At 62.1% G+C, this 84,565-nt stretch carries 75 protein-coding genes, 1 tRNA gene and 5 pseudogenes; 39 read left to right on the plus strand and 42 right to left on the minus strand.

Going from position 1 to position 84,565, the window contains the following annotated elements:
- Positions 1 to 274 precede the first annotated feature (274 nt).
- On the plus strand, positions 275 to 1,771 hold the full coding sequence (locus AC1DQK_RS17710; protein ID WP_477872945.1) for a purine-cytosine permease family protein: 1,497 nt from the start codon (positions 275 to 277) through the stop codon (positions 1,769 to 1,771).
- A 56-nt stretch (positions 1,772 to 1,827) separates the two neighbouring features.
- Positions 1,828 to 2,601 carry a cyclase family protein gene (locus AC1DQK_RS17715; RefSeq protein WP_477872947.1) on the plus strand — a complete coding sequence of 258 codons (774 nt, stop codon included), beginning with the start codon at positions 1,828 to 1,830 and terminating at the stop codon, positions 2,599 to 2,601.
- A 132-nt stretch (positions 2,602 to 2,733) separates the two neighbouring features.
- Here the strand turns inward: AC1DQK_RS17715 and AC1DQK_RS17720 are convergent, their stop codons facing one another.
- Entirely contained in the window at positions 2,734 to 3,450 is a 717-nt protein-coding gene (locus tag AC1DQK_RS17720; RefSeq protein ID WP_477873083.1) for a GntR family transcriptional regulator, read from the minus strand.
- A gap of 12 nt (positions 3,451 to 3,462) precedes the next feature.
- Positions 3,463 to 4,005: a VOC family protein gene (locus tag AC1DQK_RS17725; RefSeq protein ID WP_477872949.1), complete on the minus strand. Its 543-nt coding sequence runs from the start codon at positions 4,003 to 4,005 to the stop codon at positions 3,463 to 3,465.
- 148 nt (positions 4,006 to 4,153) lie between these two features.
- Between AC1DQK_RS17725 and AC1DQK_RS17730 the strand changes: the two genes are divergently transcribed.
- From AC1DQK_RS17730 to AC1DQK_RS17745, 4 genes are all read left to right on the plus strand, one after another.
- Entirely contained in the window at positions 4,154 to 6,343 is a 2,190-nt protein-coding gene (locus AC1DQK_RS17730) for an alpha-ketoacid dehydrogenase subunit alpha/beta (protein WP_477872951.1), read from the plus strand.
- Positions 6,344 to 6,358: 15 nt separating this feature from the next.
- Positions 6,359 to 7,642, plus strand: coding sequence for a pyruvate dehydrogenase complex dihydrolipoamide acetyltransferase (locus AC1DQK_RS17735; protein WP_477872953.1), 1,284 nt, complete (start codon positions 6,359 to 6,361; stop codon positions 7,640 to 7,642).
- 264 nt (positions 7,643 to 7,906) lie between these two features.
- The gene (locus AC1DQK_RS17740; protein WP_477872955.1) at positions 7,907 to 8,320 is read left to right on the plus strand and encodes a GlcG/HbpS family heme-binding protein; all 414 of its coding nucleotides are present in this window, start codon (positions 7,907 to 7,909) and stop codon (positions 8,318 to 8,320) included.
- 73 nt (positions 8,321 to 8,393) lie between these two features.
- Positions 8,394 to 9,353, plus strand: coding sequence for a glutathione S-transferase family protein (locus tag AC1DQK_RS17745; protein WP_477872957.1), 960 nt, complete (start codon positions 8,394 to 8,396; stop codon positions 9,351 to 9,353).
- Between the two features lie 96 nt (positions 9,354 to 9,449).
- Here AC1DQK_RS17745 and AC1DQK_RS17750 read toward each other — a convergent pair.
- From AC1DQK_RS17750 to AC1DQK_RS17765, 4 genes and pseudogenes are all read right to left on the minus strand, one after another.
- Positions 9,450 to 9,760: pseudogene (locus AC1DQK_RS17750) on the minus strand (integrase core domain-containing protein); the annotation flags it as partial.
- 228 nt (positions 9,761 to 9,988) lie between these two features.
- Positions 9,989 to 10,846: an S-formylglutathione hydrolase gene (fghA, locus tag AC1DQK_RS17755; protein WP_477872959.1), complete on the minus strand. Its 858-nt coding sequence runs from the start codon at positions 10,844 to 10,846 to the stop codon at positions 9,989 to 9,991.
- A gap of 10 nt (positions 10,847 to 10,856) precedes the next feature.
- Positions 10,857 to 11,255, minus strand: coding sequence for a VOC family protein (locus AC1DQK_RS17760; RefSeq protein ID WP_477872961.1), 399 nt, complete (start codon positions 11,253 to 11,255; stop codon positions 10,857 to 10,859).
- Between the two features lie 43 nt (positions 11,256 to 11,298).
- Positions 11,299 to 12,263, minus strand: a pseudogene (locus AC1DQK_RS17765) (alcohol dehydrogenase catalytic domain-containing protein).
- Between the two features lie 98 nt (positions 12,264 to 12,361).
- On the opposite strand from AC1DQK_RS17765, the gene AC1DQK_RS17770 reads away from it, so the two are divergent.
- From AC1DQK_RS17770 to AC1DQK_RS17780, 3 genes and pseudogenes are all read left to right on the plus strand, one after another.
- Positions 12,362 to 13,264: a LysR family transcriptional regulator gene (locus tag AC1DQK_RS17770; RefSeq protein WP_477872963.1), complete on the plus strand. Its 903-nt coding sequence runs from the start codon at positions 12,362 to 12,364 to the stop codon at positions 13,262 to 13,264.
- Positions 13,265 to 13,622: 358 nt separating this feature from the next.
- Entirely contained in the window at positions 13,623 to 14,510 is an 888-nt protein-coding gene (locus AC1DQK_RS17775) for a LysR family transcriptional regulator (RefSeq protein WP_477872965.1), read from the plus strand.
- 37 nt (positions 14,511 to 14,547) lie between these two features.
- Positions 14,548 to 14,679 (plus strand): annotated as a pseudogene (locus tag AC1DQK_RS17780) (IS630 family transposase); the annotation flags it as partial.
- Positions 14,680 to 14,737: 58 nt separating this feature from the next.
- Here AC1DQK_RS17780 and moaA read toward each other — a convergent pair.
- From moaA to AC1DQK_RS17795, 3 genes are all read right to left on the minus strand, one after another.
- Positions 14,738 to 15,760 carry a GTP 3',8-cyclase MoaA gene (gene moaA / locus AC1DQK_RS17785; RefSeq protein WP_477872967.1) on the minus strand — a complete coding sequence of 341 codons (1,023 nt, stop codon included), beginning with the start codon at positions 15,758 to 15,760 and terminating at the stop codon, positions 14,738 to 14,740.
- A gap of 86 nt (positions 15,761 to 15,846) precedes the next feature.
- Entirely contained in the window at positions 15,847 to 18,030 is a 2,184-nt protein-coding gene (locus tag AC1DQK_RS17790; protein WP_477872969.1) for a molybdopterin-containing oxidoreductase family protein, read from the minus strand.
- Positions 18,031 to 18,251: 221 nt separating this feature from the next.
- Entirely contained in the window at positions 18,252 to 20,576 is a 2,325-nt protein-coding gene (locus tag AC1DQK_RS17795) for a TonB-dependent receptor (protein WP_477872971.1), read from the minus strand.
- Between the two features lie 657 nt (positions 20,577 to 21,233).
- On the opposite strand from AC1DQK_RS17795, the gene AC1DQK_RS17800 reads away from it, so the two are divergent.
- Positions 21,234 to 21,446, plus strand: a complete 213-nt coding sequence (locus tag AC1DQK_RS17800) for a hypothetical protein (protein ID WP_477872973.1) — start codon at positions 21,234 to 21,236, stop codon at positions 21,444 to 21,446.
- A gap of 40 nt (positions 21,447 to 21,486) precedes the next feature.
- Here the strand turns inward: AC1DQK_RS17800 and trmB are convergent, their stop codons facing one another.
- The 4 genes from trmB to lnt form a co-directional block, all read right to left on the minus strand.
- Complete coding sequence (gene trmB / locus AC1DQK_RS17805) at positions 21,487 to 22,167, minus strand: tRNA (guanine(46)-N(7))-methyltransferase TrmB (protein ID WP_477872975.1); 681 nt, start codon at positions 22,165 to 22,167, stop codon at positions 21,487 to 21,489.
- The gene (locus AC1DQK_RS17810; protein ID WP_477872977.1) at positions 22,160 to 22,729 is read right to left on the minus strand and encodes a class I SAM-dependent methyltransferase; all 570 of its coding nucleotides are present in this window, start codon (positions 22,727 to 22,729) and stop codon (positions 22,160 to 22,162) included. The genes trmB and AC1DQK_RS17810 overlap by 8 nt, the downstream gene beginning before the upstream one ends.
- Before the next feature lie 180 nt (positions 22,730 to 22,909).
- Complete coding sequence (gene metK / locus AC1DQK_RS17815; RefSeq protein ID WP_477872979.1) at positions 22,910 to 24,124, minus strand: methionine adenosyltransferase; 1,215 nt, start codon at positions 24,122 to 24,124, stop codon at positions 22,910 to 22,912.
- Between the two features lie 84 nt (positions 24,125 to 24,208).
- Complete coding sequence (gene lnt / locus AC1DQK_RS17820; protein ID WP_477872981.1) at positions 24,209 to 25,867, minus strand: apolipoprotein N-acyltransferase; 1,659 nt, start codon at positions 25,865 to 25,867, stop codon at positions 24,209 to 24,211.
- A gap of 237 nt (positions 25,868 to 26,104) precedes the next feature.
- Here lnt and groES point away from each other — a divergent pair, with 237 nt between their 5' ends.
- Entirely contained in the window at positions 26,105 to 26,392 is a 288-nt protein-coding gene (gene groES / locus AC1DQK_RS17825) for a co-chaperone GroES (protein ID WP_340317808.1), read from the plus strand.
- A gap of 142 nt (positions 26,393 to 26,534) precedes the next feature.
- Positions 26,535 to 28,187, plus strand: coding sequence for a chaperonin GroEL (gene groL, locus AC1DQK_RS17830; RefSeq protein ID WP_477872983.1), 1,653 nt, complete (start codon positions 26,535 to 26,537; stop codon positions 28,185 to 28,187).
- A 90-nt stretch (positions 28,188 to 28,277) separates the two neighbouring features.
- On the opposite strand, the gene AC1DQK_RS17835 is transcribed toward groL, so the two are convergent.
- Positions 28,278 to 29,165 carry a peptidylprolyl isomerase gene (locus AC1DQK_RS17835; protein ID WP_477872985.1) on the minus strand — a complete coding sequence of 296 codons (888 nt, stop codon included), beginning with the start codon at positions 29,163 to 29,165 and terminating at the stop codon, positions 28,278 to 28,280.
- A gap of 78 nt (positions 29,166 to 29,243) precedes the next feature.
- Between AC1DQK_RS17835 and AC1DQK_RS17840 the strand changes: the two genes are divergently transcribed.
- The 4 genes from AC1DQK_RS17840 (at position 29,244) to AC1DQK_RS17855 (ending at position 31,577) form a co-directional block, all read left to right on the plus strand.
- Positions 29,244 to 29,334: transfer RNA gene (locus tag AC1DQK_RS17840), tRNA-Ser, on the plus strand.
- Between the two features lie 184 nt (positions 29,335 to 29,518).
- Positions 29,519 to 30,862, plus strand: a complete 1,344-nt coding sequence (locus AC1DQK_RS17845; RefSeq protein ID WP_477872988.1) for a tyrosine-type recombinase/integrase — start codon at positions 29,519 to 29,521, stop codon at positions 30,860 to 30,862.
- A gap of 48 nt (positions 30,863 to 30,910) precedes the next feature.
- The gene (locus tag AC1DQK_RS17850; RefSeq protein WP_477872990.1) at positions 30,911 to 31,249 is read left to right on the plus strand and encodes a type II toxin-antitoxin system RelE/ParE family toxin; all 339 of its coding nucleotides are present in this window, start codon (positions 30,911 to 30,913) and stop codon (positions 31,247 to 31,249) included.
- A 34-nt stretch (positions 31,250 to 31,283) separates the two neighbouring features.
- Positions 31,284 to 31,577 carry a helix-turn-helix domain-containing transcriptional regulator gene (locus AC1DQK_RS17855; RefSeq protein WP_477872992.1) on the plus strand — a complete coding sequence of 98 codons (294 nt, stop codon included), beginning with the start codon at positions 31,284 to 31,286 and terminating at the stop codon, positions 31,575 to 31,577.
- Between the two features lie 510 nt (positions 31,578 to 32,087).
- Here the strand turns inward: AC1DQK_RS17855 and AC1DQK_RS17860 are convergent.
- From AC1DQK_RS17860 to AC1DQK_RS17870, 3 genes are all read right to left on the minus strand, one after another.
- Positions 32,088 to 33,338 (minus strand): MFS transporter, encoded by a 1,251-nt coding sequence (locus AC1DQK_RS17860; RefSeq protein ID WP_477872994.1) that lies wholly within the window; start codon positions 33,336 to 33,338, stop codon positions 32,088 to 32,090.
- A 61-nt stretch (positions 33,339 to 33,399) separates the two neighbouring features.
- Positions 33,400 to 34,482 (minus strand): alkene reductase, encoded by a 1,083-nt coding sequence (locus tag AC1DQK_RS17865; RefSeq protein WP_477872996.1) that lies wholly within the window; start codon positions 34,480 to 34,482, stop codon positions 33,400 to 33,402.
- A gap of 80 nt (positions 34,483 to 34,562) precedes the next feature.
- Complete coding sequence (locus AC1DQK_RS17870; protein ID WP_477872998.1) at positions 34,563 to 35,381, minus strand: SDR family NAD(P)-dependent oxidoreductase; 819 nt, start codon at positions 35,379 to 35,381, stop codon at positions 34,563 to 34,565.
- Positions 35,382 to 35,519: 138 nt separating this feature from the next.
- On the opposite strand from AC1DQK_RS17870, the gene AC1DQK_RS17875 reads away from it, so the two are divergent.
- Entirely contained in the window at positions 35,520 to 36,419 is a 900-nt protein-coding gene (locus tag AC1DQK_RS17875; RefSeq protein ID WP_477873000.1) for an SDR family NAD(P)-dependent oxidoreductase, read from the plus strand.
- Between the two features lie 18 nt (positions 36,420 to 36,437).
- Positions 36,438 to 37,328: an SDR family oxidoreductase gene (locus AC1DQK_RS17880; RefSeq protein ID WP_477873002.1), complete on the plus strand. Its 891-nt coding sequence runs from the start codon at positions 36,438 to 36,440 to the stop codon at positions 37,326 to 37,328.
- Between the two features lie 63 nt (positions 37,329 to 37,391).
- Here the strand turns inward: AC1DQK_RS17880 and AC1DQK_RS17885 are convergent, their stop codons facing one another.
- Entirely contained in the window at positions 37,392 to 40,142 is a 2,751-nt protein-coding gene (locus tag AC1DQK_RS17885; RefSeq protein WP_477873004.1) for a winged helix-turn-helix domain-containing protein, read from the minus strand.
- Positions 40,143 to 40,367: 225 nt separating this feature from the next.
- Here AC1DQK_RS17885 and AC1DQK_RS17890 point away from each other — a divergent pair, with 225 nt between their 5' ends.
- Complete coding sequence (locus tag AC1DQK_RS17890) at positions 40,368 to 41,528, plus strand: serine hydrolase domain-containing protein (RefSeq protein WP_477873006.1); 1,161 nt, start codon at positions 40,368 to 40,370, stop codon at positions 41,526 to 41,528.
- A gap of 73 nt (positions 41,529 to 41,601) precedes the next feature.
- On the opposite strand, the gene AC1DQK_RS17895 is transcribed toward AC1DQK_RS17890, so the two are convergent.
- Positions 41,602 to 42,255, minus strand: a complete 654-nt coding sequence (locus tag AC1DQK_RS17895; protein ID WP_477873085.1) for an MBL fold metallo-hydrolase — start codon at positions 42,253 to 42,255, stop codon at positions 41,602 to 41,604.
- Between AC1DQK_RS17895 and AC1DQK_RS17900 the strand changes: the two genes are divergently transcribed.
- The gene (locus tag AC1DQK_RS17900; RefSeq protein WP_477873091.1) at positions 42,193 to 42,492 is read left to right on the plus strand and encodes a hypothetical protein; all 300 of its coding nucleotides are present in this window, start codon (positions 42,193 to 42,195) and stop codon (positions 42,490 to 42,492) included. The genes AC1DQK_RS17895 and AC1DQK_RS17900 overlap by 63 nt on opposite strands.
- On the opposite strand, the gene AC1DQK_RS17905 is transcribed toward AC1DQK_RS17900, so the two are convergent.
- The 4 genes from AC1DQK_RS17905 to AC1DQK_RS17920 form a co-directional block, all read right to left on the minus strand.
- On the minus strand, positions 42,489 to 44,096 hold the full coding sequence (locus AC1DQK_RS17905; RefSeq protein ID WP_477873008.1) for a GMC family oxidoreductase: 1,608 nt from the start codon (positions 44,094 to 44,096) through the stop codon (positions 42,489 to 42,491). The genes AC1DQK_RS17900 and AC1DQK_RS17905 overlap by 4 nt on opposite strands.
- 8 nt (positions 44,097 to 44,104) lie before the next feature.
- Positions 44,105 to 44,608 carry a nuclear transport factor 2 family protein gene (locus AC1DQK_RS17910; RefSeq protein WP_477873010.1) on the minus strand — a complete coding sequence of 168 codons (504 nt, stop codon included), beginning with the start codon at positions 44,606 to 44,608 and terminating at the stop codon, positions 44,105 to 44,107.
- Between the two features lie 32 nt (positions 44,609 to 44,640).
- Entirely contained in the window at positions 44,641 to 47,079 is a 2,439-nt protein-coding gene (locus AC1DQK_RS17915) for a TonB-dependent receptor (protein WP_477873012.1), read from the minus strand.
- Between the two features lie 112 nt (positions 47,080 to 47,191).
- Positions 47,192 to 47,857 carry a nuclear transport factor 2 family protein gene (locus AC1DQK_RS17920; protein WP_477873014.1) on the minus strand — a complete coding sequence of 222 codons (666 nt, stop codon included), beginning with the start codon at positions 47,855 to 47,857 and terminating at the stop codon, positions 47,192 to 47,194.
- A gap of 238 nt (positions 47,858 to 48,095) precedes the next feature.
- Here AC1DQK_RS17920 and AC1DQK_RS17925 point away from each other — a divergent pair, with 238 nt between their 5' ends.
- Together AC1DQK_RS17925 and AC1DQK_RS17930 are read left to right on the plus strand one after the other, a co-directional pair.
- Positions 48,096 to 49,073: a dihydrodipicolinate synthase family protein gene (locus AC1DQK_RS17925; RefSeq protein ID WP_477873016.1), complete on the plus strand. Its 978-nt coding sequence runs from the start codon at positions 48,096 to 48,098 to the stop codon at positions 49,071 to 49,073.
- A 3-nt stretch (positions 49,074 to 49,076) separates the two neighbouring features.
- Positions 49,077 to 49,487: a nuclear transport factor 2 family protein gene (locus tag AC1DQK_RS17930; protein ID WP_477873018.1), complete on the plus strand. Its 411-nt coding sequence runs from the start codon at positions 49,077 to 49,079 to the stop codon at positions 49,485 to 49,487.
- Between the two features lie 12 nt (positions 49,488 to 49,499).
- On the opposite strand, the gene AC1DQK_RS17935 is transcribed toward AC1DQK_RS17930, so the two are convergent.
- Positions 49,500 to 50,333 (minus strand): SDR family NAD(P)-dependent oxidoreductase, encoded by an 834-nt coding sequence (locus AC1DQK_RS17935; protein WP_477873020.1) that lies wholly within the window; start codon positions 50,331 to 50,333, stop codon positions 49,500 to 49,502.
- Positions 50,334 to 50,385: 52 nt separating this feature from the next.
- Positions 50,386 to 51,525: a serine hydrolase domain-containing protein gene (locus tag AC1DQK_RS17940; RefSeq protein WP_477873022.1), complete on the minus strand. Its 1,140-nt coding sequence runs from the start codon at positions 51,523 to 51,525 to the stop codon at positions 50,386 to 50,388.
- A 177-nt stretch (positions 51,526 to 51,702) separates the two neighbouring features.
- Between AC1DQK_RS17940 and AC1DQK_RS17945 the strand changes: the two genes are divergently transcribed.
- Together AC1DQK_RS17945 and AC1DQK_RS17950 are read left to right on the plus strand one after the other, a co-directional pair.
- Positions 51,703 to 53,340 (plus strand): GMC family oxidoreductase, encoded by a 1,638-nt coding sequence (locus AC1DQK_RS17945; protein ID WP_477873025.1) that lies wholly within the window; start codon positions 51,703 to 51,705, stop codon positions 53,338 to 53,340.
- A 30-nt stretch (positions 53,341 to 53,370) separates the two neighbouring features.
- Complete coding sequence (locus AC1DQK_RS17950) at positions 53,371 to 53,670, plus strand: putative quinol monooxygenase (protein WP_477873027.1); 300 nt, start codon at positions 53,371 to 53,373, stop codon at positions 53,668 to 53,670.
- A 73-nt stretch (positions 53,671 to 53,743) separates the two neighbouring features.
- Here the strand turns inward: AC1DQK_RS17950 and AC1DQK_RS17955 are convergent, their stop codons facing one another.
- The 5 genes and pseudogenes from AC1DQK_RS17955 to AC1DQK_RS17975 form a co-directional block, all read right to left on the minus strand.
- Positions 53,744 to 55,006 carry a serine hydroxymethyltransferase gene (locus AC1DQK_RS17955; RefSeq protein ID WP_477873029.1) on the minus strand — a complete coding sequence of 421 codons (1,263 nt, stop codon included), beginning with the start codon at positions 55,004 to 55,006 and terminating at the stop codon, positions 53,744 to 53,746.
- 303 nt (positions 55,007 to 55,309) lie between these two features.
- Positions 55,310 to 56,137 (minus strand): tyrosine-type recombinase/integrase, encoded by an 828-nt coding sequence (locus AC1DQK_RS17960; protein WP_477873087.1) that lies wholly within the window; start codon positions 56,135 to 56,137, stop codon positions 55,310 to 55,312.
- The gene (locus tag AC1DQK_RS17965) at positions 56,019 to 56,318 is read right to left on the minus strand and encodes an Arm DNA-binding domain-containing protein (protein WP_477873031.1); all 300 of its coding nucleotides are present in this window, start codon (positions 56,316 to 56,318) and stop codon (positions 56,019 to 56,021) included. The genes AC1DQK_RS17960 and AC1DQK_RS17965 overlap by 119 nt, the downstream gene beginning before the upstream one ends.
- Before the next feature lie 485 nt (positions 56,319 to 56,803).
- Positions 56,804 to 57,058, minus strand: coding sequence for a hypothetical protein (locus AC1DQK_RS17970; RefSeq protein ID WP_477873093.1), 255 nt, complete (start codon positions 57,056 to 57,058; stop codon positions 56,804 to 56,806).
- Between the two features lie 52 nt (positions 57,059 to 57,110).
- Positions 57,111 to 57,233 (minus strand): annotated as a pseudogene (locus tag AC1DQK_RS17975) (hypothetical protein); the annotation flags it as partial.
- Positions 57,234 to 57,241: 8 nt separating this feature from the next.
- On the opposite strand from AC1DQK_RS17975, the gene AC1DQK_RS17980 reads away from it, so the two are divergent.
- The gene (locus AC1DQK_RS17980; protein WP_477873033.1) at positions 57,242 to 57,652 is read left to right on the plus strand and encodes a hypothetical protein; all 411 of its coding nucleotides are present in this window, start codon (positions 57,242 to 57,244) and stop codon (positions 57,650 to 57,652) included.
- 231 nt (positions 57,653 to 57,883) lie between these two features.
- Here the strand turns inward: AC1DQK_RS17980 and AC1DQK_RS17985 are convergent, their stop codons facing one another.
- The 10 genes from AC1DQK_RS17985 to AC1DQK_RS18030 form a co-directional block, all read right to left on the minus strand.
- Positions 57,884 to 58,696 carry an enoyl-CoA hydratase gene (locus tag AC1DQK_RS17985; protein WP_477873035.1) on the minus strand — a complete coding sequence of 271 codons (813 nt, stop codon included), beginning with the start codon at positions 58,694 to 58,696 and terminating at the stop codon, positions 57,884 to 57,886.
- A 50-nt stretch (positions 58,697 to 58,746) separates the two neighbouring features.
- Positions 58,747 to 58,914 carry a hypothetical protein gene (locus AC1DQK_RS17990; RefSeq protein ID WP_477873037.1) on the minus strand — a complete coding sequence of 56 codons (168 nt, stop codon included), beginning with the start codon at positions 58,912 to 58,914 and terminating at the stop codon, positions 58,747 to 58,749.
- A 108-nt stretch (positions 58,915 to 59,022) separates the two neighbouring features.
- Positions 59,023 to 60,090, minus strand: a complete 1,068-nt coding sequence (locus AC1DQK_RS17995) for a 3-ketosteroid-9-alpha-monooxygenase, oxygenase component (protein ID WP_477873039.1) — start codon at positions 60,088 to 60,090, stop codon at positions 59,023 to 59,025.
- An 80-nt stretch (positions 60,091 to 60,170) separates the two neighbouring features.
- Positions 60,171 to 60,971 carry an SDR family NAD(P)-dependent oxidoreductase gene (locus AC1DQK_RS18000; protein WP_477873041.1) on the minus strand — a complete coding sequence of 267 codons (801 nt, stop codon included), beginning with the start codon at positions 60,969 to 60,971 and terminating at the stop codon, positions 60,171 to 60,173.
- On the minus strand, positions 60,971 to 62,236 hold the full coding sequence (locus tag AC1DQK_RS18005; RefSeq protein WP_477873043.1) for an MFS transporter: 1,266 nt from the start codon (positions 62,234 to 62,236) through the stop codon (positions 60,971 to 60,973). Before AC1DQK_RS18005 ends, AC1DQK_RS18000 begins: the two co-directional genes overlap by 1 nt.
- A 23-nt stretch (positions 62,237 to 62,259) precedes the next feature.
- Positions 62,260 to 63,504 carry a multidrug effflux MFS transporter gene (locus AC1DQK_RS18010; protein WP_477873045.1) on the minus strand — a complete coding sequence of 415 codons (1,245 nt, stop codon included), beginning with the start codon at positions 63,502 to 63,504 and terminating at the stop codon, positions 62,260 to 62,262.
- 44 nt (positions 63,505 to 63,548) lie between these two features.
- Positions 63,549 to 64,340, minus strand: coding sequence for an SDR family NAD(P)-dependent oxidoreductase (locus AC1DQK_RS18015; protein WP_477873047.1), 792 nt, complete (start codon positions 64,338 to 64,340; stop codon positions 63,549 to 63,551).
- Between the two features lie 45 nt (positions 64,341 to 64,385).
- A complete protein-coding gene (locus tag AC1DQK_RS18020; protein WP_477873049.1) occupies positions 64,386 to 66,002 on the minus strand; it encodes a class I adenylate-forming enzyme family protein in 1,617 nt (538 codons plus the stop codon).
- A 41-nt stretch (positions 66,003 to 66,043) separates the two neighbouring features.
- Positions 66,044 to 67,204 carry an acyl-CoA dehydrogenase family protein gene (locus AC1DQK_RS18025; RefSeq protein ID WP_477873051.1) on the minus strand — a complete coding sequence of 387 codons (1,161 nt, stop codon included), beginning with the start codon at positions 67,202 to 67,204 and terminating at the stop codon, positions 66,044 to 66,046.
- Positions 67,201 to 68,214: an acyl-CoA dehydrogenase family protein gene (locus tag AC1DQK_RS18030; RefSeq protein WP_477873053.1), complete on the minus strand. Its 1,014-nt coding sequence runs from the start codon at positions 68,212 to 68,214 to the stop codon at positions 67,201 to 67,203. The genes AC1DQK_RS18025 and AC1DQK_RS18030 overlap by 4 nt, the downstream gene beginning before the upstream one ends.
- A 256-nt stretch (positions 68,215 to 68,470) precedes the next feature.
- Between AC1DQK_RS18030 and AC1DQK_RS18035 the strand changes: the two genes are divergently transcribed.
- The 7 genes from AC1DQK_RS18035 to AC1DQK_RS18065 all read left to right on the plus strand — a co-directional run bounded on the left by AC1DQK_RS18035 (position 68,471) and on the right by AC1DQK_RS18065 (position 75,764).
- Entirely contained in the window at positions 68,471 to 71,014 is a 2,544-nt protein-coding gene (locus tag AC1DQK_RS18035; protein WP_477873055.1) for a TonB-dependent receptor, read from the plus strand.
- A complete protein-coding gene (locus AC1DQK_RS18040) occupies positions 71,014 to 71,142 on the plus strand; it encodes a hypothetical protein (protein ID WP_477873057.1) in 129 nt (42 codons plus the stop codon). Before AC1DQK_RS18035 ends, AC1DQK_RS18040 begins: the two co-directional genes overlap by 1 nt.
- A 218-nt stretch (positions 71,143 to 71,360) precedes the next feature.
- The gene (locus tag AC1DQK_RS18045) at positions 71,361 to 72,884 is read left to right on the plus strand and encodes an SMP-30/gluconolactonase/LRE family protein (RefSeq protein ID WP_477873059.1); all 1,524 of its coding nucleotides are present in this window, start codon (positions 71,361 to 71,363) and stop codon (positions 72,882 to 72,884) included.
- Positions 72,881 to 73,786 (plus strand): SMP-30/gluconolactonase/LRE family protein, encoded by a 906-nt coding sequence (locus tag AC1DQK_RS18050; RefSeq protein WP_477873061.1) that lies wholly within the window; start codon positions 72,881 to 72,883, stop codon positions 73,784 to 73,786. Before AC1DQK_RS18045 ends, AC1DQK_RS18050 begins: the two co-directional genes overlap by 4 nt.
- Complete coding sequence (locus AC1DQK_RS18055) at positions 73,783 to 74,583, plus strand: enoyl-CoA hydratase (RefSeq protein WP_477873063.1); 801 nt, start codon at positions 73,783 to 73,785, stop codon at positions 74,581 to 74,583. The genes AC1DQK_RS18050 and AC1DQK_RS18055 overlap by 4 nt, the downstream gene beginning before the upstream one ends.
- A gap of 61 nt (positions 74,584 to 74,644) precedes the next feature.
- Entirely contained in the window at positions 74,645 to 75,454 is an 810-nt protein-coding gene (locus AC1DQK_RS18060; protein WP_477873065.1) for an IclR family transcriptional regulator, read from the plus strand.
- A gap of 79 nt (positions 75,455 to 75,533) precedes the next feature.
- Positions 75,534 to 75,764, plus strand: coding sequence for a hypothetical protein (locus tag AC1DQK_RS18065; protein WP_477873067.1), 231 nt, complete (start codon positions 75,534 to 75,536; stop codon positions 75,762 to 75,764).
- Between the two features lie 670 nt (positions 75,765 to 76,434).
- Here the strand turns inward: AC1DQK_RS18065 and AC1DQK_RS18070 are convergent.
- Both AC1DQK_RS18070 and AC1DQK_RS18075 read right to left on the minus strand, forming a co-directional pair.
- Positions 76,435 to 76,689, minus strand: coding sequence for an integrase core domain-containing protein (locus tag AC1DQK_RS18070; protein ID WP_477873089.1), 255 nt, complete (start codon positions 76,687 to 76,689; stop codon positions 76,435 to 76,437).
- Positions 76,679 to 76,945 (minus strand): annotated as a pseudogene (locus AC1DQK_RS18075) (DDE-type integrase/transposase/recombinase); the annotation flags it as partial. The pseudogene AC1DQK_RS18075 and the gene AC1DQK_RS18070, both read right to left, overlap by 11 nt.
- Here AC1DQK_RS18075 and AC1DQK_RS18080 point away from each other — a divergent pair.
- The 7 genes from AC1DQK_RS18080 to AC1DQK_RS18110 all read left to right on the plus strand — a co-directional run.
- A complete protein-coding gene (locus AC1DQK_RS18080) occupies positions 76,944 to 77,276 on the plus strand; it encodes an ArdC-like ssDNA-binding domain-containing protein (protein WP_477873069.1) in 333 nt (110 codons plus the stop codon). The pseudogene AC1DQK_RS18075 and the gene AC1DQK_RS18080 overlap by 2 nt on opposite strands.
- A 115-nt stretch (positions 77,277 to 77,391) precedes the next feature.
- Complete coding sequence (locus tag AC1DQK_RS18085; protein WP_477873071.1) at positions 77,392 to 78,402, plus strand: transketolase family protein; 1,011 nt, start codon at positions 77,392 to 77,394, stop codon at positions 78,400 to 78,402.
- 20 nt (positions 78,403 to 78,422) lie between these two features.
- The gene (locus AC1DQK_RS18090; protein WP_477873073.1) at positions 78,423 to 79,781 is read left to right on the plus strand and encodes a M24 family metallopeptidase; all 1,359 of its coding nucleotides are present in this window, start codon (positions 78,423 to 78,425) and stop codon (positions 79,779 to 79,781) included.
- Between the two features lie 96 nt (positions 79,782 to 79,877).
- Positions 79,878 to 82,349 carry a TonB-dependent receptor gene (locus AC1DQK_RS18095; RefSeq protein WP_477873075.1) on the plus strand — a complete coding sequence of 824 codons (2,472 nt, stop codon included), beginning with the start codon at positions 79,878 to 79,880 and terminating at the stop codon, positions 82,347 to 82,349.
- A gap of 57 nt (positions 82,350 to 82,406) precedes the next feature.
- Positions 82,407 to 82,799 carry a RidA family protein gene (locus tag AC1DQK_RS18100; RefSeq protein ID WP_477873077.1) on the plus strand — a complete coding sequence of 131 codons (393 nt, stop codon included), beginning with the start codon at positions 82,407 to 82,409 and terminating at the stop codon, positions 82,797 to 82,799.
- 181 nt (positions 82,800 to 82,980) lie between these two features.
- The gene (locus tag AC1DQK_RS18105) at positions 82,981 to 83,361 is read left to right on the plus strand and encodes a DoxX family protein (protein ID WP_477873079.1); all 381 of its coding nucleotides are present in this window, start codon (positions 82,981 to 82,983) and stop codon (positions 83,359 to 83,361) included.
- Between the two features lie 143 nt (positions 83,362 to 83,504).
- A partial coding sequence (locus AC1DQK_RS18110; protein WP_477873081.1) for a cytochrome P450 occupies positions 83,505 to 84,565 on the plus strand: 1,061 nt, incomplete at its 3' end.

The following is an 84,565-nucleotide window of genomic DNA, read 5'->3' on the forward strand; positions in this document are numbered from 1 at the left end:
CAATCTCGCCCGGATGGAAATCTCTGCGTTGCTTTCCGCACTCATACCTCGGGTGGAACGGTTCGAGCTGCACGAGGCTGAACGCATCTCGAACAATGTCCTGCGCGGCTACAAGTCGCTCAAGCTGACCGCGCATGCGGCGAAGTGACCTGCCACGTGTCGGCCCGATACACGGCCTTGCCGATGGATCGGGTCCTACGAGGCTCCTTTAGCAACCTCGGCCCGCGAAGGGGTATTCGATGCAAGTGAGCAACCCGACGAAAGGACTTCGGCAGTGAGCGCTGAAAGTCTTTCGGAAACCATCGAAGACCACGCACTTGAACGAGTGCCGGACGACGCTCGTCAAGGGTGGTTGGCCCTGTCATGGAACACGGCTGGCGTGGTGGTCTCCCTGGTGCAGCTGTTCTTCGGTGCGCTGGTGACCTTTGTGGCGGGCTTCAAACTCGCGCTTCTGGCCGGCGGCGTCGTGGCGTTGGTCTGCATCCCGCTGAGCTGGGCAAGCGCCCATGTCGCCTATCGCACGGGCCTGTCCAGCACGGTGCTGTCGCGCTATTTCGCCTTCGGCCATCGCGGTTCGATCATCGCTTCCCTCATTTTCTCTTTCATGATCATCGGCTTTCTCGCGCTTGAGAATGCCCTTCTCTATCGCGGCTTCGTGTTCTATTTCGAACTCGCGGACTCCGTCACGACCCGCATCGTCATCTACGGCCTGATGACGCTGACCTGGATCCTGCTGACTTCGTACGGCTTCAAGCTGATCGCCAAGGCTTCGTCGGTCACGCTGACCCTGTCGTTGGCGGTGTTGGCCTATATCACCTACCTCGTGGTATCCGGCGGCAAACAGCCCGTTGGCGAACTGCTCTCGTTCGGATCGCAATTCTCTCCGGACGCATTGCAGCAGATGGGAGCAGGCAGCCAGATGGGCAAATTTATCTTTGCCATCAACGTCCTGTTCGGAGCTGCCTGCGGCATGGCGCTTTTCGGTGCCGATATTGGCAGATATGCCCGTCGCTCGATCGATGTCGGCGTATCGACCACGTTCGGAGTGCTGTCCGTCCTGCTGATGCTCTGCGTTGGCGGGATCATCATGTATGCCGGTGGACCGGCGCTCGTGGATTACTATGTCAACCATGTCGGAATGACGACGGAGGCTGCGCAGAAGGCGTCTCTGCAAAACCCCGACAGCATCGTGGCTGCATTTGTCGTGCTGGGCGGCGCGTTCGGTGCGATCCTTCTCGTTCTAGCGCAGGGGAAGACGCAGGTTCTCAATAATTACAGCGCGTCCCTTTCTCTCTCCAACCTGTTTGATGTGCTGAACCTGAGGATGGGTCGACTGACCTTTGTCATATTGGCCAACGTCATCGCGCTTCTCATGCTCTACGGTCATATCCTCGAGCTGATCGAAGCCTGGGTCACGTTCCTCGGTGTCATCGTGACGGCCTTCGCGGGCATCATCGTGGCGGACTTCTATGTCGTCAAGACGTGGCTGGGGAAGGAAACGAAGACCGTTCCCGAGAAGCCGGAGAACATCAACTGGGCCGGTGTCGTAACTCTGATCGCTTCGGTCTGTCTCGCGCGCTACGTCTTGGCAAAGATCGTACCGGTCGAGGCCGTCACGACCTTGTTCCTGTCGATGATCATCTATCCGATCCTGCGCACCACGGTCCTGAAGCCGAGTTTCGAGCATTCTTCCGCGGTCAACCTTGGACTTAACGTGGCGCCCCGGCCACTCAATGAAGCGGTCGCGATTTCGGAAAATGAAATAGTTTAGCAGGCGTCGAAAACGCTCGTGAATTTCGAGAGACAGAATAGCTACCAAGGAGATTAATGATGGCAATCCTGCAACAACTGGCCCAAGCTTTGTCCGAGGGGAGTGTCGAGATCGTCGACCTTACGCACACGCTTGAGGAACGCACCCCGATCATTCCGCTTCCCGAGCCCAATCATCAGCAGTGGCCCTTCCGCATGGAAGAGATCTCCCGCTTCGATGAGCGCGGGCCGGACTGGTACTGGAACAACTTCAGCTGCGGTGAACATACCGGGACGCACTTCGATGCGCCCATTCACTGGATTTCGGGCCGGCATTACGAAGATGGCTCGGTTGACAAGATTCCCGTCAAGCGGTTCATCGCGCCGGCCTGCGTCATCGATGTCACCGATCGCGTCCACGAAGATTATCTCACTACCGTCGAGGACATCGAGAAGTGGGAATCTGAACATGGCCGTATTCCCGCCGGTTCATGGGCGCTGATCCGTACGGGCTGGGCGTCCCGCAACTATACGGACAAGTTCCTTAACGTCCGCGAGGATGGCGGTCACTGGCCGGGCAACCACCCAGAGGTTGCCAAGTTCCTGGCGAAGGAGCGCGACGTTATCGGCGTGGGAACGGAACCCGTGGGTACAGATTCCGGGCAGTCCTCCACCTTCGCGGAACCGCTGCCATGTCACTACCACATGCACGGGAACAACAAGTTCGGCCTGTCAAGCCTTAACAACCTGCATCTCCTGCCTCCCACTGGCGCGATGCTGATCACGCCGCCGCTCAAGATCAAGGAAGGTTCGGGCAGCCCTTGCCGCGTGCTGGCGCTGGTCGAGCGCTGAGCGCACCCAGGCTCGCGGCCGCCGGTGTTCGCCGGTGGCCGCCGGTCGGCTCCATGCCGGGTCCCGGCGAGCCCGCTTTGGCTTCGGGGAGCCCGCACCGGGGCGGATCGCCCGGGCGCCGTTCAGATGCGCCTATGCGCTCTTCCGGCCTCGTTTACGGGGAGCCTCGGGCGATGGGAACAGATCGGCATACTGCGCCAGTTCGGACCGGGTGCGGCGGATATGCTCGGTCAGCAGCTGCGCGGCGCTCTCGGTCTCGCGCCGCCGGATCGCATCGACGATCAGCCGGTGTTCAGCATGGATGATCCAGTTGCGTTCGCGACCGAGCAGAGCGGTGAACGCGCGGCGATAATGCTGCGTCGTGTTCCAGAACCGCTCGATCATGGCGAGCAGTTGCTTCATCTCCGCGTCCGCATAGGCCGCCAGATGAAACGTCCGGTCCAGCTTGAGGAAGGTCGCGGTATCGGGGGAGGCAGCCATGTCCTCGACCAGGCGTTCCAGCTGGCTCACCCGCTCGGCGGTCATGTTCGGGATGGATTGGGCCAGGGCCAGGGGCTCCAGCCGTTCCCGGATCATGTAGATCTCGAGGCATTCCGCGAGGTCGACCCTCGCCACCCAGGCACCGCTGCTCGGCTTCAGCACGACCAGCCCGTCGCTCTCCAAACGGCCGAGCGCGACGCGCACGGGAATCCGGCTTACCGAAAAGCGGGCAGCCAGCTCTTCCTGGCCGATGCGGCTGCCGGGGGGCAATTCGCCCGCCAGAATCAGCGCGCGTATCCCTTCCTCGACGCGATCGGTGACCAGCGAGGTCTCGTGTGTGCCCGCTTCGGCGGGCGCGGTATTGGCGATCGTCTCGACTCCTCAACTGGCCGGGTGGGCGGGATGCCACAGGCGGCGGGTCGTGGTCGACTCGTAGCCTTTGCCCCCGGGGAAGCTGACCAGCTCCAGTTGCATATCCCACGGCGTGAGGAAATAGACCCAGGTCTGCCCTGCGCTTGGCCCGGTGGTGCGGAAGGTTGGCTCGCCCAGGATGCGCAGTCCATGCAATYGCAGATAGGCTAGCGCGCGATCGAAGTCGTCGACGTAGAAGGCGAGATGGTGGCCGCCGACGTCGCAATTGCGCGGCGGCACCATGTTGCGGTCGTCCCCGTCATATTCGAAGATCTCGAAGTTCGGGCCGAAACCGCAGCGGAAGAAGCGCAGTTCCCGCACGCGCGAGCGGGCCGGAACGTTGAGGTGGCGAACCATCCAGTCCCCCTCGGCATCCTCGAACGGCCCGAGCGAGTAGACATATTCGCAACCGATCACGTCGACGAAGAAGCGGGTCGCCGCTTCGATGTCCGGCACGGTGAACCCGATATGCTCGACGCCCCTCAAGCCGGGCAGGCCGGGGTTCTGCTCCATACATATCTCCGATTGGATGCCATATGTGCCAAAATGTGGATAAATTGCGGCCTGGTCAAGCGGAAAACACGATTATTGGATCCAATAGTTGACATTTGCCACCCGGCGTGGTTGGGGTCAACGCGAAACGACCGGGACAGGATTGACCGTGAAAGCCACCACTATCGAACATCTGCAGCCGCGCGCCCCGTGGGTGTCGCTGGCGACCAATTCCGCCGCTTGGGCAGCCGCCGACCCTGGCGTGCTCGATTCGATGCTGACGTCGATGGTCCTGATCCGCGCCTTTGAGGAGAAGGTGCTGGAACTGGCGGGCCAGGGCCTCGTCCACGGCCCGGCCCATTCCGCTGTGGGTCAGGAAGGTGGAGCGGTGGGATCGGTTCTCGCCATGCGCGGCTCCGACCAGATCAATGGCTCGCACCGCGCGCACCACCAGTTTCTGGCCAAGGCACTGCATTATGTCGCGCCCCAGGGGTTGTCCTCTTCGGCCCCGTTCGGGGACGATGTGCGGACCATCGCCGATCTCACGATGTCAGAAATCCTCGGCCTGGCGCGCGGTTATTGCAAGGGCCGGGGCGGCTCGATGCACCTGCGCTGGGCGGAGTCGGGCAATCTCGGCACGAACGCGATCGTCGGTGGCGGTGTTCCCGCGGCGGCGGGGGCGGCCTGGGCCCACAAGCGCGCCGGCACCGGCGACGTTGCCTTCACCTACTTCGGCGACGGCGCGGTCAATATCGGATCCGTGCTGGAAACGATGAACCTGGCGGCTGCATGGAAGCTGCCGCTGTGCTTCTTCATCGAGAACAACCGGTACGCGGTGTCGACCACGGTAGAGGAGGCCACCGCCGAGCCGAGGCTGTCCTCGCGCGGGCTGGCCTTCGGCATTCCCGCCTGGAAAGTCGACGGAATGGATCCGCTCGCCGTCTATCTCGCATCGCAAGCGGCGGTGAAGGCGATGCGTGCGGGCGAAGGCCCGACCATTATCGAGGTCGACGTCTATCGCTATTTCCACCAGAACGGGCCGCTGCCCGGCAGCGCCTTCGGATACCGAACCAAGGAAGAGGAAAAGGCCTGGCGCGCGCGCGATCCGATCGACCGGGTCGCGGCGGAAATGGCGGCTCGCCAGTTGATCGGAGAGGACCAGGTTGCTTCGCTGCGGTCCCGCGCGGCGGCGCTGATGGACGAGATCGCAGGCGGCCTGATCGAGGAGCACGAGGGGAAGCGGCGCATTGTCCCGTCGCTGTGGCCTTCACCCGATTTCCGCGATTTCGGAATGCGGGGCGACCTGTCGGAACTGCAGGATGCCCGCTTCGTGGAGCAGGAGGAGTTTGCCGGCAAGATCGAAGACAGGCGTTTCGTCGATGTCGTGGCCGACGTCATGGAACGACGCATGCGCGAGGATGACGGCATCGTCGTGATGGGCGAGGATGTCCACCGCCTGAAGGGCGGCACGAACGGCGCCACGCGCGGATTGTCGACCAGCTTTCCCGACCGGGTGCTGGGCACGCCGATCGCCGAGAACGCGTTCGTGGGCTTGGCCGGCGGCATCGCCATGGATGGCCGCTACGTGCCGGTCGTCGAGTTCATGTATCCCGATTTCATGTGGGTGGCGGCGGACCAGGTGTTCAACCAGATCGGCAAGGCGCGTCACATGTTCGGCGGGGATGGCGAAGTGCCCCTGGTGCTTCGCACCAAGGTGGCCATGGGCACCGGCTACGGTTCGCAGCACTCGATGGACCCGGCCGGCATCTTCGCCACGGCACCGGGCTGGCGGATCGTCGCCGCGTCCACCCCTTATGACTATGTGGGCCTGATGAACAGCGCGCTGCGATGCAAGGACCCGGTGCTGGTTCTCGAGCATGTCGACCTGTATAACAGCAAGGGCCCCGCGCCGGCGGGCGATCTCGACTATTTCATCCCGCTGGGCAAGGCGAAGCGGGTGCGGACCGGTCGGCACCTGACCGTCCTGACCTATCTGGCGATGGTCCGCCCGGTGCTGGACGCGGTCGAAAGACTGGGCGTCGATGCCGATGTGATCGACCTGCGGAGCCTGGATCGCGCGGGGATCGACTGGGCCTTGATCGAACAGTCTATCGACAAGACAGGCAATGTCCTGATTGTGGAGCAGGGGGCGATCGGCACGTCCTATGGCGGCTGGCTCGCCGCCGAAATCCAGAACCGCTGTTTCGACATGCTCGACCAGCCCGTCCAGCGCGTGCACGGCAGCGAAGCGTCGCCGAGCATTTCGAAGGTCCTGGAAGCCGCGGCCTGTGCCGGAGCGGCCGAGATCGAGGCGGGCTTGCGCCTGGCAATGGCCGTCCAGGGTCGGCCACTGGTCTGAAAGCGGGGAGCAGCAATGCCACATAAGATCGTGATGCCGGCCCTCTCTGCCGGCATGGAAGAAGCGACCATCGCGCGCTGGCTGAAATCCGTAGGCGATACGGTAGCCGCCGGCGAAATCATTGCCGAGATCGAAACCGACAAGGCGACCATGGAACTGGAGGCTGAGCGCGCGGGCACGATCGGCAGGATCGTCGCCGGCGACGGGACGACGGTTGCCGTCAATGCTCCGATTGCCCTGCTGTTGGCCGACGGCGAACAGGTGGATGATCTGGGCGTCGATGCGGGCGAGCTCGCGGAAGACAGGGACGTGCCTGTCCCGCAGGCACCCGTCCAGTCGCCTTCCGTCCAGGCGCAGGCGCCCGCCGCGGCGGGGCCGTCCATCGATGCAGATGGGCGTCGCCGGAGCCTCTCATCCCCTCTCGCGCGCAGGCTTGCGGTGGAGAAGGGTGTGGCGATCGAAGGTCTGAAAGGCAGCGGGCCACGAGGCCGCGTCGTGCGGGTGGACATAGAGGCCGCCGCCGCGCCGCGGCCGGAGCCGTCCCACGCCTTCACGACCGCCGATCCGGCGCCATCGGTTCCGCCACCGGCACGACGGGCGGGATCGGTGGATCAGCCGCATGACGAAATACCGCTGACCAACATCAGGAAGGTGATCGCCCGCCGGCTGACCGAAGCGAAATCGACGATCCCGCATTTCTACCTGGAGGCGGATTGCGAGATCGATGCGCTTCTCGATTTGCGCGAAACGCTCAATTCGCAGGGCGAGGGGCGGTACAGGCTTTCGGTCAACGACTTCGTGATAAAGGCTGCCGCGCTGGCGCTTCGCCAGGTCCCGGAAGCGAATACGGCTTGGACCGAGGATGCGATCCTCCATTTCCACGACGTCGATATCTCGGTTGCGGTCGCGACCGATGGCGGCTTGATAACGCCCATCGTCAGCCAGGCGGACCGGAAAGGCCTCGCCGCCATTTCCGCGGACGTGAAGGTGCTGGCGGAGCGCGCCCGCGCAGGCCGGTTGCAACCCGCGGAATATCAGGGCGGAAGCTTCACGATTTCCAATCTGGGCATGTTCGGCGTGCGGGCCTTTTCCGCGATCATCAATCCGCCGCAAAGCTGCATCCTGGCGGTGGGGGCCGCCGAGCGCCGGCCTGTCGTCCGGGGCGACGCTTGCGTGCCCGCTACGGTCATGTCCTGCACATTGTCCGTGGATCACCGGGCCGTCGATGGCGCTGTCGGCGCGCGATATCTGGCCGCGTTCAAGACGCTCATCGAGCAGCCCTTGAGCCTTATGCTCTGATAGGATGTCTTCAATGGGTCTGTCTTTAAGGGATCCGTCCCTCCTGAAAGATCAGTGTTTTCATTGGCGGGGCCTGGACCGGCTCGCCCGAAGTCTTGGGCCAATCCATGTCATCAGGGTCCAGGTCGCAGCGACACTTGAGCGGCGTCTCGCGCAGCGCAAGATTACCGGAGCAATTGGAGAAATCAGAGCCGGGACAAGCGGAAACAGGCTCGCCCCTCGGCCGAATGCTCTCCGGCGGCAACATCATCAGGAGTATCTTTAATGGCAAACGTCACTCTCGAACAAGCCGGAGCAATCGTCACGGCAGCGCTCAAGGAAGGCCGCAGACTCGACCTTAAACCGCTCAGCGTAGCTGTGCTCGACGCCGGCGGCCATCTTGTCGCCTTCGCGCGCGAGGACACGTCGTCGAACTTGCGACCCAAGATCGCCATCGGCAAGGCTTCGGGGGCGCTGGCGCTCGGTGTTTCGTCGCGGACGATAGGGGAGATGGCGATAGACCGGCCAACCTTCATCAGTGCCGCCGCTGGCCTCAACCCAGAGGGCATCATTCCTGCGGCTGGCGGTCTGCTGATCCAGTCCGGCGGGGAGACGATCGGCGCGGTCGGTGTCACAGGCGATCTCAGTGACAACGACGAAAAGTGCGCCGCCGCCGGGATCGCAGCGATCGGGCTTTGAATTGCTCGTCGGCTGATCCGTCAGGCGAGAGAAAGGCCGAACAGGTCGTAATCCCGCTATATCGGAGATTGACATGGGATTGATGATCGACGGAGTCTGGCACCAGCAATGGTACGACACTTCGTCCACGGGCGGTCGTTTCGTCCGCAAGGACAGCATATATCGCCATTGGGTCACGCCCGACGGCGGTGCCGGGCCAAGCGGGCGCGCAGGCTTTGCTGCCGAGCCTGGCCGATATCACTTGTACGTCAGCCTTGCATGCCCTTGGGCGCACCGCACCCTCATCATGCGAGCGCTCAAGAGTCTGGAGGAAATGGTATCGGTTTCCGTGGTCAACTGGCTGATGCGCGAGGATGGATGGACCTTTGCCGATGGCCCGGGGGTGGTTGCGGATCCGGTAAATGGTGCGCTGTTCCTCCGGGAAATATATACCGCTGACGATCCGAACTATACAGGTTCAGTGACAGTCCCGATTCTATGGGACAAGCTGACGGGTAAAGTCGTCAACAACGAGTCGTCCGAAATCCTGCGCATGCTGGGCTCTGCCTTCGACCAGGTTGGAGCCAGTCCGGGCGATTACTACCCGGAGCCGTTGCAGCCGGAGATCGATGCGCTCAACCGGCGGATCTACGATACGGTGAATAACGGCGTTTACCGTGCGGGGTTTGCCACCAGCCAGGAAGCTTATGCCGAAGCGTTTGAATCGCTTTTCGAGACGTTGGACTGGCTTGAAGAACGGCTGTCGTCACGGCGTTTCCTGCTGGGCGAACCATTGACCGAGGCTGACATCCGTCTGTTCCCCACCCTGATCCGCTTTGATCCGGTCTACTTCAGTCACTTCAAATGCAATCTGCGCCGCATCGTCGATTACCCGAACCTGTGGCGCTATACGCGTGAGATTTATCAGTTGCCCGGCGTTGCGAAGACCGTGAACATCCAGCACATAAAGGGACACTATTTTCAGAGCCACTCGACAATCAACCCGACCGGCATCGTGCCTTTGGGTCCGAAAATCGAATATTTTCACCCGTAATCCGAGGTCGCGAGTTTCGGAAAATAGTGCCGAAATAGGATATTTCCACTGACCCTGTCGCGGATTTGCCGGCGTCCAGCGCGAGAGGTCCGGCGCTCATTGGCCGGAGTTAACCTCGGCCGATGAGGCAAATTCGGCAAGCGTCATGAACACGAGGGATGTGTGAGGTCGGGTCTCGATGAAGCCCGTCCGCCACGCCTCGATCTTGTCCTGGCGTCGTCCAATGACAAGAACCAATGCGTGCTCTGGCACTCGTCGCGGAGTCGGCCGTTGAAGGACTCCGCAAAGGCGTTGTCGGTAGGCTTGCCGGGACGGCTGAAATCCAGCGTAACCCGGTTTATGCAGGTCCAATGGTCGAGCGTCCGGGAGATGGACTCCGGCCCATTGTCTACCCTGATCTTGGCCGGGGGGGGGGAGGGCGCCCGGTCGAACAGCAGGCGATCCACACGTCGACGACCTGCTCGCGCTTTCGATCGGCCTCTGAGCTTTAGCTGCGCCGGCCTTCGGCTCGGCGGATGAATGCCGGAATGTACGCCGTGACAATAATTGCGCTATAAGACTGTTTTGGACCAATGCGAAACGTCTAAGCAATGTCTTCGCATAGAGCGACTAACGGGTGCGTCCATATCGTCTTCTCAAGCTAACTGATTTTCTGTGGCGTCGCCCCCCAATCGAGCGCTGTGCCAAGCGATATGCTCAGGCATGAAAGTCGAAATGAAATAATACGAGTGGTCATAACCCGGCTGCATTCGGATTGTGGACGGTTGCCCAGCCTTATCGCAGGCTTCGATCAGAAGTTGGGTTTTCAATTGCTCTTCGAGAAACGGGTCGGCGCCACCTTGGTCGACCAATATATCCGGCAGACGCGCGCCCTGCTCGATCAATGCGCATGCGTCGTATTCGCGCCAGTTTGCGCGATCCGCGCCGATATAGCCGTTTAGTGCTTTTTCGCCCCATGGGCAGGCAAGCGGACTCACTATTGGGGCAAAGGCGCTGACCGATCTGAACCGTCCAGGGTTGCGCAATGCAATGGTGAGGGCGCCGTGTCCGCCCATCGAATGGCCGGTGATGCCTTGCCGTGCCATGTCGACTGCGAAGTTTGCCGCGACCAGTTCGGGCAGTTCGTTTTCGATGTAGTCGCGCATGCGAAAGTGGGGCGACCAAGGGGCCTGAGTGGCGTTCACGTAAAAGCCGGCGCCCTTGCCGAAATCGTAAGCTTCGTCGTCAGGTACGTCCTCGCCGCGCGGGCTTGTATCAGGCGCGACGAAGATAATCCCGTGCTCGGCGCAGGCAGCGCGAAACTCACCCTTTTCGGTGACGTTCGCATGAGTACACGTCAACCCCGACAGATACCACAGGACCGGCAATTTCGTCCCGGGCGCATGGTCCGGGACGAAAATCGAGAAGGTCATCGGCGTGCCGGTTGACACGCTCTGATGGGTATAGACGCTTTGCGTCCCGCCGTAGCTGCGGTTGGCGCTGACCTGCTCCATGTGCAGTCGGTCAGACGAACGTGTACGAGCAGATCTTGTTGCCCGCAGGATCGCGCAGGTAAGCGGCATAGGCACCCGGCAGGTGTCCGCGCGCACCCGGCGCGCCTTCGCAGGTGCCACCTGCGGCGAGGCCAGCGGCATGGAAAGCGTCCACTTCGGCAGGCGAGGCTGCGGCAAAGCCAATCGTTACGCCGTTGCCTGACGGTGCCTCACCGTTGCCCGGCTTCAGCACCAGCAAGGCCGGCTTGGTCTTGCCGTAGAGCACCACGGTCTCACCGAAAGGCCCCATGTTATTGATACCAAGCGGCGCGAGCGCGGCATCGTAGAAGGCGGTCGAAACGGCAAGGTCCTTCGCGCCGAGACAGGCGTGAGAGAAGACGTCGTCACCAGAGATAACCGGATCAGCCATGATAATATTCCCTTTCTCTATCGATAATCATCTCAACCAAAAATCAAAAAACCACCACGCTGCGGATGCTTTCGCCGGCGTGCATGAGGTCGAAGCCCTTGTTGATGTCCTCGAGACCCATGACGTGTGTGATCATCGGGTCGATCTCGATCTTGCCGGCCATGTACATGTCGACGATCTTCGGCACATCGGTCCGGCCACCTCGGTGTTGCCGGTGGCATCGAAGGTGTAGTCGGCGCCGCCATCGGTCATCGCCACGATCTTCGCGACGACCTCCTCGCGGCTCAGCCCCCTGGAGTTGAGGAAGTCGGTCATGCCGAACTTGCGGCCCCAGGCCTCGCGGTCGGGGTTGATGTCGACGCCGATGATCTTGTTGGCRCCSGCSAGCCGCGCGCCCTGCAGCACGTTCAGCCCGATGCCGCCGAGRCCGAAGACCACGACATTGTCGCCGACCTGCACCTTGGCGGTGTTGACCACCGCGCCGACACCRGTGGTGACGCCGCAGCCGATATAGCAGCTCGACTGGAACGGCGCGTCCTCGCGGATCTTCGCCACCGCGATCTCGGGCAGCACGGTGAAGTTCGAGAAGGTCGAGCAGCCCATATAATGGAAGATCGGCTGGCCCTTGTAGCTGAAGCGGCTGGTGCCGTCSGGCATCAATCCCTGTCCCTGGGTCGCACGGATCGCGGTGCACAGGTTGGTCTTGCCCGAAAGGCACGACTTACACTGGCGGCATTCGGGGGTGTAGAGCGGGATGACATGATCGCCCGGCTTCACCGAGGTGACGCCGGSRCCGACCTCGCGCACGATGCCGGCGCCTTCATGGCCGAGGATCGAGGGGAAGATGCCCTCGCTGTCGAAGCCGTCAAGCGTATAGGCGTCGGTGTGGCAGATGCCCGTCGCCATGATCTCGACCAGAACCTCGCCAGCCTTCGGCCCCTCAAGGTCCACTTCGACGATTTCCAGCGGCTTCTTCGCCTCGAACGCAACGGCGGCACGGGTCTTCATGGCTTCTCCTGTTCTGGTCGCGCGGGCCTAGCATAAAGCCATCAACGCAATTAAGAGGGGTAATTGAAATGCATTGCACCATATAGGAACCAATCGGAATGGATGGCTGGGACGGCATTGATGAATTTGTGGCGGTGGCTCGCACTGGTTCATTCATCGAAGGTGCGGCCGCGCTCGGGGTGTCACGCACACACATGAGCCGGGCGGTGGCTAGGCTAGAAGATCGCCTGAAAGCACGCCTGCTCCATCGAACCACGCGGACGGTGACTCTATCGGCCACAGGTCGTGTCTTTCTCGATCACTGCACCCGCCTCATCCACGAGCGCGACGAGGCCTTGGCGCTGGTACGCGAGCAAGGCGAACCGCGCGGTGTACTGCGCGTCACCTGCTCGATCGCCTTGGGCGAGCGCTTTATTGCTCCGATCGCGCGGCGGTTTGCTGTGCAGCACCCGCAGCTGCGCCTGTTCCTCGACCTGTCGAACCGGGTCGTTGACCTAATCGACGAAGGCTACGACCTGGCGATCCGCACTGGCGAGTTGTCTACTTCCAATCTTATCGCCACCCGGATCGCCTCGCGCCAATTCCACACGTGCGCGACCCCTGCCTACGTCGACCAGTTCGGCAGCCCTGAAACCGTCAAGGATCTCGACCAGCATACCTGCCTGGTCGGTTCGTCGGCGACGTGGCATTTTACCGATGCAGGCCAAGCCGTATTGTACCGGCCCCAACCAGCATGGAGCTGCAACAACGGCCAAGCCGTTCTCGACGCGGCCCTGGAAGATATGGGCATTTGCCAGCTTCCGGATTTCTATCTCAGCGAAGCCCTTGACCGCGGCCTGCTCAGACCAGTGCTCAAACAGTACCTTTCTCCAGCTGAACCGATATGGGCCGTTTATCCTGACAAGCGGCATCTTTCGCCGAAGGTCCGTGGCTTTGTGTCGCTCCTGAAATCGGAGCTGCCCAAGTCGATCCAGCCGTGGGGCAGGACAGTTGCCGCTTAGCACGGAGGTCTTTGACGTTGTCCGAAATATTCAGCATCTGACAAGTGGCGCTAGAGCAGCGAACGCTGGGATTGAGCGCCTGGATCTGGCTCTTTTCGTCAACCGACAGCACGATCGCGTGCGCTGGCGGCGACCCTCCTGAACTGCCCTGGTACGGCAGTCGCCAGGTGGTGCAGCATCTGCGACGAGCAGGCCATGAGGTTGGTCGCCGCCGAGCGCGCGGCTGAGAGGCAAGGGCAAGACCCACGGTGGGCCGTTCGCACGTGTCCTCTCAGTCCCAATTCGTCTGGCATGATGCTGCCGTTACCATTAAGTATTCGAGTTGAACCACGTTGAACCTTGATCTGGGCGCGATTCGATGGCTAACTGGGACGGCATAGAGGAATTCGTGGCAGTTGCGCGGACCGGCTCCTTTAGCGCCGGTGCCGCGGCGATCGGGGCGTCACGCACGCACATGAGCCGAGCCATCGCTGGCCTAGAGGATCGGCTCGGGACACGGCTCCTTCATCGCACCACCCGCTCGGTCATCCTGTCTCCGTCCGGGCAAACGTTCCTCGGCTATTGTGTTCGCCTGGTACAAGAAAGAGACGAAGCTGTTGCGCTCGTGCGCGATCAGGGCGAGCCGCGGGGCGAGCTGCGGATCACCTGTTGCGTTGCGCTGGGCGAGCGTTTCATCGCTCCGATTGCTCGTCAGTTCGCCATGCAGTACCGCCAGTTGACGGTCTCCCTAAATCTGACGAACCGCGTGCTGGACCTTGTCAGCGAAGGGTATGACCTGGCAATACGCACGGGACGTCTCCCGTCTTCCAGCCTGATTGCGGCAAAAATTGCTTCACGACAGGCCCGCACCTGCGCCTCGCCAGCCTATCTGGCGCGGAGAGGGAGGCCGGAGAGGATTTCTGACCTGGACGAGCATGATTGCTTGCTGGGCACTGCGTCCGAGTGGCGGTTTTTTCAAAACGGCGAGGATATCGCATATCGCCCCCGCCCGGTATGGAGCTGTAACACTGGCAATGCAGTCCTGGAAGCAGCGCTTGACGGCATGGGCATCTGCCAGTTGCCAAAACACTACCTCGACGACGCCCTTCAGTCGCGCCGACTGGTGCCCGTGCTGGAAGAGTTCCTGCCCCGGGACATGCCGATCTGGGCGGTCTACCCGGACAAACGGCACCTCTCTCCCAAGGTAGAGCGGTTTATTTCCGTCCTGAAAACGAATCTTCCCGTCGCCATGGCCGAGGCTGATTGACCATTGCAGCTAGTGGATTGATCGAAACGGAAGCTTCAATGATAAGGCCTTTGCCGAGAAGCTTCACGATGTCGTCCGGCTCTATGTCTCGCCGCCAGCGCACGCGATCGTGCTGTCGGTTGATGCCTGCGGCAGGAATGGCGATGTCGACCGCTGGCCCGCAGGGATCGGCCAGCCTGCGGTACAGTTCGACCACCACAGGCACCGGCCCTCCCATCGTCCGCGGCTCAGCCGCCGATCGAAGCGAGGTGCGGGGTGGCGCCGCTGTTGCCATCGTGGAGGCGATGCGCCGGCGCCTTCAGCGCGGTCAGCGCCACGATCCGCTCGACTAGTTCATCGATCTGCCCATCGGCCTGGAGGAGCGGACGCAGGTCCAGCCCGCCATCGCCGAACAGGCACAGGTGCAGCTTGCCCTCGGCCGACAGCCGGAGCCGGTTGCAAGTGGCGCAGAAATCCTGCGCATAAGGTGCGATGATGCCGATCCGCCCCTTCGCAGCGGCGTGGGCGAATTCCACCGCGGGGCCTGCTCCCGGCACGCGCGGCAAGCGTGTCCAGCCCGCCCGCAACAGCGCGTCGATCACCGTCTGACCGGCTACGTGACGGGCCTGGAAGAAAGGCGCGTTGTCATTCGTGCGCATCACCTCGATGAAACGCAGCGACAGGTCCTGTTCGCGAACGAAGTCGATGATCGATTCCAACTCGTCATCGTTGACGCCGCGCATCAGCACCGCGTTGAGCTTGATCGAATCGAACCCGGCGACCCGGGCCGCATCCACGCCACGCAACACCTCATCGAGCCGGTCATGCCCGGTGATCGCTGCAAAACGCGCGGGATCGAGCGAATCTATGCTGACGTTGATCGCACTTATGCCGGCTGCGCGCCATTCCGCGGCATGATCAGCCAGGCGGTAGCCGTTGGTGGTCATCGCGACGCGGCGAATGCCGGGCACCGCCGCCACCCGACGCGCTATTTCGGAAAACTCGGCACGGATGGTGGGTTCTCCGCCGGTCAGTCGGACCTTCCACAAGCCGAGCCGGGCGAAGGCCGTTACCGCCCGCACGATTTCGTCAGGCGACAGGTCATGCGTGCGCCCCGCCGCCTTGCGATAGCCATTGGGCAGGCAGTAGGTGCAACGGAAATTGCACATGTCGGTCAGCGACAGCCGGAGATATTCAAACCGTCGGCCGCTCGGATCCGTCAGGCGGCCGGATGCGATTTGCGCCGACCTACTGGGAGGAGCAATTTTCATAGCACTGCATTCCTGGCCAACGGACGGATCCTCGATCGCATCCAGCGTCTGATCATCACCAATTGCGAGAACACGTCAGGCGCTGATCATTCCACCTCCGCAGCTTGGTGCCCGACCATCCTGCTGTTCAATCGACGGATATTCACCGGAATGGCGGTCATCCGTGGGATGGCGTTGATGTGCTGATAGAACTGATCGGCGACGATAAGAGCCCCGATGGAGACCCCGCCTTCCTCGTCCATCTCACCGTTGGCCGGACCGAAGCCGTGCGGGATCGAGATCACGCCCGGACGCATCGTCTCGTCCGCCTCGGCGATCGCGGTGATCTTGCCGACATCGGATTCGACTTCGACGTGGTCGCCGTTTTCCAGGCCCAGGTCAGCCATGTCCTGGGGATGGATGTAGGCCGGATTGAACTTCGCCTTGGCGCGGACACTCGGCATGCCGATCGTGCCGACGCTGTTAAACATGTGGCGCATCCGGCGGCAGCTGACGAGGTGGGTGAACTTCTTGCCCTTGCTGACGATGTTGTCGGGCGTGATGTCGTATGCCAGCGCCTCGTCGAGCTCGGCCCTCACGTCGGCAGGCATCACGTCGAACTTGGCCGTGCCTTCAGGCCGAGGGGCGGCGACCCGTTCGGACGCGAACGGGAAGGAGTTACCGCTCGGGTACTTCTTCATTTCGTCAAGCTTCACGCGGCCATCGGCGGCGCGAATGGCGATCAGGTCGTCAGTAGTCACCGTGTCGAGGTCGATCTTGGTCGTGTGATTATATTCGATCTCCAGCCCGAGCCGCTTGGCGATGCCGGTATAGACCTGCCAGTCCTCGACCAGTTCGGACCCGGCGGGCGGCGGCACGACCGGCGGCGTATACTGGATCCAGTTGATGTTGGTGAACACGATGGTGGGAATGGTCAGCGGCAGGTCCGCCCGCTCGTAGGGCATCTTCGGCGGCAGAATGTAGTCGCAGTATTGCGAGGTCTGGTGCATGAACGGATCGATCATCACCGACAGTTCCAGCGACTTCATCGCCTCGACGACTTTCTTCTGGCCCGGAATGGCAAGAACCGGGTTGCCGCCCTGGATCAGCAGGCCGCGGATCTGCCCCTTGCCCGGGGTCAGGATTTCGTCGGGAAGCGCGCCGCTCATTTCCTCCCGGTTGAGCAGCGTGCCCACGCCGCGGATGCGGCCCGGCGGGACATGCTCCCACGTGCGCGAGGGCGGGATCACCTCGGGATAGATCGGCGCCTCGGGGCTGAGCATTTCGACGAGGGTGGTGTCCCCCTCGCGCAGGAAGCGACCGCACACGACGTTCATGGCGTCTGCCAGGTGCTGGGCCACGTTCGAGTGCGGCCCGAAATTGTTGCCCGTTCCGGTCGAGACCGGCCCGCGCTTCGAATCGCGTGCGAACATCTCGGTGGCCGCGCGCAGCTGGCCCTCGGGCAGTCCGGCGCGGTGCGTCACCATGTCCTCGTTAAAAGGCTCGACAGCCTCGCGCAGCGCGGCCATGCCCTCGGGGCCGACATAGCGCTCGCAGAACTCCTTGTCCTCCCAGCCTTCCGCCAGGATCAAGCGGATCATGCCCGCGGCGATCGTCGCGTCGTGCCCCGGGATCGGCTGGAGGTGGATGTCCGCATAGCGCGCGGTTTCGGTCAGCCGGGGGTCGATGACGATCAGCTTCATGCCCCGCGCCCGCGCAGCCTTCATCGTGCGCACCGGATCGGACATCAGGAAGTTGAGCGATGCGTGCGACACCAGGGGATTGCTCCCGAAGACCATCATCACATCGGCGGTATCGAAGCGTTGCGGGCCAGCCGCCCAGAAGCCCATGCGCTCATAGGTAATCATCTTGGCGGACTGGTCGAGCGTATTGGTGGTGAAGAAGTGCCGCGATCCCAGCGCCTGCATGAACGGCAAGTGGATCGAGAAGGCGGCGGAGTTGAAGTTCGCGCCGTTGCCGATGAACAGGCCAAGCGCCTCGGGACCGTCCCGGTCCATGATATGCCGCATCTTCTCGGCAATCTCGTCCAGCGCCTGCTCGATGGAAATGCGCTCGAAGGTCCCGTCGGGCTGGCGCTTCAGGGGATGGAGCAGGCGTTCGGGGCTGTATTGCGCTTCGTGGCTGTGCAGCCCTTTGAAACAGGCATAGCCGCGGCTCATCGCATTGTCGTGATCACCGCGAATGCTGACGATCCGGTCCTGATCATCGATGGTCAGCTTCGTGCCGCAGCCAGCGGTACAAGTTCTGCAAAAGGACGTCACTGTTCGCACGGTCAGTCTCCTAGACCATTCTCATCGAAGCGCGGCACATCAGAATTCATCATTGGTGCCGTCGCTCTAAGTTTTAAAAGCAGTTCCTACTGCAGGACTCCGAGATGCTGGGCATCACGCCCTGCAATCTCGCAAGTCCCACATGGGCATGACCAAGGCTTGATGAGCCTTGCCCATCAAGCCTTGGCACGCCACCCACCGAAGTGGGAACATCTCGTTCCTTACATTTCGTAGCGAAGTGATACTCTCCAGGTCCTCGGACGATTGTAGGATTCATGCATGCAGCCGCAGAAGGTCGCGAGATCGAAGCCGATCACATTGACCCGCTTGTCGAAGATATTGTCGAGTGCCGCAGCTGCCGTGAAACCCGAACTGATCTCCCATTCGGCACTGGCCCCCGTGAGCCAATAGCCTTTCGTGACTTCCCCGGTGAAGTTGCGCAGGTTGTTGAAGAACCGGCCGGTGTAGTTGGCATTGGCCGACAGCGTGAACGCATCGTTGGCGATCGGCGGTGTCCAGCTCACCATTGCCGAGGCCTGCTCGCGCGGCGCGAAGGCTGGCTCGGTGTTCTTGACGATGGCCGGAGCGGTCGCGGTGGCGGGCGCTGTGACAACGCCCTTCACCTTGGGCCGGAAGATGGACCCTCCAAGGTTGACCACAAGCCTATCCGTCGGCTTGATCTGGAGGCTTGCTTCGATGCCGTAGTTGGTCGCCGGGCTGTTCGTGACGAGACCCGACGAGTTTATGAACAGGAACGCCTGGTAGTTCTTGTAGTCATAATAGAACGCCGCAGCGTTGGCGACAACGGCGCCGTTCGCCAAGGTCGCCTTCACGCCACCCTCGTAGGACAACAGCGTTTCAGGGCGATAGCCCATCTGCGATTCGAGCAGCGGGAGGGTGCCGTCCTGGTACTTGGCGTTGTAGGCCCCGCCCTTCACGCCGCGATTGACGCCGGCATACACGAGGGTATCGGAATTCGGGCGATATTCGAGCTGGAGCTTGCCAGCCCACAGCGTGTTTTTGCGGCTGTTGCGATAAGGATCGGTAACTATCGTGCCATCGGCCTTCTGATAGGCCGGCAGCGCAGCCAGCTCGACGTTGTCGATGTAATAGTCGCGATCATTCCGGATCAGTGCCGAACGGTAGAAATAGCTCTGATGTTCAAAGATGATGCGTCCGCCGGCAACCAGAGTCAGCTGTGGGGCGAATTTCCACTCGACCTGGGAGAACAGCGAGAAGGACTGCGTCTTGAGCCGATTGAAGTTGATCAGGTCCGCGCCGTTGGGAGATCCGGTAAGAGGTACGGCCAGGATCGAACCCTGGGGAATAAGAAACCCGCTGGCGTCCTTGGCATTGATGTTCAGGTAATAGGCGCCTGCACTCCAATTCAGGCTGTCACTTTTTCCGGACAGCCGGAGTTCCTGCGAAAACTGCTTGGTGTTCGCATCGCTGGCGACGGCCAGGAAGTTTACCGGCACCAGTGCGGTGTCAGTCAAGAATGACTTCTTCAACTGCTTCCAGTCGGTGATCAGGGCCACATCGACCGCACCGATCGATCCGTCGATGTGCAGAGCCGTGTTATAAGTATGTAGCCTGTTGCGGTCATCCAGGGCCAGCACCTGGGAGATGTGGTTATTATCGCGCGGCTGCTGAATGGCGCCCAGAACCGGGGACGTTTCGGGAAGCCTGATCGTATCGATCAATTGCCCGTCGCTGTTGAACACCGGCGCCGCGGGGAAGGACTTGTACGGGCTGGTCGACGCGATGCTGCGCAGGGCCGAACCCTGCAGCCTGACCTTCCAGTCACCCGTTTCGTACTGGAGCTGCAACCGTCCGCCAAGCGTGTTGTCGTTCCAAGTATCCTCACAGCAGCGGGCAGGCACCGTACCGGGCGTGCTGGTTCCAGCCGGATAGACGTTCTTGAAGATCGGATCCTGGCGGTTGTACACGGCCGAGACGCGCGCCGTCAGCCCTTCCGCCAGGGGACCGCCAATGCCGGCTTCGAAGCGGGTCTGATCGAACCTGCCGTAGGTCGCATTCGCGTTGATCGACAACTGGTCGGTCGGCTTGCGCGGAATGAAATGGACCAGACCGCCGGTCGCATTGCGTCCGAACAGGGTGCCCTGCGGCCCCTTCAGGATTTCCACCCGCTCAAGGTCGAAGGTGCCGAAAATCTGACCGCTGAGGCTGCCGATGTAGCCATCGTCGAAGTAGACCGCGACCGGGCCTTCGAGCACGTCGCTGAAGTCGTTCTGGGTGACGCCGCGGATGGTATATTGAGCGGTCTGGCCACCGAAGTTGCCCGAAACGTGGACGCCGGGCGTGATCCGGCCGATGTCGATGCTGCTCGTGACGCCGAGCCGGGCCAGCTGCAGGCCGCTCACGGCGCTGATCGAGATGCCGACATCCTGGAGGCGTTGCGCGCGGTGCTGTGCGGTGACGATGATCTCGCCGATTTCCGTACCGCCTTCAGCAGCCTTTGGCTGCTCGGCCTGCGCCTCGGCGGGGCTCTCCTCCGCTCGAGCCGCGGAAGGAAGAAGCGCCATTACGGATACGGCAGATGCAGCCGCACTGAGAATACCCTTGAATCTGTAAGACACAACACGCCCCCGTTATTATTCCAGAATTGTCGTTGTATAAATATCATGTGAAACTGGACGTCAAAAGGTCAAAATTAACTGATATCTCCAGCTAAAATACTAGACCACACGCGACACTGATATTATGATTTGCTTCGGTATAATATATACCAGGCCGTTCATCTGATGGCGAGGCTATTGGTGATGGAATGAGCTGTCAAGCAAGCTGGTCGGACACCATTGTTGCGCTATTGGTATAATGCGGCCGAGTCCGCCCGCTCGGGTGTAGCCAGCGCAAACCTCGATCAACTCCCGACATCGGGCACGAGTGATGAGGGCCGTGTCCCTCAGCACCGGTCTGACATGAAGCTGCAGCGATCGCGTTACGAGCGTCAACCATCCTTTGCCCTTGCCGCTTGCTGCAACCGGTCAGCGTAGTTTGAAAACGCCAGATCGACAGCGTCGCGGCGGCGCTGTTTATTGGCTTCGATCGGGTCGATGCCCTGATCGACAAGGCGCAGGAGCCTCGTCGCTTCCCCGCGAGCGGTGAAGGGCGATCAGGGCTAGCCGTGACCGCCGATCGTGTAACGACGCGTCTTCGCCTCCCGGCTGCCCATACAAAACTTGACGACGTACGACGCGCGAACCGCCCGCGCTGATCTTCAACCCGAAGCCCTTCAGTTCGTCATCTTAAAGGAAGCCGGTAACACCGCCTGCCTGAAGCGCGTCGAGGGTCTGCTTCGTGATTTTTCCGGTGGCCATGACGAACCTCATGTACAGAAAAGCAATCACGAAACGGAAATAGGCGGCGGCATGCGGCAGCGCGATTCATATTAAGTAATTGATAATAATAGAAAATATTCGCTAAGCGGTTGTCCTAGATACGCCGGTAACGGAAGTACCAGACCTCGTGGCCCTTGCTGCGCGCCTTGGCCTCATATCGGGTTTCGGGCCAGTCATCGGGGCGAACCAGGAAATCGCCGGGCCGTTCGCCGAGCCATTCGAAGTCTGGCGACTGATCCATCACCATCATCGCCCAGCGGACATAGACCGGATGATCCGTGCCGAAGCGGAACTCGCCGCCCGGCTTCATCTTGCGCGCGATCAGGCCGATTGGCCCGGCGTTCATGAAGCGGCGCTTGGCGTGGCGCCCCTTGGGCCAGGGATCTGGGTGCAGCAGCCACGCCCGCTCCAGCGATGCGTCGGGCAGGCGCTCGAGCACGTCGATGGCATCGCCCATGTGGAGGCGAATATTGTCAAGGTCCAGCTCGTCGACCTTGACCAAGGCACCTACCACGCCGTCCAGAAACGGCTCGCAGCCAATGAATCCATGATCGGGCCGCTGTGCGGCCTGCCAGGCGATATGCTCCGCCTTGCCAAAGCCGATCTCGAGCTCGAGCGGGCGCTGATCGCCGAACAGCGTTGCGGCATCAAGATCGCCCGTCCCAGGAACGGAGATCTCCGGCAGCAGCCGCTCGACCAGTTCGGCCTGGCCTGGGCGCAGCTTGTGGCCTTGCCGCCGGCCATAGAGGCGGCGGATCGAAAGCGGGTCATTCATCGCGACGGCTGATCTCATAGACGGCGGCGGGGGGAAGGTTGCGCAGCGTGCTCGACAGCCGGCGCGCCTTGAGCCCCAGGCGTTCGAGCACGGGCCGGCGGATCGGGCTGATCGGGCTGTAGGTGAACTGGAAGAAGCGGCCGCCCGGGCGCATCAGATCGAAACAGCCGCGCATGATCATCATCTGCTGGCGCGCGTTCATGTTGAGGATCGGCAGGCCCGACACCGTGGCGCCCGCAAGATCGTCGTCGAGCAGTGCGCGATGCTTGCGAACCCGGGCGGCATCGCCTCGCAGCACCGTTGCCTGGGGAAAGCGATGGGCAAGCAGGCGCGCGAAATCAGCCTCATATTCGATCAGGATGAGATCGGACTGGCGCAGGCCGCGGGCGAGCAGCGCCTTCGTGAACACGCCCGTGCCGGGGCCCAGTTCGATCACCGGCGCCATGTCGGGCCGGATCTCGGCGGTGATCAGCCGGGCGAGCGGGGCGCCCGAAGGGGCGACCGCCGCTATGCCGAGCGGATCCTTCGCCCAGGCCCGCAGGAACGCTGCCAGATCAGACATGGGCTTGTTTCCCGTGGGCCATCCGCGGATCCCTAGCCGCACAGACGCTCGTAACGCCAGCGCTTTGCGCAAGGTCATCGAACATCCTGCACACCCAGGCGCCGGATCGTCCCTGCACGGCAGGCGTGCCGGACGGATCTCAGCCCAAGCCGACGCCGGGATGACGGGAAAATCCGATGATCAGGCCAAGGCCGCCTTCAGCTTGTCGGCGAGGTCGGTCTTCTCCCACGGAAAGAAGTCGCCCTCGGGCTTTCGGCCAAAATGGCCATAAGCTGCGGTCTTCGCATAGATCGGCTTGTTGAGGCCGAGATGGGTGCGGATGCCGCGCGGGGTGAGGCCGCCCAGTTCCTTGATGCCCGTGATCGCGCGCTCGATAGCGGCGTCGGTGACGCCAGCGGCGCAGGTTCCGTGGGTGTCGACATAGAGCGACAGCGGCTCGGACACGCCGATCGCATAGGCCAGCTGGATCGTGCAGCGCCGGGCAAGGCCGGCGGCGACGATATTCTTCGCCAGATAACGAGTGATATAGGCGGCCGAACGATCGACCTTGGTTGGATCCTTGCCGCTGAACGCACCGCCGCCATGGGGGGCGGCACCGCCATAGGTGTCGACGATGATCTTGCGGCCGGTTAGGCCGGCATCGCCGTCGGGCCCGCCGATCTCGAAGCTGCCAGTCGGGTTGATGTGATAGACGGTTTCATCCGAGAGCAGCTCGGCGGGCAGGATATCGGCCACCACCTTCTTCACATAGGCCTTGAGTTCCGCCTCGTTGGCGCCCTCGTCATAGCCCTTGCCATGCTGGGTCGACACGACGATCGCGGTGGCGGCGACCGGCTTGCCATTCTCGAAGCGCAGGGTGACCTGGCTCTTGGCGTCGGGCTCCAGGAAGGAGGCCGCACCCGAGTGGCGATCGGTCGCCATCCGCTCGAGGATCTTGTGGCTGTAATAGAGCGTCGCCGGCATCAGGTCCGGGGTCTCGTCGCAGGCGAAGCCGAACATGATGCCCTGGTCGCCTGCGCCCTCGTCCTTGTTGCCGCTGGCATCGACGCCCTGCGCGATGTGCGCCGACTGGGCGTGGAGATTGTTGTGGAAGGCGAAGCTCTGCCAGTGGAAACCGTCCTGCTCATAGCCGATCCGCTTGACCGTCTGGCGTACCGCCTGCTCGATCTCGTCCTGCGCGCCGGGCGCCCAGGCGCCGTCTTCGTAGACGCCTTTACAGCGGATCTCGCCCGCCAACACGACCAGCTGGGTCGTCGTCAGCGTTTCGCAGGCGATGCGCGCCTCGGGGTCCTTCGATAGGAACAGGTCGACGATCGCATCGGAGATCTGGTCCGCGACCTTGTCGGGATGACCCTCGGAAACGCTTTCGGACGTGAAGAGATAGTTGCTGCGCATTGGTGCTGACCGACCCTCTGATATGATCGCCACCCGATAGGGGCAAAACGGACATAAGGATATAAAGACTTCGTTATATGTTGCTTAGCGCGGCTTCGTCGCGATGGCAATTCCGCCTGCGATCAGCAGCAGCGCGAACAGGGTCGGCAGCAGGTTGCCGAACCGTGCGAAAGGCGTCGCTGCGTGCGGCGACGGCAGAGCCGTCCGGATCGCGCCGGCCTTGCGCCATGGCAGGCTCTCGAGAAGCCGCCCGTCGGCATCGATCACCGCCGAAATACCGGTCGGCGTGGAGCGGATGATCGGCATCCCCTCCTCCGCCGCGCGCAGCCGCGCCTGGGCTAGATGCTGCGGCGGGCCCCAGCGGCCGAACCAGGCGTCGTTGGACGGATTGAACAGGAAGTCGGGCCGATCGGCGGCGTCGACGACCTGGCCCGAGAAGATGATCTCGTAGCAGATCTGGATGCCGGCACGGCCGAAGCCCGGCACCGCGAGCGTGGCAGGCCCCGGTCCTGGCCAGAAATCGACGTCCCCCGGGACCAGCCGCGACAGCCCGATCGCCGACAGGATCGGGCGGGCCGGCAGATATTCGCCATAGGGAACGAGGTGGGCCTTGTCGTAACGGCCGATAATGTCCCCTGCAGCGTTCAGGCCGAACAGGCTGTTGCGCGCACCGGCCAAGTCGCCTGCCTTGTTGAAGATCAGCGCATCACCGCCGAGCAGGATCACATCCTTGGGTCCCAGCAGCGCGGCGATCCGGGCTCTTGCCTTCGGGTCGAACTCGAGGAAGTCGGCAGTCGCGGCCTCTGGCCAGAGCACCAGCCGCGGCTCCGCGCCCGCAGCGGCCTTGCCGGTCAGATGGCTCAGCCGGTCGAAATTGGCCTGCTGGAGCCTGGTATCCCATTTCTCGTTCTGGTTGATGTTGGGCTGAATCACGACGATCCGGGGCGCTGCGCGCGGCGGGACCGGCCGCAACATCCACGCCGACAGGATCTGGGCAAGCATCGCCACCAGCAACGCCCAGCCGACCCGCTGCCAACGCAGCCGCTTGGTGCCGGGCAGCACCGCCAGCAGCCAGATACCCGACAACAAAATCATGAATCCCGACAGCCCGTAGGTACCGACGAGCCGGGTCAGCCCCATCCATGCCGGTTCGGCGCTGCCGGGGGCAACCATGATCGCGGCAAGCGGATTCCAGGCGAAACCGGTGAAGGCGATGCTGCGCAGATATTCGCAGATGACCCAGCTGCCGGCGAACAGCGGGATGAACGCGTAGGGACTCGGCTCCGGCACCGGCGGCGCCATCGAGGGGCTCTCCATGCCTTCGGGGATCAGCGCCTTGAGCTTCCTGCGGCGGGCCGCCTCCCGCGCACGATGGCGGCGCAGCGCGAGAAGGAAAGGCAGGCGGTGAAGCGCTTTCGCGAGCACCGCCGCCAGCAGCGGGAAGACCGCCAGGTAAAGCGCGAGCAGGAACACCGCGACCCATCCCAGCCAGTGGGGCATCGATTGCTGATAGGTGAAGGCTGTCGCGATCCAGTTGTTGCCGAAGGTGAAATGGCCCACGCCGAAACACCAGCCGATCAAGGCAGCGCTCCGGATTCGCGGTGCGTTCAGCAATTGCCACATCAGCCCGGCAAGGCAGAGCAGCGTCGCAAACCACCAGTTGAGCGGCGCAAAGCCCAGCGCAGAGGCGAGCCCCAGGCCGAAAGCGATCGATGGGGTCTTGAACGGGATCAGTTTCGGCATCAGCGGCTTATATCGTTTAAGTGCCTCCCCCATATCGTGTCGGCGGGGTCCGCGGGAAGGCGGCGCGTCGCACAGCCGCAATAAAAATCGCGCAGGGGAATCCTTGACAGCTTTCCGGCTGCGTCACATATGGCCGCTAGCACTCAACACGGGTGAGTGCTAAAGATTTCGAACTGACAGATTCGGTTGCGGGCCAGACCCGCCGCTGCCGAAAAATGTAAGGAAAGGGTGAAGCACATGAGTTTCCGTCCGCTGCACGATCGCGTGCTCGTTCGCCGCGTCGAAGCCGAGGAAAAGACTGCCGGCGGGATCATCATCCCCGACAGCGCCAAGGAAAAGCCCCAGGAGGGCGAGGTCGTCGCAGTTGGCGGTGGCGCGAAGGCCGATGATGGCAAGATCACGCCCCTCGACGTCAAGGCCGGCGACAAGATCCTGTTCGGCAAATGGTCGGGCACCGAGGTCAAGATCGACGGCGAAGACCTGCTGATCATGAAAGAGTCGGACATTCTGGGCATCGTCGGCTGACGCCGACCGCCAAGAAGGCCCTGCTACCCAAAACATAATCCGTCATCCCAGCCGATGCTGGAATCTCCCTTTTCGGGAGGCGGAAGGAACCGAGACCCCAGCGTTCGCTGGGATCAGGCGATAGAGAGAAGGAACACACATCATGGCAGCGAAAGACGTCAAGTTTTCGCGCGACGCTCGTGAGCGCATTCTGCGCGGCGTCGACATCCTCGCCGACGCGGTGAAGGTCACGCTGGGGCCGAAGGGCCGCAACGTCGTTATCGACAAGTCGTTCGGCGCCCCCCGCATCACCAAGGACGGCGTCACCGTCGCCAAGGAAATCGAACTCAAGGACAAGTTCGAGAACATGGGCGCGCAGATGGTCCGCGAAGTCGCTTCGAAGACCAACGACGTCGCCGGCGACGGCACCACCACCGCCACCGTGCTGGCCCAGGCGATCGTGCGCGAAGGCATGAAGTCGGTCGCGGCCGGTATGAACCCGATGGACCTGAAGCGCGGCATCGATCTCGCCGTGATCAAGGTCGTCGAGGACCTCAAGGCTCGTTCGAAGCCGGTTGCCGGCACCAATGAAGTCGCCCAGGTCGGCATCATCTCGGCCAATGGCGATACCGTCGTGGGCCAGAAGATCGCTGAAGCGATGGAGCGCGTCGGCAAGGAAGGCGTGATCACCGTCGAGGAAGCCAAGGGTCTCGATTTCGAGCTCGACGTCGTCGAGGGCATGCAGTTCGACCGCGGCTACCTGTCTCCTTACTTCATCACCAATCCCGAGAAGATGGTGGTCGAGCTCAACGATCCGTACATCCTGATCCACGAGAAGAAGCTGTCAAACCTGCAGTCGATGCTGCCGATCCTCGAGGCCGTGGTGCAGTCGGGCCGTCCGCTCCTGATCATCGCCGAGGACATCGAGGGTGAGGCGCTTGCCACGCTCGTCGTCAACAAGCTGCGCGGCGGCCTCAAGGTCGCAGCCGTCAAGGCGCCTGGCTTCGGCGATCGCCGCAAGGCGATGCTCGAGGACATCGCGATCCTGACCAGCGGCGAGATGATCTCGGAAGATCTCGGCATCAAGCTCGAGAGCGTCACGATCGGCATGCTCGGCACCGCCAAGCGCGTCACGATCGACAAGGACAACACCACCATCGTCGATGGTGCCGGTGCGTCTGATGCGATCAAGGGCCGCGTCGATGCGATCCGCCGCCAGATCGAGAACACCACCAGCGACTATGACAAGGAGAAGCTCCAGGAGCGCCTTGCCAAGCTCGCCGGCGGCGTTGCCGTGATCAAGGTCGGCGGCTCGACCGAGGTAGAGGTCAAGGAGCGCAAGGATCGCGTCGACGACGCGCTGCATGCGACCCGCGCGGCTGTCGAAGAGGGCATTGTCCCCGGCGGCGGCACGGCTCTGCTCTATGCCACCAAGGCCCTCGAAGGCCTGAAGGGCATTAACGACGACCAGACCCGCGGCATCGACATCATCCGCAAGGCGATCCAGGCTCCGGTGCGCCAGATCGCGCAGAATGCAGGCTTCGACGGCGCCGTCGTCGCGGGCAACCTGCTGCGCGAGAATGACGAGACCAAGGGCTTCAACGCCTCGACCGACGTCTACGAGAACCTGGTCGCCGCCGGCGTGATCGACCCGACCAAGGTCGTTCGTACCGCGCTTCAGGACTCGGCCTCGGTCGCCGGCCTGCTCATCACCACCGAAGCGACGATCGCGGAACTGCCCGAGGACAAGTCCCCGGTCGGCATGCCCGGCGGCGGCATGGGCGGCATGGGCGGCATGGGCGGCATGGACTTCTAAGTCCGCGCCAACCTGCTCGAACAAGAAGGGCCTGGCGAGCGATCGCCGGGCCCTTTCCTTTTTACCTGCTGGCTGGTGGCCATGGTTCCTTCAGCGCTTCACCGGTCGGACGGGCGGCATCGCATTACAGATGTCGATTGCGCCCGCGGGGCGGATGAAGAAGTCGTCCTTGCGAGCCGCCCGCGCGGCCAGCCATTGCCTGAAGCTCGGCGCATCGCTGCGCATCACTTCGTAGCCGGGCCGATCGGCGGCGGGCATGTCCGCCACCAGTCGCGCGACCTTGATCGCCGGCCGCGCCGCCCCTTCCCGGTAGACCCCGAGCGCTTCGGTACCACGCGGTAGCGCGGCGAGCGCGTCCATGCCCGACAGCACCCGCCCGACCAGCGCGATGTTGCGATCCAGATGGCGCGGCCCATGGCCGATCACTGCGTAGAGTTCGGCGCCGGTCCCGGTATCGGGCGCAAGATTGCGGCCGACCCCCACCATGCCATAGCAATGGGTCAGCCAGGCCAGCCGGCCGTCGCTCGCGACCGTCCAGCCGCCCGCATGGCCGGTCTTGGCCGCATAGGCATCGCGATAGCCCATCGGCCGGAAAGCGAGCCCCGCCGATGAACGCTCATATTCAGGCGGAGGATTGGCGACGATGCCGGCCGGCATGGCCTTGTTCTCGGTCACATCGCCCCATTGGGTGACATAATTGTCCTGGACCCGGTTGATCGTGATCCCGTCGAACCAGCCGGATCGGGTCAGCACCTTGATGTTGGCGATGTGCACTGGCGCAAAGGCAGGGGCCAGTGCGATCACGACGCGCTGGCCGGTGTCGAGATCAAGCACCAGCAGATCCGCGGCGGGAACCGTTGCCCAGGCCTCCGCCGGCGCCAGCGCGACGACCTCGCCCGGCGTCGCCGCCCTCGGCGGCGCGGCGCCAATCGCCAGCAGCGGAGACAGCAGCAGGGCGGCTCGCAGGTGAGATTTCATCGTAGGACGATGGCACGCCCGCACGCCTTGCGAAACCCGGCTCCACCAGCTAGTGACCCTCCCTTCCAGCGAAGGTGCGGAGCGGTGGCCGAGTGGTCGAAGGCGCTCGCCTGGAAAGTGAGTATACGCCAAAAGCGTATCGAGGGTTCGAATCCCTCCCGCTCCGCCACGGACCTCTCCACAGCGGTCCGCAAAAGACCACTGGTCTCGACTTTTTCCTCCTGAATACCGATGCTTAGCAGACCGGTTCGGCCTCGGCCGTCCGTGCCCGTCCATGCCCATCCAGCGAATCGGAGGGGCGAAAACGAGGTACGCGCGGTCGAAAAAACGAGGTATTTTTCGGAGACCGAACCATGCTTACCGACGCCAAGGTGCGCAACGCAAAGCCGCGCCCCAAAGCCTACAAACTCGCCGACGCCAATCGCCTTTTTCTGCTGGTCACCCCCAGCGGCGGCAAGCTCTGGCGCTGGAACTACAATTCCGATGGCAAGAACAAGACCATGGCCCTCGGCGCTTATCCGCTCGTCTCGCTGGCCGATGTGCGCGCGAAGCGGGACGAGGCCTACACGGTCCTCTGCGAGGGTCATGATCCCGTTGTCGTGAAGAAGCTGAAGAAAGAAGCAAATCTCGAAGCCGGGCGCCAAACGTTCGAGCGGGTCGCTCGCGAGTGGTATGGAAACGCCAAGGCCCAATGGGCGACGATCCACGCCAGCGATGTCATCCGCAGCCTGGAGCGCGATGTCTTTCCGACAATCGGCACGCTGCCGATCGCCCAGCTCACTCCACCTCTCATTCTCGGCGTCCTGCGGGAAATCGAAACGCGCGGAGCCGTCGAGACCGCCAAGCGGGTCCGGCAGCGCATCTCAGCGGTGTTCGTCTACGCCATCGCGCAGGGCATCGCGACGAGCGATCCCGCCGAGAAGCTGGGCGCGGTGCTCAAACCCCTGCGCAAGGGCCGACAGCCGGCGATCACCGACATCGTGCCGCTACGCACGATGATCCTGGCGGCCGAGGAAGACAATGCGCGACCGATCACCCGGCTCGGCCTCAGGATGCTGGCGCTCACGGCGGTAAGGCCGAGCGAACTGCGCGGCGCCGGGTGGGCCGAATTCGAAGACCTCGGCGGCAAGCTGCCGCTATGGCGCATCCCATCTGCACGGATGAAGGGTGACCTCGATCGGAAGGAGGAGACCGGCGGCGACCATCTGGTGCCCCTCACGCCGCAGGCCGTCGCCGTGCTGCGGGCGATCTGGCCGCTTACCGGCGGTGGTCCACTGGTCTTCCCCAGCAATCGGCATGCGCACAGGCCCATGAGCGAAAACGCGATCGGCTACCTGCTGAACCGTGCCGGCTATCACGGGCATCACGTGCCGCATGGATTTCGCGCGGCCTTCTCCACGATCATGAACGAATGGGCGGAGCGAAATGGGGATCCGCATGACCGCAAGGTGATCGATCTGATGCTCGCCCATGTGCCCAAGGATAAGGTGGAGGGCGCCTACAACCGCGCAGCCTATATGCCGCGACGACGAGAACTCGCGGTGATCTGGGCGAAAATGCTGAGCGAAGGTCTGCCTGATCCCGTGGCTCTGATCGATCTGCCGGTGAAGGCGGTTGGCTTGCGCTCGCGGCGGCGATTGCCCTCACCGATCGAGCCGGATTTCCGCTTTCCAATTCAACACCGTGCCACTCGATAATCATTGCTGGACGATTGGTAACGTATATGTTACCGGAAAGAGCGTGAGTTGATCGTTCAGGAGTATATTTGCGAGGACGGCTCGAGCCCGTTTCGATCATGGTTCGACGATCTCGATTCCCAGGCGTCGGCCAAGGTGGCGACCGCCATCGTCCGGCTGGAGCTGGGCAATCTATCGAACGTCAAATGGATCGGCGGCGGGCTCGGAGAATACCGCATCGATTGGGGTCCGGGCTACCGGCTCTATCTCGCCCGCGATTGGGATGACCTCATCATCCTGTTCGTGGGCGGGACCAAGAAGCGGCAGCAGTCCGACATCGAACGGGCCGGGGTGCTGCTGGGCAAGTACAAATCCTGCAAGGCGGCCACGAGGAAAGACAGGAATTGACGAGATGGTGCTAACCCGCGATTTCAAGGAAACGGTGAAGGAGCGCGCCGCACGCGATCCGGCCTTCGCCAAAGCCATGCTCGACGAAGCGGCGACCGCGTTCCTAAACGGGGAGCCGCATGTGGCCCGGCTGATCCTGCGCGATCTCGTCAATGCCTCGATCGGTTTTGAGGAGCTGGCGACCGCGACCAACCGCCCGAGCAAGAGCCTTCACCGGATGCTGTCGGAGAAGGGCAATCCAAGCATGGACAATCTCGCTGCCATCTTCGGCGCTGTGCGCAAGCGTTTTGGTGTCGCCTTTGAAGCTCATGCGGTCGAAGCGGCATAGGGCTCGAAACCGCGAACTGATGTGAAGCTCAGAAGAACACTCCCATCGGGCGCCCAAGAGGCTGATTTTGCCTGCAAATCGGCAGCAGGAAATCACCTGAACCGTCAATAGCACCAACACGTCGTCTGGAAAAGGCCGGATCTCCGTGGACGTCGGTTCAGAAGTGCCCGTGCGGATGCCGGAAGGCATGGCTCATCGTCACCAAACAGCCGGTTTTTCTCAAAGCGCTGATCAAGCGACATTATGCTAGTAGTATTTGACTCGGATCACTTCAGCGGGAGGAAGAGTTCCGCGACAACTTCATCCTCGGGCACCTCGGGATCGGCCGTCCCACGGGGCGTTCATCTTGGCGCGCCGGATAGCATGATCCGCGGGCTCGGCCATTATGGGTCGGTCCTATCTCCAGCCGCAGGACCACATCTTGATGGCTTTAGGTAAATCCGTTCGCCCCGAGCCAAGCCGAGGCGCGTGGGAGAGATTTCGCCGCCGCACTTGGGGCCTCGGAATCGTTCAGCCATTTGGCTGGGGGCGCTGGACGCACAGCGCGAGCAGTAGGCAGACCAGCACAGCGGCGGATGTGAACCAGAAGGGCGCTGAAAGGCCGAAGCTATCGGCCAGCCGGCCTGCGAGCACCGGTCCGATGACGCCGCCAACCACTTCGCCCGCACCGATCGTCAGCGCAATGGTGGCGGCCACCTTGTCAGGCGATATCGATTCCCCCGGCACGACCACCGCGTAGATGGGCAGGCATCCTACGCTCGTCCATCCAATGAACAACAGGACGGCGAGAACCAGCGGAGAGCCCGTCCAGAACAGAGCGGCTAGCGGAACGAGGAGCGCCAGGGACATTCCCAGCACCAGCGCAGCCCTCCGCCCCACCCGGTCCGACAGCATGGGAAGGCCAAGGCCGCCCACGCAGCCCGCAACGCCAAGAACGCTCAGCATATATCCCGCTTCGGTCGGGGTATAGCCACGCATCTGCACCAGATAAAGCGGCAGAAAGGTGGTGTGGATCACAAGCCACAGCATGAAACATGCGGACATGCCGATGCTGAGCCAGACATTGCGCGGTGCCGCCGCGCGGTGCTGTTTGTTTGAATCGGTTTCTCCGGTTGCAAGCGCCGCGGCAGGAGGTGCGTTACTTTCCGCAAGCGTGCATCCCACGGCAAGAGCCAGAATCAGGAACGGCAGGGCCGATGCAAGATAGGCGGCATGCCAGCCCCATTGGCCGGCCAGCCGTGTGAAGATGATCGGCCCCAACATCTGGCTGACCAAAAACATCAGCAGCGTTTGAATGCCGATATTGAGACCGATGCGGTGTGGCGAGGACTGTGATGAAACGATTGATTGGGCGACGGGCGACATGCCGCCCAACGCCCCCCCCATGACCAGCCGCAAGATCATGAGCATCAAATAGCTCTGCACCAGGAGCGACCCGAGGGAGCAGACGGCGGATACGATCAACATGGGAACCAGGAGGCGCTTGCGCCTGCCAGTCGCGTCGGACAGCCTGCCGAAACAGTAGCCGGACAGCGCAACCGTTAGCGCTTGTATGGAATAAAGTGCTCCCAGTTCAGTGTTGCTGAGGCCGAAAGCCTTGATGAGATAAGGCCCGACATAGCCAGTAGACAAACGGTCGAAGGCAAGAAATGAAATGATCAGGCTGGTCACGAGGACCATGCGGTTTTCGTAGCTCCAGAGGGCTGGCCGGCCTTTACCTGTTTCTATCGCGCCCGCCAGCGCCTCGCCCGCTCCCGCCATCGTCTTTCCTCATCTTTTTGTCGGACCCTATTCGGCTCCGATTTTGAATAGATCGAATTGTTCAGCCGACGGCTTCCTGGAGGAGAGGGTAATCGACATAGCCGTTTTCTTCCCCCTCATAGATGCTTTCCGGATCGGGTTGAGCCAGGGGCGCTCCTTCAGCAAAGCGCCGGGGCAGATCGGGGTTGGCGATGAACGGGACGCCGAAGGCTACAAGATCGGCTCCTCCGCCGCTGATGGCGCGCTCCGCCGATGCCTGGTCATAGCCCCCGTTGGCGATCAACGTGCCTTCGAATTTTTTTCGAAGTAGCGGCGTGATACGCTCCGCGTGCGGAACTTCGGCGGGGCCCGCTATGGGCTCAACGACATGCAGATAGCCGATTTTCCCTGAAAGTGCGCCGGCCAGGTAGCCGAAGGTGGCCGCCCGATCGGAGTCCGACATGGAATACATGGAGAAAGCCGGCGACACGCGATAGCCGACCTTCTCCGCCCCCCACTCAGCGGCCACCGCTTCCGCGACCTCCAGCGGCAGACGCGCCCGATTTTCGACACTGCCACCGTACCGATCGGCCCGCTGGTTCGAGCCATCGCGCAGGAACTGGTCGAGCAAATAGCCATTGGCCCCGTGGATTTCCACGCCGTCGAAGCCCGCTTCCCGCGCCCGGCGGGCGGCTTGCGCGTACTGATCGACAATGCCCTGCATCTCGGTGGTTTCCAGCGCGCGGGGCACGGGGATCGGCTTGAGTCCTTCCGCGGTGAAAGCATCACCTTCGACTGGAAGGGCGGAAGGCGCGATAGGCAGACCGCCATCCTGGAAATCAGGGTGGGATGCTCGGCCCACATGCCATAGCTGCAGAACGATACGACCCCCGGCGGCATGAACCGCTTCGGTCACCGCGATCCACCGCTTCACCTGCGCGTCCGTATGAATGCCCGGTGTGCGGATTGAACCCCGCGCCTGATAGCTTATCTGACTTCCTTCAGTGATAATGAGTCCGGCAGAAGCGCGTTGGGTGTAATAGGTTCCGGCAGCATCATGCGGCAAGCCGTCGCCGACAGCCCGCGCCCGGGTCATCGGAGCCATCACTATGCGGTTTGGCAGTTCCAGATTTCCGAGCTGATAAGGCGACAATAGCTGCTGCAAGCGCTTTCTCCATTGGTAAGTGGCCGCAATGTTCCGCATATTTCTCGCCGGAGGACCTATCCCGAGAGATAGGAGGAACCTCAATCGATAGGCGGCCCGAGGGCGAGGCCACCATCGTTGAAGATTTCCGCGCCCGTCATGAAGCTGGAGGCCGGCGAGCCGAGGAAAAGCGCCAGTCCCTTCATTTCCTCCACATTTCCCAGCCGTCCCAGCGGAATCATGGATGCCATCTTCTTCTGCACCCCCGGGTCGCGAACGAAACCTCCTCCGATGTTGGTTACGAAGGGCCCCGGCGCGATGGCGTTTACAAGGATGTTGTAGCGCGCGAGTTCCAGAGCCGCATTGCGCATGAAATGAGCGGCACCCGCCTTTGCCGCGGAATAGGCGATACCGATGGGAAAGGCCCGGACCGAGGACACCGACGTCGTGATGATGATCCGTCCCTGCCGGCGCGGCTTCATGTGGCGGACCACCGCACGGACCGTCGTGAACATGCCGTTCAGGCTGATGTCGATCACCCGGTCCCAGTGGGCATCATCATAATTCTCCAGCGCCCCTTCCACACTTCTTTCGCCGTCGGGGCTAAGCACCGAACTGCCCGGATCGATTCCAGCGTTCGCGAACAGGACGTCGATCTGTCCATATAGCTCGGCGCACTGGTCCACAGCCGCATTCACCGCCGCCCGATCGGTCACGTCCACCTGCACGGCGCGGACTTCCTGCCCCAATGCCCCCAGCCGCGCCGCTTCTTCTTCGGCCAAGGAGCCGTTCTGGTCGAAAATGCTTACGCGCGCGCCGTGCTTGGCAAAGACTTCGACGATGGCGAGGCCGATGCCGCTCGCTCCCCCCGTGACTATGACCACCTGCCCCGTCACATCGAACATGTCACTCAGCTTCATACGGCGTCGCTCCTCACCCATTCCCGCGATGATAACCATGGAGGCAAGCAAACCACCTACCTATCCGGCCGGTGCGCGAAGATAGGTAGGTAAGTTTTACCCGCATGAATGAAATCATGGTGGCTGGGAGGAGCGACCATGAAGGACCTTTCTGGGAAGACCGCTTTCGTCACGGGCGGCGCCAGCGGCATCGGGCTCGGCATGGCCCGGGCCTTGGCAGAGGCGGGAGCGAAGGTGGCGATTGCCGATGTGCGGGAAGATCACATTGCGAGCGCGATCCGGCAGCTTTCCGGTGATGGCGAGTTTCATTTCATCCGCCTCGACGTTACCGACCGGCAGGGCTTTGCTGCGGCGGCTGACGAGGCGGAGGCAAGGCTGGGACCAGTTTCGATCCTGTGCAACAATGCTGGCGTCGGCGTTCTGGGCGGGGCGAAAACCAGCCGCTTTGCGGACTGGGACTGGACGCTCTCCGTGAATATCGGCGGCGTGGTGAACGGCATCCAGACCTTCCTGCCGCGGATGCTGGCGCGGGAGGAGGGCCATATCGTGAATACCTCGTCCATCGGCGCGATGGTACCGATGGGCGGAGGTGCTGCCTATATCACCTCGAAAGCGGCTATCGTCGGCTTATCCGAAGCTCTCTATTCAGAACTCTACGAAGACGGGATCGGCGTGACCGTCCTGATGCCCGGCCCCACGGCCACGAATATCCATGAGGTGGCCAAGCTGCGGCCGGCTCAATATTCCGACACCGGACTGAAGGAGATCGAGGACCGACTGGCTCAGGCCCCTCTTTTCGCGGGCGGGCTTGCTCCGCTCGAAAGCGGGAGGTTGGTTGTGCAAGCGATTCGCGCCAACCAGCTGTATCTGTTCACCCACGGCGAGTTTCGCGCAGGTGTCGAACAGCGACTGGCCGCCATCATGACCGGGTTTCCTTTGGGAGCGGAGGATTTGGAGACGGCGGAGTCCCATGGCGTTCCGACCCACAACCCATTGTTCGCAGACATGGTCGCCGCCCATAAAGCGCGGAAACAATAAGAGAGGAGAGACAGGAACATGAAGCAGCTGGAAGGCAAGGTCGCTTTCATCACGGGCGGGGCGAGTGGCATCGGATTCGCCATGGCCCGGACGTTCCTGGGCGCGGGTATGAAGGTCGTCGTCGCCGACTATTCTCGTGCCAATCTGGATGACGCGGCGGATCAACTTTCCGGCGACAACCGGGAATATAGGATGATCCAGCTCGATGTGCGGGATCGCGCCGCCTTTGCGGCGGCCGCCGACGAGGCCGAGGCGCGCTTTGGCAAGATTCACCTGCTCTGCAACAATGCCGGCATCGGCATGGCCGAGTTGATGAGCCGCGCGGGATATGACGACTGGGACCTGATGATGGACATCAACTTGGGCGGCGTGATCAACGGCAGCGTGACCATGGTGCCCCGCATTCGCCGGCATGGCGAAGGAGGCCATATCGTCAACACCTCATCCATGGCCGGCATCCTGCCGCTGCCGGATGCCGGCGGGATCTACACCACGAGCAAGTTCGCGGTCCGCGGCCTTTCGGATTCGCTGCGGCTCTCGCTGGTGCCGGACAGGATTGGAGTTTCCTGCCTGTTCCCAGGTCTTACCAAGAGCAGAATCCTCGACGGGGCGAAGCAGAAGGTGGCCGAAGGCGGCGGCGAGATCGACGAAGTCAGCGCGAGCTTCGCGGTCGCACAGCAATATGGCATGGATCCGATGGATCTGGCGCGCGCAGTGCTGGACGCGGTACGCGAAAACCGACCCTACATCATCGGCCACCCCGAGTTCGTCGAAGAGATGGAGGAACTGCATCGGGAGCTGATGGCGTGCATCCGCCACGACCTGCCCGTCGATCCCGGACGCCTGGAAATGGAGGCCGGGCGGCGCGATACGGTGCGGCGGCTCAAGGGCCAGATGGGTTCCTGGTGAAGCGAAGGATGCGGCGGGAGAGTCTTTTTCCGCCGCCCGACCCTTTCCCACCCTCGCCGGCAGTCAGCGTATGAGGCCCAGACGACGCGCACGCGCCACTGCCTGCTTGCGGTTGCGGATACCGACCTTGTCGAAAACCTGCTGAAGATACCATTTCACCGTGCCTTCGGTGAGGCCGAGCTTTTCCCCGATCTGCCGGTTAAGCATTCCGTTGCTTGCAAGGGTCAATATTTCGATCTCACGACCGCTCATTTTCCCGCAAATCGCGACGCCATCCTCGTCCTCATCGTCCTGTTCCGCTTCCTCCATCAGCCCCAGATCGGCTGCCAACAACTGAAGGAAACGCTCGGAACATTCTTCTTTTTGCCGTTCGGTCTGACTCATCTGTCGCAGCAGACCGGCAATTGGTTCCCCCTCGTCCAGGAAACGCCGAACGAAGCGGCCGGGCGCGGCATTTGCGATCGCCTGTGTTAGCGCGCGCTGTGCCGCGAGGCGCTCGCCCGACATCAGCAGCAATTCGGCGACAAGCACGTCCCATTCCACCGCCGCGTGGGTCGCCTGGGCAGCAGACACGAAGGATCGCCATTGCCGCGCCAGCGCCAGCGCGTCGCCGAACTGGTCATCCGCCGCAAGCAACCGGCAGGTGGCGAGCGCAACACTCGCATCCAGGGTGGTGTATCTGAACTGGCCTCGCGAGAGGTTGGCGGCGCGGTGATTGCGGAGTCCGCGGCTTCGCGCAAAGCGATGAGCATCGTCGGGCCGGCCAAGGCGCAGCAAAAGGCGGAGCTGCTGCACATTGGCACCTATCCGAAGACGGTCCAGATCATGCCGGGCGCCGAATTCGGCCGCTTCCTGCAAGGTACCCAGCGCCGCATCGATCTCCCCCCTCAACGTCTCCAACCGCGACTTGGTGGTCCAGCCAAGCAGCAGCTGGTCGACGAAGCCGGCCGAGGTGGCCATGGGCATATAGTGGTCGATCAGGGCTTCCGCCTTGCTGACATCGTTGCGTTCGTAATGGAGATAAGCAAGGGCAGGAGCGACGACCGCGCCAAGGGGATCGTTGCGGCCGGCAATGCGCTGCGCCACTTCAAGCGCGGACTGGAGCAAGGCTTCCGCATGATCCGTCCGACCCATCATGATGTAGGAAGGGCCGGATATGGCGGCGATGAAGAGTTCGCCATGCTGGCTGCCGGTTCGCTTGACCTGTTGACGCGCCGCCGTATCGAACCAGTCTATCTTGGACAGCTTATATTGTTCCCTCTGCGCATACTGCAGCGAGTTGTAGAAACTCCCCATCAAATAGGGGTTTGAGTCGAGATCATGATCCCTGGCGGTGGCCTGCATGCACAACCTTTCGAGCGTTTCAAGCTCATAGGCCGCATGGGCGATCTGGCTTTCCCGGTGAACCACGAGCATCTTCAACCAATCGAGGAGAGTCAGGGGGGACGTCGCCTGCTCCATTTCCTGCAGGCGGGTTTGCGAAACGGCCACCAGGCTTCGCGCCTCGGCGATCCGCCATTGCGCGATCAGCCTCCAGGCGACGATCAGCATCAAACGAGGGTAGAGCCCCAATATGTGCGGGGGCAGATGCTCCGCCATGGCCTGCACGGTGGACTGAAAGCCGGCGGCGAACATGGATTCGCAATGCGCGTCGAGAATTTCCGCCGCGTAGATCGGGTCTTGCCCCTTCAGCGCATAGTCAAACGCCTCGACATGCAGACCAGCACCCGTCAGCCATTCCGCGGCACGGCGATATAGCCCGGCGGTTGCCCCCGGCATCTGGTCCTGCAACTGGCGGCGGAGGAAGCCGGCAAAAAGGTGGTGAAATCTGTACCAGCCGCGCGTCTGGTCCAGCGCCTGCAGGAACAAGCCGGCGGCTTCGCACCGGTCGATCATTTCCCGACTGCCTTCAATCGCCAGCACGGCGTCCGACATGGCGGGACAGAAACGATCAAGCACCGAGGTTCGCATGAGAAAATCGCGCAGATCTTCGGGCTGGCGCGAAAAGACGTCCTCGACGAAGAAATCCGCGATTTGGCGGCGTTCTCCGCTGAAGCTTTCCAGGATCTTCTGGTTCTCCGGCTCGAGGCTGAGTGCGATGCCGAGCAGCTTGATGCCGACGATCCAGCCTTCCGAGCGGTCCTGCAGCAGACGCACCTGACCAGGGTCGAGATGGGCAAGGCCCTTGCTGGCAAGGAAGGACTGCGTTTCCGCTTCAAGGAAGCGAAGATCCTCCGCCCTCAATTCCACCAGGTCATGCTGCGCCCGCAAACGACCCAGCGCGATTCCTGCATCCTCGCGCGTGGAAAGCACGAGCTTTACTTCCGGCGGCGCGTCGCTGATGAGCATTTCCAGGCATGCCATGGCATCGGCATCTTTCAGCCGCTGCACATCATCCAGGAAGATGTAGCAGGACCTGCCCCCGTCGATGAAGCGGTCGCACAGCTGCTGGATAATAGCCTGCCAGCCATAATATTTTTGAACGCTGTCAGGGTTCGCGGCGTCCGGCTCCGGCCGATGGTGTTCATCAAAGGCGAGAGCCAGATGTTGCGCGAAAGACATCGAATCACGATCCCGCGCATCGAGACTGAGCCAGCCGATGATGGCGCCTTGTTCCGCGCACCGCCGGGCCCATTGCTGGAGCAGGCTGGTCTTGCCGTAACCCGCAGGCGCCTGAACGAAAAACAATCGGGCCGAACCCTGCCTTTCCAGAAGCGACAGCAGCCGCGGCCGATCGATCAACGCCTGCGTGGGCAACCGCATCCTCGCGCGGCTATAATGCGAAACTCGCCCAGTATCCGACTTGGCGGCCATCGTTCAGCTCCGACTCCCTTGCCGCGTCTTGTGCGCGACTCTCCCGCTACGCCTTTTCGTTCCCCGGCAAAACGAAAAGCGTGCAACCGTCAATGTAGCCATCCGCTCCCTACCTACCCCTATCTCAGGGATAGGTCGCTCTACCCCGCAACCCCTTTACGTCAGAAGCAGGAGCTTCGGGTGCCGAAGCCTCAAAGGAAATGATCCCACCGTAAAGGGCAAAAGATGAATACAGATGCAATGAGAGGGCTGAGCAGCGACAGACTGCGACATCTGAAGGAAACGATAGAGGGCGATATCGCCCAGGGTCGCTATCTGGGCGCGACCATCATCGTTGCGCGGCATGGCGAGATCGGCCTTCATGAAGCCCTCGGCACCCGGCGCAGCGATGATCCAAGGTCGGTGGAAAAGGATTCCGTTTTCAGCCTCTTTTCGCTGACCAAGGGCCTGACCAACATCCTGATCCTGCGGGCCGTTGAGCTGGGACGGCTTGCGCTCACTACCAAGATTTCAGACGTCATTCCGGAATTTTCCGGCAAGCCGCGCGAAAACATCCGTCTGGAACATTTGCTGACGCACCGCACCGGCTTGCCTTCCTTCTTCACGCCGCGACCCGGAATGCCCGTCGACAGGCTGGACGTGATCGTTCAGGCCATCTGCGAGCATGTTCACGGCGAGGACGAACCGGGAGGGAAAGTCGCCTACTCCCCCATGGCCGCGCATGCCCTGATGGGCGAGATGCTGCGGCGGATCGATCCGAAGGGCCGCCGGTTCCGCGACATTGTCGCTGAGGATCTGCTGCAGCCCCTTGCCATGCACAGCACCGCTGTTGGCGTCCGGCCGGACCTCAAGAACCGGCATATCGTGCCCGAACTTCCTGCGAGTTTCCCCGCTACCCACCCCAGCAGCAATGTCGAAGGCCCGCATGCCGCGTTCGAGGATCCGGAGGCGGAAATGCCGTGGGTGGGCGTTGTCTCCACCGCGCAAGACATCTGGCGGTTCGCCGAGATGCTGCGACGGGGAGGCGAGCTGGACGGGGCACGAATCATATCGCCGCGCACGGTGAACCTTGCCACCCGCAATATGACGGCAGACCTTCCCAACGAGATTTACAAGACCATGGCGCTCGGCCGTGGATGGCTGCCCTATCCGGCCTATATCGGTCTAGGCTTCTCGTTGCGGGGCGAACAGATCTGCCACCACCAATTCGGTACACTCGCCACACGCGGATCCTTCGGCAATCACGGCGCGGGCAGCACATTGTTCTGGGTGGACCCGGAGCTCGACATGAGCTTCGTATGCTTGACCACAAAGCTTTTACCGGAAGCAGACAATATCGAACGTTTTCAGCGTCTGTCGGACATCGCCATCTCCGCCGCCGAGTAGCGGCCAGGCAGAGGTTAGACCCAAACACCCCGGTCGCGGCCGGGGCGTGTTTCTGCGAAGAACGTCGGACTGGTCAGTCGTGGCAGAGGCGCCAACGATCGCCATCCCGCCTGATCCATCCGGCGGTCGGCTCAGCGAAATGGCTGCCGATCACCATCACGTCGCTATCCTGATACCGCTCCAGGAAAGCCAGGCGCGTTGCCCTGCTGTGGTCGTGATCGTTGCAAAAGCGATTGCGCAGCCACGGTTCGGCACATTGTAGTGGATGGTGCATGACATCGCCTGTGATCACGGCATTCTGCCCCTGAGAGGACATACGAACGCTGACATGCCCCGGCGTGTGACCGGGCGTCGGTTCCAGCCAGAGGGAGTCGCAGACCCTGTGGTCGCTCTCGACAAAGTCGGCGAGGCCCGCATCGAAAATGGGCTGCAGCGAGTCCGACAGATGGTCGATCTCCGCGTGGGGCGTGCCGACGAGATTGCGGATGAACTCGAGCTCGACCTTGCTCAGGAGATAGCGGGCATTGGGAAAGGTTGGCGTCCAGCGGCCATCGACCAGGCGGGTGTTCCATCCGACATGGTCGAGGTGAAGATGCGTGCACAGCACGGTGTCGACCTCTTCGGGTGCAAATCCCGCCGACGCCAGATCGGACAGGAAATCGCCGTGACGCATGTGGAAGATCGGGGCAAAGCGGTATTTATCGTTTCCGATGCAGGTGTCGATCATGATCCGGCGATCGCCGGCCCGGACGGCGAACGCCTGAAACGCAAGAATGATCTCGCCATCGGCTGTGGCATGCAGCGGCTTCAGCCATTCATGCCTCTGCACGATTTCGGGCGTGCAATCTGGAAACATGAACTGGGGGTCGATCTGCTCGCGGAATATTTCGACGATGCGGAACACTTCCACATCCCCGATAACCCATCGCCTGATATGCTCCTGCGCCACGACCTAGCCTCCTAAGCCCCACGCCGATCGGCGCGGATCATGTCCGCCGCCTTTTCGGCGATCATGTAGGTTGCCGCGGCCGTATTGCCGGAGACCATGTCCGGCATCACCGAAGAATCGGCCACGCGCAGCCCGCGGATGCCATGGACGCGCAGGCGGGAGTCGACGACCGTTCCAGGGCCGTCCCCCATCCGGCAGGTTCCGACCGGATGGCCCATGGGCTGGACGGTCTCACGGATGAAACGGCGAAGGCCATCGAATCCGGTTCTGGACAGCCCGGGCTTGTCTTCCGAAAGCACGATCTGCCCCAACGGCCCCGCTGCGAATATACGCCGCGTCCATTCCACGCCGGCGGCGAGCGCATCCTGATCCGCTGTGGCGCGGGCATAGCCCCCGATCATCGCCGGGACGCCCTTCGGCGACTTCAGCCAGACCCGCCCTTTCGATTCCGGCCGCAATACGCAGATGGCGGCCGTGATGCGCGACGCCGGATCAGGGCCGAGCCGCCCCGCCTTGTCGAAGCTGTGGCTGATGGGACGGAAATTGATCTGAAGATCTGGCCGGTCCACTGCGTCACTGCTGCGGATGAAGGCCACGGCCTGCGAGGCGCCGATGGTCAGGGGGCCCTTCCGGGTAAGCAGCCATCGCGCGCCCTGGGCATAGACACGCCATCCCCGCAGCATGGGGTTGAGCGAAGCGTTACTGGCAACGCCAAAGGTCAGGTGAAGATAGGGATGGTCGACAAGGTGCCGTCCGACATCGGGAAGGTCGGTGACGGGATAGATGCCGAGCGATCGCAGCTCCTCTGCGTCCCCAACTCCGGAAGCCAGCAGCAGGCGGGGGCTCCCGATCGCGCCTGCCGCAACTATCACCTCGAGAGAGGCTCCGGCGGCACGTTCCCGGCCATCTCGAGTGTAGGCGATCCCGGTGGCGCGCAATCCGGAGAAGAGAACCCGCCGGACATGGGCACCCGTTCGAATGGTCAGGTTCGGCCGTTTGGCCGCATCCTTCAGGTAAGCAGCGGCGGAGCTCGCCCGCCGGCCGTTGCGGATGGTGAACTGAAGCAGGCCGACGCCTTCCTGCCGTTCGCCATTATAGTCAGGATTTGCCGGCACGCCGCATGCTTTGGCGGCCTCGATGAAGGCATATGCGCTGGGATGGACATAGCGCGGATCGGAAACCGGAAGAGGACCGGCCCCGCCGCGCATGGGGGATCCATCGCGACGTTCCAGTTTACGGAAATAAGGGAGGACATCATTCCACGACCAACCCGTCGCTCCAAGAGCTGCCCAGTTGTCGAAATCCTCTGCATGGCCGCGGACGAAGGCCATTCCGTTGATCGCACTGGATCCGCCCAGAGCCTTGCCCTGTGGCCAGTAAAGGACCCGATTGTCGAGGTGCGGCTCAGGCTCGCTTTCAAAACACCAGTTGTACCGCGGATTGACAAACAGCCTTCCCATGCCCGCCGGCATACGGATCCAGAGACTGTCGGGTGGAGGGCCGGCCTCGATCAACAGCACCCGGATGGCCGGATCCTCGCTCAGCCGCGCCGCCAGTACGCAACCCGCCGTTCCGCCGCCCGCGATTACATAGTCGAAATGTTCGTCAAAGGTGGTCATCGTGGCGGTCAGAACATCGTATTGCCGTTAAGCGATTTTTCCGGGACGGCCGTCCCGACGTCCCAATGTTCGACGACCTTGCCCTTTTCCAGGCGGAAGATGTCCACCACGGCGTTGCCGCGATCTTCCGATCCGGTGGTGACGTGGGAATGAACCCACACCATCTCGCCATCCGAGATGATCCGCTTGATATCGTAGCGAAGGTTGGGAACAGTCGGCAGCCACGCGCTAAGCAGGCCGATGATGGCCTCCTTGCCATCCGGCGCCGTCGGGTTGTGCTGCTTGTAATAGGATCCGCCATAGCGCTGCCAGGCTTCGGCAGGCTTTTTCTGGTTGAAGGCCATGTCGAGCAAGCCGACGACGGTCCGCTCGGCTGCGTTTCTGGGCTTCACGCCAGCCTGTGCGCCCTGGGGAAGCAGCGTGGCGACAAAAATGGCAGCGGCAGCGGCATGCCTCAGGCTCATTATCTTGTTCATTTGCATCCAATCTAAAAAGGGGAGCGGCCACTGCATTCCGCACGCTCGCTCCCCATTGAGTTCGCAGATCAGAAAGTGCGCTTGACCGAGAGCAGCCATTCGCGCGGCCGAGCCGGCGAGCCCGACACGTTGAAGCCGGTGAGCCCGAACTTGTTGTTGAAGTAGAACTTGTCAAACAGGTTGGTTACGGAGAGGGCGGCCTGCCACTTCTCCCCGAGTTCATAGGTGAGCTTGGCATCAAAGACCGAATGTGCAGGCACATTGAACAGCGGGGCGGTCGCCATGGTCGGCGCCGGGTTGTAGGTCATCAGGCTCTGGTAGCGCCAATCCAGTCGCGGCGTCAGCGTACCGCCCGGAGCCGGGAAGCTGTACTGGATGCCGGCGCTGGCATTCAACTGCGGCTGGATACGGTTGCTCGGATCGAAGAAGGCCGGGCCCGTGCCATTGGACTTGAACTTGTTGTAGCCCAGCGCGCCGTTGATGATCAGGCCGTCGGTCGGCTCGATCGTGATCTCCGCTTCGGCACCGTAGATCTTCGCCTTTTCGCCCACATAGTAGAACCAGGTGAAAGGCGAGGATCCGGCGGGGCAATTGACCGGATCGAACACCACTCCAACAGCCGGGCTGGCGCCTACGCATTCGAAGCCGTTGAGCTGGCGCAGATGGCTTTTATAGTCGCTGTAAAAAGCGGCAAGATTCACGCGCAGCTTGCGATCGAAATAATCGCCCTTCGTGCCAATCTCATAGCTAGTCAGCTTTTCGCCGGGGATAGGAGCGAACTGGCTGGGGGTCAGCGGGCGCGGGTTGATCGAACGCGGCCGAAATCCGGTAGACACCACACCGTAAACCAGCATCTTGTCGGTAACCTTGTAATCCGCACTCACGGTCCAGTCGAGCCGCTTCGTGATTGCGCTCTGCGTCAGAACCGGGAAGCCGCTCCCAATATGGTCGAAGGTAAATTCCTTCTTGTTGCTCGAGTAGCGGAGGCCGCCGGTCAGGCTGAACCGGTCGCTCAAGTGAAAGACGCCGTGGACGAAGGCGGACTTGGCAGTGTCCTTGAAGCTGTCATTCTGCAGGAAGTGCAGAACAACATAGTCGATCGCGCCGCCCATATGGCTCTTGCCGTCAAGGTAGAAGCCGCCCAAGGTCCAGTCGAGGAGCCCGTTGAATGCCCGGCCGAGCAACTGGAATTCGCCGGTGAACTGCCGGTGGGTGATGTCATTGCCGTTAAGTCCGAATCCGAGCGGCGAAATATCGGAATCATGAGAGAACCAGCTCTGGTATTCGCGATGTGCCAGGATCAGCTTGGCCTTCACATCGTCGCTGATCTCGTAATCGAGCTTGCCCTGCAGACCCCAGGCGTGGACACTGGCCGTGTTGGGCTGGGACCGGCCGCTGATGAGGTCCCGGTTGGTCGCGTAAGTGGTGTAGGGATCGCTCGGTACGAAGCGGTCGTCATAAACGAGGCCATGATCCTGCAGAAGCTGATCGCGCACCACGCTGAAGAAGAAATCCGGCGGTGCCGTCCGACTGGAAAGGATCGGATTGGTGACTTTGATCAGCGTATCCGGATTCACATCCCGATCATCAGCCGTGTAGTCCGCCGCCAGATTGATCTCGAGGCGATCGCTGGGCAAGATGCGCAGCATTGCTCGGGCAGCATTCAGCTTTTCCCCGCCCGTACGGCCCAGGCCACAGCTTTGACCGTTCGCCTGCGCCGTCATGTCGCTGATTGAGCCCGAATTGATGAGAACGGAAGGAATGGCCGCCGCCAGATCCTGCGCGCTGCCGGGCGCAACAACCACGCCGCCGGGCCCGAAGCCATCGCCGTAACCCGCCAATGCTGGCGTACCGCGCTGGAACATGTCGCAAGTATAGTCGAGGATCTTCTGATAGCCCTTGACGCTGCGTGAAACGCCCGCGACGCGCATGAACACGCGGTCGGGTATAACCGCCAGGTCAACGCTGGCCTTGAGGTCCAGTCGATTGAAGCTGCCATAGGCAACTTCGACCGTGCCACCATTGTCACCCGAGGGCGCCTTGGATTGCAGACGGATCGCGCCGCCGAGCGTATTCTTGCCGAACAGGGTACCCTGCGGCCCGCGCAGCACTTCCACCCGCTCGATATCCATGAGGTCGAGCGCCGAACCCATCAGCGTGCTGTGGTAGACGTCGTCGATATAGATGCCGACGCCCGGTTCGAATGCGAAATTAAAGTCCGATTGGAAGACGCCGCGCAAGGAGACCGCAGGCGTCGCACCCACGGCGGCAGCGCCCGGCGTGATGAAAGCATTGGGAACGATGCGGCCCATATCCTGAACATTATTGATGTTCTTGGCGGCAAGCGTCTCACCGCTCTCGGCAGTAATGGCGAGCGGCGTGTCCTGAAGTTTTTCCTCACGGAAGCGCGCGGTCACCACAATGTCAGCGATCTGTCCTCCCGCAGCCTCGGCACTCGCCGGTTCCGTCTGCGCCTGCGCACCGGCAGGCGGCAGGGCCAAAGCCATTGCACTTGCCGCACAGAGGAAATGTATCTTTTGCAAAGTCATCTAAGACCCCTCCTGCTGATTATTGCTGTTCCTTCGAATCAAATACTACCCGCTCGTCCGAGAAGTTTACCTATCCCGCGAGATAGGGAGGTAAGTGGCGAGATTCCTGATCTGGGGCTGGCTCCGGCGGCAGAGGAGCGCGCTGCCGAACAGCCATGGGATCATAGCTTTCGAAAGCGCCGCTGGCCGGTAGATCGGGCCGATGTTCCGGCGGAAACCTGTCCAAGTCGAGCGGCGCAAGATGGTGCAGCGGCTCCTCGACCCATCCCTTATCGAAGGATGTCCGGAAGTTGGCGAGCCAGCGCATGCGTAGAATCCGCCACCGCCCTTCCTCCTTCACATAGAGATTGTCATAGGCGCCCTGCTGCCACACGGCCTTCAGACCCGATTCGGTTGGAAAGCTGTTGCACCCGAGCGTCTGCCACATGCCCTGCGCGCGCAAGGCGCCGGGCTCGATCTCGATCACCGGAGTGGTGAGCATATGCAGCGGCATCATCCCGGGCAGGGTGAAAAACGGCTTGAGGACGTGGAGAAACATCGCCTCAACCTTCGCCCGGCCGACATAGACGCCGCCCTCTCCGATCTCCACCGACACGTCCGGATCGTTGCGCGCGAACAGCGCCAGCACCTCCCGATAGCGATGCGCTTCCAGATAATACATGTAGCGGCCCTGCAGATTGGCGATCTCGTGGGTGTCGGCAATAGCCGCCAGCCTATCCCGCGTCCGTTCCTCCATGTCCGCCTCTCCAAATGTTTCCGAAGCGATAGGAAATGCACCGCCCGCCAGGCACCTATCCGGGGCGATAGGTGGCCGGCCCGTCGTTCCCGCTAACGTGTGGAGCGATCGCAAAGCGCCGCCTGCGGCAGATACTTTGGAGAGACGGATGGAATTCACACGCAAGGAAGCGAAATCTTGGGCCAAACATAATTATAATGGTCTCGAAGGAACGCTGATGCCGTCCTTTACGCCGGATTTGAGCCGTCTCGATGAGGATGGCATCCGGCATGATGTGGACTATTACATCAGGCACGGCATGTTTTCTGTCCTCGCCGCCGTGGAATCGACATCCATGACGATGGCGGAGCGCTGCGAATTCGTCCGCATCGTGTGCGATGAGGCGCGGGGGCGCATTCTCGTTTCAGCGCCGGTTCTGCTCGATACCTTCCGCAATGACGTGGAGTTCCTCAAATATTTCCAGTCGGTGGGTGGTCACCATGTGCTGCTTGGCACCCCCGTCCAGTTTCACCCCGATAGCGAGCAGGAGGTCTTCGAAACGATGAAGGCTGTATGCGATGCGGTGGATCTGTGCATGGATATCTATCCGGCCGCCCGCTTCGATCTCAGCCGGTTCGGCCACGGAACATTATCCATCGACATCATCCGCCGTCTTGCCGACATCGACAACGTGGTGGGCCTCAAGATTGGCAACCTCAACCCGCCCAACTATTCAGCCCATGTGTTCTCGGCGGTCGGCGATCAGCTGCTCATCAACGATCCGCTCGACAACGCCTGGGCATTCATCGTGGGCGACAGGGGCGCGCAATGGGCGGGCGCAATGGGCTACGACATGTGGCAGTCGCAGGACGATCAGCGCGTGGTGCGGATGTTCAACCATTTCCGGGCCGGCCAGATCGACGAGGCGATGGAAATCTACTGGGCGATAGACCCGGTCCGGTCCGCCAGCTGGAACCTGCACGGCCGTCTTTCCGGTTCCGGCCTTTATCCGTTCCTCAGCTTCAAGTTCCAGCAATGGCTGGTCGGCGGCAATGGCGGCATGTTACGCCAGCCCATCCACCGCCTGAGCGAGTGGGAGATGGAATCGCTCCGCTCCGCGCTCGCTGCATCCGGCGTGAAGCCTTATGACGGGCCGCTGGAGGAATTCTTCGTCGGCCGCGCCGCCTATGCACGCGGCGAACGCCTGCCGCGCGGGGCCATGGTTCTGGAGGGCTGAACCATGTTCACACCGAAGAACGACGCCGAGCGCACCGTGGCAGCATTCTTAGCGGCGCTGGGAGCGGAAGACTGGGAAGCCACGCGCGCGCTGATGGACCAGAATGTCCTCTGGTCAGTCATGGCGCGGGGCGTACCCGGAGAAGGATCCCATCGGGGGGCGGATGCGATATTCGAGTTCATCCGCCCCATTAGGGCTCTTTTCGAACCGGGTTCTCCGCAGATCACCCTGCGCACCCTGGTTTCGTCCGGCAATCTGGTGATCATGGAATCTCATGGCGGCGGCCGGCTGCGCGACGGCCGCTCCTACGACAATCACTATGTCATGGCCGTGGAAGTGGATGGCGGCCGCGTGACGGCGTTACGCGAATATATGGACAGCTATTATGTCCATGAACTGCTGAAAGCGGACTGAACGCACCGGCGCTCAGTCCGCCTGGCCAAGGCAAAGTCCGCCGTCGATGACGATCTGCTGCCCGGTGACATAAGCCGATGCTGGCGACGCGAGAAACAGGGCAAGGCCGTACATGTCGGATGGAAAGCCCACGCGATGGGCAGGAATGGCCTTCCCGAACTCGGCCTGGAGCTTCTCGTCCTTGAAGTGCCCCCCCCCGATATTGGTGACGAACATCCCCGGCGCGATCGCGTTGACTGTGATCCCATAAGCGGCCATTTCGAGCGCGACATTGCGTACCAGATGCGCGGCGCCCGCCTTTGCCGCCATATAGGCGACGCCGATCGCCGGCTCGCACCGGAGCGCCGCGGCCGACGTGGTGACGATCATCCGCCCCGAACGGCGCGGTTTCATGTGGCGGGCGGCAGCACGCAGCGTTGCGAACGCTCCGGTCAGATTGACGTCTACGATGCGGTTCCAGCGTTCGTTGGAATAATTTTCCAGCGCCCCTTCATCGAGGCGCGGACGCTGGCCGCCAATCCATGCCCCCAGATAACCCGGGCCGGAATCGATGCCGGCATTCGCAAAAACGACATCCAGCCCCCCAAATTCGGCGGCGGCCTCGTCGATGGCCGCGTCGAGCGCGGCGTGGTCCGTGACATCGACCACTGCCCCGCGCACATAGAAACCGAGATTGCGCAGCCGTTCAGTTTCGATGGCGATTCGCCCAGGATCAAGATCAAGCAAAGTCACGCGCGCGCCGTTCGCGGCCAGCGCCTCGGCATAGCCAAGGCCGATGCCGCTCGCTCCGCCAGTGACGACCACGCCATAATTCTGAACCGAAAAAAGGTCGGTCGCGCTCTTCATGTCGACACCTTTCAAAAAAAACGAGCCGGATAGCCGGGCCGGGAAGCGTGGTTCAGATTACGGATGTAATGGCAAGATCGGAAAGCTTCTGGAAGCGCTCGTAATTCTCGCCCTCGATCATCACGCCGTGCGACAGGCACACGAATGTCACGTCCCATCGGGGATCCACCCAGTAAAGCATGCTGCCCTGGCCGTGCTGGCCGAAGGTCTGCGGGCTCGTCAAACTACCCATCTGCTGATGGCAGATCCGGTCGCCGCTCAGCGAGAAGCCAACGGAAAGATAGGCCGGGGCCGGCTCCCAGCCGCGCGCGATGGCGTTGCGACCATAAAGCTGGTTGATCATGCTCCCCGTCTCGTTGACCCGGGTACGTTCCACCGTGACGGGCGAGAGGATGCGCGCGCCGCGATATTCGCCTCCCCGGCGCAGCATCTCGGTAAAGTGGAAGATGTCGGTGACGGTTGAGCAAAGCCCCACCCAGGGCATTTCTGCGTCAGGATCCTCAAAGGCCGCATCCGAACCTTCGAGATTGCGCGAAAGGTGCTGCAGCGCGCCCTTGTCAAACAGCCATTGGGGTTTGACGTGGCGTGGTTTGAGGTCGGGGCGCAGGCCGATCGCGCTGTCCTTCATTCCCAGCGGATCGAGGATCGTCTCCTGCATGATCTGGCGGAAACTGCGGCCTTTTGGATCGGTGCGGCGGACCGCTTCGCCCATCAGCGCATGGCCGACCAGCGGGGCATAGCTTGCCTCGCTGCCCGGTGCGGCAGTCGAGTGGACCTTGGCGCAGATCGCCGCGATCATCTCGTCGAGATTATCGATGAACATGCCCGGAATCGGGGTGAAGGTCATCGGCAGGCCCGAAGTGTGGGTCAGCAGATGATAGAAGTTTATGTCCTCGCGTACGCCGCCGGAGAATTCGGGAATGATCTCGCTCACCTTTGTGGTCAACGCGAACTGTCCCGCCTCGATCGCGTGGAGTGTAAGCACGCCCGTGAGTGACTTGGTCATGGAGAAGATAGAATAGACCGCGTTCTTCTCAAGAAGCACCTTGTTGTCCCAATCCCGGTAGCCAACCGCCTCATGGAGCACCACCTCGCCATGCCGGGCGACAAGTATTTCCCCGCCAAAAAACTTTCGCTTCTCGATCAAGGCTTCCATCGCCGGGCGGATTCGCGCCAGGCGTTCGCCGCTCATGCCAAACTCTTCCGCCCTGCCGGCCATTTTTCTTCCTCCTGGTTTGCATAGGCGCAGGCGCCTCTCGGCCAAGGCAATAGGGTTCCAGCTCTCTGGCGAGACCTATCGTGCGAGATAGGTGGCCCGGCCGAGGACGGGAGCCATTGTCGCCGTGTGAGCAAGCGGGAGGGCAGAAAGGTGGGCGCGAAGGAAGGACCCGGAACGGGTGATCTTGCCCAGCTTTTCGATTATGTGATTGTCGGCGCTGGCGCGGCTGGCTGCGTCCTCGCCAATCGCCTTTCGGAAGACGGACGGTTCCGCGTGGCCCTTGTGGAGGCCGGCGGGCCGGACAAGCATCCGCTGGTGCATATTCCGGCTGGAGTCGCCGGGTTGATCGGCCACCCGGAACTGGACTGGCGCTATGCCACCGTTCCTCAGCCGGGCGCGGCCGGCCGGCGCATCCCGTTGCCACGCGGCCGCGTGCTGGGCGGATGCACCTCCACCAATGGCATGGTCTATTTTCGGGGACATCCGCGCGACTATGACGAATGGGCGGCGCTTGGCTGCGCCGGCTGGAGCTATGCAGAGCTGCTGCCCTATTTCACGCGCTCCGAAGCCAATATCGTCTTCAACGGGCCGTGGCACGGCACCGACGGGCCGATGCAGGTGAGCAGCTATCACCGGCCCAATCCATTGGTGGATCGCTTCCTTCAGGCGGGCGCCAGCATGGGCCATCGGGTGGTGGAGGACTTCAATGGCCCCGATCCCACGGGCTTCGGCGTGCGGCAGGCCACGATCAGAAAGGGACGTCGTGAATCGTCGGCCACGGCTTTCCTGGGGCCCGCCCAAGGCAGGCCGAATCTATCGGTCCTTACCGGCGCGCTGGTCGACCGGATCCTCTTCGAGGGCCGCAGGGCCACGGGCCTGCAGATCCGCAAGAATGGTGAGGAAATCGCCTTCACCGCCACGCGAGAGGTCATTCTGTCGGCGGGCAGCTATGGTTCGCCGGCGATTCTGCAGCGTTCCGGCGTAGGCGATGCGAACCGCCTTGCCGCACTCGGCATTCCCGCGCGTCATCATCTGCCGGCTGTGGGAGCCAGGTTGCAGGATCATCTGGTGGCGCCAGTGCAGATGCGGACACGCAGCAACCTGCCCTATGTCGTCGACTGGCGCGTCATTCCGCGGCTGATCGGCAACGCGGCCGAATATGTTCTGCTTCGCCGCGGCCCGCTAGCGTCCAACATATTCGAAGCGACTGCGTTCGTTCATACGTCGCGCGAGGAGCAGCGACCCGATCTCCAATTGATTTTCATGCCGATGCATCGCGGGCCGCGCCTGATTCCGGTCGAGCGCGGCTATGGCATTCTCGTGGCGTTGCTGCGCCCCCAGAGCAGCGGCGAGGTGCATATCGCATCGGCCGATCCCGGTGAGGCGCCGCTGATCGATCCTGCCTTTCTATCGCATCCCGACGATCTTGCGATGCTGACCGAAGGCTTGGGAATAGCGCGCCACGTGCTGACGAACGCGGCCTTTGCGGGACTGGGTTCATCGGAGTGCCTGCCCGGAGCCCATGTCACCGACGAACCCGCCTTGGAGGATTTCATCCGGCACAACTGCGTTACCGTGCATCACCCCACAGGCACATGCCACATGGGCGCCGAAGACCATTGCGTGACCGATCCCGCGCTTCGCGTTCGCGGGGTGGAAGCGCTACGGGTGGTCGACGCCTCCGTGATGCCAAGGATTGTCGGTGGCAACACGGCGGCCCCTGTCATCATGATTGCCGAAAAGGCCAGCGACCTCATCCTGAACAGGCGCCCGCCTCCCTCAGCATAGCCCTGCATCTCATCAACAAAGGAGAACTTCATGCAAAATTTCGTTTTCGTCCGATTTTTCGCCAAGCCCGGATCGGAGGACAAGGTCAAAGGCATCTTGCAGAATATGGTCGATAATAGCCGGCAAGAGCCCGGCTGTATGCTCTACAATCTTTATGAAATGTCGGTGGAGGGCAAACATATCTTTTGCCTGGCCGAGCAATATCGGGACGATGCCGCCCTGGAGGCTCATCGCGCGGGCTTGTATTACAAGGAATATCGCGCCACCATCATGGAGCTTCTCGACGCGCCCATCGAGGTCAATATCCTGACGCCGATCGACGCAGTCTGACATTCCGTACCGAGCCACCGAATTTGATGTCAAATCTCGGTGGCTCGGGGACCCCATCCCTTCGGGCAGGATCCTATCCCACCGCATAGCCTGGGATCGGGCAGCGCTTGCTCAGATTGGAAACCCGGGTGCGGATATCGCTCATGGGTGCGCCTCGTCCACTGCGCAGCACCACTACAATCAGATCTGCGAGCTCGATCATGTCGTCTTCGTCCATGCCACGCGTCGTTATCGCCGGGGTGCCGACACGCAGGCCGCTCGGTCGCGTCGGCGGAAGCGGATCATCGGGAATCACCTGCTTGTTGCTGGTGATTCCGACATGTTCGAGCGCTTCTTGCGCGGTGCGGCCATCGATGCCGAAGCTCGTCATCACATCGATGACGAGCAGATGATTCTCCGTGCCCCCTGTCACCAACGCTATGCCGGCGCCGGACAGGCTCTCCGCCAGCCGCCGGGCATTGGCCAAAATCCGGTTTGAATAATCTTTGAAGGCCGGTTCGGCAGCCCTGCGAAAGGTAATCGCCGCTCCCGCGATATTGTTCATGTGCGGTCCGCCCTGGAGCCCAGGGAAGACTGCGGAATCGATTTCTCGAGCATATCTCTTGCGGCACAGGATGAGGCCGCCACGCGGTCCACGCAGGGTCTTGTGGGTCGTCGTGGTGACGATATCAAAACCCGCGTCCAACGGATTGTCCAGCACGCCGCCTGCAATCAGGCCGCCGATATGGGACACATCGGCCATGGTGAGTGCTCCGACCTCATCGGCGATGCTTTTGAACATGTGATAGTCATAGTTGCGCGGATATGATGAGTGGCCACAGAGGAGCAGTTTCGGCCGCACTTCCTTCGCCAGCCGCAGTAGCGCATCGGCATCGATCGCCCCCGACCCGTCGGAATTGGTCTTGTAGCGGAAGAAATTAAATACCTTGCTCATGTGGGAGACGGGCGCGCCGTGCGTCAGGTGGCCGCCATGAGACAGATCCATCGCGAGCACCGCGTCGCCAGGATTGAGCACGCCGAAATAGACCGCCTGATTCATCGGCGAGCCGGAAAGCGGCTGCACGTTGGCGTGCTCCGCCCGGAAGAGCATACAGGCACGCTGACGGGCGAGTGTTTCGATCTGGTCGATATATTCTTGTCCGCCATAATAGCGGCGGCCGGGATAGCCCTCGGCATATTTGTTTGTGAGGACCGATCCTAGTGCCGCAAGCACCTCCGGATAGGTATAATTTTCCGAGGGGATCAGCTCGATCTCTTCGACCTGGCGACGCGCCTCGCCCGCCATGGCCGCGGCGATTTCAGGGTCACTTTCACCCAGGATGGCTTCGCGCTGCATGATCAGATCGCCCCCGTGATGGCGAAAGAGACGCCTGTACCGACAATCAAACCACGTCTTTCAGATGGTGTAGCGGCGCGCTTTCGAATCCCTACCCCGTGGATAATTTCGGACATCTCGCCTGACCCCTTGCTTGCACGAACTGCGGATGGGGAAGCCTATCGTCTGCCATTCGTGATGGGACCTATCTTCCTGATAGGTGCCTTGCCCCGGCAGCCGCGGTCGCAACCGATGAAGGGCGATCCGCTTTGTGGCGCTGCGACCGGTCATTCGCGAATTGAGCTGCTGCTGGTTCCGCGGACACTAAGATAGCGTGTTTTGGAACCGCCGGTATTGCGCGGGCCGCGCATCATGCGGGTCACCCGCGCAGTCGAGGAGGTTTTCGGCTTCGCCAAGATGCCCCTGTCGCGAGAGCGGCACGAGATGCTCGAATGCTTCCTCGTCCTTGCGATCGAGGATCAGCTTCATCCGCGCGGCCGGAATGCGCCAGAGAGGCGACGCGTTTACAGCCGGTTCGGCGGTCTCCCAATCGATGTCCTCGAACTCGTCCCAAACGACGCCGCGGATCACGCCCGGCCGCACGGTGGTGAGCGCGAGCAGGCGGGAGGCCAGCTTGACCACCGGCGTCGCGCCGGAAACTTCGGCCGCGACTAAAACCTTGCGAGCATCATCCAGCTTAGTGATCGCCGGCTGCCGCCCCTTCTTCGGCAATGGTTTCAGCGCCCTGACGATGCCATGAGCCGGATCGTGATCGGCGATGCCCTCAGAGATCGCATAACCAAAGATCGCCGAAATCCGCTGGCGCAGGCGTCGAGCGGTCTCGATCGAGCCGCGCGCCTCTACCTTGCGCAGCGTGGCCAAAATGACAGGCCCGTCGATCGCAGGGATCGGCAACTTGCCCAGATCGGGAAACACGTCATTTTCAAGGCTGGTGATCACGTCGTCCGCGTGGACCGGCGCCCATCGCGGTGCCTGCAAGGCATGCCAGGCACGAGCCAGCTTCTCGAATGTCTCAATGGCCGCAGCTGCAGCGGAAAGCTTGCGTTTCCGCTTTTCGACAGCGGGATCGCGATGTTCCCTGACCTCGCGACGCGCCTCGTCTCGCAGATCGCGCGCCTCGCCCAGCGAGATCTCGGGATACTGCCGAAAACCAGCCGTTTCTCCTTGCCCGCAAAGCGATATTTGAGCGCCAGGACTTCGACCCTTTCGCTGTGACGAACAGATAGAGCCCGCCTGCGTCGGCAAGTTTGTAGTCCTTGTCGCGCGGCTGCGCTTTTCTGGCCTGAATGTCCGTGAGCACGAATGCCCCCATCTCTCAATTTCGTGCCCCCAAAATGCCCCCGGCCGCAGTGAGATTTGGGGGCATCGGGAGCAACCGACTGAGACAAACACTAGCCGAAAACTAGCCAAAAATCAATGTCTTATGGGGCCTTTGAGACCCTCTGAAAAGGGCCGTTGGCGGAGCGGGAGGGATTCGAACTGAGACGTTTAGGCTTTGATTTTCCTACGTCTTTCAATTCGAGGCCCGAAATGCGCCACGCCTGAAGCCACGCAATTGAAATCCCGCCCTTCTAAGGCCGATCGCCTGGGCACGATCCATCGGTGCAGTGGGATTCTAACCGCGGGGCGGCATTGGATCAACCGTGGATTAGAACCTCAACCAAGCGGAGGTTGGCAAGTTAATACTCGTCCTCATGGCGGCCAACCAATGCGCGCACATGCGCGCCAATGGCTCGGTCGATTTTGTCATCGCGGATGGCGACATGGTAATCGGACCCCCGATACGATTGCAAGACTTCAGCTTCCCGCGATGCGCTGGCACGAAGGGGCCACCAAGGCCCAGACGGCCTCTACGACCTCGACCAACGACACGCCTTCGAGTTCGATCGAAGCGGCATAAGCGCGCCATTGGCGCTGCTTGGTCTCGTCGTCGACCAACTCGGGCGATAGGCCGAGCGGGCGCTCGCGGGGTATGTCGGTCCGGCGACGCTCGAACGTCGCCCGGATTGCCGCATCCAGTTCGTCCGCCGCAATGGGCAGGGCCTGCGGCAAGGCTCATCACACCATCCCCGAACCTCGGCCAACGGAATGTGCCGCTCTGGAGGCGTTTGGTCACCAGGACTAGCCCGGTGCCGTCCCACAGCAGCAGCTTGATCCGGTCGGCCCACTTACAGACATTCAGCATACGCTTTGCGCCGCGATACGATCGCGTATCCGTGGCACCCATTTTTTGAGATGGAGCTGCAGGTTGCACCGTTCCGGCGCGGCAAGCAGCTGAAATTTATCATCACCGACCAGTTGCCTGGGTACTCACGGGAGGCGCCGCTGTGGATGTTCGATGCCGGTTATTGCGGTGGCATGGTCAAAGGCCCTTCCGAAATCAGCATTGAGGGCCTCATGGAATTGGCGGGATTGTTGGCCGCGTTGGGGAAGACTCGGAAGCCTCTGCCAACATCGACTCCTTCGAAATCGAAGGAGAAAGGACGTGCGAGCAACTCGACGCCAAAACAGATCGCAGCTCAAGCTGCAGTTCGATCCCCCGGCTCCGAAACCGTTGGACGGCATGCGTCCGAAGGGCGTGGTGGAAACGCTGGCCGATCTGCTGCTGGAGGCAATCGGCGCAACAACAATCGAGGGAGGCGTTGATGACGACCAAGCTCACGCTTGAGCATCTCTCCCGCTCCGCCAACGGACCTTTTCAGATGGTCTCAAAAACCCCAGAAAACCTTGATTTTCTGCTAGTTTTAGGCTAGTGTTTGTCTCAGTCGGTTGCTCCCGATGCCCCCAAATCTCACTGCGGCCGGGGGCATTTTGGGGGCGCGAATTGAGAGATGGGGGCATTCGCACCCCGCGCCCTCGGCGGCGCAAAGTGGGAAACTACTCCGCTTCCTCATCGTCCGGCAGATGGTGCTTCTGCTGCCGTCCGCGTGCGGTGAGTGCCTGCCAGCGGTCTGCGATTTCTTTTGGGGTGACATTGCCATTTACCCGGTCGGCCATTCTGATTTCCAGCGCGCGGGCATCACCATAAGGTAGCTCGTATCCGCCATCGATCAGGGACTTGTAGCTCTGAACCGCCGACCGATCCGCCGTCGCGATATCGTGCGCCAAGCTTTTGGCGACTTCCATTAGTTTATCGCCGGGCACGACCCGATTGACCAGTCCCCAGGCATAGGCATGGTTGGCATCGATCGCGTTGCCGGACAGGGACATCTCTTTGGCGCGTCCGGTCCCGATCAGCCGGGAGAGCTTCTGCGACAGACCCCAGCCGGGGAGGAGCCCGACCCGGACGTGGGTATCGGCAAAGCTCGCCTGTTCAGCGGCGATGAGAATGTCACAGCCAAGGGCGAGCTCGAGCCCACCCGCAATAGCTGGGCCATTGATAGCGCCGATCACCGGCTTTTCGCATTGTTCGACCAACGCGACGATATCATCGTCGAAAATCTCCGCGCCCAGCACTGCAGAGGCATCGCCCCGCGCAGCGAGTTCCTTGAGATCAAGTCCCACGCAGAAGGCCCGCGTGCCGGCGCCACTCATGATGATGACACGAACGCTATCGTCCGATCGCGCGGCCTGGATCGCATCACACAGGTCCCACCTCAGTTGCAGCGACAGCGCATTCATCGCCTCGGGACGGTTCAGCAGGATCGTGCGGACCGGACCATCGTCTTCGATGGAAAGTGTCACTGTCATCTCCGACTAGGAATGTGCGTCGAGCGCCGGCGACCAAAGCCACGGCTTGATCAGCCCCGCCAGTCCGGCGGGTTGGCTTTGCCTGCTGCCTCGACTTTCTTGATCCCGTCGGCCAATCCTCCGATATTCACATGGGGAAATTCGTGGGTGAGATGACCAAGCTGGTAGAGATCGAAATCGGCCGACAGGGCGCTCCTGATTCCCTGAACCTCCGTCAATCCGGATTATTCCTTCGGCGCGTCGCTGAAAAAGCCAATCGTCTCTTCCACGCTCAGCGCCTTCCAAGATCTTCGGACCGGCGGATGTCCACGCGCCCGGACATCGCTCTAGACGCGCTCGTTCGAGAAATCGGGCACCCCCGGCACGGTATAGATCCCCGCGCTTCGGCCCAGGAACAGCGCCGCCGCCGAACGCGGATTGTAGAATTGCTTGTACCAGGTCCGCACCTTGAGAAAATTGCCGTCCCCCGGCAACTGCATCGGGCGCAGACATGGCTGCTTGTTCGACCATATTTCGAAATCCTGCGCGAAGGCGTCCCTGCTCAAACGCTGATAGTCGCGGGCGGCCTGGACGTCCTCTTCGGTCGGAATGCGATCCGCGATCTTGGTGAGGGTCGCATGCCATACGAACACCCGGCCATCGTCGACCGGCGTGTGCGTGATGAACATCATCGAGTTATTATCGCCCAGAAAGCGCGAAATCAGAATGCCCGGTCCGGTATAATAGGTGTCGAACTTCATCATTCCGGCCTCGGCACCTAGGATTTCATGTACGCCGCTAAGCCTCTGCCAGGCCATGTGCCCGCGTAGTTCGGTTTCGAACGAGCTGACATGGGTGGCGTGAATGGGCAGCAGATGCTGCAAGTCGCAGATATTATCGACCACTTCGACGGGATGAAGGTCCATTTCTCCGAGGATATCGAACCGCCAGCGGACCCACATCGGATCTTCCCATTCTGAGATTTCGGGAAGCTCGTAATCGGGAGGGCCGCCTTCGGGATCATGCCAATAGAAGATGGCATTATAGCGTTCGACGACCTCATAGGCGGCGAGGCGCGCCTGCTGGGGAATGATGTTCGAATAGGGAATATGATCGCACTGCCCATCAGGGCCGAAGCGCCATGCATGGTAGGGGCATCGGATCGATTCACCCTCGATCTGCCGGCCCTGCCTGACGATGAAGGAGGTCGTGTTCTTTCCGATATGCGTGCGCATATGCGGGCAATAGGCACTTACCATATAGGCCTTGCCGCTCTCTCCCCGATAAATGACGAGGTCCTGGCCGAAAAAGCGGACGCTGAGCGGCGCCGTGTTGATCTGTTCGGCATCCGCCACCATGAACCAACCACGGGGGTAGACATGTTCGCCCAGCGCGTAATCGACGGTCTTTGCCATTGATGGTCTCCTACGGTAAACTATGTCGGCGCAATGCTGTCAGGCCGGCAGATCTGCCGACGATCGATGGGTAGGCTTTCTCATCCGGTGTTTCGGGCCATTGCGTCGCCCCATCCGGCCATGATCAGCCCGCCGTCGACGACCAGGGTCTGGCCCGTCACGAAGGCCGCCTCCGGCCCGGCCAGGAACAGCGCCGCGTGGGCGATATCCTGGGGCCGGCCGCAGCGCGGAAGCGGTTGGCACTTGGCGAACGCCGCCTCCGCTTCCTCGCGACGGGCGGCGCCGGATACCTTGAACGACAGGGGCGTCAGGATCATCCCCGGCGCGATGGCGTTGACGCGGATATTGTCGCCGGCATGGCGGGCAGCGGCTGTCATCGTCATCTTCACCACTGCGGCCTTGGTGGCGCCATAGGCGAAGGTTCCCCCCGCGCCGCTCAGCGCCCCGATCGACGCAATCGAGACGATCGATCCTCCGCCGGCCTGCTGCATCACGGGTATGGCGTGCTTCATCCCGAAAAACACGCTGCGCATGTTGATCGCGATGATGTCGTTCCAAAGCTGTTCTTCGAGCGTCAGCAGCCGATCCAGATCGGGAAGCGCGATCGCCGCATTGTTGACCAAGATATCGAGCCGGTCCCACCTACCGACGACGGCGGCGATCGCCTCTGCGATCGCCTGCTCGGATCGGACGTCGGTTTTCAGGAACATCGCATCGCCGCCCGCGTCGGCAATCGCGCCGACGACGGTCCGGCCCGCCTCCTCATTGATGTCGGCGACCAGCACGCGCGCACCCTCGGCCGCGAAATGCTTCGCGATCCCTTCGCCAATCCCCATGCCCGCTCCCGTCACCAGTGCGGTTTGCCCCTTCAAGCGTTCCATTAAGAATCTCCGTTTCCGCCGGATCCTTCACGATCCGATTGCCGCCAATAGAACGTGCCGATCAGGGCGAGGACGAGCAGGCCCGCCAAGCCCATCCAGGTCATCCGATAGTCGCCGGTCCGGTCGAAGATCAGGCCGGCGGCCAAGGGGCAGCCGAGCGTGATCGGCGCCATGACCGCCCGTGACCAGCCGAGCACGCGGCCATAAGTCGACAGCGGATATTCGGCTGCTAGCGCGGCGCCCCAGACTGGCATCATCGCCCCCACGCCCAGGCCGAACGCGAGCACGCTCGACACCAGAGCCTCATAGTTCGATGCCGTCGACAATATGGCTAGCCCGGCGATCTGAAGCATCGCAGCCGCGCGGAGCGCCCAGACTTTGCTGACGACATCGCCTAGAAATCCGAACCCGACCTTGCCTAGGATGGCCGCGAGCCCGGCTATCGACAGCAGGGTCGATCCGGCCATCGTCCCGAAGCCGAGCGTCGTGGCAAAGCCGACCATTGAGATGGCGATCGCACTGTTCGCGCCGAGCATGGCGCTCACGACGATGCTGACGACCCAGAAGCCGGGCCGCCGGGCGATCTCGCGCAGCGGCAACGGCGCTTCACCGGGCTGGCCATGTGACGCGATGTTCATGGGAGCGGGCGGGGATTCCGGGAGCCGGGCCAACCACCAGACCGGAACGGCCAGCGCCGCGAATGCGCCTGCATAGATCAGGAACGTCGGACGCAGGCCGGCGCTTTCGATCAGCAGCGCGGTGAGCGGCGGAAAGATGATCGCGGCAACCGAAGCGCCCAGCACCGACAGGCCGATAGCAAAGCTGCGGCGGCGCTGAAACCAGTGCGACAACAGGTAGTTTGTGACCACATTGCCCATGCAATTATCGGCCATCGCGATCAGTGTGCTGAATATGGCGATGGTCACGCCGATCGAGCCCGCGAACGCCATCGCAAGGAAACCCAACGCGGTTCCGATCGCCCCTGCGGCGGCGATGCGGTGGACCGGAAGTCGATCGATCACCATGCCAATCGGGATTGAGCCGAAGCTTCCCACCAGCATGGCTGCGGTGTAGCCCAGATAGATCGTGGCCCGGGGAGCGTGATATTCGCCGGCGAGCGCCACCGCATAGTTGCCATAGGCATAATAGACCGGTCCGGCTCCAAGCATCAGCATCGCGAAGCACAGCAACAACACCGCATTACCGCGGGGGGATTGCGTGCGACCGGACAGCGCGGCCTCCGCCTTGGCGGCGTCCGTGGCCATGGCATGGACATACCGGCTGGACATCAGGCGACGTCGACGGAGCGAGCGAAGAGCCGGCCCCGCTCCGTGACGGCGACGATGGCGATCGCGACGATCGCGACGACGAGAAAGCCCAGCGCCACCGGCACCGTCGTGCCGTTGAAGTTCTGTCCAATGATGCTCCCGACGCCGACGCCGACCACCGTGGAGATGGCAGACTGCGTCGAGGATGCGGTTCCGGCGATGGCACCCATCGGCTCCATCGCCATGGCGTTGAAGTTAGACCAGGACAGGCCGAAGCAGAACATCTGCAGCGATTGAAACAGGATCAGCGTCCATACCGTTTCGGCGCCCGCCAAGGCCACGCAGCTGTGCAGAGCTGCGATCGTCGCCAGACATAACAGCGCGCCATGCGACAGCATCCGGGTGCCATAGCGACCGACGAGGCGCGCATTGGACAGCGCGCCCGCCGCCATCACCCCGCCGATAACGGCATAGGAAGGCGCCAGCAGATCGGCACTGCCAAAGCCGATCTCGAAAATCTGCTGCGCCGAAAAGATGAAACCGAGCAGGCTGCCGTAGATGATCGAGCCACAGAGCGCGTAACCGAGCGACTGTCGAGTGGTCACGATCTGCATCAATGCGCGGCCGATCCGGCCGAACTCCAGCGATTGCCTTTGCTCGGGAGGAAGGGTTTCCGGCAGTCGGAGCGCAAGCCAGATTGATACCGCTCCGCTGAACAGGGCCAGCGCCCAGAATAGACTTCGCCATGGCAGGAGCAGCATGATGAGCTGTCCCAATGCCGGCGCCAGGATCGGCACGAGCAGGACGATCGTCATCGACAGTGACAGGACGCGCGCCATGTCACGCCCACTATAGCGATCGCGGACGATGGCCGTCGCCAGGGTGCGCATCGCCGCGGCGGCGCATCCCTGGAGGAATCGCGCAGCGACGAGCAGTTCGAAGCTGCCGGCGGCGGCGGCGACCCCACTCATCGCCACGAACGAGATGAGCCCGGTCAAGATGATCCGACGCCGTCCGAAACGATCTGCGAGCGGGCCGTAGAGGATCATCGCCGCGCCGAGGCCGAGCAAATAGGCGCCGATCACGAGCTGGCGCTGATTTTCACCGACAAGCCGCAAGGACGACGATATTGCGGGCAGTGCCGGCAGCATCAGGTCGACCCCGAGCGCGGAGGTCGTCTGCAGCATCGCGATGAGCGCCACGAACTCGCGAAATCCCATCGATGAACGCGCGGCCTGACTGCCGCTGATATCTGGTCCGGTCATGCTGGTCCCTGGCATGCTGATGATCGCCGGTCGGTGTGGCTGGGTCAGTCGATCGTCGCGCCGCCGTCGATCGGCAGGACGATTCCGGTCGTCCACCTGGATTCGTCGGTGAGCAGGAACAACACCCCGCGCGCGACGTCATCGGGATGTGCGATGTAGTTCATGGGAAAGCGCGCAGCCATTCTGGCGAGCCCTTCCTCATCAGGCGCGAGCCGATCCATGATCTCGGAATAGGTCGGCCCCGGGGCCACCGCGTTGACCCGGATATTCCTGGTCGCGTAATCCAGCGCCGCCGACTTGGTCAGGCCGGCCAGGCCCCATTTGCTCGAACAGTAGATCGTGTTGCCCGGCGCGCCGACGAGGCCCCCGACCGACGACATGTTGACGATCGAGCCGCCGCCGGAGGCGAGCATCGCCCGGGCCTCATGCTTCACGCAGGCGAAAACGCCGCGCAGGTTGGTATCGATGATCTCGTCGAAATCGGCCAGGTTGAGCTCATGGATGGCGCCATGGATCCCGCCCAGTCCGGCATTGTTGAGCGCGCCGTCCAGCCGGCCATAAGCGCTGACGCAGGCATCGACCGCATCGGAAATCGACTGTTCGGACGTGACGTCGCACAGGACGGCCGTGGCTTCCAGCCCCTCCGCACGGAGATCCGCCGCGATATGGGTGATGCGATCCTCGCGACGGGCGGCCAGCACCACCTTGGCGCCTTCGCGCGCGAAGAGTTCGGCGGCTGCGGCGCCGATGCCGCTGGAAGCACCCGTCACGAGCACGACCTTGTCCTTCAATCTGCTGGCATGCCAATCGAGCGGCGGCGGACTGTTATAGGTCATCGGTACATCCTCTCATCTTGTCTTCAGGGCCTCTTCGGAAGTCGATCAGCTTCCGCGCGGCTCCGCGATCGCCGCGAGCCGAAGCTTGCTGCGGTCCACCTTGCCCATGGTGTTGCGCGGGAGTTGCTCGGCGATGAGCCACACCGCCGGAATCTTGTATTTCGCCAGCCGATCGGCCGCTGCGTCGTAAAGCCGGCTTCGCAGTTCTTCGGTGTCCACCCCGGCTTCGAACTCGACCGCCGCCGCAACGATCTCGCCCAGGCGATCGTGGGGCACTCCGAATGCGATCGCCGATCGCACCCCGGCGACGCCTTCCAGCACCCGCTCGATCTCGCGCGGATAGATGTTCGCGCCGCCGCGCAATATCATATCTGTGCCGCGAGAAGTCAGATGAAAGATACCGAACTTGTCGACATGCCCGATGTCGCCGGTATGCAGCCAGCCGCCGCGCAAGGCTTGTTCCGTCGCCTCACGATTCTTCCAATAGCCCAGCATCGGCGTGTAGATGCCCGCATGGGAGCCGTCTCGGGCGGCGCGGACGCAGATCTCGCCATCGGTGCCGTCGGCGACCCGGTTTCCAGCCATGTCCAGAATCGCCACCTCCAGATGCGGCAAGGGGCGACCGATGGCGCCCTCGACCGGCTGGTCGTCCGGATTGAAGCGCGTCACCACGCCCGGCGCCTCGGTCAAGCCATAGCCATCGCGCATCTCTCTCCCGAAGCGTTCGCGATACATGGTCCGCAACCGATCCGAAGCGCCTGCGCCGGCTGTGGCGAGATAGACAAGGCCGGACATGTCCTCCCGGGCAAGATCGGCGCTCATCAGCATGTCGTAAATGACGGGCGGGGGCGCGCGGAAGCCGTCAATATGTTCGGCCCGCACCCATTGGAAAATGCCGCCCGCGTCGGCCCGATCGACGCACAGCAGCGTGTGGCCATGCCGCAGCGTTCCAAGCCCGTGGTTGATCATCACGTTCATGACGGTGAGCTGCATGACGCAGCCCTGTCGCGTCACGCCCGCCCGTTCCTCCTCCGAATCGGCGGTGGCGACGAGCATGTTGTGCTGGCTGTGAACGACGCCTTTGGGAAAGCCTGTCGTCCCGCTGGTATAGCCGATGATGGCGGGCAGGAAGGGGTCGACCGCGACATGCGGGGGCGGGCACCCTTCATGCTGACGCAGCAACTCCCGCCATCCACTGTCGGGGCGCGAGGGCTCCATGTCGATCACTTCGCGTAGATCCGGCAAGTCACCACGCTGAGGAAGGATCTCGGCACGGGATGCCTCGTCGGCCAAATAGACCGAGACGCCGCAATCCTTCAGCTGAAAGACCTTCTCGGAAGCGGACAGGTGACGGGAAATGCCGACCCAGACCGCACCGATGTTCTGGGTCGCATGAAAGGCGATCACCATGTCGGGATCGTTGCGCGACGTAGCGGCGACCCGGTCCTGCGGCTTGATACCCCGCGCGAGCAAGGCGTTTGCCGCCGCATCGACCGCCCGGAGGAAGCCGGCAAAGTCATAGCGGGCATAACGGCCGACCAGCGCTTCCCTGCCAGGCTGGAGTCGTGCAACCTCGAGCATGGCTTGGCCGATGGTCGGGTGAGCAGGCTGCTCGCGGTGCCGAGGCACGATCAGCCCCAGCGCGTCGTAGTCTGGATCCACGGCCCTGTTGCCTTGCACTGAAGATGTCATGGACGCTTTTTTCATCCCTTGGGCAGCCCGAGCAGCCGCTCACCGATAATATTGCGGCGGATCTCGGCCGTGCCGCCTGCCAGCGTGCGAAGGCGTGATGCCAGGTAGCGCTTGGGCCAGTTACAGACCGGGTGCATTTCCAGCGACCGGCTGCCCATGATCTCGAACGCCAGCTCATGGACGCGCTGGACCAGCTCGGTGCCGAACACGGCAGGTATGATCCCCTCGGCCCCCACCGGCCCTTGCTCGAAGCGGGAAATGGTCATGTAGCTCATGGCCCTCAAGGCCGCCGTTTCCGCCCGCGCCATGGCCAGCCGGGCGGCGATGTCGCCCGTTTCGATCACCGGTCTGCCACTCGCATCCCGGGTCTCCCGGGCCAGCCGCAGCAGGGTCTCGACCACCCGGCCGATCTCTATCCTCTCGCCAAGGCTGGCGGTCGCCCGCTCGAATTCCAGCGTGGTCATCGCCACGTTCCAGCCGTCGTGCAGGCCGCCTACGACATGCGCCAGCGGGATTTCCACATCGGTGTAGAAGACCTCGCAGAAATGGAGGTCTCCGTCCATTGCCCGGATCGGGCGCACTTCTACGCCGGGATGGTGCATGTCGCAGACCACCCAGCTGAGCCCGCGATGGCGCACCGAACCCGGTTCGGTGCGGATCAGCATTTCCTGATAATCCGCCTGATGGCCGTTGGTCGTCCAGATCTTGGACCCGTTGACGATCAGCCTGTCGCCTTCGATCCGCCCGAACGTGCGCAGCGAGGCAAGGTCCGATCCGGCATTGGGCTCGGAAAAGCCCTGGCACCAGGGGGTTTCGCCCCGTAGGATCGGGGGCAGGAATTTCGCCTTCTGCTCCTCGGTTCCGCGGGCGATGATCGTCGGCCCGGCATGATTGAGGGCGATAAAGAAAATTCCCTCGCCGGGCGCCCCGGAGCGAGCCACTTCCTCGAACCAGATGAGCTGCTTCATCAGCGTCAGTTCGCGCCCGCCATAGGCCTTCGGCCAGGAGAGCCCGGCCCAGCCATGGTCGTGGAGCGTGCGCTGCCAGCGCTTGTCGAAACCCATGCGCTCGTCGGTTCCGACCGGCGGGGCGCGGCCCGGGCTGTTTTCCGCCAGCCAGTCACGGGCCTGCTCGCGAAACTCCTGCTCGGCGGGGGAGAAATCGAGATTCACGCCGCCTGCTCCAGCACATCGGAGCAGGACAGCAGAGCGTCCCGATGCGTCACGGCCGTGCCGAAGCACATGTCCATCACACGGGCGCGCTTCAGAAAGCGATGGGCAACCAGTTCGTCCGTCACGCCGATGGCGCCATGGAGCTGAATGTTGGCTTGGGCATTGACGATCGCATGGGCGGATGCAACCAGCCGCGCAGCGAGCGCTTGATAGCGAGCGCGGCCATTGTCCTGACCGAAGCACAGCGCCGCAAAGACTACCTGCGCCCAGGCCGCGTCCGACCGGATCGCCATATCGGCGCAGCGATGCTTCACCGCCTGGAAGCCGCCGATCGGGCGGCCGAACTGTTCACGCGTCGATGCATAGCGAACCGCCATCCCGGTAATCGCCTCGCACATCCCCGTGGCGTAGGCGGCCGACAGAATGAGCGTGAGGTCGTGTAGGCCGGGATCCTGTACCCGACAGAGGACCGGTGCGGCGGCAAGATCTGCCAGAGCCAGCGCCATGGCTTCGTCAAACGCCTCTCGTTGATCGAGCTCGGGCAGCTCCCCGAGCCCGTGGAGAGCCGCGCCTTCCGGCGTAACGAGAAGAGCCAGCGTCGCATCGCGGCAGTCGAGAAGATAGGCGGGGGTGCCATCTCCGGCTCCGGGTGCGTCTGTCGGCACGGCGGTCGCCACCCGACTGATGCCCGCGATGATCGATTCGGCGAGGGGCGCATTGCCTGCCGCCTGCGCGACGCGCGCACCCAGCAAGCTCGTGAGCATCGAGAGCGGCGCAAGGACGCGGCCGAATTCCCGGGCCACTAGTACATGGTCCCCTACCGGCAGATCGGATCCGCCTGCGACCCCGGCGGTGGCAATGCCCAGCCAGCCGAGAGACGCCATTTGGTGCCACGTCCGCGAATCGAGGGCCGGATCGAGGCCCGCTCCGGTCAGCCGTTCGACCGGCAGTTCGGCCTTCAGAAATTTCGCGACGCTGTGCGCCAGTTCCTGCTGAGCATCTGTTGCCACAAGGCTTGCCACCCGCTCCACCTATTCCACATGTTGATATGATGAAATTGCTGCGATCGAGACTTCTGTCAACCGTCAATTGCGAATTGGCGGAGGAATTTGCTGAGTTCTGCCGTAATATCTGGTTCTACCGTGAAGAGCGGAAGGCGATTGACATGAGTTTGTATTCCACTAAATGGAACATCGTGAGACGGACCAAGGGCGTCCACGGCAGGGCGACAAAGATGGCGGTCGCCACTTAGGGGAGAGAGAAATCATGGCCATGAAGCCGAATTCATCATCCACGCGAATCATCATCGCCGGGCTGCTGGCCTGTGGTGCATCCTGGGTCAGCACGGCTGCGGCCCATGCCCAGGCCGGAGCCCGGGCGCCGGACAGCGAGCCCGCCGGCTTGGAAGATATTGTCGTGACGGCCCGCCGCGTCTCGGAAAGTCAGCAGCGCGTTCCGATTGCGATCACCACCATTTCCAATGAGGCCCTGCAGAAGCGCAACGTCAGGACGGTGTCCGACATCCAGTTCAGCGTGCCCAACCTGCAGATCGCGCCAAGCATCAACTATGTCAGCGTGCCCGAATTCACGATGCGCGGCCAGCGCCAGCAGCTCTTCACCGATGAAAACGTTGTGACCTATCTCAACGACGTTCCGGTCAGTACAAGAGCGCTGCTGCTTTACGATATGGAGAATGTTCAGGCCATCAAGGGCCCGCAGGGCACGTTGTTCGGCAAGAATTCGCTGGGCGGTGCTATGGTATTCACCACCAAGCGGCCAACGTTCGACCTTGAAGGCTCGGCCGAAGTCGAACTGGGCAATTACGACCGCAGACAGTTCACCGGCGTCCTGAACCTGCCCTTGGCGGCCGACATGGCTGCGGTGCGCGTTGCCGGCCGCATCGAGCGTCGCGATGGCGTGTTCAAGAACAGCTTCGTCGATTCCAAAGACATGGATAATCGCAGAAATGAAAGTGTCCGCGCGACTCTGCTGCTGACCCCCGGCGACAGATTCGAAAATCTGACGACCGTGGATTTTATCCACCGCAACGAAGTCGGCGGTCCGCGCGTGATCGAAGCGGCGCTGGCAACCACGCCGGGCCTCCCGGCGCTTGCGCGACAGGGTGTGACCCTGCAGAGTCAGGAGGGCGGCGCCCAGCCGATTCTTGACGGCGGCCTTCTGGTCCGCGCCGGCACGCCCTTCAGGGTGAGCATGCCTACTGGCATCGGCCGTACCAGCGCGCTCGGTGGAGGGAGCGTGCTCAATACCAACGGCAGCTATGTCAAGACTTACGGCATTGCCAACAAGACTTCGTTCAAACTGAACGATGCCCTGACGATCCGGAATATTTTCGGCTACCGCTACGAAAAGGCGATCGACGAGCAGACACCGTCCGGTTTCAGCGGTTATACTCTCGATCTCACGCCGGTGCTCGGGCCGAACGGCGGAACGGGCCAGACCGCGCTCAATACGACGAACTACCTCAACACGTTCAAGACCCTCACCGATGAATTGCAACTCGTTGGAGAGCTTGCCGATCTGAAGTTCATCGTCGGCGGTTTTTACAGCCACCAGAAGAATGGCTATGATGTCGACAGTTATCTGGCCGTCGGACCGGTCTCGTTCCGCCCGCGGCCGACGCGGCATGCGGATATGCGGCAGACCTTCACTTCGAAGGCGATATTTGCGCAGGGAACATATGATTTCGGATCAGTGGGGCTCGAAGGACTGAGGCTGACGCTGGGAGGGCGCTACACCTGGGACAAGAAGAGCGCGACCAACGAGAATTTCTATTCGAACATCAATGATCTGAAGCAGGATTGGCCGGTTGCGAACGCCGTCTGCAACACCATAGCCGGAACATCGAGCGGGGTAACCGCCGTCAACAGCGCGACAGCATGCAATCTGACCGGCGGGAGATCGTGGAAGGCGGCGACCTACACGGCGTCGCTCGAATATCAGGCTTCCCGCAATACCTTGCTCTATGCGGCCACGCGCCGCGGCTACAAGGCGGGCGGCACAAATCCGACCACGGTCACCAACAGATTCGTCTTCTACAATCCCGAGCATCTCACCGATTACGAGATCGGCCTGAAACACCAGGGCTCGATCGGTGACATAGCCTATCGACTGAACGTCGCCAGCTTCATCGGCAAGTATAAGGACATCCAGACCCAGTCGATCCTCAGCTTCTGCTCCGACGCCACGCAGCCCTCGGCCACCTGCCCGGTGCGCTATACGGACCTGATCATCATCAACCTGGGCAAGGCGACCATCAAGGGCGTGGAGGTGGACGCCACGGTCAAGCCGATCCCCGAACTTCAGCTCGACGTCGCCTATGCGTATCAGACCGGCCGATATGGTTCGGGCTCGTTCATCCCGGCGCCGGCGAAGCCAGGGCCGATATCCAATGACAATGTGGTCGATCTGAACGGCGGCTTCCCCCTGAAGGGCCAGGGGTTCACCGGTATTCCGCGTCATACGCTCTCGATTGCCGGTTCGCTGGACCTGTCCTTCATCCCCGAATCCTTCGCCCGGACCAGCGTGAGCATGAATTACGCCTATCGCGGCGGCAGCAAGGGGCTTGCGCAGCTCGGTGTTCTGAAAGCGGCCGGTTTCGGCCTGCTCAACGGCCGGATCAGCTTCAACGATCTTGCCGGTACCCCATTTTCGCTGGCATTCTGGATGCAGAACATCGCCGACAAGCACTATCGTCTTGCCTGCATCGATTCGCTTGCGAGCCTGGGCTTCGCCAACTGCCGCTGGGGCGAACCCCGCCTCTACGGCATGACTGGCTCCGTCAAATTCTGATGACCGGACTGTCGGGTAGGAGTGCGATCGTCATTGGCGGGGCGATGGGGACGGGCGAGGCGATTGCCCCTGCCCTCGCTCGCCGCGGCGTCGACGTTCTGGTGACCGACCGGGACGAGGAGCGGTAGAGCGGGCGATCGCCGCGATCCGGGCGGCAGAACGGGTCGGCCGCCTTTGCGAAGGGCGGGGTCCGGTCGGCCGGGGTTTCAAGCTGGCGCTTAAGAAGGGAATTGCCATGCGACGGGTGGTAGCCCTCTTGGTTGTTGGTGCGGGCAGCGCTTTATTTGCGGCGATCGGTGCGGCCGATTCCGCACCGCGGCCGCACCGGATGATTGACGACGGGCATGTGCAAGCTGTCGCGGAGCGGCCGTGGCATATCCGCCTGCTCGTGCCGGGTTCGGAGTTTCACACCGTGAACGGCGTGGCGCTCGACGATCGCGGCGATCTCTATGCTGGCAGCGTCGCCGGCCAATCCGTTTTCAGGACGCGTGACTTCCAGGCGATCGAAACCGTTGTCGGGCCGCCGCTTGGCGAGGCCGACGATCTTCTAGTGACGCATGACGGTTCGATAATCTGGACCGCCATGGGACAGGGCGCCGTGCGCCGCCGCGATCCGGACGGAACGATCCGGGACATCGCCACCGGCATTCCGGGGGTCAACCCGATCGCCATGACGCGCGACGGCAAGCGCCTCTTCGTCGGGCAGATGCTGCATGGCGACAGCCTCTGGGAAGTCGATCCCGAAGGACGCCGGCCCGCGCGCAGGCTGGTCGAAGGGGTAGGATGGCTGAACGGATTCTCGGTCGGCGACGATGGCAGCCTCTACGCCCCATTATATCTGAAGGGTGAGATCGCGCGCATCGATCCGGACAGGGGCAGGGTGGATATTCTCGCGGCGGGATTTGAGCATCCCACCTCCGTCAGGATCGCGCGGGACGGTTCGCTGCTCGTCCTGGAATCTCCCACCGGCACGATTTGGAGCCTGAGCAGTGGAAAGCGCCATATCGTGGCGAAGCTGCCGGCAGGCGCGGACAACTTCCTGGTCAGGTCGGACGGCAGCATCCTGGTCAGCAACATGCGCGACGGCAGCATCACCGCGGTCGATCCTGCAAACGGCGCCAACAAAACCTTGATTTCGGCGCGGCTCGCCTTTCCCTCGGATATCGCGGTCGACGGATCCCGGCTGATCGTGAGCGACACGTTCGCCCTGCGCACCGTCGATCGGCGCAGCGGCGCGATCGGCGGCGTTCTTCACCCCGTCGACCCCGGCATCTATCCCGCAACCGCGCTTTCCGTGGCGAACGGGAAGGCTGCGCTGACTAGCGAAATGCTGGGCACCGTCCAGGTCGTCGATCTTGAAAGCGGCCGCATCGAAAGAACCGTTGGCGGGGCGGAGGGGGCCGTGGACGCCGTCCGGACGAACGATGGCAAGCTCTTCGCGCTATTGCCCGCCAAGGGCGAACTGGTCGAACTGATGGGTGATCGACAGCGCATCGTGACCAGCGGCCTGTATGCTCCGGTCGGCCTGGAGGACATGGGCGACGGATCGGTGATCGTCGCGGAAAGTGGCAGCGGGTCCCTGCTCTCGATCAACCTTGCCGATGGAAAGGCGCACACCATCGCGGGCGGCCTAGGTACGCCGCGATCCGTGGCGATCGGCAGGACGGGATTTGCGGTGCTCGACATCGGCGGGCGCAAGGCGTGGTGGGTGGACAGGGCGACGGGCAAGGCCCGGATAATCGCGCACGACCTTCCCGTTGGCCATCTACGCAAGCCTTATCCCCGCTCCGGCGGAATCGCAATGGATGCTGCCGGCACCGTCTATATCGCCGCAGACGAAACCAACGCCATTTACGCGATCAGCCGATGAGCCTGTCCTGTTCCTTTTTCGGTACGGCACGGAACAGGCTGGGGGAAAGTCCGCTGTGGGACGAGGCCCGCCAATGCCTGTGGTGGATCGACGCGCAAGCGGTCGCGCCCTGCGAAGGCTGGATTCACGCCGCGCATGAGGATGGGACGCCCCATGCCAGCTGGCGGTTCGCGCGGGCCGTGGGCAGCATCGGACTGACCGAAAACGGTCTGGTGGCGGCGATGGCGGACGGCTTCTACCTTGTGGATGAGCGGGGAGAGGCGCGCCAGTGGGTCGCCTGCTCAACCCATGGCGGGGCGATCCGCTTTAATGACGGGAAGGCGGATCGCACCGGCAATTTCCTGGCGGGCCAGATGGAATTGCGCGAAGGCACAACACCAAAGGCTGCCCTCTGGTGCCTGTCCCGCAACGGGCTGACACATACGTTGGAAAGCGGGCTGCGATTGGCCAATGCGATCTGCTTTTCGCCCGACAATGCGATAATCTATTTCGCGGACAGTCCGGAAGGTTGTATTCGGGCCCACGCCTATGATGCGGATCGCGGCCTGCTGGGCTCCCGTATCGGGACGATCGACTGCCTTCGCTTCGGCTCCATCCCTGACGGGGCGACCGTGGACAGCGACGGCAATTTGTGGGTGGCACTGGTTCAGTCGCAGGCGGTCGTCTGCCTATCGCCCACCGGCCGGTTGCTGCACCGCGTCGACATGCCGGTGCCCTTTCCGTCCTGCCCTGCGTTCGGTGGGAAGGATCTGGACACGCTGTTCGTAACGACGATCGCGGATTCAGGCCGCTACCTCAGGACGGATCATCCCGATGCTGGTCGCATCGTCACCGTCCGTGGGCTGGGGGTGAGGGGAATTGCGGAGCGCCGCTGGGAAATGAAAACGGAGCCAAGTGAATGAACGAACCGGAAATCCTGCTGGAACGCAACGGCCATGTCCTGCGCATCTGGCTCGCCCGCGAAGACGCGCGCAACGCACAGAGCAGGCAGCTTCTGGACCAGCTTGACGAGGCCTTTGCCGAGGCGACGGATGACGAGGACATCCATGTCGTGATCCTGGCAGGCAAGGGCAAACATTTCTCGTCAGGACATGACCTCAAGCAGGCACAGGCAGAGCGGGCCGGCTTTACGGTCGAAGATCGCTGGAAATATGAAAGCAGGCGGTATCTGGACTATTGCCTGCGTATTCGCGACTTTCCGAAGCCCACCATCGCCCAGGTCCAGGGCGGATCCATCGCCGCCGGGTTCATGCTGGCCAATATGTGCGATCTGGTCGTCGCAGCCGACGATGCGTTTTTCAGCGATCCCGTCACCTACATGATGGGCGCGGCCGCGACCGAAGTGCTGATTCACCCGTGGGTGATGGGCTCGCGCATCGCCAAGGAATTCCTGTTCACCGGGAATCGCATGTCGGCGCAGCGCGGTTATGAGCTCGGCATGGTCAACCGCGTCGTGAGCGCCGCGCAGCTGGAAGATGCCGCAATGGAGCTCGCCCTCCACATCGCGAAGGCGCCGCCGTTCGCCCTGCGCCTGGTCAAGAAATCGCTTAATCGCTCCGAGGACAGCCAGGGCTTTCGCGAAGCTCTGTCCGCGCATTTCGATATTCACCAACTCAGCCACGTCACCGCGGAATACGGCAGTCTGGCGCGCGGGGGGCTTGCTGCCTCGATCAAGAAAATCTCCGCCAAGGAGGATTGAGAGGGCCGTGAAAGGAGGATCCCGATGCAATTGAGCTTGTCGCCTTTGTCTATTCCATTCATTGCCCGTTCCGAAGCCCCCGGGAAAAGGACGTGGAACGCTGGAGAAGATCGCCGGAACCCAGAGCATCGCGAGAGCCTTTGCGATCCTGCGTACATTGTCGAGGTTCGGGGCACGCGGCATGCCTTTGCGGGAGATTGCGCGCGCCAATGAACTCACCCCCGCAACTGCGCATCGCATGTTGCAGCAGCTGGTCCAGCAGGGTGCGATCGTGCAGCGGAAGAATTCCGACTATGCGCTGGGGCCGCTGATGGCGGAACTCAGCATCGCGACCTATTCGCGCGACGTCGTCATCGCAGCCTGCAACCCGGCTATGCACATGCTGTCGGAACAGACCGAGGAAACCGTCTTCCTGATCATGCAGTCGGGCAGTGATGGCCTCTGCCTCGACAGGGTGGAAGGCAAGGGGATCGTCCGGGTCATTACGCTCGACGTGGGCGAACGGCGCCCGCTCACCGATTCCGCGGGGGGCATTGCCATGCTCGCCCAGCACGACGATGCCGAGATAGAGGCGCTTCTGGCTATCACTGGATCGAGCCATTCACGCTATGCCTTCGACGCGGCGGCGATGTGGAGCAGGATCGGCGACGCCAGAGGGCAAGGTTTCGCCTTCGTGAAACGGGAGGAACAGGGGATCAGTGCCATTGGCATGGCGCTCGCCTCGCCCCATGTCCGTCTCGCTATCAGCCTGTCTAGCACCTCGGCGCGGCTGGAGGAACCGCGCCGTAGCCGGATCATCGACGCGCTGGGGACGGCCGTCCAGTCGGCGCAGGGGCGTCTGCTGTCTCTTCCCTTCGGCGAGAAAAACTAATGGAGGAGCTGGAGATCGAGGATCGCGGCCACGTCCGCAGGATCAAATCGCCGAGCGCCGCGGCAAGGCGCAGGACGAGGTGCTCGAAGAGATGGCCTCGCTCGATCGGCTGAGGAGAATGGTGGCGAATTTGCGCGGTGAGGAAATGTCGGGGGGCACCGGCCGCGTCACCGAATTCCTGGGACTGGCCGAGCGCCGGCTGGCATCACGCGAAGCAGCGCTTTCCGCTGACGAGCAGCGTTTCGAGAAAAACAAGCTGTTCGGCGACGATGATGATCAAGCCTTTCCCCCGCCCTATGGCTACTACTAAGCGGTCGTCGGACAGTGTAATTTTGTCCATGTCCGGGGGCGTCCACCCTTTTCCAGACGATGTGTTGGTGCTATTGATGGTGCCGGTGATTTTCCACTGCCGATTTGCAGGGAAAATCAGCCTCTTGGGTGCCCGATGGGAGTGTTCTTCTGGGCTTTCCATAGGTGGAATTCGGGCGCTCGTTACCGAAGTCTCCGCCCCCAACCTGTGTCACCCTATCTCACTTTTTTTGGGGACACCCATGGGGGCACCGAAGGGCGATATAGTAGAGGATTTGGCTAAATTCGGCCAGTAATGGACCATCTTTCGAATCCCTCCCGCTCCGCCATTTTGCCATTGTACATACTGGAAACATGGCTGACAGGTTGTACCTAAGACATGGGTAACAACCTCGTGCCGAACGGGTTGTCGATGGTTTGCAGGGATTTCTGTTCCAAGTCGATATATCCGAGATCATAATCGAGGAATGAGACGAGCCAGATGCCATCGTCGACTTCCTTGATGCCGAGCTTTTGGCCGGCGAGGACGGTCGAGATGTTGACGCGTTTTCGATGCATGCAGATTCGCCCGCAGGCGGTGACGAGCACGTCGCGGTCGTGGAAGGGGTACTCGACCTGCAGCAGGCCCTGATAGGGTCTGGAGGACGGCGTATAGAGTTCGGCGGGATATTTCATGTCGAGCGCCTCGTGGGGCGCTCTTGGTTGAACTCTTTGACGAAACTGTCGAATCGGTCCTGCTGCTGCAGGAAGTTCATGCGCGCTGGGCGGGTCGCCTCGGCCTTGAGCGTGCGATGCATGCATTCGTGCCGGCGGTTTTGTTGCGGGTGACCCGGTTTGATGCGTTCGATGCTGATGCCCAGGCAGCCACCAGACGGACAGTCTGGATAGATTGTAGAGGTCATTGGGGCTCGCGAAGGGAACGCCATTGTCGGAACGGATCGCAACCGGAAGGCATCGCTCCTTGAACAGCCTCTCGAAGCTTTCGATGACCGGCATTTCGCGTGTGGACTCCAGCGCCTCGCATGTGAGCAGGAAGCGCGAGGCATGGTCGGTGACGGTGAGCGGGTAGCAATATTTGCCGCTGCCGAGCTTGAACTCGCCTTTGAAGTCCGCGCACCACAGCTCATTGGGCGCAAGACCAGGTGACAGGGATGGATGGGCAGGCTCCCGCCAGCGTAGCATGCCAGAGCGTGGTGATTTCTATTCCGAGGTCACCGCCAAGATCATCGCCGAACTGCAGGCCGGGCGTTTCCCGTGGGTCGAGCCTTGGGGCCACGCCGGGAACTGCACTGCCCTCGGCTTACCGCGCAGTGCGCTCACCCGGCAAACCTGTTCAGGGATCAACATTCTGATCCCGTGGGGCGCGGTCATCGAGCATGGTCAGCCGCGCGATTTCCGGGCCGCGAGCGCCGCCAGCCGGGCCGCTGACTACCGGCCAGTACCGGAAACCATCAAGCAGAGGGAGGCAGTTCAAGCGATCAAGCCGTCAATCCTAACAGCAGCGACCGTTTAACCCTTACTCCTTTTCGAAGTTAGCCCAATGTGGGTCGTCGGCACCGCGACGGAAATGCGGATAAGCGTAAGGGGGTTTGGGCATGACATTTCATGGGTCATCGCACGCACAGCCAATGAGCAACACCCATTTGCCACCCTACCAGATCGAAACCAAGCCCTATGGCAGGGCGCTTGTCGCGCTTGCCGAACAACGCCGCGAAATCATCTGTCTTGGAGCTGATCTGACCAGGCAGACCGAGACCGACCTTTTTCGTGACCAACTGGCTGATCGATTCATCAATGTCGGCATGGCCGAGGCAAATATGGTGAGCATCGCGGGTGGGCTGGCGCGAGCGGGGCACACGGTTTTCGTCAACACATTCGGCGTGTTCGCCACTCGACGCTGCTTCGATCAACTCGCCATGGCAGTTGCCTATCCCAACCTCAATGTTGTCATAGCGGGCTTCATGCCGGGTCTTTCCAGCCCCGGCGGCCCCAGCCATCAGGCGATTGAAGATATGGCGCTGATGCGCGCGTTGCCCAACATGGCGGTGCTCGACTTGGCCGACGCGAGCGAGATCCGCCAGGCGGTCACGATCGCGGCGGATCGCAAAGGGCCGGTCTACCTGCGCCTCAAACGGGGGGAGATTCCGCGAATTTTCGGTGACGATCATCGGCTGGAATTCGGCCGGGCGCATATTCTGAGCGAGGGGTCGGACGTTACCATCGTGGCGTCGGGTATGATGGTCCCGGCTGCGCTCGTTGCCGCATCGACGCTCGAGCAGCACGGTCTTTCGGTCGGTATCGTCAATTCGCCGTCGATCAAGCCGTTGGATAGCGACACCATTCTGAAGGCGGCGCGCGGATCCCGGCTGATTTTGACGGCGGAAAATCATTCGATCATCGGCGGCCTGGGTTCGGCGGTTGCGGAAGCGCTGGCGGAGGCGGGGCTGGCGGTTCCGTTGCGTCGGATCGGGATTGCGGACAGGTTCGCCGAGTCGGGGAGCCGCGAACATCTCTTCGCCAAATATGATCTCGACATCGCCGCCATCCTGCGTGCGGCCTGGACCGGCCTCGCCCTTGAAGGGGACCCGCCCCGCGCCGTTCTCGATACGGCTTCCGCCGACGAATACGCGCCCGTTTAACTGGACCATTGGAGAGCGACATGTGCAACCACCCCCAACATCTACACTGCACGCCGGAGATGCTGCCGGAGCAATTCAAGCGGGGCGCTTCGCAAAACGCGATCATGGCCGTCGATTGGGAAAATCGCGTCGATTTCGACCGGCTTCGCAAATACCGGTTCCGGCGCGTTCAGGATCAGCTCAAGACGTCGAACATGGGCGCCGTGCTGTTGTTCGACATGAACAATATCCGCTATACGACCGCGGCCCATATCGGCAATTGGGCGCGCGACAAATATTTTCGCTGTGCGCTCATCATGCGTGATCGCGAGCCGATCATGTGGGACATCGGCTCGGCGGCCAAGCAGCATCAGAAGCATAATCCCTGGATCACCCCCGACAATTGGCGCCCAGTGGTATCAAGCTGGCGCGGCTCGATCATGGAAGAGGTTGGCGTCGAGAAGGCGAACGCCAAGCGGATCGCAGATGTGCTGCGCGACGCTGGCCTCATCAACGAGCCGCTGGGCATAGATGTCGTCGAAATTCCGGTGCTCCGGGCGCTGGAGGCCGAAGGCGTTACTATCGTCAATGCCGAAGGGTTGATGCAACGCGCCCGCGTCATCAAGTCGATCGACGAAGTCTCGTTGCTGGAGACCGCTGCGTGCCTGGTCGATTCCGCCTATGACGAGTTGTTCCGCGTCCTGCGCCCAGGCGTCAAGGAAAGCGAGGCCGTCGCCGTCGTCAATCATGTGCTCTACAATATGGGTTCGGAAAATGTGGAGGCGGTGAACGCGATTTCGGGCGAACGCTGCGCCCCGCATCCCCATGTGTTCTCGGACCGCTACATGCGGCCGGGTGACATGGCCTATTTCGACATCATTCACTCCTACATGGGTTATCGCACCTGCTATTACCGCACGATCAATATCGGCGGCGCGACCCGGAAGCAGCGGGACGTATACAAGAAGACGCGCGAGATTCTCGACGAAGCGATTGCGGAGATCAAGGTCGGCGCATCTTCGGCCGATATCGCCAAGAAGTTCCCCGCCGCCCAAGAATTCGGCATGGCGAACGAGGAGGAGGCGTTCGGGCTGCAATATGCGCACGGCATCGGCGTTGGCTTGTGGGAGCAGCCGCTGATCAGCCGCTATCACTCGATCGAACACCCGATCACGATCGAAGAAGGGATGGTCTTTGCGATCGAGACCTACTGGCCGTCGGAAGACGGATCGACCGCGGCCCGGATCGAGGAGGAGATTCACGTCACGAAGGACGGTCCGCGTCTGCTGACGAAGTTTCCGGCGCAGGATCTTCTGGTCGCCGGACAGCAATATTGGAACGGCCACAGCTTCGCCAAGGGTGTCAACGAAATCCAGTTGCCCGACGGCGAGGTGATCTGATGGGTTTAGGGCAAAGTAAGTTTTTTTGATCACGAAATAAAAAAAGCAGGATTTTGCAGGAAAGTCGCGCACTATTATCACTTTAGGGGAATGACAATGATGAAAGATCTTGGAATTCGGTCGACCTTACTTTGCGCCGTTGCGGTTGGCGCGCTTGCCAGTCCCGCACTGGCGCAGGACGCGCCAGCCGCTGCTCCCACGCAGGGTCAAGCGGCCCAAGATCAGGCCGACGGGGGCGGCTCGGCATTGTCGGGCGACATCATTGTTACCGCGCAGCGCCGCGAGCAAAATATCCAGAAGGTGGGCATCGCGATCACGGCCTTTTCCGGTGAGCAGTTGCGTGCGCTCAACGTGACTGATTCTCCCCAGATCGCAGCGATTACGCCTGGCGTGCACATCGGCGGCGCGCTCGGTGGCCAGAACAGCCAGTACACGATCCGCGGCGTCACACAGAACGACTTCAGCGATATCACCGAGGCGCCGAACGCGGTTTATCTGGACGACGGTTACATCGCGATCGGCCAGGGTCAGACTTTCGCCCTGTTCGACATCGACCGCGTCGAGGTGCTCAAGGGTCCGCAAGGCACGCTGTTCGGGCGCAATGCGACCGGTGGCCTGGTCCGCTATATCACGCGCAAGCCCAAGCTGGACGCCGTCGAGGGCTTCGTCAACCTGAACTACGGGATCTACGACTCCCCGGGATCGCCGGGCGCGTTCCACGGTGAAGCCGCGATCAACCTGCCCATCACCAGCACGTTGGCGACGCGCTTCGCCGTCATGTGGAACAAGGCACAGCCATATGTGCGCAACCGTTACCCACTCGCCGCCGTCGGCGGCGCGCCGGGCCCCGGTGCCGGTGCCAATCTGGGCGACGACAATACGCTGGCCGGGCGTATGACCACCTTGTTTGAACCCAATGACGGGGTACGGGTGCTCCTCTCGATCAATGGGGCAAGGACCATCCAGGCGACGTCCCCCTATCAGTCGAAGCCTGCGATTGCAGTTTTCAACGCTGGTGGAGAGCAGATCAACACGATCGACGCCTCGCCCACCGAGACCCGCGCCTCGATCGGCGGGAACGGTCAGGATTTCGGGTCGGACCTCAACAACGACGGCGTCTTTGGCGACAGCTTCGGCCGGGCGGTCCCCGGCGGGGATTTCTTCGGCTACAAGGATCCGGACGGCTCAGGGCCACTCACCTCGCAAGACTTTTCATTCCGTAAGGGGAACCACATCCGGACGTGGGGCGTCAACCTCAACGGCGAGTTCGACTTGAGCGACAGCGTAAAGTTGGCGTCGGTGACCGACTACAAGCATTTCTTCAAGTTCAGCTTGCTGGATATTGAAGGCAGCCCGACTAACCTGGTTGGCGGTTATAATGGCGTTAGCGCTTATACGTTCAGCCAGGAAGTCCGCCTGTCAGGGAAGACCGATCTTGTCGATTGGACAGGCGGTCTCTACTATCTTCACATCACGACCCGTTCGAACTCGGCGCTGAGGTTCCCGCCCGGTGGTGTTGCGACGGGGCCGGCGCCGTTCGATGTGGGCGTCGACGCGAACCTGATAACCAATTCCTACTCGGCCTTCGGCCAGTTGGATTGGCACATCACCCCGCGGCTGACCTTGATCACGGGCGCGCGGCTCATCCGCGAGCAGAAGAAATACAGCTTCTTCCACGGTATCTGGCCGGCCCAGACCGCGCTGCAGGCCCAGAGCGATACGCCGACCATCATCGGCCCAGTATTTGGCCCGACTGGACCGATGCCTTACGCCGACAAGGCCGGCAAGACGCTCTGGGCCGGCAAGGTCCAGCTTGACTTCCAGGTCAACCCGGACCTGCTCATCTATGCAGGCGTCAATCGCGGTGTGAAGGCGGGCAGCTACAACGCCACCAATCCGGGCGGCGCCTATCCGGTGCCACTAAGTTTCATTCCCTACAAGGCGGAAATTCTCACCAATTACGAGGGCGGCATCAAATACACGTTCCCCGATCGGGTAACGCGTTTCAATGCATCCGTGTACTACTATGATTACAAAGACTATCAGGCATTCCTCTTCGCCGGTGTCGGCGGCGTGGTCATCAATGCCGACGACATCACCTACGGTGGCGAGGCCAGCCTCGCTACATCGCCGGTAAAGGGGCTCGATATCGGTCTTTCCGTATCCTACTTCGATGCGAAGGTGAAGGATGTGCCGCTTCGGGCAGGAGGCCCGATCGTGCGCAATGTCAAGCCGGTCTATGCGCCGCCATTGCAGGGCAATGCCTTCGTCAGATATGAATGGGAGGCCTTTGGCGGCAAGCTCTCGGTGCAGAGCGACGCGAGCTATACCGATCCGTTCTACTACAACCTGCGCAATTTTGATGGAGACAGGTTCGGCAGGGCGGTGATGGTCAATGCCGGGATCGGATGGTCGAACGACAACTGGGAGCTGAACTTCCGTGTCAAGAACGTGACCAACGTGAACCCGGGGATCGTGGGCTTCGACCTGGCGACCTTGTGCGGTTGCAACGCGGTCTCCTACAAGCCGCCTCGCTTCTTCCAGCTCGGTGCGCGCTACAACTTCTGATCGCGCCCCACGTGAAAAGGCTCGCGCCCGGCATCAATATTTAAAAGGAAGAACATGATGTTTATAGTGAGAAATCCCCAGTCAATCGCCAATCCGGTAGGAGCGTACAGCCACTCGGTCGAAATCCCGGCCGGCGCCCGAATCCTGTCGATCGCGGGACAGGCGGGCATACGTCCCGACGGAACGCTGGCCGAGGGCTTTGAAGCGCAGCACGAGGAAATCTGGAAGAACGTGCTGGCCATTCTTGCCGAAGCGAACATGGGGCCGGAGAATCTCGTTCACCTCAACGTCTACTCTACCGACGCGACCGGTATCCGCTTTGTGGGGCCGCACCGGAAGAAATACCTGCCTGAAGGTTACCTGCCAACCTCGACCTGGGTCGTGGTGTCGGCGCTCGCCAATCCCAACTGGGTGGTCGAGATGGAAGCCATCGCTGCGAAGGTCGATTGATCGCTCCGCATTGCCCTCGGCCGCAAATATGCCGGTCGAGGGCAATGCGGGCATTTGAAGCAGGCAAGGCCTCAATGTTGCGAACCTGCGGCTGCGCGCCGAAGAGCTTCCCACGGTTCAGAGTATCGGTTTTATTCAGTTACGGTGATCCCGCTTTTGATGACATTCCTGGGAGGGCATTGTGAACACCATCGTTTTTCCGGATCTCACTGACGCCATAGTCCAGCTTCGCATTCTCTGCGGACTCCTCTTCATTCCGCACATTATCGGGCAGTTTACCGTCAGGGATGCCGTCTTCGCATTTTTCGAGGCCGCCGGGCTCAAGCCAGCATGGCTTTTCGTGCGGACTGCGCTGATCGTCCAGACGCTCGCGGTGCTCGGGCTGGTGCTGGGGATCTACGTCTTCTACGCCGCGTGGCTGGGTGGCATCTTCATGATCTGTGCCGGACTGGCGGCGTTCAAAGTCTCCAAGGGGCGCTGGTTCTGGAACCTCGGAGGCTGCGAGTTTCACATCTTCTGGGGTTTGTGCTGCATTATCGTCGCGCTTCACAGCCCGGCATAATGTGTAGAGGCATATAGAGCGCGCCGCTCAGATGTTGAAGCGACTGATGGGGTCGGAGAAGTGGTGCAGTCCCGTTTCCGAGAAGGTCCGTCGCCGAGACGGGCAGGTCGTTGTCTACCTTAAGCAATTCCAGGAGTACCGACATGGCATTCAATATTCCTGACGTGGACATCGATATATACTCGGCGGAGGCGCTTGCCGATCCGTACGAGAATTATCGCATTTTTCGCGATACCGCCCCGATCGTGCGCCTTCCCAAATACGACCTCTATCTCATGGCGCGGTTTGCGGACGTGCAGGGGGCGCTGAAGAACAATACCTTATTCGCCTCCGGGGACGGCGTCGCGATGAACGACCTGATGAACAAGGCGATAGCGGGCAGCACGCTCCATACGGATGCACCTTACCACAGCACCTTGCGCTCGATCGTCAGCCGGCCGCTTACGCCCGCCCGACTGACCGAGCTGCGTCAGGGACTTTACGATCTCGCCGAAAAACTGGTCGAGCGCCTGGTGGCCAAAGGCGATTTCGATGCCGCGACCGAACTCGCGCCGCATCTCCCGGTCACGGTGGTCTCCGAACTGGTCGGCCTGCCCGAGGAAGGGCGTGAGCGGATGCTCACATGGGCTGGAGCGGTGTTCAACTCCTTGGGGCCACGGGGCCTTGAGCTGACGGAAACCGCGCTCCCGATAGTGGACGAAATGGTGACCTATGCCCGCGGTTGCACCGCCGATCGCGTGAAGCCGGGCAGCTGGGTCGCCAAACTCTATGAAGCGGTCGAGGCTGGTGAGCTGCGCTTCGAGCAGGTCGGGCCGGTGATGGGCGACTATCTGGGTCCGAGCCTGGACACCACCATCCTTGCCACGGGCAGTGCGATCGCCCTGTTCGCTCAGAACCCCGATCAATGGGACAAGCTGCGCGCGAGCCCGACGCAGATCCCCAACGCGGTCAATGAAGCGATCCGGCTCGAGAGTCCGATACAGGGCTTTTCCCGCGTGTTGACCGATGATTTTTCGGTGGAAGACCAGCGCCTCCACAAGGGCGCTCGGGTCCTGGTGATGTATGCATCGGGCAATCGCGACGAACGGCGTTGGGAAGACCCCGAGCGGTTCGATATCACGCGGCGCGCGAACGAACAGCTGGGCTTCGGCCACGGCATCCACATGTGCATGGGCGCCAATCTCGCCCGGATGGAAATCTCTGC

Source organism: Rhizorhabdus sp. P4_G5 (assembly GCF_056401065.1).

Excerpts from the sequence above, each read along its gene's own strand:
- AC1DQK_RS17980 (WP_477873033.1), top strand. The coding sequence starts at position 57,242 with ATGGAGCTGCAGGTTGCACCGTTCCGGCGCGGCAAGCAGCTGAAATTT.
- lnt (WP_477872981.1), bottom strand. The coding sequence starts at position 25,867 with ATGCCGAAACTGATCCCGTTCAAGACCCCATCGATCGCTTTCGGCCTG.
- AC1DQK_RS17955 (WP_477873029.1), bottom strand. The coding sequence starts at position 55,006 with ATGCAGCGCGAAGCCATCCTGGGTGAAAGTGACCCTGAAATCGCCGCG.
- AC1DQK_RS18090 (WP_477873073.1), top strand. The coding sequence starts at position 78,423 with ATGTGCAACCACCCCCAACATCTACACTGCACGCCGGAGATGCTGCCG.
- metK (WP_477872979.1), bottom strand. The coding sequence starts at position 24,124 with ATGCGCAGCAACTATCTCTTCACGTCCGAAAGCGTTTCCGAGGGTCAT.
- AC1DQK_RS17920 (WP_477873014.1), bottom strand. The coding sequence starts at position 47,857 with ATGGAGGAACGGACGCGGGATAGGCTGGCGGCTATTGCCGACACCCAC.
- AC1DQK_RS17745 (WP_477872957.1), top strand. The coding sequence starts at position 8,394 with ATGGGATTGATGATCGACGGAGTCTGGCACCAGCAATGGTACGACACT.
- AC1DQK_RS18085 (WP_477873071.1), top strand. The coding sequence starts at position 77,392 with ATGAGCAACACCCATTTGCCACCCTACCAGATCGAAACCAAGCCCTAT.
- fghA (WP_477872959.1), bottom strand. The coding sequence starts at position 10,846 with ATGGAGCAGGTCAGCGCCAACCGCAGCTACGGCGGGACGCAAAGCGTC.
- AC1DQK_RS17905 (WP_477873008.1), bottom strand. The coding sequence starts at position 44,096 with ATGACCACCTTTGACGAACATTTCGACTATGTAATCGCGGGCGGCGGA.
- AC1DQK_RS17915 (WP_477873012.1), bottom strand. The coding sequence starts at position 47,079 with ATGGCTTTGGCCCTGCCGCCTGCCGGTGCGCAGGCGCAGACGGAACCG.
- AC1DQK_RS18050 (WP_477873061.1), top strand. The coding sequence starts at position 72,881 with ATGAGCCTGTCCTGTTCCTTTTTCGGTACGGCACGGAACAGGCTGGGG.
- AC1DQK_RS17870 (WP_477872998.1), bottom strand. The coding sequence starts at position 35,381 with ATGAAGCTGAGTGACATGTTCGATGTGACGGGGCAGGTGGTCATAGTC.
- AC1DQK_RS18070 (WP_477873089.1), bottom strand. The coding sequence starts at position 76,689 with ATGGCGTTCCCTTCGCGAGCCCCAATGACCTCTACAATCTATCCAGAC.
- trmB (WP_477872975.1), bottom strand. The coding sequence starts at position 22,167 with ATGAATGACCCGCTTTCGATCCGCCGCCTCTATGGCCGGCGGCAAGGC.
- AC1DQK_RS17845 (WP_477872988.1), top strand. The coding sequence starts at position 29,519 with ATGCTTACCGACGCCAAGGTGCGCAACGCAAAGCCGCGCCCCAAAGCC.
- AC1DQK_RS17965 (WP_477873031.1), bottom strand. The coding sequence starts at position 56,318 with ATGGGGGCATTCGTGCTCACGGACATTCAGGCCAGAAAAGCGCAGCCG.
- AC1DQK_RS17760 (WP_477872961.1), bottom strand. The coding sequence starts at position 11,255 with ATGGCTGATCCGGTTATCTCTGGTGACGACGTCTTCTCTCACGCCTGT.
- AC1DQK_RS17835 (WP_477872985.1), bottom strand. The coding sequence starts at position 29,165 with ATGAAATCTCACCTGCGAGCCGCCCTGCTGCTGTCTCCGCTGCTGGCG.
- AC1DQK_RS17770 (WP_477872963.1), top strand. The coding sequence starts at position 12,362 with ATGGATGGCTGGGACGGCATTGATGAATTTGTGGCGGTGGCTCGCACT.
- AC1DQK_RS17890 (WP_477873006.1), top strand. The coding sequence starts at position 40,368 with ATGAATACAGATGCAATGAGAGGGCTGAGCAGCGACAGACTGCGACAT.
- AC1DQK_RS18080 (WP_477873069.1), top strand. The coding sequence starts at position 76,944 with ATGCCAGAGCGTGGTGATTTCTATTCCGAGGTCACCGCCAAGATCATC.
- AC1DQK_RS17860 (WP_477872994.1), bottom strand. The coding sequence starts at position 33,338 with ATGGCGGGAGCGGGCGAGGCGCTGGCGGGCGCGATAGAAACAGGTAAA.
- AC1DQK_RS17810 (WP_477872977.1), bottom strand. The coding sequence starts at position 22,729 with ATGTCTGATCTGGCAGCGTTCCTGCGGGCCTGGGCGAAGGATCCGCTC.
- AC1DQK_RS17895 (WP_477873085.1), bottom strand. The coding sequence starts at position 42,255 with ATGATCGACACCTGCATCGGAAACGATAAATACCGCTTTGCCCCGATC.
- AC1DQK_RS17875 (WP_477873000.1), top strand. The coding sequence starts at position 35,520 with ATGAAGGACCTTTCTGGGAAGACCGCTTTCGTCACGGGCGGCGCCAGC.
- AC1DQK_RS17880 (WP_477873002.1), top strand. The coding sequence starts at position 36,438 with ATGAAGCAGCTGGAAGGCAAGGTCGCTTTCATCACGGGCGGGGCGAGT.
- AC1DQK_RS18095 (WP_477873075.1), top strand. The coding sequence starts at position 79,878 with ATGATGAAAGATCTTGGAATTCGGTCGACCTTACTTTGCGCCGTTGCG.
- groL (WP_477872983.1), top strand. The coding sequence starts at position 26,535 with ATGGCAGCGAAAGACGTCAAGTTTTCGCGCGACGCTCGTGAGCGCATT.
- AC1DQK_RS17930 (WP_477873018.1), top strand. The coding sequence starts at position 49,077 with ATGTTCACACCGAAGAACGACGCCGAGCGCACCGTGGCAGCATTCTTA.
- AC1DQK_RS18010 (WP_477873045.1), bottom strand. The coding sequence starts at position 63,504 with ATGACCGGACCAGATATCAGCGGCAGTCAGGCCGCGCGTTCATCGATG.
- AC1DQK_RS18100 (WP_477873077.1), top strand. The coding sequence starts at position 82,407 with ATGTTTATAGTGAGAAATCCCCAGTCAATCGCCAATCCGGTAGGAGCG.
- AC1DQK_RS17885 (WP_477873004.1), bottom strand. The coding sequence starts at position 40,142 with ATGGCCGCCAAGTCGGATACTGGGCGAGTTTCGCATTATAGCCGCGCG.
- AC1DQK_RS17715 (WP_477872947.1), top strand. The coding sequence starts at position 1,828 with ATGATGGCAATCCTGCAACAACTGGCCCAAGCTTTGTCCGAGGGGAGT.
- AC1DQK_RS17940 (WP_477873022.1), bottom strand. The coding sequence starts at position 51,525 with ATGAGCGGCGAACGCCTGGCGCGAATCCGCCCGGCGATGGAAGCCTTG.
- AC1DQK_RS17985 (WP_477873035.1), bottom strand. The coding sequence starts at position 58,696 with ATGACAGTGACACTTTCCATCGAAGACGATGGTCCGGTCCGCACGATC.
- moaA (WP_477872967.1), bottom strand. The coding sequence starts at position 15,760 with ATGAAAATTGCTCCTCCCAGTAGGTCGGCGCAAATCGCATCCGGCCGC.
- AC1DQK_RS17910 (WP_477873010.1), bottom strand. The coding sequence starts at position 44,608 with ATGCAGTGGCCGCTCCCCTTTTTAGATTGGATGCAAATGAACAAGATA.
- AC1DQK_RS18005 (WP_477873043.1), bottom strand. The coding sequence starts at position 62,236 with ATGGCCACGGACGCCGCCAAGGCGGAGGCCGCGCTGTCCGGTCGCACG.
- AC1DQK_RS17935 (WP_477873020.1), bottom strand. The coding sequence starts at position 50,333 with ATGAAGAGCGCGACCGACCTTTTTTCGGTTCAGAATTATGGCGTGGTC.
- AC1DQK_RS18040 (WP_477873057.1), top strand. The coding sequence starts at position 71,014 with ATGACCGGACTGTCGGGTAGGAGTGCGATCGTCATTGGCGGGGCGATG.
- AC1DQK_RS18015 (WP_477873047.1), bottom strand. The coding sequence starts at position 64,340 with ATGACCTATAACAGTCCGCCGCCGCTCGATTGGCATGCCAGCAGATTG.
- groES (WP_340317808.1), top strand. The coding sequence starts at position 26,105 with ATGAGTTTCCGTCCGCTGCACGATCGCGTGCTCGTTCGCCGCGTCGAA.
- AC1DQK_RS17740 (WP_477872955.1), top strand. The coding sequence starts at position 7,907 with ATGGCAAACGTCACTCTCGAACAAGCCGGAGCAATCGTCACGGCAGCG.
- AC1DQK_RS18000 (WP_477873041.1), bottom strand. The coding sequence starts at position 60,971 with ATGGAACGCTTGAAGGGGCAAACCGCACTGGTGACGGGAGCGGGCATG.
- AC1DQK_RS18035 (WP_477873055.1), top strand. The coding sequence starts at position 68,471 with ATGGCCATGAAGCCGAATTCATCATCCACGCGAATCATCATCGCCGGG.
- AC1DQK_RS17950 (WP_477873027.1), top strand. The coding sequence starts at position 53,371 with ATGCAAAATTTCGTTTTCGTCCGATTTTTCGCCAAGCCCGGATCGGAG.
- AC1DQK_RS17775 (WP_477872965.1), top strand. The coding sequence starts at position 13,623 with ATGGCTAACTGGGACGGCATAGAGGAATTCGTGGCAGTTGCGCGGACC.
- AC1DQK_RS17735 (WP_477872953.1), top strand. The coding sequence starts at position 6,359 with ATGCCACATAAGATCGTGATGCCGGCCCTCTCTGCCGGCATGGAAGAA.
- AC1DQK_RS18055 (WP_477873063.1), top strand. The coding sequence starts at position 73,783 with ATGAACGAACCGGAAATCCTGCTGGAACGCAACGGCCATGTCCTGCGC.
- AC1DQK_RS17795 (WP_477872971.1), bottom strand. The coding sequence starts at position 20,576 with ATGGCGCTTCTTCCTTCCGCGGCTCGAGCGGAGGAGAGCCCCGCCGAG.
- AC1DQK_RS17995 (WP_477873039.1), bottom strand. The coding sequence starts at position 60,090 with ATGGCAAAGACCGTCGATTACGCGCTGGGCGAACATGTCTACCCCCGT.